General features: G+C 72.4%; 81 protein-coding genes, 1 tRNA gene, 1 rRNA gene and 1 other RNA gene (1 of these 84 running past the window's edge). 35 read left to right on the top strand and 49 right to left on the bottom strand.

From position 1 onward, the window contains the following. Positions 1 to 470, top strand: the 3' portion of a protein-coding gene (locus ACZ7MX_RS24110; RefSeq protein ID WP_472135228.1) for an SsgA family sporulation/cell division regulator. The gene continues 16 nt to the left of window position 1, outside the view; only the last 470 of its 486 coding nucleotides appear in the window; its start codon lies off the left edge, out of view; the stop codon is at positions 468 to 470. Between the two features lie 61 nt (positions 471 to 531). On the opposite strand, the gene ACZ7MX_RS24105 is transcribed toward ACZ7MX_RS24110, so the two are convergent. The 4 genes from ACZ7MX_RS24105 to hppD all read right to left on the bottom strand — a co-directional run bounded on the left by ACZ7MX_RS24105 (position 532) and on the right by hppD (position 5,247). Beyond that, positions 532 to 2,010 carry a dihydrolipoyl dehydrogenase family protein gene (locus tag ACZ7MX_RS24105; protein ID WP_472135226.1) on the bottom strand — a complete coding sequence of 493 codons (1,479 nt, stop codon included), beginning with the start codon at positions 2,008 to 2,010 and terminating at the stop codon, positions 532 to 534. A gap of 265 nt (positions 2,011 to 2,275) precedes the next feature. Beyond that, complete coding sequence (locus ACZ7MX_RS24100; protein ID WP_472135224.1) at positions 2,276 to 2,566, bottom strand: ribosomal protein L7/L12; 291 nt, start codon at positions 2,564 to 2,566, stop codon at positions 2,276 to 2,278. Positions 2,567 to 2,638: 72 nt separating this feature from the next. Then, complete coding sequence (locus tag ACZ7MX_RS24095) at positions 2,639 to 4,003, bottom strand: FAD-binding oxidoreductase (RefSeq protein WP_472135222.1); 1,365 nt, start codon at positions 4,001 to 4,003, stop codon at positions 2,639 to 2,641. Positions 4,004 to 4,089: 86 nt separating this feature from the next. Then, positions 4,090 to 5,247 (bottom strand): 4-hydroxyphenylpyruvate dioxygenase, encoded by a 1,158-nt coding sequence (gene hppD, locus ACZ7MX_RS24090; protein ID WP_472135220.1) that lies wholly within the window; start codon positions 5,245 to 5,247, stop codon positions 4,090 to 4,092. Between the two features lie 129 nt (positions 5,248 to 5,376). Here hppD and ACZ7MX_RS24085 point away from each other — a divergent pair, with 129 nt between their 5' ends. From ACZ7MX_RS24085 to ACZ7MX_RS24065, 5 genes are read left to right on the top strand one after another with little or no spacing between them, the layout of a single operon-like run. Beyond that, positions 5,377 to 5,844, top strand: coding sequence for an Lrp/AsnC family transcriptional regulator (locus ACZ7MX_RS24085; RefSeq protein WP_472135218.1), 468 nt, complete (start codon positions 5,377 to 5,379; stop codon positions 5,842 to 5,844). A 19-nt stretch (positions 5,845 to 5,863) separates the two neighbouring features. Beyond that, positions 5,864 to 6,511, top strand: coding sequence for an ABC transporter permease (locus ACZ7MX_RS24080; protein ID WP_030414527.1), 648 nt, complete (start codon positions 5,864 to 5,866; stop codon positions 6,509 to 6,511). Next, entirely contained in the window at positions 6,504 to 7,802 is a 1,299-nt protein-coding gene (locus ACZ7MX_RS24075; RefSeq protein ID WP_472135216.1) for a betaine/proline/choline family ABC transporter ATP-binding protein, read from the top strand. Before ACZ7MX_RS24080 ends, ACZ7MX_RS24075 begins: the two co-directional genes overlap by 8 nt. Beyond that, on the top strand, positions 7,799 to 8,761 hold the full coding sequence (locus ACZ7MX_RS24070; RefSeq protein WP_472135215.1) for an ABC transporter permease: 963 nt from the start codon (positions 7,799 to 7,801) through the stop codon (positions 8,759 to 8,761). The genes ACZ7MX_RS24075 and ACZ7MX_RS24070 overlap by 4 nt, the downstream gene beginning before the upstream one ends. Continuing rightward, the gene (locus ACZ7MX_RS24065) at positions 8,758 to 9,801 is read left to right on the top strand and encodes a glycine betaine ABC transporter substrate-binding protein (RefSeq protein WP_472135213.1); all 1,044 of its coding nucleotides are present in this window, start codon (positions 8,758 to 8,760) and stop codon (positions 9,799 to 9,801) included. Before ACZ7MX_RS24070 ends, ACZ7MX_RS24065 begins: the two co-directional genes overlap by 4 nt. Positions 9,802 to 10,137: 336 nt before the next feature. Here the strand turns inward: ACZ7MX_RS24065 and ACZ7MX_RS24060 are convergent, their stop codons facing one another. The 3 genes from ACZ7MX_RS24060 to ACZ7MX_RS24050 all read right to left on the bottom strand — a co-directional run bounded on the left by ACZ7MX_RS24060 (position 10,138) and on the right by ACZ7MX_RS24050 (position 14,036). Beyond that, on the bottom strand, positions 10,138 to 10,917 hold the full coding sequence (locus tag ACZ7MX_RS24060) for a S16 family serine protease (RefSeq protein ID WP_472135211.1): 780 nt from the start codon (positions 10,915 to 10,917) through the stop codon (positions 10,138 to 10,140). 172 nt (positions 10,918 to 11,089) lie between these two features. Continuing rightward, entirely contained in the window at positions 11,090 to 11,731 is a 642-nt protein-coding gene (locus ACZ7MX_RS24055) for an IclR family transcriptional regulator (RefSeq protein ID WP_472135209.1), read from the bottom strand. A gap of 508 nt (positions 11,732 to 12,239) precedes the next feature. Beyond that, positions 12,240 to 14,036 carry a DEAD/DEAH box helicase gene (locus ACZ7MX_RS24050; protein ID WP_472135207.1) on the bottom strand — a complete coding sequence of 599 codons (1,797 nt, stop codon included), beginning with the start codon at positions 14,034 to 14,036 and terminating at the stop codon, positions 12,240 to 12,242. A 671-nt stretch (positions 14,037 to 14,707) separates the two neighbouring features. On the opposite strand from ACZ7MX_RS24050, the gene ACZ7MX_RS24045 reads away from it, so the two are divergent. Then, positions 14,708 to 14,779, top strand: a tRNA-Cys gene (locus tag ACZ7MX_RS24045). A 302-nt stretch (positions 14,780 to 15,081) separates the two neighbouring features. Here ACZ7MX_RS24045 and ACZ7MX_RS24040 read toward each other — a convergent pair. The 8 genes from ACZ7MX_RS24040 to ACZ7MX_RS24005 all read right to left on the bottom strand — a co-directional run bounded on the left by ACZ7MX_RS24040 (position 15,082) and on the right by ACZ7MX_RS24005 (position 26,652). Continuing rightward, positions 15,082 to 16,350, bottom strand: a complete 1,269-nt coding sequence (locus tag ACZ7MX_RS24040) for a hypothetical protein (RefSeq protein WP_472135205.1) — start codon at positions 16,348 to 16,350, stop codon at positions 15,082 to 15,084. A gap of 584 nt (positions 16,351 to 16,934) precedes the next feature. Then, a complete protein-coding gene (locus ACZ7MX_RS24035) occupies positions 16,935 to 19,265 on the bottom strand; it encodes a xanthine dehydrogenase family protein molybdopterin-binding subunit (protein WP_472135204.1) in 2,331 nt (776 codons plus the stop codon). Next, positions 19,262 to 21,325 (bottom strand): (2Fe-2S)-binding protein, encoded by a 2,064-nt coding sequence (locus tag ACZ7MX_RS24030; protein WP_472135202.1) that lies wholly within the window; start codon positions 21,323 to 21,325, stop codon positions 19,262 to 19,264. Before ACZ7MX_RS24030 ends, ACZ7MX_RS24035 begins: the two co-directional genes overlap by 4 nt. Next, positions 21,322 to 22,218: an FAD binding domain-containing protein gene (locus ACZ7MX_RS24025; protein ID WP_472135200.1), complete on the bottom strand. Its 897-nt coding sequence runs from the start codon at positions 22,216 to 22,218 to the stop codon at positions 21,322 to 21,324. The genes ACZ7MX_RS24030 and ACZ7MX_RS24025 overlap by 4 nt, the downstream gene beginning before the upstream one ends. A gap of 346 nt (positions 22,219 to 22,564) precedes the next feature. Next, positions 22,565 to 24,289 carry a beta-N-acetylhexosaminidase gene (locus ACZ7MX_RS24020; protein WP_472135198.1) on the bottom strand — a complete coding sequence of 575 codons (1,725 nt, stop codon included), beginning with the start codon at positions 24,287 to 24,289 and terminating at the stop codon, positions 22,565 to 22,567. Positions 24,290 to 24,688: 399 nt separating this feature from the next. Continuing rightward, on the bottom strand, positions 24,689 to 24,982 hold the full coding sequence (locus tag ACZ7MX_RS24015) for a DUF3039 domain-containing protein (protein WP_037809130.1): 294 nt from the start codon (positions 24,980 to 24,982) through the stop codon (positions 24,689 to 24,691). A gap of 126 nt (positions 24,983 to 25,108) precedes the next feature. Then, positions 25,109 to 25,795 carry a hypothetical protein gene (locus ACZ7MX_RS24010; RefSeq protein ID WP_472135196.1) on the bottom strand — a complete coding sequence of 229 codons (687 nt, stop codon included), beginning with the start codon at positions 25,793 to 25,795 and terminating at the stop codon, positions 25,109 to 25,111. Between the two features lie 185 nt (positions 25,796 to 25,980). After that, on the bottom strand, positions 25,981 to 26,652 hold the full coding sequence (locus ACZ7MX_RS24005) for a YqgE/AlgH family protein (RefSeq protein WP_472135195.1): 672 nt from the start codon (positions 26,650 to 26,652) through the stop codon (positions 25,981 to 25,983). Between the two features lie 324 nt (positions 26,653 to 26,976). Here ACZ7MX_RS24005 and murA point away from each other — a divergent pair, with 324 nt between their 5' ends. Continuing rightward, a complete protein-coding gene (gene murA, locus ACZ7MX_RS24000; protein WP_472135193.1) occupies positions 26,977 to 28,323 on the top strand; it encodes a UDP-N-acetylglucosamine 1-carboxyvinyltransferase in 1,347 nt (448 codons plus the stop codon). A 277-nt stretch (positions 28,324 to 28,600) separates the two neighbouring features. On the opposite strand, the gene ACZ7MX_RS23995 is transcribed toward murA, so the two are convergent. The 7 genes from ACZ7MX_RS23995 to ACZ7MX_RS23965 all read right to left on the bottom strand — a co-directional run bounded on the left by ACZ7MX_RS23995 (position 28,601) and on the right by ACZ7MX_RS23965 (position 38,479). Then, on the bottom strand, positions 28,601 to 28,882 hold the full coding sequence (locus ACZ7MX_RS23995) for an HU family DNA-binding protein (protein WP_006605312.1): 282 nt from the start codon (positions 28,880 to 28,882) through the stop codon (positions 28,601 to 28,603). A gap of 331 nt (positions 28,883 to 29,213) precedes the next feature. Next, entirely contained in the window at positions 29,214 to 30,647 is a 1,434-nt protein-coding gene (locus tag ACZ7MX_RS23990; RefSeq protein ID WP_472135191.1) for an NAD-dependent malic enzyme, read from the bottom strand. Positions 30,648 to 31,046: 399 nt separating this feature from the next. Continuing rightward, positions 31,047 to 33,461, bottom strand: coding sequence for a HelD family protein (locus ACZ7MX_RS23985; protein WP_472135189.1), 2,415 nt, complete (start codon positions 33,459 to 33,461; stop codon positions 31,047 to 31,049). 197 nt (positions 33,462 to 33,658) lie between these two features. Continuing rightward, entirely contained in the window at positions 33,659 to 34,408 is a 750-nt protein-coding gene (locus ACZ7MX_RS23980) for an anti-sigma factor family protein (protein ID WP_472135188.1), read from the bottom strand. Beyond that, on the bottom strand, positions 34,405 to 34,944 hold the full coding sequence (locus ACZ7MX_RS23975; RefSeq protein ID WP_078872150.1) for a sigma-70 family RNA polymerase sigma factor: 540 nt from the start codon (positions 34,942 to 34,944) through the stop codon (positions 34,405 to 34,407). Before ACZ7MX_RS23975 ends, ACZ7MX_RS23980 begins: the two co-directional genes overlap by 4 nt. Before the next feature lie 319 nt (positions 34,945 to 35,263). Then, positions 35,264 to 36,391: a uroporphyrinogen-III synthase gene (locus tag ACZ7MX_RS23970; protein ID WP_472135186.1), complete on the bottom strand. Its 1,128-nt coding sequence runs from the start codon at positions 36,389 to 36,391 to the stop codon at positions 35,264 to 35,266. 699 nt (positions 36,392 to 37,090) lie between these two features. Further along, on the bottom strand, positions 37,091 to 38,479 hold the full coding sequence (locus ACZ7MX_RS23965; RefSeq protein ID WP_472135474.1) for a nitrate/nitrite transporter: 1,389 nt from the start codon (positions 38,477 to 38,479) through the stop codon (positions 37,091 to 37,093). A gap of 466 nt (positions 38,480 to 38,945) precedes the next feature. On the opposite strand from ACZ7MX_RS23965, the gene ACZ7MX_RS23960 reads away from it, so the two are divergent. Together ACZ7MX_RS23960 and ACZ7MX_RS23955 are read left to right on the top strand one after the other, a co-directional pair. Then, on the top strand, positions 38,946 to 39,086 hold the full coding sequence (locus ACZ7MX_RS23960) for a lasso RiPP family leader peptide-containing protein (RefSeq protein WP_472135185.1): 141 nt from the start codon (positions 38,946 to 38,948) through the stop codon (positions 39,084 to 39,086). A 129-nt stretch (positions 39,087 to 39,215) separates the two neighbouring features. After that, on the top strand, positions 39,216 to 41,630 hold the full coding sequence (locus ACZ7MX_RS23955; RefSeq protein WP_472135183.1) for an asparagine synthase-related protein: 2,415 nt from the start codon (positions 39,216 to 39,218) through the stop codon (positions 41,628 to 41,630). Between the two features lie 72 nt (positions 41,631 to 41,702). Here the strand turns inward: ACZ7MX_RS23955 and ACZ7MX_RS23950 are convergent, their stop codons facing one another. Continuing rightward, positions 41,703 to 42,689: a LysR family transcriptional regulator gene (locus ACZ7MX_RS23950; RefSeq protein WP_472135182.1), complete on the bottom strand. Its 987-nt coding sequence runs from the start codon at positions 42,687 to 42,689 to the stop codon at positions 41,703 to 41,705. Positions 42,690 to 43,041: 352 nt separating this feature from the next. Between ACZ7MX_RS23950 and ACZ7MX_RS23945 the strand changes: the two genes are divergently transcribed. Beyond that, a complete protein-coding gene (locus tag ACZ7MX_RS23945; protein WP_472135180.1) occupies positions 43,042 to 44,343 on the top strand; it encodes an MFS transporter in 1,302 nt (433 codons plus the stop codon). Between the two features lie 258 nt (positions 44,344 to 44,601). Here ACZ7MX_RS23945 and ssrA read toward each other — a convergent pair. From ssrA to ftsE, 5 genes are all read right to left on the bottom strand, one after another. After that, positions 44,602 to 44,971: a transfer-messenger RNA gene (gene ssrA, locus ACZ7MX_RS23940) on the bottom strand. Between the two features lie 242 nt (positions 44,972 to 45,213). Continuing rightward, the gene (smpB, locus tag ACZ7MX_RS23935; RefSeq protein ID WP_472135178.1) at positions 45,214 to 45,711 is read right to left on the bottom strand and encodes an SsrA-binding protein SmpB; all 498 of its coding nucleotides are present in this window, start codon (positions 45,709 to 45,711) and stop codon (positions 45,214 to 45,216) included. A gap of 18 nt (positions 45,712 to 45,729) precedes the next feature. Next, positions 45,730 to 46,950 carry a S41 family peptidase gene (locus ACZ7MX_RS23930; protein ID WP_472135176.1) on the bottom strand — a complete coding sequence of 407 codons (1,221 nt, stop codon included), beginning with the start codon at positions 46,948 to 46,950 and terminating at the stop codon, positions 45,730 to 45,732. Between the two features lie 67 nt (positions 46,951 to 47,017). Beyond that, entirely contained in the window at positions 47,018 to 47,929 is a 912-nt protein-coding gene (gene ftsX / locus ACZ7MX_RS23925) for a permease-like cell division protein FtsX (RefSeq protein WP_030414553.1), read from the bottom strand. Positions 47,930 to 47,961: 32 nt separating this feature from the next. Beyond that, positions 47,962 to 48,651, bottom strand: coding sequence for a cell division ATP-binding protein FtsE (gene ftsE / locus ACZ7MX_RS23920; RefSeq protein ID WP_030414554.1), 690 nt, complete (start codon positions 48,649 to 48,651; stop codon positions 47,962 to 47,964). A 251-nt stretch (positions 48,652 to 48,902) separates the two neighbouring features. Here ftsE and ACZ7MX_RS23915 point away from each other — a divergent pair, with 251 nt between their 5' ends. Next, positions 48,903 to 49,097, top strand: coding sequence for a hypothetical protein (locus ACZ7MX_RS23915; protein ID WP_472135174.1), 195 nt, complete (start codon positions 48,903 to 48,905; stop codon positions 49,095 to 49,097). Between the two features lie 183 nt (positions 49,098 to 49,280). Here ACZ7MX_RS23915 and ACZ7MX_RS23910 read toward each other — a convergent pair whose 3' ends face one another. The 4 genes from ACZ7MX_RS23910 to ACZ7MX_RS23895 form a co-directional block, all read right to left on the bottom strand. Then, positions 49,281 to 50,129, bottom strand: a complete 849-nt coding sequence (locus tag ACZ7MX_RS23910) for an LPXTG cell wall anchor domain-containing protein (RefSeq protein ID WP_472135172.1) — start codon at positions 50,127 to 50,129, stop codon at positions 49,281 to 49,283. A 330-nt stretch (positions 50,130 to 50,459) separates the two neighbouring features. After that, entirely contained in the window at positions 50,460 to 51,566 is a 1,107-nt protein-coding gene (gene prfB, locus ACZ7MX_RS23905) for a peptide chain release factor 2 (protein WP_385859431.1), read from the bottom strand. Positions 51,567 to 51,660: 94 nt separating this feature from the next. Next, positions 51,661 to 52,962 (bottom strand): serine/threonine-protein kinase, encoded by a 1,302-nt coding sequence (locus ACZ7MX_RS23900; protein WP_472135170.1) that lies wholly within the window; start codon positions 52,960 to 52,962, stop codon positions 51,661 to 51,663. A gap of 209 nt (positions 52,963 to 53,171) precedes the next feature. Further along, a complete protein-coding gene (locus ACZ7MX_RS23895) occupies positions 53,172 to 54,791 on the bottom strand; it encodes a serine/threonine-protein kinase (protein ID WP_472135168.1) in 1,620 nt (539 codons plus the stop codon). A 520-nt stretch (positions 54,792 to 55,311) separates the two neighbouring features. Between ACZ7MX_RS23895 and ACZ7MX_RS23890 the strand changes: the two genes are divergently transcribed. From ACZ7MX_RS23890 to ACZ7MX_RS23870, 5 genes are all read left to right on the top strand, one after another. Beyond that, on the top strand, positions 55,312 to 59,403 hold the full coding sequence (locus ACZ7MX_RS23890; RefSeq protein ID WP_472135473.1) for an FHA domain-containing protein: 4,092 nt from the start codon (positions 55,312 to 55,314) through the stop codon (positions 59,401 to 59,403). 1,093 nt (positions 59,404 to 60,496) lie between these two features. Continuing rightward, complete coding sequence (locus ACZ7MX_RS23885; protein ID WP_472135166.1) at positions 60,497 to 61,861, top strand: ABC transporter substrate-binding protein; 1,365 nt, start codon at positions 60,497 to 60,499, stop codon at positions 61,859 to 61,861. A 101-nt stretch (positions 61,862 to 61,962) separates the two neighbouring features. Then, complete coding sequence (locus ACZ7MX_RS23880) at positions 61,963 to 63,309, top strand: carbohydrate ABC transporter permease (RefSeq protein ID WP_472135472.1); 1,347 nt, start codon at positions 61,963 to 61,965, stop codon at positions 63,307 to 63,309. After that, complete coding sequence (locus tag ACZ7MX_RS23875) at positions 63,306 to 64,223, top strand: carbohydrate ABC transporter permease (protein ID WP_472135165.1); 918 nt, start codon at positions 63,306 to 63,308, stop codon at positions 64,221 to 64,223. The genes ACZ7MX_RS23880 and ACZ7MX_RS23875 overlap by 4 nt, the downstream gene beginning before the upstream one ends. 356 nt (positions 64,224 to 64,579) lie before the next feature. After that, the gene (locus tag ACZ7MX_RS23870; protein ID WP_472135164.1) at positions 64,580 to 65,548 is read left to right on the top strand and encodes a class I SAM-dependent methyltransferase; all 969 of its coding nucleotides are present in this window, start codon (positions 64,580 to 64,582) and stop codon (positions 65,546 to 65,548) included. Between the two features lie 151 nt (positions 65,549 to 65,699). Here ACZ7MX_RS23870 and ACZ7MX_RS23865 read toward each other — a convergent pair whose 3' ends face one another. After that, the gene (locus tag ACZ7MX_RS23865; protein WP_472135162.1) at positions 65,700 to 66,386 is read right to left on the bottom strand and encodes a class I SAM-dependent methyltransferase; all 687 of its coding nucleotides are present in this window, start codon (positions 66,384 to 66,386) and stop codon (positions 65,700 to 65,702) included. 268 nt (positions 66,387 to 66,654) lie between these two features. Here ACZ7MX_RS23865 and ACZ7MX_RS23860 point away from each other — a divergent pair, with 268 nt between their 5' ends. From ACZ7MX_RS23860 to galE, 3 genes are all read left to right on the top strand, one after another. Continuing rightward, positions 66,655 to 70,206: a bifunctional glycosyltransferase/CDP-glycerol:glycerophosphate glycerophosphotransferase gene (locus tag ACZ7MX_RS23860; RefSeq protein WP_472135160.1), complete on the top strand. Its 3,552-nt coding sequence runs from the start codon at positions 66,655 to 66,657 to the stop codon at positions 70,204 to 70,206. A gap of 272 nt (positions 70,207 to 70,478) precedes the next feature. After that, positions 70,479 to 72,137 (top strand): glycosyltransferase family 2 protein, encoded by a 1,659-nt coding sequence (locus tag ACZ7MX_RS23855; protein WP_472135158.1) that lies wholly within the window; start codon positions 70,479 to 70,481, stop codon positions 72,135 to 72,137. A gap of 50 nt (positions 72,138 to 72,187) precedes the next feature. Continuing rightward, on the top strand, positions 72,188 to 73,165 hold the full coding sequence (gene galE, locus ACZ7MX_RS23850; protein ID WP_472135156.1) for a UDP-glucose 4-epimerase GalE: 978 nt from the start codon (positions 72,188 to 72,190) through the stop codon (positions 73,163 to 73,165). A 56-nt stretch (positions 73,166 to 73,221) separates the two neighbouring features. Here galE and ACZ7MX_RS23845 read toward each other — a convergent pair whose 3' ends face one another. Together ACZ7MX_RS23845 and ACZ7MX_RS23840 are read right to left on the bottom strand one after the other, a co-directional pair. Next, positions 73,222 to 73,500, bottom strand: a complete 279-nt coding sequence (locus ACZ7MX_RS23845) for a DUF1876 domain-containing protein (protein ID WP_030815262.1) — start codon at positions 73,498 to 73,500, stop codon at positions 73,222 to 73,224. Between the two features lie 68 nt (positions 73,501 to 73,568). Beyond that, positions 73,569 to 75,128, bottom strand: coding sequence for a glycosyltransferase family 2 protein (locus ACZ7MX_RS23840; protein WP_472135154.1), 1,560 nt, complete (start codon positions 75,126 to 75,128; stop codon positions 73,569 to 73,571). A gap of 81 nt (positions 75,129 to 75,209) precedes the next feature. On the opposite strand from ACZ7MX_RS23840, the gene ACZ7MX_RS23835 reads away from it, so the two are divergent. The 3 genes from ACZ7MX_RS23835 to ACZ7MX_RS23825 are packed head-to-tail and all read left to right on the top strand — an operon-like array spanning position 75,210 to position 79,323. Further along, the gene (locus ACZ7MX_RS23835) at positions 75,210 to 77,858 is read left to right on the top strand and encodes a YfhO family protein (RefSeq protein WP_472135152.1); all 2,649 of its coding nucleotides are present in this window, start codon (positions 75,210 to 75,212) and stop codon (positions 77,856 to 77,858) included. After that, positions 77,855 to 78,841, top strand: coding sequence for a glycosyltransferase family 2 protein (locus ACZ7MX_RS23830; protein WP_351540339.1), 987 nt, complete (start codon positions 77,855 to 77,857; stop codon positions 78,839 to 78,841). Before ACZ7MX_RS23835 ends, ACZ7MX_RS23830 begins: the two co-directional genes overlap by 4 nt. Further along, on the top strand, positions 78,841 to 79,323 hold the full coding sequence (locus tag ACZ7MX_RS23825; protein WP_472135150.1) for a GtrA family protein: 483 nt from the start codon (positions 78,841 to 78,843) through the stop codon (positions 79,321 to 79,323). Before ACZ7MX_RS23830 ends, ACZ7MX_RS23825 begins: the two co-directional genes overlap by 1 nt. Here the strand turns inward: ACZ7MX_RS23825 and ACZ7MX_RS23820 are convergent. Further along, positions 79,281 to 81,488, bottom strand: a complete 2,208-nt coding sequence (locus ACZ7MX_RS23820) for a PIG-L family deacetylase (protein WP_472135148.1) — start codon at positions 81,486 to 81,488, stop codon at positions 79,281 to 79,283. The genes ACZ7MX_RS23825 and ACZ7MX_RS23820 overlap by 43 nt on opposite strands. A 247-nt stretch (positions 81,489 to 81,735) precedes the next feature. On the opposite strand from ACZ7MX_RS23820, the gene ACZ7MX_RS23815 reads away from it, so the two are divergent. After that, positions 81,736 to 84,111 (top strand): bifunctional glycosyltransferase/CDP-glycerol:glycerophosphate glycerophosphotransferase, encoded by a 2,376-nt coding sequence (locus ACZ7MX_RS23815; protein ID WP_472135146.1) that lies wholly within the window; start codon positions 81,736 to 81,738, stop codon positions 84,109 to 84,111. A gap of 346 nt (positions 84,112 to 84,457) precedes the next feature. Here ACZ7MX_RS23815 and ACZ7MX_RS23810 read toward each other — a convergent pair whose 3' ends face one another. Beyond that, positions 84,458 to 85,081: a TetR/AcrR family transcriptional regulator gene (locus ACZ7MX_RS23810; protein ID WP_030417326.1), complete on the bottom strand. Its 624-nt coding sequence runs from the start codon at positions 85,079 to 85,081 to the stop codon at positions 84,458 to 84,460. A 137-nt stretch (positions 85,082 to 85,218) separates the two neighbouring features. Between ACZ7MX_RS23810 and ACZ7MX_RS23805 the strand changes: the two genes are divergently transcribed. Both ACZ7MX_RS23805 and ACZ7MX_RS23800 read left to right on the top strand, forming a co-directional pair. After that, a complete protein-coding gene (locus ACZ7MX_RS23805; protein ID WP_472135144.1) occupies positions 85,219 to 86,160 on the top strand; it encodes an ABC transporter permease in 942 nt (313 codons plus the stop codon). Between the two features lie 4 nt (positions 86,161 to 86,164). After that, entirely contained in the window at positions 86,165 to 86,968 is an 804-nt protein-coding gene (locus ACZ7MX_RS23800) for an ABC transporter ATP-binding protein (RefSeq protein WP_472135471.1), read from the top strand. A gap of 81 nt (positions 86,969 to 87,049) precedes the next feature. On the opposite strand, the gene ACZ7MX_RS23795 is transcribed toward ACZ7MX_RS23800, so the two are convergent. The 3 genes from ACZ7MX_RS23795 to ACZ7MX_RS23785 form a co-directional block, all read right to left on the bottom strand. After that, positions 87,050 to 92,008: an NAD-glutamate dehydrogenase gene (locus ACZ7MX_RS23795; RefSeq protein WP_472135142.1), complete on the bottom strand. Its 4,959-nt coding sequence runs from the start codon at positions 92,006 to 92,008 to the stop codon at positions 87,050 to 87,052. 482 nt (positions 92,009 to 92,490) lie between these two features. Continuing rightward, entirely contained in the window at positions 92,491 to 93,162 is a 672-nt protein-coding gene (locus ACZ7MX_RS23790) for an HAD family hydrolase (protein WP_472135140.1), read from the bottom strand. Positions 93,163 to 93,310: 148 nt separating this feature from the next. Then, positions 93,311 to 93,817 (bottom strand): DUF6912 family protein, encoded by a 507-nt coding sequence (locus ACZ7MX_RS23785; protein WP_472135138.1) that lies wholly within the window; start codon positions 93,815 to 93,817, stop codon positions 93,311 to 93,313. A gap of 288 nt (positions 93,818 to 94,105) precedes the next feature. Between ACZ7MX_RS23785 and ACZ7MX_RS23780 the strand changes: the two genes are divergently transcribed. Continuing rightward, positions 94,106 to 94,819, top strand: a complete 714-nt coding sequence (locus ACZ7MX_RS23780; RefSeq protein ID WP_472135136.1) for an Rv3235 family protein — start codon at positions 94,106 to 94,108, stop codon at positions 94,817 to 94,819. A 104-nt stretch (positions 94,820 to 94,923) separates the two neighbouring features. On the opposite strand, the gene secA is transcribed toward ACZ7MX_RS23780, so the two are convergent. Next, complete coding sequence (gene secA / locus ACZ7MX_RS23775; RefSeq protein WP_472135134.1) at positions 94,924 to 97,743, bottom strand: preprotein translocase subunit SecA; 2,820 nt, start codon at positions 97,741 to 97,743, stop codon at positions 94,924 to 94,926. Between the two features lie 251 nt (positions 97,744 to 97,994). Between secA and ACZ7MX_RS23770 the strand changes: the two genes are divergently transcribed. Both ACZ7MX_RS23770 and ACZ7MX_RS23765 read left to right on the top strand, forming a co-directional pair. Next, positions 97,995 to 98,648 (top strand): GNAT family N-acetyltransferase, encoded by a 654-nt coding sequence (locus ACZ7MX_RS23770; RefSeq protein ID WP_472135132.1) that lies wholly within the window; start codon positions 97,995 to 97,997, stop codon positions 98,646 to 98,648. Positions 98,649 to 98,722: 74 nt separating this feature from the next. After that, positions 98,723 to 99,949 (top strand): winged helix-turn-helix domain-containing protein, encoded by a 1,227-nt coding sequence (locus ACZ7MX_RS23765; protein ID WP_472135130.1) that lies wholly within the window; start codon positions 98,723 to 98,725, stop codon positions 99,947 to 99,949. A gap of 189 nt (positions 99,950 to 100,138) precedes the next feature. Here the strand turns inward: ACZ7MX_RS23765 and ACZ7MX_RS23760 are convergent, their stop codons facing one another. From ACZ7MX_RS23760 to ACZ7MX_RS23750, 3 genes are all read right to left on the bottom strand, one after another. Next, the gene (locus tag ACZ7MX_RS23760) at positions 100,139 to 100,897 is read right to left on the bottom strand and encodes a response regulator (protein ID WP_030416867.1); all 759 of its coding nucleotides are present in this window, start codon (positions 100,895 to 100,897) and stop codon (positions 100,139 to 100,141) included. A gap of 234 nt (positions 100,898 to 101,131) precedes the next feature. Beyond that, positions 101,132 to 101,818 (bottom strand): ribosome hibernation-promoting factor, HPF/YfiA family, encoded by a 687-nt coding sequence (gene hpf, locus ACZ7MX_RS23755; protein WP_030416868.1) that lies wholly within the window; start codon positions 101,816 to 101,818, stop codon positions 101,132 to 101,134. Between the two features lie 313 nt (positions 101,819 to 102,131). Further along, a complete protein-coding gene (locus ACZ7MX_RS23750; RefSeq protein WP_472135128.1) occupies positions 102,132 to 103,091 on the bottom strand; it encodes a ComF family protein in 960 nt (319 codons plus the stop codon). Here ACZ7MX_RS23750 and ACZ7MX_RS23745 point away from each other — a divergent pair. Continuing rightward, complete coding sequence (locus ACZ7MX_RS23745) at positions 103,090 to 103,215, top strand: hypothetical protein (protein WP_472135126.1); 126 nt, start codon at positions 103,090 to 103,092, stop codon at positions 103,213 to 103,215. The two genes, ACZ7MX_RS23750 and ACZ7MX_RS23745, sit on opposite strands and share 2 nt — an antisense overlap. 16 nt (positions 103,216 to 103,231) lie before the next feature. Here ACZ7MX_RS23745 and ACZ7MX_RS23740 read toward each other — a convergent pair whose 3' ends face one another. From ACZ7MX_RS23740 to mtnA, 4 genes are read right to left on the bottom strand one after another with little or no spacing between them, the layout of a single operon-like run. Beyond that, a complete protein-coding gene (locus ACZ7MX_RS23740; protein ID WP_472135124.1) occupies positions 103,232 to 105,151 on the bottom strand; it encodes an LpqB family beta-propeller domain-containing protein in 1,920 nt (639 codons plus the stop codon). Further along, entirely contained in the window at positions 105,141 to 107,258 is a 2,118-nt protein-coding gene (gene mtrB, locus ACZ7MX_RS23735) for an MtrAB system histidine kinase MtrB (RefSeq protein WP_472135122.1), read from the bottom strand. The genes ACZ7MX_RS23740 and mtrB overlap by 11 nt, the downstream gene beginning before the upstream one ends. A 1-nt stretch (position 107,259) precedes the next feature. Then, a complete protein-coding gene (mtrA, locus tag ACZ7MX_RS23730) occupies positions 107,260 to 107,937 on the bottom strand; it encodes a two-component system response regulator MtrA (RefSeq protein ID WP_006605255.1) in 678 nt (225 codons plus the stop codon). Further along, positions 107,934 to 109,106, bottom strand: coding sequence for an S-methyl-5-thioribose-1-phosphate isomerase (gene mtnA, locus ACZ7MX_RS23725; RefSeq protein ID WP_472135120.1), 1,173 nt, complete (start codon positions 109,104 to 109,106; stop codon positions 107,934 to 107,936). Before mtnA ends, mtrA begins: the two co-directional genes overlap by 4 nt. A 152-nt stretch (positions 109,107 to 109,258) precedes the next feature. On the opposite strand from mtnA, the gene ACZ7MX_RS23720 reads away from it, so the two are divergent. The 5 genes from ACZ7MX_RS23720 to ACZ7MX_RS23700 are packed head-to-tail and all read left to right on the top strand — an operon-like array spanning position 109,259 to position 114,884. Further along, on the top strand, positions 109,259 to 110,698 hold the full coding sequence (locus ACZ7MX_RS23720) for a DUF7544 domain-containing protein (RefSeq protein ID WP_472135118.1): 1,440 nt from the start codon (positions 109,259 to 109,261) through the stop codon (positions 110,696 to 110,698). A gap of 22 nt (positions 110,699 to 110,720) precedes the next feature. Beyond that, entirely contained in the window at positions 110,721 to 111,395 is a 675-nt protein-coding gene (locus ACZ7MX_RS23715; RefSeq protein WP_472135116.1) for a DUF4129 domain-containing protein, read from the top strand. Beyond that, positions 111,392 to 112,618 carry a DUF4350 domain-containing protein gene (locus ACZ7MX_RS23710; protein ID WP_472135114.1) on the top strand — a complete coding sequence of 409 codons (1,227 nt, stop codon included), beginning with the start codon at positions 111,392 to 111,394 and terminating at the stop codon, positions 112,616 to 112,618. The genes ACZ7MX_RS23715 and ACZ7MX_RS23710 overlap by 4 nt, the downstream gene beginning before the upstream one ends. Continuing rightward, positions 112,599 to 113,564 carry an AAA family ATPase gene (locus tag ACZ7MX_RS23705; RefSeq protein ID WP_472135112.1) on the top strand — a complete coding sequence of 322 codons (966 nt, stop codon included), beginning with the start codon at positions 112,599 to 112,601 and terminating at the stop codon, positions 113,562 to 113,564. The genes ACZ7MX_RS23710 and ACZ7MX_RS23705 overlap by 20 nt, the downstream gene beginning before the upstream one ends. A gap of 9 nt (positions 113,565 to 113,573) precedes the next feature. Next, positions 113,574 to 114,884, top strand: a complete 1,311-nt coding sequence (locus ACZ7MX_RS23700) for a DUF58 domain-containing protein (RefSeq protein ID WP_472135110.1) — start codon at positions 113,574 to 113,576, stop codon at positions 114,882 to 114,884. 366 nt (positions 114,885 to 115,250) lie between these two features. Here the strand turns inward: ACZ7MX_RS23700 and rrf are convergent. Next, a 5S ribosomal RNA gene (gene rrf / locus ACZ7MX_RS23695) occupies positions 115,251 to 115,343 on the bottom strand; the annotation flags it as partial.

Below are 115,343 nucleotides of genomic sequence, written 5' to 3'. Positions count from 1 at the left end.
AACGAGAACTGGAACTGGGCCTGGTGCTGTCTCCGGAGCGGAGCGTTCCGGTGCCGGCGCGGCTGACGTACCGGACCGATGACCCCTATGCCGTCCATGTCACCTTCCATGTCGGTTCGAACGCGCCGGTGAACTGGACGTTCGCCCGTGAGCTGCTGGTGGAGGGCGTGTTCCGGCCGTGCGGCGAGGGGGATGTGCGGGTGTGGCCGGTGAAGGTGGACGGCCGGAGCCTGGTGTGCATGGCGCTGGACTCGCCGGACGGGGAGGCGCTGCTGGAGGCGCCGGCGACGGCGGTCTCGGCGTGGCTGGAGCGCACCTTGCGGGTGGTGCCGCCCGGGGCGGAGCAGGGGCATCTGGACCTGGACAAAGGGCTGAGCGAGCTGTTCGCGATGGCGTCCCGGGACGAACTGCGGCCGGGCGGCGAGTCGTCCGGGTGGTCGGCGGACGACTCGCCGGAGCCGGGGGCGTAGCGGCCGGCCGGCGCGAAGGCCCTCCCCCGGCAGCCCGGGAGCCGGCCGGCCGGTCGGTGGGTCAGCCGCGGTAGGTCTCCAGCAGCCGCAGCCACACCTCGCTGATGGTCGGGTAGGCGGGGACCGCGTGCCACAGCCGCTCGATGGGGACCTCGCCGGCCACCGCGACGGTCGCCGAGTGCAGCAGTTCGGCGACGCCCGGGCCGACGAAGGTGGCGCCGAGCAGCACCTCGCGGTCGAGGTCGACGACCATGCGGGCGCGGCCGCGGTAGCCGTCGGCGTACAGGGAGGCCCCGGCGATCGCGCCGAGGTCCTGGTCGACGACCTGGTAGCGGTGTCCGGCGCGTTCGGCAGCGGCGGCGGTCAGGCCGACGGAGGCGGCTTCGGGGTCGCTGAAGACGACCTGGGGGACGGCGCGGGTGTCCGCGGTGGCGGCGTGCGCGCCCCAGGGGTCGGATTCCAGGATGGGGACGCCGCGGGCGCGGGCGGCGATGGCGGCGCCGGCGATCCTGGCCTGGTATTTGCCCTGGTGGGTCAGGAGGGCGCGGTGGTTGACGTCGCCGACGCCGTAGAGCCAGCCGCCGGTCACGCCGTTCACCCGGCAGCTGTCGTCGACGTCGAGCCAGGAGCCGGGTGCCAGGCCGACCGTGTCGAGGCCGATGTCGGCGGTGCGCGGGGCGCGTCCGGTGGCGATGAGCAGTTCGTCGGCGACGATTTCGGCGTTGTGGGTGCCTCCGGGTCCGCCGGGTCCGGGGGGAGCGTCGAGGACGACGGTGACCGGGCCGCCGGGGATTTCCCGGCGGACCTCGCGGACCTCTGCGCCGGTGCGCAGGTCGACGCCGGCTTCGGTGAGCGAGGCGGCGACGAGGTGGCCGGCGAAGGGTTCCATGCGGGGCAGCAGTCCGTCGCCGCGGACCAGGAGCGTGACGGAGGCGCCCAGGGCGCGCCAGGCGGTGGCCATCTCGACGCCGACGACGCCGCCGCCGACCACGACGAGGTGGCCGGGTACGGCCTGGGAGCTGGTGGCGGCGCGGCTGGTCCAGGGGCCGGCCTCGGCGAGGCCGGGGACGGGCGGGAGGACCGGGCGGCTGCCGGTGCAGACCGCGACCGCGTGCCGGGCGGTGAGGGTGCGTTCCCCGTCGACGACGACGCGGCGGGGGCCGGCGAGCCGGCCGTGGCCGCGGACGAGGTCGATGCCGGCCGAGTCGAGCCAGCGGACCTGGCCGTCGTCCTTCCAGTGGGCGGCGACGGCGTCGCGGTGGGTGAGGACGGCGGGGGCGTCCAGGGGGCCTTCGGCGGCGTCCTGGAGGCCGGGGACGCGGCGGGCGTCGGAGCGGGCGGTGACCGGGCGGAGCAGGGCCTTGCTGGGCATGCAGGCCCAGTAGGAGCATTCGCCGCCGACGAGTTCGCTCTCGACGATGACGGCGCTCAGGCCGGCGGCGTGGGCGCGGTCGGCGAGGTTCTCGCCGGTGGGTCCGGCGCCGAGCACGATGACGTCGTAGGCCTCGTCGGCGGGCGGGGTCGCTTGGGTCGCTGCCATCGGCTCTCGCTCCCTGTGGTGGGCGGGCGGCCCGGCGGGGGCCGCGGGAAGGGCCGCGGGGCCGGGTCCCTTCTGGCCATCCTCTGCCCACGGGGCCGTCCCCGCATCCGCCGCGGAGCCGTCACGTCGCGGTGCCCCATCGGCACCGCGCCGGTCCGGCGGGCGGGTGGCGCGTACGTCGGCGGGTCCGTCCGGCGGGCCGGTCGGCGGGTCCGTCCGGCGGGCCGCGGGCGCCCGTCGGCCGGCCGGTGCGTCCGGCGGGCCGTCAGCGGGTCCGGCGTTCGACCGCTTCCTTGGCCTCGGCGAGTCCGGAGCCGGTCAGCTCGCGGTGGAGCTTGATCGCCTGGATCTTCCGGCCCTTCGCCAGCAGTGCGTCGATCTCGGCCAGCCGGGGGTCCTGCGGCTCCTCGATGCCGGCGTGGGCGAGGAGCAGGTCCACCTTGTTCTCCAGCCGGACGAGCCGCCGCTCCAGGGTTTTGGAGCGGCGGTCGGTGGAGGAGGACAGGACGGCGAGGCTGAGGACGACGAGGGCTATGCCGGGAAGCAGGTTTTCCATGGCGGAAACTCTACGGGCGGGGTGGGCGGCATGGGCACGACAGGGCGGCAGCCCCCTTCAACCCCTTGCAGCTCAGAACAGTTTGCCGGGGTTGAGAATGCCCCGGGGGTCGAAGACCTGCTTGATGTCGCGGTGCAACTCCAGTGCCACCGGGCCGAGTTCGCGGGCCAGCCAGTCCTTCTTCAGCAGGCCGACGCCGTGTTCGCCGGTGATGGTGCCGCCCAGGCTCAGGCCGAGCGCCATGATCTCGTCGAAGGAGGTGTGGGCGCGCCGCTCCTCGTCGGGGTCGGCCGGGTCGAAGCAGACCAGGGGGTGGGTGTTGCCGTCGCCGGCGTGGGCGCAGACGCCGATGGTGAGGCCGTACTTGTCGGCGATGGCGGTGGTGCCCTCCAGCATGGCGGCGAGCCGGGAGCGGGGGACGCACACGTCGTCGATGAGCATGGCGGGCTTGAGGCGTTCCAGGGCGGTGAAGGCGAGCCGGCGGGCCTGCAGCAGCAGTTCGGACTCGGCGGCGTCCTCGGCGGGGACGACCTGGGTGGCGCCGGCGTCCTCGCACAGCGCGCCGACCGCGGCGAGGTCGGGTGCCGGGTCGGGGGTGTCGAAGGCGGCCAGCAGCAGCACCTCGGTGGATTCGGGCAGGCCCATCTGCGCAAGGTCGTTGACGGCGCGGACGCTGGTGCGGTCCATGAGTTCCAGCAGGGAGGGGGCGTGGCCGCGGGCCATGATCTCGCAGACGGCCTGCCCGGCGGCGCCCACGGACGGGAACTCGGCGACCAGGGCGAGCTGTTGGGGCGGTTCGGGCTTGAGGGCGAGGGTGGCGCGGACGACGACGCCGAGGCTGCCCTCGGAGCCGACGAAGAGCCGGGTGAGGTCGTATCCGGCCACGCCCTTGGCGGTGCGGCGGCCGGTGGTCAGGAGGCGGCCGTCGGCGAGGACGACGTCGAGGCCGAGGACGTACTCGGCGGTGACGCCGTACTTGACGCAGCACAGGCCGCCGGCGGCGGTGCCGATGTTGCCGCCGATGGTGCACATCTCCCAACTGGAGGGGTCCGGCGGGTAGTAGAGGCCGTGTTCGTTGACCGCGCGGGAGAGGACGGCGTTGATGACGCCGGGTTCGACCACGGCGAGCCGGTCGGCGGGGTTGATCTCCAGGATGCGGTCCATCTTCACCAGGGACAGCACGATGCAGCCGTCGGTGGCGTTGGCGGCGCCGGCCACCCCGGTGCGCGCGCCCTGGGGGACGACGGGGACGCCGAGGGCGGTCGCCGTCCGCATCACGTGCTGGACCTGCTCGACGGTGCGCGGCAGGACGACGACGGCGGGCTTGCCCGCCGCGCAGAAGTTGGCCATGTCGCGGGCGTAGGAGCCGGTGACATCGGGGTCGGTGAGGAGGGCGTCGGCGGGGAGCCCGGCACGCAGCTGTCCGATGAGGTCCATGCGGTAAGCCTCGCATTCGTGGGCCGTACACGGAAGATCGTGTACGGCCCGGGGGCCACGGGCCCGTCGGCCGGTCGGGCGGCCGGTCAGAGGTTGCCGCGCCTGGCCTGCTCGCGCTCGATGGCCTCGAAGAGGGCCTTGAAGTTGCCCTTGCCGAAGCCGAGGGAGCCGTGCCGTTCGATCATCTCGAAGAAGACGGTCGGGCGGTCCTGGACGGGCTTGGTGAAGATCTGCAGCAGGTAGCCGTCCTCGTCGCGGTCGGCGAGGATCTTCAGTTCGCGCAGTTCGTCGATCGGCACGCGGGTGTCGCCGACCCATTCGCCGAGGGTGTCGTAGTAGGAGTCGGGCACGTCGAGGAATTCGACGCCGGCGGCGCGCATCTGCCGGACGGTGCTGACGATGTCGTTGGTGGCCAGCGCGATGTGCTGGACGCCGGGGCCGCCGTAGAACTCCAGGTACTCGTCGATCTGGGACTTCTTCTTGGCGATGGCCGGTTCGTTGATCGGGAACTTGACCTTCTTGGTGCCGTCGGCGACGACCTTGGACATCAGGGCGGAGTATTCGGTGGCGATGTCGTCGCCGACGAACTCCTTCATGTTGGTGAAGCCCATGACCTGGTTGTAGAAGCCGACCCACTCGTTCATCCGGCCGAGTTCGACGTTGCCGACGCAGTGGTCGATCGCCTGGAAGAACCGTTTCTGCGGGGGCTCGACGACCGGCCCCGCGGCGACGTATCCGGGCAGGTAGGGGCCGTCGTAGCCGGTGCGCTCGACGAGGGTGTGCCGGGTCTCGCCGTAGGTGGCGATGGCCGCGAGGACGACGATGCCGTGCTCGTCCTTGAGCTCGTAGGGCTCTTCGAGTCCCTTGGCGCCGTGCGCGACGGCGTAGTCGTAGGCGGCCCGGGCGTCGGGGACCTCGATGGCGAGGTCGACGACGCCGTCGCCGTGCGCGGCGACGTGCCCGGCGAGGAAGCGGCCCCGTTCCGTCGTGGGCTTGACGACGGAGGTGAACACGAACCGGGCGCCGCCGGATTCGAGCACGTAACTGGCGGTCTCGCGGTTGCCGTTCTCCGGTCCGGAGTAGGCGACGCGCTTCATGCCGAAGGCGGTGGAGTAGTAGTGCGCGGCCTGCTTGGCGTTCCCTACGGCGAAGACGACCGCGTCCATCCCCTTGACCGGGAAGGGGTCCGCCTGCCGGGCCGAGCCAGGGATGGTGGGCTGGGTGTGCATCGTGGTGTCTGCCATGGCCGCAGAGTCCCTCCGATCCACAAGATGCGCAATAGTTTGTGAAACCGCTGGGCAGTATGTACAGCGACAGCCGAATGAGGCCGGGCTATCTGTACATGATGACCATCGAAAACGAGGGAGCGGACATTGGCGATCGATCATCTTGACGGGGAGCTGCTGGAGCTGCTCGCCATAGAGCCGCGGATCGGGGTGCTGGAGGCGTCCCGGCGGCTGGGGGTGGCGCGCGGGACGGTGCAGGCCCGGCTCGACCGGCTTCAGTCGAATGGAGTGATCCGCGGCTTCGGTCCGGAGGTGGACCCGGCGGCGCTCGGTTATCCGGTGACCGCGTTCGCGACCCTGGAGATCAAACAGGGCCAAGGAAATGACGTACGGGCCCACTTGACGACCGTTCCCGAGGTGCTGGAGCTGCATACAACGACGGGACACGGGGACATGCTCTGCAGGCTCGTCGCCCGTTCCAACGCCGATCTGCAGCGGGTGATCGACCTCGTGGTGGGCTTTGATGGGATTGTGCGGGCCTCGACGGCAATCGTGATGGAAAATCCGGTTCCGTTGCGGATCATCCCGCTGGTGAAACAGGCATCGGGAGACTGACCGAGCGAGGAGAGCCACGGTGAGCTTCTGGGAGTACGTCGGCACCCGGCACGCCCAGCTGCTGACGGATGCGTACCAGCACGCCAGCGCGGTGTTCCAGTGCATGGTGATCGCCACCCTGCTGGGCGTGTTCCTCGGCGTGGTGACCTACCGCAGCGAATGGGCGGGCTCGCTCGCCACGACCACCACCGCCACCGTCCTGACCATCCCCTCGCTGGCCCTGATCGGTCTGCTGATCCCGATCGTCGGCCTGGGCGTCGCCCCGACGGTGATCGCGCTGACCCTGTACGGGCTGCTGCCGGTGGTGCGCAACGCCATCGTGGGACTGCGCGGGGTGGACCCGGCACTGGTGGACGCGGCCAAGGGCATCGGGATGTCACGGGCCGCCCGGCTGTTCCGGGTCGAACTCCCGCTGGCCTGGCCGCCGATCCTCACCGGCATCCGGGTCGCCACGCAGATGCTGATGGGCATCGCCGCGATCGCCGCGTTCGCCTCCGGGCCGGGCCTGGGCAACGAGATCTTCCGCGGCATCGCCTCGCTGGGCAGCGCCAACTCGCTCAACCAGGTCCTGGCCGGCACGGTCGGCATCGCCGTGCTGGCGCTCCTCTTCGACGCCGCCTACGTCCTGATCGGACGCCTGACCATCTCCAGGGGGATCCGTGCCTGAGACGAACGACCGGCCGGCGGCGAACGACCGGCCGGCGACACCCGCCGCCTCCGGCGCCGGCATCCGGCTGGAGAACCTCACCAAGACCTACCCGGGCAACCCCACCCCGGCGGTGGAGGACGTCTCCATGGAGATCAAGGCCGGCGAGACGGTGATCTTCGTGGGGCCGTCCGGCTGCGGCAAGTCCACCACCCTGAAGATGATCAACCGGCTGATCGAGCCGACCTCGGGCCGGATCCGGATCGGCGACGAGGACGTCACCGACATGGACCCGGTCAAGCTGCGCCGCAAGGTCGGCTACGCCATCCAGGCGTCCGGCCTGTTCCCGCACATGACCGTCGCCCAGAACATCGCCCTGGTCCCGAAGATGATCGGCTGGTCGAAGAGCCGGACGAAGAACCGGGTCGAGGAGATGCTCGACCTGGTCGGGCTGGACCCCGGCGAATTCCACGACCGCTATCCGCGCCAGCTCTCCGGCGGGCAGCAGCAGCGGGTCGGGGTGGCCCGGGCGCTGGCCGCCGACCCGCCCGTACTCCTCATGGACGAACCGTTCGGCGCGGTCGACCCGATCACCCGCGACCACCTCCAGGACGAGCTGATCCGGCTCCAGCACGAACTGCACAAGACCATCTGCTTCGTCACCCACGACTTCGACGAGGCCATCAAGCTCGGCGACCGCATCGCGGTACTCCGGGAGCGCTCGCACATCGCGCAGTTCGACACCCCCGAGGCGATCCTCACCAACCCGGCGGACGACTTCGTGTCCGGGTTCGTGGGCGCCGGGGCGGCCTTGAAACGCCTCAACCTCACCCGCGTACGGGACGTGGGCGTGGTGGACTTCCCCACCGCCGGGATCGCCGAACCACTGGAGTCGATCTTCGACCGGCTGCGGTCCGGGGCACACAACGAACTGCTGCTGCTGGACCGCAACCGCCGCCCGTACAAATGGCTGCGCCGCAGCGACCTCGCCCGGGCCAGGGAGACCCTGGCGCGGGCCGGCACCCTGGTCACCGACACCGTCACCCGGGACGCGACGCTGCGGGACGCCCTGGAGGCGGTGCTCACCGACAACGCGGGCCGGGTCGCGGTCACCGGGCGGCGCGGCGAGTACATCGGCGTGGTCGACATGGAGACGCTGATGAACAACGTCCACGAACTGCTGGAGGCCGACCGTCTGGAGGCCGTCGAGCACCAGCACGAGCTCCAGGAGCAGCGGGCCCGCCTCACGCACCGGGAGCAGGAGGGGCCGACCGGCCCGGCCGGTCCGGGAGCCGGGGGGAGCAGGGCATGAGCACCCCCGGCACCCCCGGCACCCCCGGCACCCCCGGCACTCCCGACGGTCCCGGCGGGCCCCGGAGCGCCGCCCGGCCGCGGCGCGCGGGCGGCCGCCCGGGGCCCGGCGAGCACGGGGCGAGCGACCACGAGGGGTTCGCGTTCCGCGACAACGTCGAGATGGAGCAGCGGGAGCTGGCCGCGGGCGAGGCGCCCACCCCCTCCGCGGCCCGCGGCGGACGGCGGATCAGCTGGCAGAAGTGGACGTTCATGCCGGCGTTCCTGTTCTTCGCGCTGTTGGCCACCTGGCTGTGGTTCCGCGGCGCGCAGCTGGACTCGATCGCCCATCAGGCGGTGGACGACGGCAAGGTGTGGCTGGCGCTGCGCCAGCACATCGTGCTGACCGCGGTGTCCACGTTCTTCGTGCTGATCATCGCCATCCCGCTGGGCATCGCGCTGACCCGGTCGCGGCTGCGCCGGGCCACCCCGTTCGCGATGGCCCTCGCCAACCTCGGGCAGGCCGTCCCGGCGCTGGGCCTGCTGGTCCTGCTGGTCATCTGGCTGGGCATCGGCGCCCGTTCGGCGATCGTCGGCATGGTCATCTACGCCGTACTGCCGGTGCTGGCCAACACCATCGCCGGGCTGCGCGGCATCGACCCGACGCTGACCGAGGCGGCCCGCGGGATCGGCATGTCCCCCGCCGGCGTACTGGGGAGGGTGGAACTGCCGCTGGCCGTGCCGCTGATCCTGGCCGGGGTGCGGACCGCGCTGGTGCTGAACGTGGGCACCGCGACCCTGGCCACGTTCGGCGGGGGCGGCGGCCTGGGCGATCTGATCTCGGCGGGCATCGTCACCCAGCGGATGCCGGTGCTGGTGCTCGGCTCGGTGCTGACGGTGGTGCTGGCGCTGCTCGTCGAATGGCTGGCGTCGCTCGCCGAACTGCTGCTGCGGCCGCGCGGCCTGGAGGTGGCCGTATGAGGCGTACGCCCCGCTCCCGCCGGCCGGGGCCATGCAACGGCGGCCCGGTGCTCCGCGCCCGCCGGCCGGGGCCGTGCCGGGCCGTGGCCGCCGCGCTGCTGGCCGGGCTGCTCGCCGGCGGCTGCGGCCTGGTCAGCGGCAGCGCGATGACCGACACCGTCCGGCCGGGCCCGAAGGCCGGCTACCCGGGCCGTCCGCTGACCGGGGCGCAGCTGACGGTGACGTCGAAGGAGTTCACCGAGCAGATCGTGCTCGGCCAGATCATGGGCCTGGTCTTCGAGGCCGCCGGCGCCCACGTCATCGACAGGACCAGCATCCAGGGGTCCATCGGCGCGCGGGAGGCCGTGAAGTCCGGCACCGCGGACGCCGCGTACGAATACACCGGCACCGGCTGGATCACCTACCTCGGCCACACCAAACCGGTCATCGACCCGCAGGAGCAGTGGCGGGTGGTGCGCGCCGAGGACCGGAAGAACGGCCTGGTCTGGCTGCCGCCGTCGACGCTGAACAACACCTACGCGCTGGCGCTCAACCCCGCCAACCAGAAGAAGCTGGGCGTCCACACCCTCTCGGACGTCGCCGCGCTGTCCCACAAGGACCCCGGCGCGGTGACCCTGTGCGTGGAGAACGAGTTCGCGACCCGCAACGACGGCCTGCCGGGCATGGCCCGCGCCTACGGCATGCGGGTGCCGTCCGGCAACGTCCGCAAGATGACTGGCGGCGTCGTCTACACCGAGACGAAGAAGGGCACCTGCGCGCTGGGCGAGGTCTTCACCACCGACGGCCGGATCAAGGCGATGAACCTGCAGGTGCTCGCCGACGACAAGCACTTCTTCCCGAACTACAACGCCGCGCCGGAGATCAACGCGGCGTCGCTGAAGAAGTACCCGGCGATGGCCGAGGTCCTCGCCCCGGTCACCCGCGCGCTGAACAACACCGTCGCCCAGGAACTGAACCGCAAGGTGGACGTCGACGGCGAGGACCCCCACCAGGTGGCGAAGGACTGGCTGCTGAGGGAGGGGTTCATCAGGGAGGGGTAGCGCGGGACCGCGCACCGGGCACGGAGGCCCCCGCCCGGTTTCACGGGACTGGGCCGGGCGGTGGCCGTGGGCCGCACTGCGGAGACCTCTCCCCCACCCTGTGGTGGCCCTGGCCCTGGCCCTGGCCCTGGCCCTGGCCCTGGCCCCGAACCGAACCGCGGGAATACCCCTCCCGCCCCTCACCGTTGTGGCCCCGAGGGGGCGCTCCGGACCCCTACGGGATCTGTTCGACTGCCCCGTAAGGGACGCTTCCCCCTACGGGACGCATCCCCCCGGTCTGCGGCCCAGATTTCGGGGCCCAGCTTTCCGCGGCTCAGGTTTCCCGGGCCCAGGCCCTCAGCAGCTGGGGACCCGGCCGCCGTTCCGGAGGGCCTTGAGTGCCTTGACCGCGCCGTCGAGGGTGGTGACGGAGACCAGCCGCATGCCGCGGGGCAGCTCCGCGCGGGCGTCCGCGCACTCCTTGCGGGGCACCAGGAAGACCGTGGCCCTGTCCCGGCCCGCGGCCTGCGTCTTCAGCGCCACCCCGCCGACCGCCCCGACCTCGCCGTCCGCGGTGATCGTGCCGGTACCGGCGATGGTCCGGCCGCCGGTCAGGTCGTGGCCCGCGCCGTCGCCGGCCAGCTTGTCGACGATGCCGAGCGCGAACATCAGCCCGGCGCTGGGCCCGCCGACGTCCGCGAGGCTCAGCTTGACCTTGACGTCCTTGGGGGATTTGCCGAGTTGCCCGAGCGCCGCCTCGGTGGCACTGTCCTGCGACTCCTTCATCTGCCGGGCGTTGTGCTCGGCGATCTCCTCAGTGTTGTTGCCCACCGGGTAGACCGCCTCCTTGGGCATCACCGCCTCGTCGGAGCGGAACCAGCCCTTGAGGATGTCCGCCAGATGGACGGAGGCGTCCGGGCCGGTGGCGACGATCGAGGTCATCCGCAGCTGCCCGCTGGTCTTGCGGGTCCCCGCCCCGCTGATGGTGATCACCGGTTTGCCCTTGTCGTCGCCGAGGACGTTCGCCGTCATGCCCGGATACGCCACCGAGAACGGCAGCGGGGCGAGGGCCGCGGTGACGAGGAGGGCGAGGACGAGGGCGGTGCAGACCGCCAGGGCGCGGGCGCGGGAAGACACCCCGCCACCCTAATTGACCCCCGCCCCACCAGGCCCGTAAGCCGCTGCGGGCTCACCACACGGCCACCGCCCCTTCACACTCCGGTACGGGCGGTACGAGCGGTACGGAGGGCACGGACGGGTGCGGGCGGCCCAGACAGTACGGGTGTACGGACTACCCGGGTGGTACGGCTCAGCGCAGTGCCTCGGACACCTCGCGGGCGGCGTCGATCACCCGCGGACCGACCCGTTCGGAGACGGTGTCGGAGAGCATCACCACGCCCACGCTGCCCTCGATGCCGCTCACCCCGAGCAGCGGCGCCGCCGCACCGCTGGCCCCGGCCTCCAACTCCCCGTGCGTCAGGGCGAGTCCGGCGTCCTGGAGGCGTCCCTGGCGGGCCTTGAGGATGGCCCGCCCGGCGGCTCCGCGGTCCAGCGGATGCCGGAAACCGGCCCGGTAGGCCACGTGGTAGTCGGTCCAGGTCGGCTCCACCACGGCGACGGCCAGCGCTTCGGTGCCGTCGACGAGGGTGAGGTGCGCGGTGGCGCCCACGTCCTCGGCCAGTGACCTGAGTGCGGGCAGCGCGGCCTCTCTGACCAGCGGATGGACCTGCCGGCCCAGGCGCAGGACGCCCAGGCCGACGCGGGCCCGGCCGCCGAGGTCGCGGCGCACCAGGGCGTGCTGCTCCAGGGTGGCCAGGAGTCGGTAGACGACGGTGCGGTTGACGCCGAGCTTGTTGGACAGCTCGGTGACGGTCAGCCCGTGGTCGGTGTCGGCGAGGAGTTTGAGGACGCGCAGTCCTCGGTCGAGCGTCTGGGAGGTCTCTGCGGTCACGACGCCCTCCTGGTGTGAGTGGCGGCGCTCGACGCGGTGCGCTGCGAGTCCCGGAGCAGCGCGCGCAAGAGGCCGCCGGCCGCATGGCACCGGCTGCGCTCCGCGGCGGCGCTGCCACGGGGCGTGTGCGTGACCGGGACAGTAGCGAGCCAGTCCGGTCAGCGGAAGAGTCCGTCCAGAATCCGGGCTTCCGCGCCCGTAATATCCCGTTTGGTCCGCCCAGAAGGGTCTCGCAAGCGCCTCAGCAGGGCTTCAGCGGGGCTTCAGTGGGCGTCCGGTGTTTCAGCGAGGGCTACGACATGACCCGTCCGTGACGCGGGCGGCGCGCCACTACGGAGCGCCCGCGGACGGCCACGCAAGGCGGCCGGACACAAACGGCGGCCGGGCCCCGGTACGACGGACAGCCGCACCAGGACCCGGCCAACCAGGGCGGCTCACCGCGGTCCGGGCCCCAGGGGCTCACCGCGATACGAACCACAGGTGGCTCACCGCGACCCGGCCCCAGGGCTCACCGCATCCGCGTGGCCCACTCCCGTACCTTCTTGATCCGCTCGTTCAGCTGCCCGGCGGTGGCCTCCGCGCTCGGCGGTCCGCCGCACACCCGCCGCAGTTCGGTGTGGATCACCCCGTGCGGTTTGCCGCTCTGGTGGACGTACGCCCCCACCAGCGTGTTCAGCTGCTTGCGCAGCTCCAGCAGCTCCTTGTGCGTGACCACCGGCCGCCGCTCGGCCGGGATCTCCAGCAGGTCGGCCTCCGAGTCCGGCTTCTTCCGGCTGTGCGCGATCTGCCGGGCCTGCCGCTTCTGCAGCAGCAGCTGCACCTGGTCGGGCTCCAGCAGCCCGGGGATGCCGAGGTAGTCCTGCTCCTCCTCGCTGCCCGCGTGCGCCTGCATGCCGAACTCGGCGCCGTCGTAGAGCACCCGGTCGAAGACCGCCTCCGACTCCAGCGCCTCGAACGAGAACTGCTCCTGCTCCCCGGTGTCCTCGTCCTGCTCCTTGTTCGCCTCCTCCATCTCCTTCTCGGATTCGGCGTACGGGTCCTCCTCGCCGTCCTTCTTGGGCTTGTCGAGCACGTGGTCGCGCTCGACCTCCATCTCGTTGGCGAAGCCGAGCAGCATCGGGACGGTCGGCAGGAACACCGAGGCGGTCTCGCCGCGCTTGCGGGACCGTACGAAGCGGCCGACAGCCTGCGCGAAGAACAGCGGCGTGGAGATCGTCGTGGCGTACACCCCCACCGCCAGCCGCGGCACGTCGACGCCCTCCGACACCATCCGCACCGCCACCATCCAGCGGTCCTGCGACTGCGCGAAGTCGTCGATGCGCTGCGAGGCGCCGGAGTCGTCGGACAACACCAGGGTGGCGCCGTGCCCGGTGATCTCCCGGATGAGCTTCGCGTACGCCCGGGCCTGCTCCTGGTCCGAGGCGATCACCAGCGCGCCGGCGTCCGGGATGGACTTCCGGACCTCGGTCAGCCGCTGGTCGGCGGCGCGCAGCACGTTCGGCATCCAGTCGCCGCGCGGGTCCAGCGCGGTCCGCCACGCCTGCGAGACCGCGTCCTTGGTCATCGGCTCCCCGAGCCGGGCGGCGATCTCGTCGCCCGCTTTGGTGCGCCAGCGCATGTTGCCGCTGTAGGAGAGGAAGATGACCGGCCGCACGACACCGTCGCCGAGCGCGTTGCCGTATCCGTACGTGTAGTCCGCGGACGACCGCCGGATGCCGTCGTTGCCCTCCTCGTAGGTCACGAACGGGATCGGGTTGGTGTCGGACCGGAACGGCGTACCGGTCAGCGCGAGCCGCCGGGTGGCCGGCTCGAACGCCTCCAGGCAGGCCTCGCCCCACGACTTCGAGTCGCCGGCGTGGTGGATCTCGTCGAGGATCACCAGGGTCTTGCGCTGCTCGATCCGGTTGCGGTGCAGCATGGGGCGGACGCCGACGCCCGCGTAGGTGACCGCGACGCCGTGGTACTCGCGGCCCAGCGGCCCCGCGCTGTACTCCGGGTCGAGCTTGATCCCTATCCGGGCCGCCGCCTCCGCCCACTGCTTCTTGAGGTGCTCGGTCGGTGCGACGACGGTCACCTGCTGCACGACGTGGTGGTGCAGCAGCCACGACGCGAGGGTGAGCGCGAAGGTCGTCTTACCGGCCCCCGGCGTCGCGACGGCGAGGAAGTCCCTCGGCTGCGTCTGGATGTACCGGTCCATGGCCGCCTGCTGCCAGGCACGCAGCTTGTTCGCGGTACCCCAGGGGGCCCGCCCCGGGAAGGCCGGGGACAGGTGATGGCTGTTGGTGGCACTGGTGGTGGTAGTCACGGTCTCCGTCGGCTGAACTCGGCTCTCGGCAACCGCGCCAGCGTACCGGGGGCCGCTTTGCGGTTTCCTCCCACGTACCTGTCTGTCCCGCCGCGGGTGTTGCCGTTGCGCTGTGCGGCGCCCCGTACGTACTTGGCCGTCCCGCCGCGGGGCTTCTCGCCGTTGCGCCTGGCGGCGGGCGTGGTGTGTCGGGTGCGGTGACAGCCCTACAGACTTCGTCCTCCGGTCTGTCCCCTCCCGTGGTGGGGAGCTTTCCTGGGGGCGGGCCTGGGCCCTCCGGTGACTGTGACCTTTTCCACACGCAGTCACCCTGACCACCGGCGTCCACCCCCACACACCCGCACACTCCCCCAACGGGAGGGGACGGGCCGGAGGGGCCTTGTTCGTGGACGTAAAGCGCCAGCAGTCCACGAACAAGGCCCCGGAGGACCGTCACCGCACCCACCACAAACCCAGCCCGCCGCAGGCGCAACGGCGAGACGACCCGCGGCGCCGCAGACAACCACGTGCCAGGCGCCGCAAAGCGCAACGGCGACCAACACCCGCGGCGGGACAGACGGGTACGTACGGGGGCACCGCACAGCGGTTTGTTGCAGGTTCGTGGCGGGCCGCCCCGCGCCCTTGCCGGGCCCCCCGCCCCGCGGCCTAGAGTCGGGAGCACAGCGCAACTTGGCCGTGTGCCCGAGTGGTTCAGGGGCTCGCCTGCAAAGCGAGTTACGTGGGTTCGAATCCCGCCACGGCCTCTAGTGCCTTCACCAGGCAAAACGAAAGGGCGGCACCCTCGGAGGGGCGCCGCCCTTTCGGGCTACCGTCTCAGTTCCCGTCTCAGTCGGTCCCCCGAAGTGAAAAATTGACTGCCAGACGATCTGTCCGCCCCTACCCTGCTTGCGTGGATCGTGACTGGATGCGTCAGCGGCTCGAAGCCGCCCCGGCCGGCGGGCAGCGGCACGGGCCCGCTGGCCGTTCGCTCGGGTTCGCTACCCGCCCGGCGGGCCGCCTCGGGCATCATTCGATGGTCAACGCTCGCGGAGGTTCACCGCCCGTATCAAAATCCCATCCCTTTTCGCTCAGCGATGATCCCTAGAACCCCTTCATATAGAGGATTATGCGCCAGCTCGAATGCGGTGAGTTCACCGCTGCCGAGGAGTTCCTCAATTTCACCCACTACCGATTCGGGATCAAGGAGGAGCTTCTTTCGACGGGCGAGGCTAGATGATAGCCCACTGGTATCCCACTTCTCTACCTCTTCCTGAATCGAATCCCTCCCTTCAACCTCTTTACGGGCAAGCCAGTTGAATGTCTGGATCTTAATTCGCTGACTTCGACTAGAGGGGCAGGTGAGCGCGTAGCTAGAGATTGATATCGAAGCGTTCCAGAAGCCTCGTCGCGCACACTCCTCAGATTCCTCCAGCAGCATCGAAACTATTGGCTTCGAATCCTCCTTATGCAATTTACGCGCAATCCCTGAGGTCAAGATCACCCCGAGAGCCATAATCCTCTCCGCGGCCTCCAGGAGATATTCAGATGAGACTGTAAGCCTCTCACCCTTGGCTGGAAGTTGAGAGCCAGAGATCTTGAGCCCTTTAATCGCATCCAAGTAGATGTGATTCACTTCAGATTCGGCGTGCACGATTAGATTTCTTCTAGCGAACGTCTCTCGAATGCCGGCCCAGTCAACCGGAAGGGCCGTCATGGATAGACCGCCGCAGGCGCGAGTTAGCCACTTATCCCAACCGTCGATGCTGTCCCGTAGGAGCGCGCCGAGGCGGCGCTCGATCAAGAAATCTCTGGCGTTCTGAATAGAATCGAACTCAGAGAGTTGCTGCAGTGTGAACGAGTAGTCCGAATCATTAAGCGCGGCCCTATTCTTTGCGAATACGACTCGAGCCAGCTTACCGAAATGCACCTCGAAGTTCGAGACGAGCGAGACGAGCAAGGCTCGCCTTGTCATTTCCTCTCGCGATCCGACGTAAGCATATCTTGCGGCAGTCTTAATAAAGTGGACCATTGCCAGGGTGGCGGCTGGCGGCATGTCGAGCGTAACTGATTTGTTCACCCCATCCAGCTCGGTCAAGAATTTGCCGAGCCCAGCCTGGAAGGCTGCCTGCTCCTCCTTCTTCAGATGCTTGGAGATCCTCTCGCTCATGTCTTCAACATGCTTGAGCCCCTTCTTCTCAAGCTCGGGGATTACCGTTTCGCTAATTTCGATGATCGCCGAGACTTGCGCGGCGAATCGTGACGCCAGCGAGTTGAGGTGCCGCGGGGCACTACCAGCTGAGTCGGTTATTACGATGTCACTTGCAAAGTCTGGCACTATTCTCCCCCTCGGCTCGGCGCGTCTATACTGTCACTACTTTGGTTGTGCGTCAGAGTTTTGAGGAAGTCCCCGGATTGCCCGCTCATCAATCGCACAAAATTCCGACCTTCGTGATCCCATGCCCATAGGGGCCGTACGGCCTCCGCGCCGACGTGCGTCGCCTGTAGCGATCTCGTCGGGTGAGTCTGTGGGAGGAGGCGTGGTCGCAGCGTCGGTGCGGGGCTGTCTGTGAGCCGTGGGCCTTGTCAGGGGGTCGGGGATGATCGGTGGCGGGGTGGCGGTTCGGCGAGATGGGGTACTTCTTGCCATGGCGTGTGATGGATGGCCATCACACGGACGCGGCGTCCGTCTCAGTTTCCGTCTCGTTCAATGCCGTTCAGCGCCGTTCATGGCGGCGCCTTAGCCCATCACAACACGGCGCCCAGTCCCGTCGTGAACGACTACGGACCTCGACGCGCAACCCTCTGACCAGCACCAACAAACCTGCAAAGCGAGTTACGTGGGTTCGAATCCCGCCACGGCCTCCGAGTGACAGCGAAGCGGCCCGCCACCTCCGTGGCGGGCCGCTTTCGTGTGGGCGGTTACTGCTGGATCACCTGGGCGACCGCCGCCTGGGGGCGGATCGGGAGGCGGCCGATGGGGCGGCCGGTGGCGGCGCGGACCGCGGAGGCCACGGCGGCCGGGGCGGTGACCACCGGGACGGCGCTGGCGGGCTTGGCGCCGAAGGGGGCGATCACGTCGCGTTCCTCGACGAGTTTGACGATGCGGATGTCGGGGGCGTCGAGCGCGGTCGGCAGGGCGTAGCCGGTCAGGTCGGGGTGGCGGACCTGGCCGCGGGTGGTGCGGAGGTTCTCCATCAGGGCGGCGCCCAGGCCCTGGGTGACGCCCGCCTCGATACGGGCCCGCAGCTGGGCCGGGTTGAGGATCCGGCCGACGTCCTGGGCGACGGTCATCTCGACGACCCTGATGGTGCCCAGTTCGATGTCGACGTCGGCGACGCAGCGGATGGCGCAGAAGGCGAGGCCGACGAAGGCGTCGCCCTGGCCTTCGTCGTCGAGCGGCTCGGTGGGGTGCGGGCGGCACTGGGCGGTGGCCCAGAGTTCCTTGCCGTCCAGGGCCTCGGCGACGGTGGTGCTGAGCACGCCGTCGTACGAGGTGATCTTGCCGTCGCTGATCTGGAGGAGCTCGGTGGACATCCCGAACTTGTGGGCCAGCGGCTGGAGGAGCTGGGTGCGGACCATCTTGGCGGCGCGCTCGACGGCGCCGCCGGAGACCCAGGTGTGCCGGCCGTGGCAGGCGGGTCCGGCCGGGGGCTGGTCGGTGTCGACGCCGGCGACGTGCACCTCGTCGACGCCGAGGGTCTCCTGGACGATCTGCCGGGCCAGGGTGGAGAAGCCCGAACCGGTCTCCACGGCGGCGCAGATGACGGTCGCGACCGAGCCGCTGACCTTGACGGTGGCGGTGGAGACCTCGTCGGTGCCCTCCGCGCCCAGCATGTGCACCATGCCCAGCGCGTAGCCGACGCCGCGGCGCACCGCGCCCGGTTCGCCCGCGCCCTCGGGCCCGCCCGGCAGCAGCCATTCCGCTTCGGGGGCGTCCTTGGGCAGTTCGGGCAGCGGCGCCTCCTTGACGGCGAGCAGGAGCTCGGCCACCGGGGCGGGGCAGGTCACCGTCTGGCCCGTGGGGAGCAGATCGCCGGTGGCCATGACGTTGCGGAGCCGGATCTCGTGCGGCTCCAGGCCCAGAGCGGCGGCGAGCTTGTCCATCTGGCCCTCGTAGGCGGCGCAGACCTGCATCGCGCCCTCGCCGCGGACGTGGCCGGACGGCGGGTTGTTGGTGCGCACCGCCCAGCCGTCGACGACCGCGTGCGGGACGACGTACGGGCCGCAGGCGAAGGAGACCGCGGCGGCCAGCGCGTCGGCGGAGGTGTCCGCGTACGCTCCGGCGTCCATCAGGATCTGCGCCTCGACCTTCACCAGCTTGCCGTCGGCGTCCGCGTGGTGGCGGTAGCGCAGCAGCGTGGGGTGGCGGTGGGCGTGCGCGAGGAAGGACTCCTCGCGGGTGGCGGCCAGTTTGACCGGGCAGCCGGTGCGCAGCGCCAGCAGGCCGAGCGGGAGCTGGATGCCGGGGTCCTCGCGGTCGGCGGTGGCGCCGGGGACGCCGGTCACCACGACCTTGACCTGCTCGGGGGGCAGGCCGAAGGAGGCGGCGGCCAGGTCGCGGTCGGTGTGCGGGTCCGTGGAGGCGGTGTAGATCTCCACGCCGCCGTCGGGGCGGGGCACGGCGAGTCCGGCCTCGGCCCCGATGGGGGCCGGGTCCTGGCGGCCGATCCGGTAGAGGCCCTCGACCATCACCTCGCCCATGGCGTCGGCGTCACCGAAGCGGAGCGGGATGTGCCGGATGAGGTTGCCGTCGGGGTGCAGCGGCTCGGCCTCGAAGGCGAGCTGGGGGTCGGTGACCGGTTCCAGGACCTCGTACTCGACGGCGATGGCGGCAGCGGCCAGCCGCGCCGTGTCGGGGTGGTCGGCGGCCACCGCGGCGATCGGCTCGCCGTGGTGGCGGACCTCGTCCTTGGCGAACACCGGGCGGTCGGCGATGCCCCGGCCGTGCCCCGCGTCCCCGGGCACGTCCTCGTGCGTGACGACGACGCGGACGCCGGGCATCTCGGCCGCGTGCTTGGTGTCCACGGACAGGATCCGGGCGCGCGGGTGCGGGGAGCGCAGCACCGCCGCCCACAGCAGGCCCTCGGCCCACAGGTCGGCCGCGTACGGGAAGGTGCCCTCGGTCTTCGCCGGCGCGTCGGCGGACGGCAGGGAGACGCCCAGGCCGTGCAGCGGCGCCTCGGCGGGCATCTCGACGCCCGCGGCGGGGGTCGCGGTGACGGCGCCGGCGCCCTCGGACGTTCCGGTCATGCCGAGCCTCCCGGGTGCGGATCCTGGTCGTGCGGGGCGTGGCCCGTGGGATCGGCGGGGCCCGCCTGGTGGGGGATGCGTGCGGTGTCCGCCGGGGGCGCCCCGGTCTCGTCGTCCGCCTCGTAGGCGGCCGCGGCGGCCTCCGCGCGGGACTTGACGACCTCTTCGACGGCGTCCAGCACACCCCGGTAACCGGAGCAGCGGCACAGATTGCCGCACAGCGCCTTACGGGTCTCCAGTTCGCTGGGGGCGTGGTTGCCCTCCAGGAGGTCGTGCACGGTCATCGCCATGCCCGGTACGCAGAAGCCGCACTGCACGGCACCGGACGCGGCGAGCGCGCGCTGCACGTCGGAGGGCACGCCGTTCTCCGCGAGCCCCTCGACCGTGCGGACCTCGCTGCCGGCCGTGGTGGCGGCGGGCACCAGGCAGGAGGCCACCAGCCGGCCGTCCACCTGGACCGAGCAGGCGCCGCACTCCCCCTGGGAGCAGCCGTCCTTGGCCCCGGCCAGACCGAGCCGCTCGCGCAGCACGTAGAGCAGCGATTCGCCGATCCAGGCGTCGGTGACCGGCCGGTCGATGCCGTTGACGCGCAGCACGTAGGAGGCGGCGGGGTGTTCGTCGTGGGGGGCGGGCTCGTCCTCGGGGTGGGAGGGGGTGGTGGCCGGGTCGTCGTCGCCCGGGGTGGCCGGGGCGGCGGCCGTGTCCTCGGGGGCGGGCCGGTCGTGGGCGGCGGCCGGGGCCTCGTCCGGGGCCTCGGAGCCCGCGGGGGCCGTTGCCTCGGCGGCGGTCCCATCGGGCACGCCGGATACGTCGGACACATCGGACACGTCCGGTGAAGGTGACGAAGCGGGCGCGGCGGCCGGCTCCGGGGCGGCCCCGTCCGCGGCCGCGGCGAACTCCGCGGTGTGCTCCGGCTGTCGGGCGGCCCGCCCGGGCTGGGGGACGGCGTGGTCCGGCCGCTCCGCGGTGTGCTCGGGCCGCGTCGCGGGTTCGGCGGCCGCGGGGGCCGTCCAGGCGCCGGCGGCGGCCGGGGGTGCGGGCGCGTCCGCCGCGGCGTCGTGGTGGTGATCCGTCACCGCGTCGTCGTGCGGCGGCAGCTCCGGCTCCGCGGCGGGCGGCCACTGGGCGAGCGCGTCGGCCGGCAGCGACCAGTGGCCGGTCGCCCCGGCGGCGGGGTCCGGTCCGGTGCCCTGGTCGTGGCCCGGCGCCCGGCCGTGGTCCGCGAGGCCGTTGCCGGGCGCGTAACCGCCGTTGTGGGGGCCGCTGAAGGGATCGTCCGCCGACGGTGCCGGGGCGGGCCCCTGGGGCTCCTCGGCGGCCGCGGGGGTGCCGCTGGTGGCGCTCAGGCCGGCGGTGAAGTTCCAGTGGCCGGTGCGGGCGGCGTCGGCGGTCTCCGCCGTGGTGGCGGCGCTCTCGTACGCGCCGGAACCCGGGTAGCCGCCGCCCTGGTAGCCGTCGCCGCCGTGGCCGGTGAGGCCCTGGTGGCCCGGGTGCCCCTGGTGTCCCGGGTGGCCCGTCAGCCGGTCGTCGCCGACGAGGTACTCACCGGACTCCTCCAGTCCGTCGTCCGCCGCCGGGATGCTCCAGGAGGCGGCGGCCTCGGCGCTGCCCGCCACCGGCCACTCCACGGTGTCCGGGCCCCACGGCCGGGCGGCCTCGGGTGTGCCGCCCTGGTAGATCCCGGAGCCGCCCTGGTGGGCGGGGTCGTGCGCGGGCGCGCCGTATCCGGTGGAGGGGTCGGCGTAGCCGGCCGCCCGGTCGGTGAACGGCATGGTCCACTGGCCGGTGGCCGCGGGGTCGGTGCCCGTTTCGTGGGCCTGCGGCGCGGCCGGGTGCGGGGTGAAGGACGCCGGCGGGGTGTAGCCGTGGCCGGGTGCGGCGAGCGGGTCGGCCCCCGGGGTGGGGTAGCCGGGCGCCCGGCCGCCGTAGACCCCGGTGGTGAAGCCCTCCGGGAGCTGGACGAAGGCCGTGGCCTCGGACTCGTACTCGCCGCCCTGCGGCAGCGGCTGCCAGCCCTGGTCGGCGTGCGGCTGCTGCGGATGACGGTGGTCTTCGCTCACGAGAGCGCCCTCCCAAGTGCGCGGCGGGCCAGGGCTGCCACCGTACGGCGCAGGTGAAGCGCGGCCGGCGGCAGGGTCGCCGGTTCGGAACCGTCCTCCGGCGGGGCCGGGTCGGGGATGCAGGCGGCGGCGACGTAGTCCCCGAAGGCCGTCAGGGCCTCGGGCACCAGGCTGCGTTCGCCGTCCCAGTCGATGAGCGAGGCCACCCACTGCTCGGCCTCCAAGGGGCGCAGCGGCATCGCGGCGACCGCGCCGACCGCGCAGCGGACCCCGCGCCGGGCGGGGTCGAGGACCAGCGCCACCGAGGCGGTGGCCCGGCCGGGGCCGGTGCGGCCGGTGGCCTTGAGGAAGGACTGCGGGGCGTGCAGCAGCGGCACCCGTACGAAGCCGACGAGTTCGCCGGGGTGCAGCATCTCGTGGCCCGCCAGGAGGTGGCTGACCGGGATCTCGCGGCGGGCGCCCCCGGGGCCGGCGATGATCACCGTGGCCTCCAGGGCGGCGAGCACCGGGAGCGTGTCGCCCGTGGGGGCGGAGGTGACGATGTTGCCGCCGAGGGTGCCGGCGTTGCGGATCTGCGGCGGGCCGGCCGCGCGCGCGGCGGCGGCCAGGCCGGGGATGAGGGCGGCGAAGTCGGGGCGTCCCATACGGGCGAGGGTCAGGCCGGCGCCGAGCAGCGCATGGCCGTCCAGGTACTGCCAGCCGCGGATCTCGCTGATCCGGCCGAGGCCCACCAGGGCCGCGGGTCTGAGGAGTCCGGCGTTGACCGCCGCCATGAGGTCGGTGCCGCCCGCGACGGGCACGGCGGCGGGCATGGCGGTGAGTGCCGCCACGGCCTCGTCGAGCGAGGCCGGCAACGTCACCGTGTGCGACGCGTGCGGTGCGTGCGTGGTCAAGCCAGCTGCCCCTTCCCCGGTGGTGTCCCGGCAGTTCCGCTCCGCCGTACGGTACGTGCTCACAGCCCGGACGTGGCAACTCTGGCACATCTTCCCGGACCCTCGGCGCGAGGGTCCGCGAAGGGACGATCCGTCCCCCGACAGGGTGCTGGTCCGGATTCGTCCGCCACCGCCGGTGAGGTCCGCGGACGGGCCCGCCGGCGGGGCGTACTGCGGGTGCGGGATGCGCCCGGGCGGGGCGCACGCCGTCGTACTGCGGTGCTCGGTACGGCGGTGCGGGGAGGAACCGCCGTGTGTACCACCGTCCCAGGGTCCGGCCGTACGGGCGCCCTCCTTGCACCGGGGCTCACACGTTTGGGGGCGCCCCGTCGATCGGGCGTCCGAGCACCCCGGGGCGTTTCTGCCAGGGACGGGGGCCGCCGGGTGGCCGGTAGTCGACCCCGAGGGCGTCGAGGCGGCCGTAGTGGGCGGCCATCCGGCGCAGGAAGTCCTGGTGGTCGCGGTCGGCCGGGGCCGGCAGGTGGGACCAGGCGACCTCGGCGAACGCGGCGAGCCGGGGGAAGACCTGATAGTCGAGGCGCTGCTGACCGTCCATGACCTCGGTCCAGGCGTTGGCCTGGGTGCCCAGGACGTGCCGGGCCTGTTCGGGCGTCAGTTCCGGGGGCACCGGCTCGAAGCGGTAGACGTCCTCCAGGGTCCGTACGTAGCCGATCGGCACCGGCTCGTCCGGGGACGGGTCCTGACGGTGGTCCAGGTAGACCTGCTGTTCGGGGCACATGACGACGTCGTGGCCGGATTTGGCCGCCGCGACCCCGCCGGCGTAGCCCCGCCAGGAGGAGACGGCCGCGCCCTCGGCCAGGCCGCCTTCGAGGATCTCGTCCCAGCCGATGAGCCGCCGGCCGCGGTCGGCGAGCCAGCGGTCGAAGTGCCGGACGAACCAGCTCTGCAGCTCGTCCTCGCCGGCCAGCGAGAGTGCGGCGATCCGCGCCTGGGCGGTGGCGGAGGCCCGCCACTGGTCCTTGGGGCACTCGTCGCCGCCGAGGTGCACGAAGCGGGACGGGAAGAGTTCGAGGACCTCTTCGAGGACGTGCTCGTAGAACCGCAGGGTGGTGTCGGTGGGTGCCAGTACGTTGGGGTTGACGCCCCAGGTGTCCCAGACCTTCAGGGAGGTGGTGTCGATGACGTCGGTGTTGCCGAGTTCCGGATACGCGGCGATGGCGGCCTGCGAGTGTCCGGGGACGTCGATCTCGGGGACGACGGTGATGTGCCGCCGGGCGGCGTAGGCGACGATCTCGCGGATGTCGTCCTGGGTGTAATAGCCGCCGTGCGGGCGCTCGTCCCAGAGCGGGGAGGCCCGGTGGCCGAGTTTGGTGCGGGCGCGCCAGGCACCGGTTCCGGTCAGCTTCGGGTAGCGCCGGATCTCGATGCGCCAGCCCTGGTCGTCGGTCAGGTGCAGGTGCAGGACGTTGAGTTTGTGCGCGGCGAGCAGGTCGAGGTAGCGCAGCACGCCGTCCTTGGGCAGGAAGTGCCGGGCGACGTCGAGCAGCATGCCGCGCCAGCCGAAGCGGGGGCCGTCCTCGACGGTCAGTTGCGGGAGGGCGGCGGGCCGGCCGGGGGTGAGCGGGGCGCGGCGGAAGGCGTGCGGGCCGAGGAGCTGACGGAGCGTCTGGGCGCCCCAGAAGACACCGGCCGGGCCGCCGCCGGTGATCCGTACGCCCCAGCGGGCGTCGGCCTCCAGGCGGTAGCCCTCCGCGGGCAGGGCCGGGTCGAGGCCCAGCGCGAGGGTGTCGGTGGCGTCGGCGGAGCCGGGCGGCAGCGGCAGGCCGAAGGCGTCGCCGAGGGTGGCCCGCAGCCACAGCGCGGTGTCCTCGGTGCCGGGTGCGGCGGCGAGTGCGGTGTCCGGGCCGAGCCGGACGGTGCTGCCGGAGGACGCGTCGATGCTCAGCGGCGCGGGAATCAGGCCGCCGCCCGGTAGGTGCGGGGTGCCGGGGTCGGGCACGGAAGCGGTGCCCGGGGCCGGTCGTGCCGCGGGGGCGTCCGGGTGGTGCGTGGGGCCGTCGGTGTCCGGCATGCCGTCTGTCCTCCACCGCGCCCCCGGGCCCGGGACCGGCCGGCGCTGTAGGCGTACGGAGAGCACCCGCCCGTACCGCGGGCGATGTCACGGACGGTGCCGCGGGCGGTGCCGGGGTCGATGCTGCCATCTGCCGGTGCGGCAAGGCCGGTGATCCGGCCAACTCGTCGTCCGGCCTGCCGTCGGCGTGCCGTCAGCTGACGCCGTCAGCGTGCCGTCCCGTGATTCCCGCGGGCGGGGGTCGTGGGTTCCCGCCGGGGCCGTTCCGTCGGTCCGCCGCCGTCCCGGGCCTCCCCGGAGGACGGGGGCCGGTGCCGGCGCGCGGGTGTGCGGGCACGACGGCGGGCCCGGGCCGCGAGAGGTCCGGGCCCGTGCCCGAGGCGGGCCGGGGGGCGGCGGTTACTTCTTGCCGCCGTCCTTGCCGCCCTTGTCCTTGTCGCCGCCGGCGCCCATGGACTCGTAGATCTCCTTGCACATGGGGCAGACCGGGTACTTCTTCGGGTCGCGGCCCGGGACCCAGACCTTGCCGCACAGCGCCACGACGGGGGTACCGTCGAGCGCGCTCGCCATGATCTTGTCCTTCTGGACGTAGTGGGCGAAGCGCTCGTGGTCGCCGTCGCCGTGCGACACCTGCGGTGTCGGCTCTACGAGGGTCCCCGTACCTGCCCCGCGCTCGGGCTCAAGAGTGCTCATAGCTGCCAAGGGTACTCACGCCCGCGACGACCCGGGAGCGACGGCCCGCCGCCGGGTGGAGCACGGGACCGGCCGCTGCGACGCCCGCCGCCGGACCCGCCGCGGCCATCCGCCGGGCCCGCCTCCTCAGGAAGCCGAAGCCACCGCCAGCCCGCCGCGGTCGCCGGAGGTCAGACCCAGCTTCTCGGCGAAGGCCAGCGCGGCCTCCGGCCGGACCTCGTACCAGGAGTCCTTGTCGCAGACCGCGTCCAGCAGCGCGGCGATCTCCGGCCCGCCGACCGTACGGGCCTCGGCGGCGGCGATGAAGGCGCGGACCGCGTCCGCCGCGTCGACCTCGGTCTCCGTACGGGCCACGAGGTCGTCGACGATCCGGCCGATCGACGCGTCACCGGGGGCGGCCCAGCTCATCGCCATCTCCAGGCCGTCGTCCGGCAGCTTCTCGGGATACGGGGCGCGGGCCCAGGCGCCGTCCTGCCACCAGTAGACGAATCCGAAGAGGTTTCCCCGGGCGTCGTCCGTCAGCTGCTCCCAGGGCAGCCACTCGGGCCCGCCGGCCAGGAAGTCGATCTGGCGGTCGCCGCTGTGGGTGTAGCTGCCGTCCGAGTCCTGGCCGCAGAGCAGCGCCCGGCCGCCGTCGTACAGCTTCAGCCGCCACCAGTAACTGCCGCCGCCGTTCCAGCACTCCAGTCCGTGCTTCCCCCAGGAGAATTCGTCCCAGTCGTCCACCGCCGCGGCGACCACCGCGAGCGTCGCGGCCCGCGCCCACAGCCGCTCCGGATGGTCCAGGTCCCCGGGCACACTCGGTCTGTGCATAGGCACTCTCCCCCGCTGTCCTGCGCGGCCCCGCCGACGCGGCCGCACACCGTCCCCTGTCACTCGAACCATAGCGACGGGCACTGACAATTCCTCATGACGAAGCCGTCACAATAATCCAGCGCTCAACAAAAATCCGGCGTTCCACGGGACCTCCGCCGCGGCCGGCCGACCGGTCGTCGCGATCAGTTCAGCGACGGGTCGTCCGGGTACGTGGCCACCATCGCCAGCTCGTTGCGCTGCCGCCGCAGGACCGCGCGCCACAGTTGCTCCGGGTCGGGCGAGGAGACGTCGCCCGGTTCGGACTCGACGACGTACCAGGCGCCCTCGACCAGCTCGTCCTCCAGCTGGCCCGGGCCCCAGCCCGCGTAACCGGCGAAGATCCGCAGGCTGCCGAGCACGGCCGCGAGGAGCTCGGGCGGGGCCTCCAGATCGACCAGGCCGATCGCGCCGTGCACCCGGCGCCAGCCCAGCGGCTCCTCGGCCGGCTGCACGCCCGCGCGGTCGGCGACCTGCGCACCGGCCGTCTCCCCCGCCTCGGCGCCGGGGCCGGCACCGGTACCCATGGGGGGCATGCCACCCTCCCCGGAGGCCCCGCCGGGCACCACCGCCACCCCGAGCGCCGAATCCAGCGAGACCGGGCCGCCCTGGAAGACCACGCCCGGCTCACCGGTCAGCGCGGCCCAGGGCGCGAGGATGTCCGCGACGCCCACCGGGGTGGGGCGGTTGAGGACCACGCCGAGGGAGCCCTCCTCGTCGTGGTCGAGGAGCAGCACCACCGCGCGGTCGAAGTTCGGGTCCGCAAGCGCGGGCGTCGCGACGAGCAGCCGGCCTGTGAGCGAGGACACCTCGGTCATGGCCACATGATCCCGCACTTCCGCCCCGAGCGGGGGGTCAAAGCCGCGACCGGTGCGAGCGCAGGGCAGGGCGTACGGCGGCAGCCCCGGCGCACGGCACCGCCCCCGGAAGAGCGCCGGCCCCAATCCGGCTTCGTCACAGTGCATTTAAGACAATCCGCAACTTTTCCGCCAAAAGGCGATTACAGATCAAAGGGTGACCGTAGCCGAGCGTGTTGTGACAAAGCCATTACATGCTCAGAGGCTGCACGGGCTTACGGACACCCCCTCGGACGCCCTTACCATTTCAGCTTGGCCCTGCCCGTCTCCAGGAACGCGAGATCCATGACCGTCTCTACTGACGACGTACTGCTTGTCCACGGCGGCACCCCGCTGGAGGGCGAGATCCGGGTTCGCGGTGCGAAGAACCTTGTGCCCAAGGCCATGGTCGCCGCCCTGCTCGGCAGCGGACCCAGCCGGCTGCGCAACGTGCCCGACATCCGCGACGTACGCGTGGTGCGCGGACTGCTGCAGCTGCACGGCGTCACGGTCCGCCCGGGCGACGAGCCCGGCGAGCTGGTCCTCGACCCGTCGCACGTGGAGAGCGCCAACGTCGCCGACATCGACGCGCACGCCGGCTCCTCGCGGATCCCGATCCTGTTCTGCGGCCCGCTGCTGCACCGCCTCGGCCACGCCTTCATCCCGGGCCTGGGCGGCTGCGACATCGGCGGCCGCCCGGTGGACTTCCACTTCGACGTGCTGCGCCAGTTCGGCGCGAAGATCGAGAAGCGCGCCGACGGGCAGTACCTGGAGGCGCCGCAGCGGCTGCGCGGCACCAAGATCCGGCTGCCGTACCCGTCGGTCGGCTCGACCGAGCAGGTGCTGCTGACCGCCGTACTGGCGGAGGGCGTCACCGAGCTGTCGAACGCCGCGGTGGAACCGGAGATCGAGGACCTGATCTGCGTGCTGCAGAAGATGGGCGCGATCATCTCCATGGACACCGACCGGACGATCCGGATCACCGGTGTCGACAAGCTCAACGGCTACACCCACCGGGCCCTCCCGGACCGCCTGGAGGCCGCCTCCTGGGCGTCCGCAGCGCTCGCCACCGAGGGCAACATCTACGTCCGGGGCGCCCAGCAGCGCTCCATGATGACCTTCCTCAACACCTTCCGGAAGGTCGGCGGCGCCTTCGAGATCGACGACGAGGGCATCCGCTTCTGGCACCCGGGCGGTTCGCTCAACGCCATCGCCCTGGAGACCGACGTCCACCCCGGTTTCCAGACGGACTGGCAGCAGCCGCTGGTCGTCGCCCTCACCCAGGCGTCCGGCCTGTCCATCGTCCACGAGACGGTCTACGAGTCCCGGCTCGGCTTCACCTCCGCCCTGAACCAGATGGGCGCGCACATCCAGCTCTACCGCGAGTGCCTGGGCGGCTCGGCCTGCCGCTTCGGCCAGCGCAACTTCCTGCACTCCGCGGTGGTCTCCGGGCCGACCAAGCTGCAGGGCTCCGACCTGGTCATCCCGGACCTGCGCGGGGGCTTCTCGTACCTGATCGCGGCGCTGGCGGCGCAGGGCACCTCCCGGGTGCACGGCATCGACCTGATCAACCGCGGCTACGAGAACTTCATGGAGAAGCTCGTCGAGCTGGGCGGCAAGGTGGAGCTGCCCAACGGGGCGCTGAGCCACTGACGACGCCCGGGCACCACGGCGCGCCGCGCCGACGCCCGTAGGACCACGCCGCAAGGGGCGGCCACCAGCCGGTGGCCGCCCCTCACGGCTGTCTGGGGCCGCCCGGCGCCACGGGGTGGCCCGGGAGGTGCCGGGCGCCGCTTCCGGCCCCGTACGGCCGCGGTGGCGCCCCGGGAGGGCCGTACCGCCGGCTGCGGCAGGGGCCGCGCGGTGGCGGGTACGACGAAGGCGGCCGCCCCCGTCGGGGCAGCCGCCTCGTTACGCCGTTTTAAGGGTCTTACTTGCCCTTGGCGGCTTCCTTGAGCTTGGAGCCCGCGGACACCTTCACGCTGTAGCCGGCCGGGATCTGGATCGGGTCGCCGGTCTGCGGGTTGCGCGCGGTGCGAGCGGCACGGTGGGTGCGCTCGAAGGTCAGGAAGCCGGGGATGGTGACCTTCTCGTCGCCCTTGGCGACGACCTCGCCGGTCACCTCGGCGAGGGCAGCCAGAACGGCGTCGGCGTCCTTGCGGGTCACCTCGGCGCGATCGGCCAGAGCGGCCACCAGCTCACTGCGGTTCATGTTTGTACTCCCGTGTTCTTCTTGCCAATGAGGCGTGCCACGCGGCGGAGCCGCATGTTGGGCACAGCGAAGCCGATGCTGCCAGGGTCCTCGGACAGTCCCCGGACCCGGGTCTGCCTGCCAGACCCTCGCGCCCGAATACGCATCCTGCCCCTACCTGCGGCAGTAAAGCCAATCCGGCGCCCTGGCGGGTCACACGAAAAGCGCCACTGCCACTTGGTGATGACGTTCCGCACCGTCCCGCTCCGGGCCGGAGCCACAGGATGGCGGCCATTGCTGCCCGCCACCCTATGGGGGCCGTCGTGACGGCGTGTCCCGCGACGCGCCGTCGTCAGACCGTCGTGGCCGTCGTCACAGCCGGGTCGCTGCCCTTGGCCGCGTCCCGCACCGCACCGGCCACCGCGCCCGCGACCTTCTCGTTGAAGACGCTGGGGATGATGTAGTTCGGGTTGACCTCGTCCTCCAGGACGACGTCGGCGAGGGCGCCGGCCGCGGCCAGCATCATCTCGGTGTTCACCGTACGGGAGTGGGCGTCCAGGAGGCCGCGGAATACCCCGGGGAACACCAGGACGTTGTTGATCTGGTTCGGGAAGTCGGAGCGGCCGGTGGCCACGACGGCGGCCGTCTGCCGGGCGATGGCCGGATCGACCTCGGGGTCGGGGTTGGCGAGTGCGAACACGATCGCGCCCTCGGCCATCTTCGCCACGTCGTCGCCGTCGAGGACGTTGGGCGCCGAGACGCCGATGAAGACGTCCGCGCCGACCACGGCCTCCTTGAGGGTGCCGGTGACGCCCTCGGGGTTGGTGTTGTCGGCGATCCAGCGCAGCGCGGAGTCCGGGTCGGCGTCGACCAGGTCCGTGCGGCCGGCGTGCACCACGCCGTGGATGTCGGCGACGACGGCGTGCCCGACGCCGGCGGCCAGCAGCAGCTTGAGGATGGCGGTGCCGGCCGCGCCGGCGCCGGACATCACGACCCGGACGTCCTCGATCTTCTTGCCGACGACGCGCAGTGCGTTGGTGAGCGCGGCGAGGACCACGATGGCGGTGCCGTGCTGGTCGTCGTGGAAGACCGGGATGTCCAGCGCCTCGCGCAGCCGCGCCTCGATCTCGAAGCAGCGGGGCGCGGAGATGTCCTCCAGGTTGATGCCGGCGAAGCCGGGGGCGATGGCCTTGACGATCTCCACGATGGCGTCGGTGTCCTGGGTGTCCAGGCACAGCGGCCAGGCGTCGATGCCGGCGAAGCGCTTGAAGAGGGCCGCCTTGCCCTCCATGACGGGCAGCGCGGCCTTGGGGCCGATGTTGCCCAGGCCCAGGACCGCGGAGCCGTCCGTGACGACCGCGACGCTGTTGCGCTTGATCGTCAGTCGGCGGGCGTCCTCGGGGTTGTCGGCGATGGCCTGGCAGACCCGGGCGACGCCGGGGGTGTAGACCATGGAGAGGTCGTCGCGGTTGCGGATCGGGTGCTTCGACGACATCTCGATCTTGCCGCCGAGGTGCATCAGGAACGTACGGTCGGACACCTTGCCGAGCGAGACGCCCTCGATGTTGCGGAGCTGCGCGACGATCTCGTTGGCGTGTGCGGTCGAGGTGGCCGCGATCGTGACGTCGATGCGGAGCTTCTCGTGCCCGGACGCAGTGACGTCGAGGCCGGTCACCGAGCCTCCGTGGGACTCGACGGCCGTGGTGAGCTGGGAGACCGCGGTTCCGCTCGCGGGCACCTCCAGCCGGACCGTCATCGAGTAGGAGACGCTGGGCGCCGTTGCCATGGCCGACTTCCTCTGCTTTCACCGTTTCGCTGTGTATCGCTGCGTGTCACAGCGTTGTGCCGTCCGATCGTCGCACCTACCCCTGAGTACGCGGTAGCCGCCCGGGGTTCCGTACGTTGTGTTCACCAGCAGGTGGCGACTTCGGAAATCTACTTCCACCATACGAGAAATGATCAGCCAAGCAAAGAGGCCCACGTCACGTGGTGACGTGGGCCTCCGAAGTAAGTGACACCGACCCGCCATGCTCGCCTCGCGGCAAGTGGTCGCTCGTAGCGACGATGGTTGGGCCCGGGGGCTTGGATCGAGCCGGTGCCGTCACCCAGGCTAACAAACCATCTCCGGAAGCGAATCCCGTCGCGGGGTACGGATTTCAGGTCCCCCCGGACGGGCCCGCCGGGCTCAGTCCCGCAGCAGGTCGGGCACCCCGGCCGCGTCTGGCTGGTCGCGCCCGGCGGACAGCACGGTCAGCTGCTGGGTGGCCCGGGTCAGCGCCACGTACAGCACCCGCAGCCCGGCCGGGGACTCGTCGGCGATCTCGGCCGGCGACACCACCAGCGTGGCGTCGTACTCCAGCCCCTTCGCCTCCAGGGAGCCCAGCGCCACCACCCGGTCACCGAGCGGGGCCAGCCAGCGGCGGGCCTGCTCGCGGCGGTGCATCGCCACCACGACGCCCACCGTGCCGTCCACCTCGCCCAGCAGCCGCTCGGCCTCCGCCGCCGTGGCGGCGGCCAGCGCGGCCTCGCCGGCCGTCCCGGCACCGTCCCCGACGAGCGCGAAGCGCGGCTGAAGGCCGGTCGAACGGACCGCCTGCGGGGACTGCATGCCGGGCATCGCCAGCGCCAGCACCTTCCCGGCCAGCTCCGCGATCTCCGCGGGATTGCGGTAGTTGACGGTGAGGGTGAAACGGCGGCGCGGGCGGGTGCCGAGCGCCTCGTCGCGGGCGGCGGCCGCCTCGTCCGGGTCGGACCACGAGGACTGCGCCGGGTCGCCGACCACGGTCCAGGTGGCGTGCCGGCCACGGCGGCCGACCATCCGCCACTGCATGGGCGTCAGGTCCTGCGCCTCGTCGACGATCACATGGGCGTAGTCGGTGCGCTCCTCCTCCAGGCGCTCGCGCCGGCCGCGGCCCCCGCCGTTGCGGTCCGCGTACGTCGTCAGCTCCTCCAGGCCGGACAGGTGCTCCAGCGGGTCCGCCTCGCGCGGCCGGGCCGGGCGCATCGGGGCGCCGAGGATCTGCTGCAGCTCGTCCAGCAGGGCGACGTCGTGCACCGACAGCGGGCCGTGCCCCGAGGCGTCCAACCGGCCCAGGGAACGGGCCAGTTGGCGCACCTCGCGCGGGTTGAGCACGCGGCGCGCCCAGCGGCCCAGCAGCTTCTCGTCGGCCATCGCGGCGAGCACCCCGCGCGGGGTCAGCTCGGGCCACCAGGCGTCCAGGAACTCCTGGAACGAGGTCTCGGTGACGAGGTCCTCGTCGAAGCCTCCACGGGCCTCGGCGGCGAGCTCGGGGTCGGTGTAGCGGCGGCCGGCGCCCGACCTGGCCCACAGGGCGTCCAGGATCAGCCGGCGGGCCCGGGGGCGCAGCAGGTTGACGGGCGCGGTGCCGCCGAGCGCGGAGTGCCGGATGGCGCGCAGCTCGTCGGCGTCCAGCTCGATCCGGGAGCCGAAGGCGACGACCCGGAGCCGGTCGGTCCGTACCGCCGGCGCGGTCTCCTCGTCGTCGCCGAACGCGAGCTGGCCGGCAGGACCCGAAGGGGGCGCGGTGCCGCCCGGGGCCAGTTCCAGGGCGGCCCGGGCGGCCTTGCGCAGCAGCTTCTGCATCCGCGACGAGCCCTTGATGCGGGCCACCGCCGGCGGGTCGTAGGCGGTCGCCTCGGCGCCGTCGACGAGTGAGCCGAGCGCCCGGATGGCGACCTGGCCCTCCTCGCCGAGCGACGGCAGCACGCCCTCGGTGTAGGCGACCAGCAGCGGGGTCGGGGAGACGATCAGGATGCCGCCGGCGTAACGGCGGCGGTCCTGGTAGAGGAGGTAGGCGGCACGGTGCAGGGCGACCGCCGTCTTGCCGGTGCCCGGCCCGCCCTCGACCTCGGTGACGGAGGCGGCGGGCGCCCGGATCACCATGTCCTGCTCGGCCTGGATGGACGCGACGATGTCCCGCATGGTGTGGCTGCGGGCCCGGCCGAGCGCGGCCATCAGCGCGCCGTCACCGACCGCCGGGAGCTCCTCGCCGTCCAGGGTGGCGGTGATCTCCGGGCGCATCAGGTCGTCCTCCACACCGAGCACCTTGCGGCCCTTGGAGCGGATCACCCGGCGGCGGACGACCCGGCCGGGCGCCACCGGGGTGGCGCGGTAGAAGGGTGCGGCGGCCGGCGCCCGCCAGTCGATGACCAGCGGGGAGTAGTCCGCGTCGAGGACGCCGAGCCGGCCGATGTGCAGCGTCTCGGCGATCTTGGCGCGGTTGTTCTCGATCGCGCCCTCGGCGGGCTCGACGGAGGTGTACGCGCCGTCCGGACCCTTCTTGCCGTCCTTGCCGAGGAGCAGATCGATCCGCCCGAAGAGGAAGTCCTCGTACTCGGAGTTCAGCCGGTGGAGATGGACACCGGCCTGGAAGACCTGGGCGTCCCGCTCGGCGAGCGCGCCGGGCGTGCCGACCTGGCCGCGCTTGGCGGCGTCGACCATGAGGAACTCCGCCTCGTGGATCTTCTCCTCGAGGCGCCGGTAGACGCGGTCCAGGTGCGTCTGCTCGGCCTCGATCTCGCGGGCGCGAACCGATTCCGAGGCGTGGTCCGGTGCGTGCGTGGCGTTGTGCGCGGCCACCCAGGCCCCCTTCTGCTGTGCGTAGGGCAGCCGTCAACCGTACGCGAACCGGGCACCGTGCGCACCTGGTAAGAAGGACAAATCTGGGCGGATTCGGTCGGATGTTGATGCAGACCGTTACTTCGGGCGTCTCGGGTGGTCACGGAGGGGGCTTGCGGAGCTCGCTCCGCCGCCCCTGGCCGCCCGCTCCGTGCGGCTCACGCCTTCACCGTGGCCAGTCGCCTGCCCTCCAGGGTGCTGATCTCGAAGTGATCGATCTCGTTCCGGTTGAGCGCCGCGCCGCCCGCCGCATACAGGGGCTCGCGGTTCCACTTGGCCGCGCTCCCCGGGATGCCGTAGCCGCCCTCGGGGACCGCCCAGGTGGTGACGGTCTGCCGCCGGCCGTCCTTGCCGACCGCGACCAGGGAGCAGCTGAGCGGGCCCTTGACGTGCGCGAGTTGGAGGACGACCTGGGTGCCCCAGGGGCGGGCCGCCATGGACACGCCCGCGGAGACCTTGGTGTCCGGGTCGACGGAGTGGATCTGCTCGCCCTCGGCGTACTGGGCGCGGACCGCATTGGCCAGCGCCGGCGCCGGCACCGGCGCCTGCTCCGTACCGCCCTTGACGACGGAGACGGCGGCCAGCGGCCCGCCGACGATCAGCACGACGGCCGCGGCGACCAGGAACAGCCGGCGACGGGCCCGGCCGCGGCGGGTGGCGGCGACCTCGTCGAGCAGTCCGCCGAGGAGCCGGCGTCCGGGAACGGCGGTGAGCGTGTCCGGGGTGGGGGCGGACTCCTTGAACTCGGCCAGCACCGGAGTCAGGCCCATGAGTTCCTCGAGTTCGGCCGCGCACCGGTCACAGCCGACGAGATGCCGCTCGAACCGTTCGGCGTCGGCAGCGTCCAGCACGCCCAGCGCATAGGCGCCGACGTCGCTGTGCCGGTCCGGCTGCGTGGGCGGGATCACTCCGTCACTCCTCGTTCCTCGAGCGAGAGCCTCAGGGAGCGCAGCGCGTAGAAGACCCGGGACCGCACGGTCCCTGCGGGTACGCGCAGCACCTCCGCTGCCTCGTTGACCGTACGCTCCTTGAAGTACGTCTCCACGAGGGCCTCTCGGTGGGCCTGGCTCAGATCGCTCAGCGCCTCGGAGATCGTCATCGTGCGCAGCGCGCGGTCGATCACGTCGGCGGCCGGCATCGTCTCCAGCGGGGTCGCATCGACCTCTTGGGGTCTGGCCTTCCGGCTCCGGTACCCGTCGATCACTATCCGCCGGGCCACGGTCACCAGCCAGGGCCGGATCGAACCGGTGGCGCGCTGCAGTTGATCGGCGTTGCGCCAGGCGCGCACCAGCGTCTCCTGGACCACGTCCTCCGCGCGGTGCCGGTCGCCCGCCACCAGCCGCAGGACGAAGGCGAGGAGCGGGCCCGCGTGCTCGTCATAGAGGGCTCGCATGAGCTCCTCGTCAGGTGTCGTCCTGTCTGCCACGACGGCATCCTTACGCACTCCAACTCCCGGGTCGAGAGCCCGGATCACCCAAGATCGCCGGGGACCTGGCCATGAATCGGACTTGCGGTGAGGAGTACGGACGGGACGGGCGGGGTGCTCAGGGGCGGGAGGAAATTTTTTTCGCCGGTTCTCCGGGCGCCCCCGAACGTCCTCCACCGCGCCGACGGCTCCCCCGGGTCATGAAGCCCCTTACGCCGCCCGCACTTGTCCGTGAACCCTCTTACGGCGCGCGGTACTTGTCCGGGAACTCTCTTACGCCGCGCCGTACTTGTCCGGGAACTCTCTTACGCCGCGCCGTACTTGTCCGGGAACTCTCTTACGCCGCGCCGTACTTGTCCGTCTCCGCATGCGGGTCCAACGACAGCCGGTAGCCGCGCTTGACGACCGTCTGGATCAGCTTCGGCGCGCCCAGCGCCACCCGCAGCCGGGCCATCGCGGTCTCCACGGCGTGCTCGTCCCGCCCCGACCCCGGCAGCACCCGCAGCAGCTCGGCACGGGAGACGACCCAGCCGGGGCGGCGGGCCAGCGCCCGGAGCAGCGCCATGCCGGCCGGCGGGACCGGCCGCAGCGCGCCGTCCACCACGACCGCGTGCCCGCGGATCTCCAGCCGCCGCCCGGCCACCGGCAACGGCCGCGCCCGTGCGGGCAGTTCGCGGCACAGCAGCTGCACCAGCGGCCCCAGCCGGAAACGCTCGGGCTGGAGCGTGGGCACGTCCTCGGCCTCCAGGGGAAGCGCGGTCACCGGCCCCACACACACGGGCAGCACCCCCTGCCGCAGCGCCGCCAGCACCTCCTCCCGGATGCCGCGCTCACCGGCCCGGCGCAACAGCGACGCGGCGGCGGGCGCGCTGGTGAACGTCACCGCGTCCAGGCCGCCGCCGATCACCGCGTCCAGCAGCCGGTCGACCGGACCGAGGTCCTCCGGCGGCATCCAGCGGTACACCGGGACGCCGATCACCTCCGCGCCGCCGGCCCGCAGCGCCTCCACGAAGCCGGGCAGCGGCTCGCCGTGCAGCTGTACGGCCACCCGCCGCCCGGACACCCCCTCCGCCAGCAGCCGGTCCAGCACCTCGGCCATCGACTCCGAGGCGGGTGACCACTTCTCGGTGAGCCCGGCGGCCCGGATCGCGCCCCGTACCTTCGGGCCGCGCGCCAGCAGTTCGACGCCGGTCAGCCGGTCCAACAGCGCCTCGCCCAGCCCCCAGCCCTCCGCGGCCTCGATCCAGCCGCGGAACCCGATGGCCGTGGTGGCCACGACGACGTCCGGCGCATGACCGATCAACGCCCGGGTCACCGCGAGCAGTTCGGTGTCGTCCGGCAGCGGCACGATGCGCAGCGCGGGCGCGTGCATCACCTGGGCGCCGCGCCGCTCCAGCAGGACCCCCAGCTCCTCGGCCCGCCGGGCCGCGGTCACCCCGACGGTGAACCCGTCCAGCGGGCGCACCGAGGGAGCAGCGGGACCGGCGGGAGCAGCAGGACCAGGGGGAGCAGCGGGAGCCGGGCCGGCTCCTCGGCCGGCGCCTGGGGGTTCAGGGGCTGCCGGGGACACCGGGGCATCCGGGGACGTCGTCACTCCCGCGGACGCCGGGGCTTCCGAGGATGCCGGGGCTCCCGGGGACCCCGTTGCCGGCCCAGGGCCGGGCGCCGTCCGCGGCTCCCGCTCGCCGTGCTCCTGTTGCTGCTGATCGTGCATGGTCGTCCCGCTCCGCCCAGAGTGGTTGTACTGCCTCGCGCTCCCCCACCACCGCGGCCCGGGCGGCGGGGGAGCTCCGGAATACCCGGAAGCCCCGGAATCTCGGGATCCCGATGTCTCCGGATCTCATGCCCCGAGCCCGAGCCCGAGGAGCCATAGCCCGGAGGAGCCGTGGTCCCGAGGAGCCGTAGCCCGGAGGAGCCATGGTGCCGAGGAGCCATGGTCCCGAGGTGGCGGGGTGCCGAGGTCCGAGGTGTCGAGGCCCTGAAGTCCGCAGGTGTCCAGCCTGCCGACAGCACATGACAGGCCCGGTCCTCCAGTATTTCCCCCGGGTTACGCCGCCGCGCGGCCACCACGGGCAACTGGACTCACATCCAGCCCCACCAGCCCCTCCGTCCCACCAGCCCCTCGGTCCCAACAGCCCCACCGGCCACCAGCCCCACACCGGCCTCACACCTCGGCGTGCACCGGCATCCGCTCCGCGTCCCCGGCCGCCACACCCGCGCCCGCACCCGCGCCCGCCCGCGCCGTACGCCGTGCGCGCGCCGCCGGCCGCAGGTATACGGCCCAGGTCACCACGGTGCACACCGCGTAGCAGACCAGGAACGACACGAAGGCCGGCGTACCCGACCCGGTGGCCAGGAACGACTGCCGGAAGGCGAGGTTGATGGCCAGCCCGCCGAGTGCGCCGACCGCGCCGATCAGCCCCATCGCCGCCCCCGACAGCCGCCGTCCGCTGGCCTCGGCCGCCTCCCCGGTCAGCCCGCGCCGGACCGCCTGCGCCTGGAAGATCCCCGGGATCATCTTGTACGTGGAGCCGTTGCCGAGCCCGGTCAGCACGAACAGCGCGATGAAGCCGACGAGGAACACCGGCAGCGACCGCGCCGCCGACGCGTAGATGACCACCCCGGTGGCCAGGGCCATCGCCAGGAAGTTGCCCAGGGTGATCCGGGCGCCGCCGAACCGGTCCGCGAGCCGGCCGCCGACCGGCCGCACCAGCGACCCCAGCAGCGGCCCGATGAACGTCAGCGACGCCGCCTGGAGGGGCGTGCGCGCGAACTGGATCTGCAGCACCAGCCCGAACGCGAAGCTGTAGCCGATGAACGACCCGAACGTGCCGATGTACAGCAGCGACATCACCCAGGTGTGCGGCTCCCGGGCGGCGTCCAGGGCCGCTCCGGTGTCGTTCCGCACCGGCGCCAGGTTGTCCATGAACAGCGCCGCGAGCACCGCCGCGACCACGATCAGCGGCAGATAGACGGCGAGCACCAGTCGCGGCTGCGCGGCCCCGGCCGTACCGATCACCAGCAGGCCCAGCAACTGGATCACCGGTACGCCGATGTTGCCGCCGCCGGCGTTCAGACCCAGCGCCCAACCCTTCTTCCGTAGGGGATAGAAGGAGTTGATGTTCGTCATCGAGGAGGCGAAGTTGCCGCCGCCGACGCCCGCGAGTGCCGCGACCACCATGAACGTCGTGTAGGAGGTGCCCGGTTTCATCACCACCGCGGCCGCCGTCGCCGGTACCAGCAGCGTCAGCGCGCTGATCACCGTCCAGTTGCGCCCGCCGAACCGCGCCACCGCGAAGGTGTACGGCACCCGCAGCACCCCGCCCACCAGGGTCGGTATCGCCACCAGGAAGAACTTCCCGGCCGGATCGAATCCGTACTCCGGCCCCATGAACAGCACCATCACCGACCACAGGCTCCAGATGGAGAAGCCGATGTGCTCGGACAGTACGGAGAAGGCCAGGTTCCGCCGGGCCACCCGCGCCCCGGTCTCCGCCCAGAACGTCTCATCCTCGGGCTCCCACCGCTCGATCCACCGCCCACCCCGCCGCATCCGGCCACCGGGCGTGGGTCGGTTCGCGTCAGGGCGTTCGCTCCCCTTGCCGCCTTCGTTACTGCTTTTGATGCTGCTGCTGTTGCTGCTGTCGCTACGGGTGCCTGCCGCGGCCTCGGCCGTCATCGCGCCTCCCAGGGGGTCGGGTCCTCCCTTCGAAGCTAGGGACGGCGGGTTTCCGCACCGTGGCAGCACGTGACCGCGGCGAAACCTTGCGCTCACGTGCCACCGGCCCCTTGCGTGAGCGACCGCGAACGCGGAGGCGTACACGCCGGACGACGTGACACCGAAGTGCCTCGCACGCCCCTGACATCACTCGTCCGAGGTAATGGCAGGCGATCTCGACACTGTCAGCATTTTCGTCGAACGCAGCGAGTAATCAAACAGGCACTCTCCGTGCCGACAAGGCCGCGGACGTACCCGGGAGAAGAGCGAAGGGAGTGAACCATGCCGGACACGCCTGTCGGTGTCGACCGCCGCCGACACCGACACCACCGCCGCCGCCACCACCACCGCCACCGCGCCCGCCACCGGCTACGAGCCGCCGCAGCCCACCGAGGTGGGCAACTTCACCGAGCTGACGCTCGGGCGCTCCGGCTACCACTGAGGCGGCCGGGCCGGCTTCTTCGGGTGATGACGAACGGCAGCCCCACCGGACCTGGGCCCCCGCACCCGGCAGGGCTGCGTCCGACGGTCCGGCGGCAACGCCCGCCCCTCCCCCATGGACAGGTAACCCGTGGACTTCCTCGTCTTCTCCGACCACCCCGCCACCGACGCCCTCTGCCGGCATCTGCCCGCCGGTCCGCCCGCGCAGATCCTCCGCCACCCCTCGGGCCGCCCCTGGATCGTGGGCCGATGGGCCGCGGACCAGATCCTGACGGCGGAGGCGGGCCCGCGCCGCGCCGTTCTCCTCGGCACGACCTCCGCCCGCCCGGACACCCTGGCCCGGCTGCTGCACGGGCCCGACGGCCTCGACGGCATCGCCCGGCGCACCCGCCAACTCCCCGGCAGCTACACCCTCCTGGCCGCCGCCGGCCCGGAGCTGCGCTGTCAGGGCGACCTCGCGACGGTCCACCAGCTCCATCACGCCCGGATCGGCGGCATCACCGTCGCCGGCAACCGGCCCCAGGACCTGGCGGCGCTCGCCCGCAGCGCGGCCACCGGCGGACTGCCGCCCGGCGCCCCCGGCACCGGCCTGCTCGACGAGGAATCCCTGGCCCTGCGCCTGCTGTTCCCGTTCGCCCCGCTCCCGCTCGCCCTGCGCCCGCTGTGGCGCGCGGTACCGGCCGTTCCCCCGGGCCACCACCTCACCGTGGACGCCAACGGGCAGCACACCATCGCCCTTTGGTGGCAGCCACCGGAACCGGACGTCCCCCTGGAGCGCGCCGCCGAGACCGTACGCCAGGCCCTCAGCGACGCCGTAGCAGCCCGCACCCACCGCGCCCGCCGGCAGGCCGACCGGCCCGAGCTACCCGAGCGGCCCGAGCGGCCCGAGCGGCCCGAGCCGGCCGATACGGGGAGGACCACGGGCGGAGCCAGGTACGGGACAGACCGGGCTTCGAGCCAGGCCGTGGCCCGTCCCACCCTCAGCGCCGACCTCTCCGGCGGTACCGACTCCACCGGCCTGTGCTTCCTCGCCGCCCAGGAGGACGTCCGGCTGATCACCACCACCTGGGTGTGCCGCGATCCCGGCAGCGACGACACCAGCTGGAGCGCCCGCAGCGCGGCCTACCTGAGCGCCGCCGAACGCCAACGCGAACAGTCGGCCACCCGCGGCTCAGGCCCGAGGCCCGGTCGGGACCCACGCACAGAGGGGGACACCACCCACGGCCAGGGCAAGGGAAAGGAAAAAGACAAGGACAAGAACAAGAACGAGCGAAGCGCGACGGGCGAGTACAGGACGAGCGGAGCGGCCAGGGGCGGGAGCAGCGGGAGAGACGAGGGCAGGGGCAGGGCCAGGGGCAGGAGCGCGGGCAACAGCCCGCGGTCCCGATCACAGCCCCAGGCGGGCAAACACCTCTCGCTCCACCTCCATCTCTCCCTCCCCTACGCCGACGCCCCCACCTGGTACACCCCGCCCCACCACCCCGTGCACCCCACCGCCACCGACCCCGCCGCCCCTCTCGCCCTCTTCCGGGAGGCCGCCCGGATCGCCCACCAGGCCCGTCTCGTCGCCGCCCGCGGCTCCCGGCTCCACCTCGTCGGCGTCGGCGGCGACGAACTGTTCGCCCACCGCCCGGCCGCCCTCAACTCCCTTGCCCGCAGCGACCTCCACACCGCCGCCCGGCGCGCCTGGACGGCGCACCACCTCTGCCACTGGAAGACCTCCCAGACCCTGCGCACACTGCTGGGCGGCCGCCCGTATCCGCGCTGGCTGGCCGGCAGCGCCTCCCGGGTGACCGCCGGCGGCGATCCCCGGACCTGCGGCGCCGACTGGGAGGTCCTGCCCAGCCTGCCGCCGTGGGCTCATCCGGACGCCGTCGCCACCGTCCGCCGGCTGCTCCGCGAGGCCGCCGCCGAGGCGCCCGAACCGTTCGCGCCGCTGCGCTGCCAGCACGACATCGTGCGCGCCGCCGTCCGCGCCGGGGAGATCGTCCGCGGCGCCGTCGCCCTCACCGCCCCGCACGGCGTCGACTACGAGGCGCCGTTCCTCGACAACGCCGTCATCGACGCGGCGCTCACCCTCCGGCTCGCCGACCGCGCCCGGCCCGGCGTGTACAAGCCGCTGCTGACCCGTGCGCTGCGCGGCATCGTGCCCGACGCGGTGCTCGGCCGCGGTACGAAGGGCGAGCACAGCGCCGAGGTCCACGCCGGTCTGCACGCCCACCGCGACACCCTGTCCGCACTCTGCGACGACTCCCTCCTCGCCGAACGCGGTCTGATCCGCCCCGCCGTCCTCCGGCACCACCTGACGACGCTCCAGCCGCGGACCGACACCCTGCGCGCACTGGACCCCACCCTCGCCACCGAGTACTGGCTCCGGGCACTCACCCCGGCGCACCTCCCCGCGCCGTCCCGTCCCGCACCGCCGTTTCCCACACCGCCGTTTCCCACACCGCCGGTCTCCACACCGCCGGTCTCCACACCGCCAGTCCCCGCGCCGCCGGCCCCCGCGCCACCCCTTTCCGCGCCGGCCCAAAGCACCTCATGACCCTCGCACTCCCCGCGCCCACGCATGCCTTCCCTTCACCCACGCAAGACGCCACCCTCACGCACGCCTCCCCTACCGCTCCCGCACGCTCTCGCCCACGCCCATCGCGGCGGCATCCTCCCGAGGGAGCCAGGCGCCCTCCGGTACGGTCAACCAGCCGTGGTTCCCTGCCATTTCGTGCACTGCGGCCCGTAGGGCGGTCAGGCCGGGGTGGTGCAGGTCGCGGCGCCACACCATCGAGATGGGTGACAGAGGTACGGGGTCCACGACCGGGCGCAGCGCCATCCCCGGTACGTCGATGAACTCCACGCTCGCCAGTACCGACCACCCCCGTTTCCGCACCACTCGTACGAACTCCTGTGAACCCTCGATCTCCGGGAACGGCTCGGCCATCGCGATACCCCGCCCCGCGAACAGCTGGGCCGCCAGCTCCGTCCACTCCTCGGTCTGCGGATTCCCGGCGGCCGCATAGAGCGTCTCGCCGGCCAGATCCGCCAGCGGAACCTCGGGCCGCGACGCCAGGGGATGGTCCTCCCGCAGCAGCACAGCCATCGGCTCCAGGCGGACCGGCTGGTGTGCCAGACCGGACCGAACGGCGGGCGGCAGACCCGCGTAGCGCCCGAAGGAGACGTCGAGCCGCCCCGCGGCCAGCTCTGCCGCCGCCCCCGTCAGCCCGCTGTGGAAGCGGGCCACCAGCTCACAGCTGTCCGGCACCCGCCCCCTGGCGTCCTCCAGCACCCGGTGCGCGGTACCGATCGGCACCCGGACATCGACCAGCAGCGGCCGCTCGGGCACCGGCCGGAAGGCCGCCGCCAGTTCTTCGTGGGCGCCCAACACCCGGCGGGCGTAGGGCAGTAGCCGCTCACCGTCGGCCGTGAGGGCGACCTGGCGGGTCGTCCGTACGAAGAGTGCCGTGCCCACTTCCCGCTCCAGCCGCCGGATGTCGCGGCTCAGGGCCTGCTGGGCCACGTAGAGCCGGGCCGCGGCGCGGGTGAAGTGGAGTTCCTCGGCTACGGCGGTGAACGCCCGGAGCAGTCGCGGATCGATATCGAACGGCATCGGGCCATCCTTGCAGCGCTAACGCCTGCCGCGGCCCTGTCATTACGGGGCGGGAGGCTCGCAGGCGCGAGTCCCAAAGTCCCGAGGACGCTGCGACCCCGCGACGCCGGGACTCTGGACGCCCGGACTCCGAGACCGCGGGGCCTCTGGACCTCGGAACGACTCGTCGGCCGGCGTCGCCCTGCTGATTACTCCTCCCCTGATCCACATCGCGAGCGATCTCCCGATCTACATCGGAGCGACCCACCGATCTACATCGTGAGTGCGTGAATGGGCTCTGATCAGGTGTTGGACGGATGGTGGAGGTGGCCGGGATCGTAAGAGCGTGATCCTTTTCCTTGCTGCTCGTCCGGTGACCGCTCCGCCCGTACGGCCGGTTGCGCGTCGGCGTCCCCGACGCTTTCGGCTCTTCGCCCCGTACCGGCGGATCTTTGCCATCCCCGGCGCGCGGGCGTTCACCGCCGCCAATCTGCTGGCCCGCCTGCCCATGGGCATGCTCAGCGTCAGCGCCGTGCTGATGATCAGCGGCTCGCGTGGCTCCTATGCGCTGGCCGGGGCCGTCACCGCGACCGGACTGGCGGCGACCGCGCTGGTCGGGCCGTGGACCGCCCGGATGGTCGACCGTCACGGTCAGGCCCGGATCGCCGTGCCGGCCACCGTGCTCGCGGTGCTCGGATCGCTGTCGCTGCTCCTCTGCGTCCGTTTCGGCGCGCCCGACTGGGCGCTGTTCGTCTCCTATGCGGCGACTGCCACCACCCCCAACACCGGAGGGATGTCCCGTGCCCGCTGGGCGCATCTCTTCCGCGACGACCCGGCTGCCCGGCACACCGCCAACTCCTTCGAACAGGCGGCGGACGAGCTGTGTTTCATGCTCGGGCCGGTGCTCGCGACGCTGCTCTGCACGGCCGTCGCGCCCGAGGCGGGCACGGCGGTGGCGGCGGTCCTGCTGCTGAGCGGGGTGCTGCTCTTCGCTGCCCAGCGCCGCACGGAGCCGCCGGCGGCCGGGCGGTCGGCCGCCCGTGCCGGGGAGGTCCGCTCCCCGCTGCGACGGCGGGGCATTCCCCCTCTGCTGGGCACGTTCCTGTGCACCGGCGCGATCTTCGGGTCGATGGAGGTCGTGACCTTGGCCTACGCCGACGACCTCGGGATGCGGTCCGCCGCCGGCGGGCTGCTGGCCCTCCAGGCGGCCGGATCGTGCACGGCGGGGCTGCTCTACGGCCTGCTGCGTCCGGCGGGCCGGAGCGGGCGGCGCTTCCTGCTGTGTGTCGGCGCGATGGCCGTGCTGATGCTGCTGCCCCTCCTCGCGGCGTCGACCGGGCGCCCGGGGGTGCTGGCCGCCGCACTGCTGGGCGCCGGGATGGCCACCGCGCCGACCATGGTCACGGGGATGGGACTGGTCCAATCCCGTACCCCGGAGGCTCAGTTGAACGAAGGGATGACGCTCGCCGTGACGGCTCTGCTCGGTGGTATCGCGGCCGGTTCGGCGGCGGGGGGCTGGGTCGTGGACCACGTGACGGGGGCGGGGGTCGCGTACGGGGTCCCGGCCGTGGCCGCCGGGCTGGCCGTGATCCTTGCCCTGCCGACCGCCGCCGCCACCCCCGCGTCGTCCACCGCGTCGTCCAGCGCTTCGTCCGCCACCGGCGACCAGGAGTGATGTCGAGATTGCATGCTGTGCTGTGTTCATGCACTCAGCGTGACGGAGTCGGGGCGGATCCACATCACACCAGGGGTTGTCATACCGAGGGTTGAGAGCGAGTGAGAGAGAAAACCCCGCAGCGTGGAAAGGCAGCGAAACGCAGCGCAACGAAGCGAGGAGGCCGGAAGGGAAGGGTGGCGAGGAGAGAAGAGCGGAGGACACAAAAAGCAGCTGCCCCGGCGGGAAACTCGCCGGGGCAGCTGCTTTACATGGGATGAGTGGAGATGGCGGGAATCGAACCCGCGTCCAACGGTGCAGAAACAGGGCTTCTCCGAGTGCAGTTCGCTGCGATTTTCTCGGCCCCGGAGATCACGCGAACAAGTCTCCGACGGGCTCAGTCACTGTTTGATTTCCTCCTGCACCCCGTGACCGGGTTCAGGAGTTTAGTCCCCTAGCTGATGCCAGGATCCGGGTCGGGAACAGCCCCGGGCTGACACTTCGCAAGTCGCTACTTAGGCAGCGAGGGCGAAGGAATCGCGCTTGGTGTTGGCGATTATTGGTTTCGGCCTGTGGTTTACGAGATCATGGCCGCTTCCTCGACTCGCTTCCCCTGCTTCGACATCCGCTGTCGAAACCGATCATCCCCATGTTGATTTATCAAGATGGACCCCGGCGCCTACACCATGACGCCTGCGGTTCCCGCACCCTCTGTGGGATGCGGAGCCATCGTACGTGAACAACGCCTGAGGTTGCCAGCGTATTCCGCGGGCCGCCGCCCGACCGGAACCGCCCGCGCCGCACCCCGTACCGGTCCGCCGGCCGGAAGCCGGGTGGCTCCGCCCGCCGATCCGGGCCCGCCGCGGCGTGCCCACCGCCGGTCGGCCGTGGTCAGGCGCGCTGGCGGCGGCGGGCCGCCGAGATCGCGCGGTCCGTCTCGCGGCGGTCCTGCTGCTCGCGGAGGGTCTGCCGCTTGTCGTACTCCTTCTTGCCCCTGGCCAGCGCGATCTCGACCTTGGCCCGGCCGTCCTTGAAATACAGGGACAGCGGCACGATCGTGTGGCCGGTCTCCTGGCTCTTGGACTCCAGCTTGTCGATCTCGACGCGGTGCATCAGCAGCTTCCGCTTGCGCCGGGCGGAGTGATTCGTCCAGGTTCCCTGGGCGTATTCCGGGATGTGTACGTTGTGCAGCCAGGCCTCGTTGCCGTCGATCTGGACGAATCCGTCGACCAGTGACGCCCGGCCCTGGCGCAGCGACTTCACCTCGGTGCCGGTCAGTACCAGCCCGCACTCGTAGGTGTCCAGAATGTGGTAGTCGTGCCGCGCCTTCTTGTGCTGCGCCACGAGCTTGCGCCCGGGGTCCTTGTCCTTGCCCTTTTGCTTAGCCATAGTGCGGCCATTTTCGCACTACGTGCCGGTCCCGAGGCCACTCAATACTGTGCGGGCCCGCCGCTCGGCATGGTCCTCGACGACCAGGTCGGGGGTGAGCCCGGCCTCGTCGACGGTCCGTCCGGAGGGGGTGCGGTAGTGGCCGACGGTGAGCTCGGCCACCGAGCCGTCGGGCAGCCGGCTGGGCATCTGCACCGAGCCCTTGCCGAAGGTCGGGGAGCCCACCACGACGGCCCGGCCGCGGTCCTGGAGGGCGCCGGTCAGCAGTTCGGCGGCGCTCATCGTGCCGCCGTCGACGAGAACGACGAGCGGCAGGCGGGTGTTCCCACCGCGCCGGGCGTACAGGGCGCGCTGGCTGCCCCGTACGTCGTAGGTGGCGACCAGGCCGCCGTCGAGGAAGGCGGAGGCGGTGGCGACGGACTCGGTGACCAGGCCGCCCGTATTGCCGCGCAGGTCGAGCAGCACGCCGCCGTCGGGGGAGGCGTCGCGGACGGCGCGGCGGACCGCGGCGCCGGTGCCCTTGGCGAACGAGGTGATCTTGACGCGGGTGGGGCCGTGCGGACCGGCCGGCCGGTCGACGGTGACGTTCCGGGTGCGCAGCCGGGTGCGGTGCAGGGTGAGGCTCCACCGCCGGGTGCCGCGCTGGAGGTCGAGGCGGACGGGCGTGCCTGCGCCGGCGGCGGCCGTACGGGAGCCGTCCGGGGTGTCGCCGCGGAGCCGGGCGACGGTCTCGGTGACCGGCTGCCCCTGAGTGGTCCGGCCGTCGATGGCGCGCAACCGGTCGTGGACGGCGATGCCGGCGCGGGCGGCGGGGCCGCCGGGCTGCACCCGGGAGACCTCGGTGCGGCCGCCGGCCAGCTGCCGCACCCACAGGCCGACGCCGACGTAGGCGCCGCCCAACTGCTGCTGGAAGTCCTCGAACTCACCCTGGGTGTAGATCGTCGACCAGCGGTCGCCACTACGGCTGACGACCTCGGCGGCGGCCTGGGAACCGGACTTGCCGTCCTCGATGGCTTCGGCGGCAGCCCGCTCGACGGCCGCGCGGTCGGCGGTGGCGGCCTCCGGAGGGCGCGCACCGGACGCCGGGCGCTCCGGGATGCCGTGGCCCACCGCACCTTCGGCCTCGTCGCTCCAGGTGCCGGTCACCGCGCCGGTGGCGAGCACCCCGGCGAGGAACAACGTCAGGGCCGCCCCGCGGCGGTAGCGGCGGGGCCGGTCGTACGAACACGGGCCCGACATGCCGGTGAGTCTAGGGGACGAAAGGGCGCCGTACGGCGAGTTGACCGTACGGCGCCCTTGGCGAAGCTCACACCTTGAGGTACTTGCGCAGCGCGAAGAACGCGGCGAGCGCGGGCATCAGCAGCCCGATCAGGAGGACCAGCGGGAGCACCGCCGCCACCGAGTCCCAGCCGATGAAGTTGATCACCTGGATCTTCTTCGCCAGCCAGTTGTTGACGAGGAGGTACTTGCCGCCGACGATCAGCACACAGGCGAAACCGGCGCCCAGCAGGCCCGCGATGGCGGCCTCCAGGATGAACGGCATCTGGATGTAGAAGCTGGACGCTCCCACCAGCCGCATGATGCCGGTCTCCCGCCGGCGGCTGAACGCCGACACCCGCACGGTGTTGACGATCAGCATCAGCGCAACGACGAGCATCAGTCCCATCACGCACAGCGCGGCGATGTTCATGCCGTTGAGGAGGTTGAACAGCGGCTCCACGGTGTCGCGTTGGTCCTGCACCTCCTGGACACCGGGCCGCTCGGAGAACGCCGACTTGATGACCTTGAACTTCGTGGGGTCCTTCAGCTTGACGCGGAACGACTCGGGAAGCTGGTCGGGCGTCACCAGACCGGCGACGGGGGTGTCGCCGAACTGCTCCTTGTAGTGCTTGTAGGCCTGGTCGCTGGACTCGTACTGCACGTTCGCAACGATCGGCAGCCGGTTCAGCTCGGCCTTGATGTCGTCCTTCTGCTGCTGGGTGGCCGCGCCCTTGGCGCAGTTGGCGCCGGTCTCGGCGTCGTTCTTGTTGCAGAAGAAGATGGAGACGTTGACCTTGTCGTACCAGTAGCCCTTCATGGTGCTGACCTGGTCGCGCATCAGCAGCGAGGCGCCGAACAGGCCGAGCGAGAGGGCTACGGAGACGATGACGGCGAAGGTCATCGTGAGGTTTCGGCGGAGACCGACGCCGATCTCCGACAGGACGAACTGGGCGCGCATGGCGTCCTTTCAGTACTGGGGGCCGTACACGCTTAGTGCTGGTAGCCGTACACGCCGCGCGACTGGTCGCGTACGAGCCGGCCCTTTTCGAGTTCCATGACCCGCTTGCGCATCTGGTCGACGATCTGCTGGTCGTGGGTGGCCATGACCACCGTGGTTCCGGTCCGGTTGATCCGGTCCAGCAGTTTCATGATGCCGACCGAGGTCTGCGGGTCGAGGTTGCCGGTGGGCTCGTCCGCGATGAGCAGCAGCGGACGGTTGACGAAGGCCCGCGCGATGGCGACGCGCTGCTGCTCACCACCGGAGAGTTCGCCCGGCATGCGGTCCTCCTTGCCGCCGAGGCCGACGAGTTCGAGGACCTCGGGGACCGTCTTGCGGATCTGGCCGCGCGGCTTGCCGATGACCTCCAGGGCGAAGGCGACGTTCTCCCCGACGGTCTTGTTGGGGAGCAGCCGGAAGTCCTGGAAGACCGTGCCCACCTGGCGCCGCATCTGCGGGACCTTCCAGTTGGAGAGCTTGCCGAGGTCCTTGCCGAGCACGTGCACATGGCCATGGCTGGCCCGCTCCTCGCGCAGCAGCAGCCGCAGGAAGGTGGACTTGCCGGAGCCCGAGGAGCCCACCAGGAAGACGAACTCGCCGCGCTCGATCTCGAGCGAGACGTCCCTGAGTGCAGGACGGTTCTGCTTCGGGTAGGTCTTGGAGACGTTGTCGAATCGGATCACTGATGCACCACGGTCGACCTGGATAGGGGCACGGGCTGCCGAGTTGCGGCTCCCGTCGGTGTGCGTGACCATACGCGAACCTCGCGCGGCGGTGCAGTCGGCGGAGGGGTTGGTGCGGTTATTCACGGCACCTACGGGGACAAAAGGGCGCACAATCCCGGGGCGCGCGCCGTTCTACCGGGGAGCTGGCACAGTGGAAGAGGGAACCAATGCACCCTCCGGGGCGTTGGTGCAGTGGAGAAGGAGGTCGCATGACGTACGACCGACTGGTGTGCGCCAACTGCGCGGCCCCTGTGAGTGACGGCCGCTGCCCCGTGTGCCGAGCGAGCAGGGAACGGCTCCAGCAGCAGGCAGGCGGTGTGTTCGCCCAGCTCAGCCCGGCGATGCTGGTGGCTTTGACGGTCCTGCTGCTCGCGGTGGGGCTGCTGCTGCACCAGACCGTCTGACGCCGCTCGGACGAAGCCGGCGCGGCGTGGCCGGGTGAAAGTTCGCACATGCCGCTGCCCGTTACGCCGTGCTTACGGCGGTGTTCGCCCGGTGAGGGCGCCCCGGGGAATGCAGCGGCCGGAAGAACGCCGAGGGCCCGGAGCGCATTGCGCGCCCCGGGCCCCTGTGGTACCGCGTCAGCGTCAGGCCGCTGCCGCGCCGCCGCCGTTCTTGTTGATCAGGCGGGGCAGCATACGGAAGCCGACACCGCCCGCGATCATCGTGGCCGCGCCGATCAGCAGGAAGGTGGTGCCGGAGGAACCGGTCTCGGCCAGCTCCCCGCCCTTCGCCTGCTGCTTGGCCTGGCCGGGCGTGTCAGCGATCTGCTCCTTGCCCTTGCCGGGCTGCTCGATCGGCTTGGAGCCCTCGTTGTCGGTGCCGGTGCCGGTGGAGTCGCCGCCGGTGTTGCCACCGCCGGACTGACCGCCGGACTGGCCACCGCTCTGGCCGCCACTGTGGCCGCCGGACTGGCCGCCGCTCTGACCGCCGGACTGGCCACCGGACTGGCCGCCGCTCTGACCGCCGGACTGGCCACCGGACTGACCGCCGGACTGACCGCCGCTCTGACCGCCGGACTGGCCACCGGACTGACCGCCGGACTGACCGCCGTCGTCGGTGCCACCGACCTGGCCACCGTCGTCGGTGCCGCCGACCTGACCGCCGTCGTCCGAACCGCCGATCTCGCCGCCGGCCTGACCGCCGTCGTCCGAGCCGCCGATCTCGCCGCCGATCTGGCCGCCGTCGTCGCTGCCACCGACCTGACCACCGTTGTCGCCACCGGAGTCGCCACCGGTGTCGCCACCGGTGTCGCCACCGGAGTCGCCGCCACCGATGACCCCACCGATGATGCCGCCGATGATCCCGCCGTCGGAGCCGCCCGTGTCACCCGGGCTGGCCGCGGAAGCGGCGCCGGCGGCGGTGAGCGACGCACCGGCCGCGATCACCGCACCAGCTGCAATGCGCGCCACGCGCAGCCGCGTCTTCTTCGTCATGTACTGCTACCCCCAGTAGCTGAACTCGTCATGGGTGCACCGCTGCACGGGGCGACCAGCGCTGGGGGTAGGCGAGTTCCGGCCACGAAATGCCGACTGGCCACTCATCTCCCCGTTACTGCACGCGCCCCGGAACATACGCATGCCGCGCTCAGCCTTCCCAGTACGGCCGTTATCGTCAAGGACGAATAAAGACCCGATGCCCGAATTGCTGAGAGTTGGGCGGTACATGGACATACGACTGTGACCAAACCGCCACAGCAAAAACAACTGCCTCCATGACGGAGGCAGTTGTTCCGGTGTCAGAAGGCCCGCACGCGGGGCCGTCTGCTACTTCTCCTGCTGCTTGCGCCAGCGGATTCCGGCCTCCAGGAAGCCGTCGATGTCACCGTCCAGCACGGCCTGCGGGTTGCCGACCTCGAACTCGGTCCGCAGGTCCTTGACCATCTGGTAAGGGTGCAGGACGTACGAACGCATCTGGTTGCCCCAGGAGTTGCCGCCGTCGCCCTTGAGCGCGTCCATCTTGGCCTGCTCCTCCTGGCGGCGGCGCTCGAGGAGCTTGGCCTGGAGGACGTTCATCGCGGTCGCCTTGTTCTGGATCTGCGAGCGCTCGTTCTGGCAGGAGACGACGATGCCGGTGGGGATGTGCGTCAGCCGGACCGCGGAGTCGGTGGTGTTCACGCCCTGGCCGCCGGGGCCCGAGGAGCGGTACACGTCCACCCGCAGGTCGGACTCGTCGATCTCGATGTGGTCGGTCTGCTCGACGACGGGCAGCACCTCGACGCCGGCGAACGACGTCTGGCGGCGGCCCTGGTTGTCGAACGGCGAGATGCGCACCAGGCGGTGCGTGCCCTGCTCGACGGAGAGCGTGCCGTAGGCGTACGGGACGTTGACCGCGAAGGTGGTCGACTTGATGCCGGCCTCTTCGGCGTACGAGGTCTCGTAGAGCTCGGTCTTGTAGCCGTGCCGCTCGGCCCAGCGCAGGTACATCCGCTGGAGCTTCTCGGCGAAGTCGGCGGCGTCCACGCCACCGGCCTCGGCGCGGATGTTGACGAGCGCCTCACGGGCGTCGTACTCGCCGGAGAGGAGGGTGCGGACCTCCAGCTCCTCGACGGCCTTGCGGACGTCGGCCAGCTCGGCCTCGGCCTCGACGCGGGTGTCCTCGTCGCCCTCGGCCTCGGCCAGCTCGAAGAGCACTTCGAGGTCGTCGACCCGGCCCCGCAGCTCCTCGGCCCGGCGCAGCTGGCCCTGGAGGTAGGACAGCTGGCTGGTGACCTTCTGGGCACTCTCGGGGTCGTCCCACAGGGACGGCGCCGCCGCTTGTTCCTCAAGCACGGCGATGTCGGCCCTCATCTTGTCGAGGTCCAGGACGGCCTCGATCGACCCCATGGTCGAGGAGAGGGACTTCAGCTCTTCGGATACATCGACGACTGCCACGCACCCAGCCTAACGGCTACCACGGCGAACCTGACCCGGCCCCGGCAGGACGGGCCTGCCGGGGCCGGGCCGGGAGCCACCCGGGGGGCCCGCGTCAGGGGGTCTCCTGCTCCGACTGGTGGACGCCCGGCGGGGCCTCGCCGGCGCCGTCGTCCCCGGAGGCCAGCCAGCCGCCCAGGCCGGCCGCCACGACCACCACGGCGGCGGCCGCCCCCAGCTTGATCCGGCGGCGGCGCACCGCCTCCGCGGAGCCCCGGTGCCGCGCCGAGCCGGCCCGGCGTTCCCCGGCCGCCCGCGGGGCCCGGGCGGTGCCGTGGGCGCCGCCGGCCAGCTCGTCGGGGCCGGGCACCCGCATGCTGGTGTGCGTCTCCCGGTTGGAGTCCGGCGCCGACCCCTGCACCAGGGGGACGGCGCCGCGCTGCGGAACGGTCTCGCCCGCCGACGGGTAGAACGGTTCCTCACGGGTCCCCGGGGCCGCACCCTCCGGCTCGTCGTCCGGACGGTCGCCCTCCGGCTCGTCGATGTCCAGCGGCGGCATCCCGGCCAGCCCCGGCAGCAGCTCCCGCAGCCGGGCGGCCAGCTCCGCGGCGCGCAGCCGGGACGCCGGCGCCTTGGCCAGGCACTGCAGCAGCAGCTGCCACAGCTCGTCGGGGATGCCGGGCAGCGGCGCCACGCTCTCGGTGACGTGGCGGCGCAGTACGGCCCCGGGGTGGCCGCCCCCGAAGGGCGTGAACCCGGCGAGCAGCTCGTACAGGACGGTCGCCAGGGCGTAGATGTCCACCGAGGCGCGCGGCGGCAGACCCTCGATGATCTCCGGGGCGAGGTAGTCGGGAGTGCCGATGACCCTGCTGGCATGACCTCTCCCCTGGGACGCGGGGCCTTGGGAGAGGGTCCGGCGCGGCGAGTCGACGAGCCGGGCGATGCCGAAGTCGGTGAGCAGCGCGGGGTGCGCGCCACCGGGGCCGAGCGGCCCCTGCATGTCGAGCAGGACGTTCTCGGGCTTGACGTCGCGGTGCACGATCCGCGCGGCGTGCGCGGCGGCGAGCCCGTCGGCGACGTCGGCGACGATCGCGACGGCGGCCTCCGGGGCCAGCCGGCGCTCGCGCTCCAGACGGGTGCGCAGGTCGGTGCCGCGCACCAGGTCCATCACCAGCGCCAGGTCGTTGCCGTCGACGACCAGATCGCGGACGCCGACGACGTGCGGGTCCGCAAGGCCCAGCAGCGCCGCCCGCTCCTGCACGAAGCGGCCGACGAGCTCCTGGTCGGAAGCGAGGTCCTCACGCAACAGCTTGATGGCCACGGCCCCTTCGGGCCCCTCGCCCAGCCATACCGTGCCGGCACTGCCGCGCCCCAGGATCTGGTGGGCGGTGTACCGGCTGCCGATCTTCCGTGCCAAAACTGCTCCGACGTGTCGGGCCCCCGAGCGTCCTGCGGGGGCTGAGGTTGGCGTCAAAGCTACGCGGATGCCACCGGGTTCCGTGCCCCGGAAGGCGGCAACCTTCACTTCTGAGAGCGAAATTGCCCGCCGGAAGTCGACAAATCAACTGAGCCGCCCCGGGACCGGCGGTCCGGGGCGGCTCGTCGGCCGCTGAGGGGCGGCCCGGGTCAGCCGCTGAGCTTGTTCACGAAATGCTCGACCTGGTTGTACACGTGCCCGATCTGCGCGAAGAAGCCGCGGGTCGTGCCGATCCACTCCTGGAGCGGGGTGAGCTCCCAGATCAGCCACGCGGCCACGAACAGCAGTATCAGCGTGACCAGGCAGCCCTTGAGGCAGCCCAGGCCGGGGATCCGCATCGGGTTGGCGCTGCGCTGACGGGGCTCGCGCCGCGGACGGGGCTCCGGGGCGGGCGGCCGCTGCGGCTCGTACCGCTGCGGCGGCGGCTCCTGGCGGCGCTGCGGGGCCTGCGCGTACGGCGCCGGGGCCGGCTGCCGGTACGGGGGCTGCTGCGGCGGCTGCTGGGGCGCGGCCGGACGGCGCTGCGGACGGCGGCGCAGCGGATCCTCGTTGGGGTCCAGGTACTGCACCTGCGTCTGCTCGTTGCGGTCCCGGGCGGCGCGCATCTGCGACTCCCACGGATGCGGGCCGTCGGGCTGCTGCGCACCCGCGGAGGGCGCACCGGCCGGCATGGGCGGCACCGGCGGCATGGCCCGGGTCGGATCGGCGCCCCGGCCGCCCGGGGCACCCGTCGAGGGCAGCACGCTGGTCGCCGCGGCCGGGTCGTACGAACCCGCGCCGGACGGGAGGACCTGGGTGGGGTCGGCGTCGCCGCCGCCCTGGCCGCCGTCGGTGCCGGGGACGGTCGCGGGCGCCGGGTCCGGGGCCAGCAGCACGGCGACGCCCAGCGCGGCCTCGGCCTGCGCCGGGGTGGCGTGCACCCCGACGCCGGAGGCGACGGTGCGCAGCGCACGGGCGAGGTTCTCGGCGCTGGGCCGCTCCTCGGGGCGCTTGCGCAGACAGCGCTCTATGACGGTCCACAGCGGCTCGGGGAGCGTGGCGGGGCGGCGCGGCTCCTCGCTCAGATGCCGGTGCAGCACCTCCAGGGCCGTCGATCCGGCGAACGGCGGGCGGCCGGTCACCAGCTCGTACAGGAGGATGCCGGCACCGTAGATGTCCACGGCGGAGGTCTGCGGGCGGCCCTCGGCGGATTCCGGCGCCACGTAGGCGGGGGTGCCGACGAATTCGTGGGTGCGGGTCAGACCCGGGGAGTCGGCGAGCCGGGCGATGCCGAAGTCGGTCAGCATCGGGTGCATCTCGCCGCCGCCGTCGGACCCGGCGAGCAGCACGTTCGCCGGCTTCAGGTCGCGGTGGACCACGCCGTCCGCGTGGCTGGCGGCCAGCGCGTCGGCGATCTGGGCGGTGAGGAGGGCGGCCGCCACCGGGCTGAAGGGGCCGTTGTCGCGCAGGTAGCGGTGCAGGTCCGGGCCGTCGACGAGGTCCATGACCAGCGCGAGCAGATCGCCCTCCACGACGAGGTCGCGGGTGCGGACGATGTTCGGGTGGGTGAGCCGCAGCAGGACCGAGCGCTCGCGCAGGAAGCGCATCACCACGTCCGCGTCGTGCGCCAGCTCCTCCTTGAGGACCTTGATCGCGACCGTCTCACCGGGCTCTCCCGCCACGGCGGCCTCGGCGCCCGCCGTCTCCCGCTGGCGGGCACGCCAGACGGTGCCCGTGGCGCCGCGTCCCAGCGGCTCCTCAAGCAGGTACTTGCTGCCTACCGGCCGCACGTCATGCGCTCCCTGGTCGTGGTGGATCTCCTGCCGGCCCACCGGACCGGCCGTTCGGCTCCGCGCCGTCCGGTCATGGTCACCGTCGCGCGGTCCGTCCGATCCACTGTAGGGCCTGCGGCCCGCCACGCCGTCGCACAAGCTTTTCGTTCCGGCGGGCCGGGCTCGTGGGAAGACGCACGTTCCGGGCGGATGGTTGCGCGCCGGTCCGCGACCGGTCGCGGACCGGCGCGCAACCCGACGGGGACGATTCGGAGCTGATCACGACGTTCCGAATCCGCCCGGCCACGGCCCGCAACCAGGCACTTTTTCGTCCGGACACGACAAAACAAGATCACGGAGTGGCAGTCGGCGGGCGTGTTGTCAGTCCCAGGTGCGAGGATGCACCCAGCACGATGCGGTGGGGGCGCGCGGTCTTTGTCGCGACGTGCACCTGGGACTTGTCCGTGCCGACGTGCCCGGGCGGGCGGGGGAGCGAACGGCCCCTGCCGGCCCCCGGCAGAAGGGACCGTTGACGGCGATGCAGATCCGGCTGACCGTCCTCGGGCCGCGCAGCGGCCCCACCACACGGGCCTGCGACGTGCTCGTGACGGCCCCCGCCGGGACCGCACTGGCGGCGGTGGCCGGCTCCCTGGCGGCCTCCGTCGCGGGCCCGGGCGCGGACACCGGCGCGGGCGGCAGCAGCGGCCCCGTCGTGCTCTACGCCGGCACCGAACGCCTCGACCCGCAGCGCGCCGCGATCGGCGAGCCACCCCTGATCGACGGCGCGGTGCTCTCCCTCCAGGGCCCCGGCCCCGCCCCGGCCCATGGCCTGCCGCACGGCACCGCCCGGCTGCGCGTCATCTCCGGACCCGACGCCGGCGGCGTCCACCTGCTGCACGGCGGCCAGATCCGCATCGGCCGCTCCGCCGACGCCGACGTCCCCCTCGACGACCCGGACGTCTCCCGCCTGCACTGCGCCGTGACCGTCGAACCGGACGGCTCGGTCCACGTCGCCGACCTGCGCTCCACGAACGGCACCGCCGTCGACGGCACCGGCCTCGGCGACCTGCCCGCCCCTCTGCCGCCCGGCGCCCTGCTGCGCATCGGCGAATCCACCCTCCGCCTGCAGCCCGCCCCCACCACCCCGGACCCCGCCCTGGAGACCACCCCGGACGGCGAGGGCCGGCTGCGCATCGCCACGGGCGCGGGGGCCGGGTACGCGAGGGCCGCCGAGGGTGAGGGAGGCGGCGGGGCCGGAGGGACCAGCGGGGCCGGTTGGGCTCAGGTGACCGGTGGGGTCGGTGGGGCCGGTGCTCCCGGTACTCCCGCCGCGCCCGGTGCGCTCGATGCGGCGGCACCGGCACCGGCTTTCGGACCTCCCCCGGCGAGGGCCACGGGACCGGCCGCCCCCCTGCCTGCTCCTCGTACGGCCTGGTCACCGGACCCGGCCGGCCGGCGCGACACCCCCCTGCGCGGTACCCCGGCCGGTCCGGCCCACCCGGACGCCGCCACGGCTCATGGCCTGGGCCACGGCCCGGGCCTGAAAGCCGGACCCGGTATCCACGAGCACCCGCACGGCGAACGCCCCGACCGCGAGCCTCACCACCGCGCGCACCCCGACCATCCGGGCCACGCGCTTCCTGGCCATGCGCTTCCGGGCAACGACCAGCCGTACGGCGGGTATGCGTACGGCGAGTATCCGACCCCCGGGTACCCGGCCCCCAGGTACCCGGACGACGCCTCGACGGCCGGCGCCCAGCACCGTACTCACGGCGAGGACCGTCCCTACGGCGAGGACCGTACCCACGGCGGTCAGCAGAGCCTGGCGCCCGCCGAGGATGCCGCCGCGGAGGATGCGGCGTGTTACGGCGCCGCGCCCCGCAAGGGCGGCCGTCGCGGCGGGATCGGGGCCTGGGCGCGCCGGCTGACCGGCGGCCGGCCCACCACGGAACGCCCCTACGACGACCTCCCGGCGGCCGGCCTCCCGGCGTCGGGCCTCCAGGCGTCCGGTGCACCCCAGGACTCCCCTGTAGCGCCGCCCGGCGACGGAGCGACGGCCCCGGCCGCCTCCGGAGCCGCCCCGGACGAACGGTGGCCGGACGCCGCCGCCGTCCTGCTCACCGCGCTGGGCCCGGGCCCCCGGCTCTGGGAGCGCGGCCCGGACCACCCCGACACCCTCACCGTGCGGCTGGGCACCGCCGGCCGCGACGGCGGCCGCACCGCCCTGCCCGTCACGATCGGGCTGCGCCGGGCCGGCTCCCTCGGCCTGGCCGGGCCGCGCGCCCGCCTCGCCGGACTCGCCCGTTCCGCGATCGCCCAGCTCGCCGCCCTGCACTCCCCCGCCACCCTGGACATCGTGCTGATCAGCACCGACCGGGCGCGCACCACCGAGGAACGGGTCGCGGACTGGTCCTGGCTCGGCTGGCTGCCGCATCTCCATCCGGCCCACGGCCAGGACTGCCGGCTGCTGCTCGCCTACGACAAGGAACAGGCCACGGCCCGCACCGCCGAACTCGTCCGACGGCTCGACGACTGCCCGCTGGGCCCCGGCTGGGCCAGCGCCGAACGCGCCGAGATCGCCCTCGCCGCCGCCCGCCACCAAGGACCGTTCACCCTCCTGATCGTCGACGGCGACCCCGGCTCGTCCGCACTGCGCGAAACCACCGCGCGGCTGGCCACGGCCGGCGCGGCAGCCGGCGTCCATCTCCTCTGCCTGGCCGAAACCCCGGCCGCCTCCCCCGCCTTCCCGCTGGCCGCCACGTACGAGGCGGCCCGGGCCGCGTCGCCCGCCTTCGGGGAGTGCGGCGCGGTGGCGGTCCTCAGCGGCGATGTCGCCACCGCGGTCCGCGTCGTCCAGCCCGGTTCCGGACCGAACGGGACGATCGCCACGGTCGACGCGGTCTCCGCCGCCTGGGCCGAGCGGTTCGCCCGGGCCCTGGCGCCGCTGCGCGAGGCCGAGAGCACGGCCGGCGGCGCACGCACGACACCCCGCGCGGCCGTCCCCCTCCCCGCGACGTCCCGGCTCCTGGACGAACTCGGGCTGGCCCGCGCCACCCCCGCCTCCCTGATGGCCCGCTGGGCCGCCACCTCGGACACCGACCGGCCCGGCGCCACCGCCGTACTGGGCGCCGGACCGCACGGACCGGTGTGCGCCGACCTGGCCGCCGAGGGCGCACCCCTCCTCGTCCAGGGCCCCACCGCCGGCGGCAAAACCGAACTGCTCCGGTCCCTGGCGGCCTCCCTCGCCGCCACCGACCGCCCCGACCTGCTGTCCCTGGTGCTGGTGGACGGCGGCGGCACCGACCGCGGCGAGGGCCTGCGGGTGTGTACCGATCTGCCGCACGTCACGACGTACCTCGCCGCGTCCGACCCGGTCCGCATGCGCGCGTTCGCCCAGGCCCTCTCCTCCGAACTCAAACGCCGCGCCGAAATACTGTCCGGCACCCCCTTCACCGACTGGCGCACCAAACACCTCCCGGCCCCCCGCGTCATCGTCCCCCGCCGCACCACCGAAGGCCGCACGGACGAAGGCCGCGCGGGCGAAGCCCGTAAGGGAGAGCCCCGCGCCTCGGGTGACGCCCGCCTTCCGGAAGCCCCAGCACCCCATGGACCTCATGCCGCCCATGGACCCCACGGGCCCCAACGTGCACAAGGTGCCCGTGGGCACCTTGTCCATGAACAAGGTGCCCACGGACAAGGCGTCGCGCCCACCGCCGCACAGGGTTCCGCGCCCACCGCGCCGCAAGGCCGTACTTACAGCGAGCCACACGCCGAGAGGTACGACACACCGCCGACGAGCCACACCCCCGAGCCCGGCCGCCACCCCGACCACACCTCCCAGCCCCCCGAGACCGCCGGAACCTCCAGGGCCACCGATTACACACCGTACGGAAATAGTCACGGAGAGCAGGAACTAATCACGCTCCGTAATCGTTGCCGTAACGAAGGAGGCAGCACAGCGGCGGCGGACCCGTCCGACACCGGCACCCTGGCGAGCACGGGCACCCTCCGCCTCCGCTCCCGCCCCGGAGCCCCGACGCCCACCCAAGCCACCCCCGAACCCGACCCCGACACCACCCCCGCCGCCCCGCCCACCCCGCTCGACCCCGCGGCCCCGATGCCGCGCCTCTTCATCCTGGTCGACGACTTCGACGCACTGGTCGCCCCCGCGCTCGGCAGCCCCGGCCGCCCGGCCGCCGGCTCCGTGGTGCGCGCGCTGGAGGCGGTGGCTCGGGACGGGGCTGCGCTCGGCGTCCACCTCATAGCCGCGACCGGCCACCCGGACCGCACCGCCGACACCGCGACCAGCGAACTCGCCGCACTACGCGTCGAGTTGGGCGAGTCCGACGACCCGTCCGAGCCCGCCCCGGTCGGCCGCGGGCGGCTCCACCGTGTGGCGGACGGCTCCGCCACGCCGTTCCAGGCCGGCCGGGTGACCGGCCGGATACCCCGTACGTCCACGCTCCGGCCGACGGTCGTCCCGCTGGAGTGGCAGCGGATGGGCGACCCGCCGGCCCGACGCCCGCTGCGCGAACTCGGCAACGGCCCGACGGACCTCGCCCTGCTCGCCAGTGCGCTCCAGCGGGCCGCCCAGTCCTCGGGAGCACCGCCTGCGGCACCGCTGATCTGAGCGAGGAGCGCGCACCGCTGGCGTGCGCGTCACCGCTGGCGTGTGCGCTTGGGGTGGGCTGACTGAGCGCTTGGGGGTGAGCTGGTCTGAGTGCTTGGGATGGGCGGGGCGATTTCTCCGGGCCTCGTCCCGCGCGCCCCCGTTGAGCCTCGTCCCGCGCCCCCGTTGAGGTGGGGTTGGGGTGAGGGCGGGGCGGAGGGATCGGGGGGGGCGGGTTCGGGGGACCCACCGTCACCACCGTCAGGGCGCCACTATCGGGAGGCCCGCTTGGGCATCGGGATGCCCGCCATAGGGGGCGCCCACTGCGGCGGGTGGGGTTTCTGCGGCTGGTGATGCCGTTTGGGGCGGGGGTGGGGCCGAGGCTGCGTTCGCGTTGGGGCTGAGGCTGGGTTGGGGTTTGGGGTGGCCGTAACAGCACCATTACGAAAGGTGAGTTGGTGCGGGACGCGGTATTGCGGAGGCCGGGGGCGGGGCGTAGACCTGTCGCACACCGGGTCGGGCTGGGCGTGTCGGGGCTGGGCGCGGGCTGAGGCAGTGCTGGGCGGCCGGTAGCCGCGTGGCAGCGGCGCATCGTGGCGTCGGGTGCCACCGCAAGCCGTGCCGGCATGGCATACCCGGCCGCGCCGAGCCGAGCCGCGTCGGCATGGCATCGGCAGGTCACATGCACGGGAGCGCACGGGAGCGGCAGACCGCACGACCACAGTGACGCAAGACCAGAGTTACGCACCATCGCACTCAGTTATGCACCATTCGCACTCGCGCCACCGCACTCGCACCACCGCACCTTGCGACATCGCAGCAGTAGGAGCTCGCACCACCGCGCCTTGTGTCACCGCAGTAGCACGACGGCGGCCTCCTGGGAGCCGTGTGGGGAAAGTCCGCGGCGGATCACAGCATCGGTCGCAGAACCGGCTACGGAACCAGAGCGATTCAGCAATTCAGGGAGCCAGCAACCCAACGGGCCAACGGGCCGATAAGCCAACGAGCCACTGAGCCAACGAGCCAGTGGTCCGCAGCGATTCGGCAATTCGCAGCGAGCCGCGGCATTGAACGGGATTGAGGGAATTGGGGGTTTGGGATGACGGGTCGAGGGATGGGCTGGCGGCGGCGGGGGGCGGCCGGGGTTGTGGTGGGGGTGGTGCTGGCTGTGGGGGTGGCTGGTTGTGGGAGTGGTGGGGGCGGCGGGAAGAAGGGTGAGGGGGGCGGGGGCAAGGGGGGTGAGCGGAATGCCGTTACGGTGCGGTTGCCCAAGTTGGCGGGGCAGCGGCTGCAGGTGACCGCGGTGTGGACGGGGGCGGAGCGGGAGAATTTCGTCAAGGTGCTGGACGAGTTCGAGAAGCGCACCGGGGCGAAGGTGGATTTCGTGCCCAGTGGCGATGACATGGCCGGTTTCATCGGGTCGAAGATCGCCGGGGGTGGGCCGCCGGATGTGGCGATGCTGCAGCAGGTCGGGGTGCTCAACGAGTTCGCCGGGAAGGGCTGGCTGAAGCCGCTGGGGCCGGAGGCCAAAGCGCAGTTGGCGAAGAACTACAGCAAGGGGTGGCAGGACCTCGGGGCTCATAAGGGCACCGAGTACGGGGTGTATTTCAAGGCCAGTAACAAGTCGCTGGTGTGGTACAACGCGCAGGCGTTCGGGAACGCCGGTGTGCAGGAGCCGAAGACCTGGGCGGAGTTCCTGAAGGCGGCGCGGACGATTTCCGAGTCGGGGGTGGAGCCGGTCTCGGTGGGTGGGTCGGACGGCTGGACGCTGACCGACTGGTTCGAGAACATCTATCTTTCGCAGGCCGGGCCGGAGAAGTACGACCAGCTGGCGCAGCACCGGATCAAGTGGACGGATGCCTCGGTGAAGCAGGCGTTGTCCACGCTCGGCCAGCTTTTCGGGCGTAAGGATCTGCTGGTCGGCGGTAATGCGGGGGCCTTGCAGACGGATTTCCCGACGTCGGTGACGCAGACGTTCAGCGGTGGTGCCGCGCCGAAGGCGGCGATGGTGTCGTCGGCGGATTTCGCGGCGGCCAATATCGCGCAGACGAAGGCGAAGATCGGTACGGACGCCAAGGTGTTTCCGTTCCCGGCGGTGGGTGCGAAGTCGCCGGTGGTGACGGGCGGGGATGTGGCGGTGGCGCTGAAGGGCGGGAAGGCGGCGCAGGCGCTGCTGACGTTCCTGGCGTCGACGGATGCGGCGCGGATCTGGGCGCGCGCGGGTGGGTTCGTTTCGCCGAACAAGGAACTCGACCGGGCGGCGTACGGGGATGCGGTGATGCGGCGGATCGCGGGGGCGCTGATCGCGGCCGGTGATGATTTCCGCTTCGACATGTCGGATCAGGCGCCGGCTTCGTTCGGTGGGAAGCCGGGTCAGGGTGAGTGGAAGGACTTGCAGGACTTCCTGAAGAACCCGAAGGACGTGGCGGGGACGCAGGCGCGGCTGGAGCGGGACGCGGTCAAGTCGTTCGGTGGGTGAGGGGAGTTGAGCGACCGGCGGGAAGGCCGTCGGCCGCTCTTTTCTCCGTTTCCGGGTTCTTTCTTTCTGTGCCGTTTCACCTGTGCCGGGGGATTTTCACGATGGGCAGCAGCAGGACAGCGGAAGTCGGCGGCAGTGTGGCGAAGGTCAGTGGTGGGCGGCGGGTGACGGGGACGCGGCGGTGGGTGGCTGCGGTGTTCTTGTTGCCGGCGTTGGTGTTGTTGGGTGCGCTGGTGGTGTATCCCATCGGGTTTTCCGTGTACCGGAGTCTGTTCGATGCGTCCGGTGACGGGTTCGTGGGGCTGGGGAATTACGGGGAGTTGTTCGCGGACGACGGGATTCGGACCGCGTTGCGGAACAACGTGGTGTGGGTGGTGGTGGCGCCGACGGTGTCGACGGCGCTGGGGTTGATCTTTGCGGTGCTGACGGAGCGGGTGCGGTGGGGTACGGCGTTCAAGCTGGTCGTTTTCATGCCGATGGCGATTTCGATGCTGGCGGCGGGGATCATTTTCCGGCTGGTGTACGACCAGAGTCCGGAGCGTGGGGTGGCCAATGCGGTGTGGGTGGGGGTGCATGACACGTTCGCGGAGCCGGCGCCGTTCCCGGGGGCGAGGCCGCGGCCGAACGGGGTGCTGCGGCCGTCGGGGGGCGGGGGGTTCCGTACGCGGTCGGTGGTGCGGGCGGGGTCGCCGGTGATGCTGCCGTTGGTGGCGGTGCGGCAGGACGATGTGCGGGGTGCGCGGCGGGCGGTGGGTGCGGTGGCGCGGCCGGGGAGTGTGACGGGGACGGTGTGGCTGGATTTCCTGCGGGGTGGTGGGGGCCGGCCGAATGTGGTCGACGGGTCGGAGCGGGGTCTGGCCGGGGTGACCGTGGAGGCGGTGCGGGGCGGCCGGGTGGTGGCGTCGGCGAGGACCGCGGCGGACGGGACGTTCGTGTTGCCGGGTGGGGCGGCGGACGGGGCGCGGTTGCGGTTGCCGGCGGGGAATTTCGCGGCGGCGTACGGCGGGGTGGAGTGGCTGGGGCCGGCGTTGGTGACTCCGGCGATCATCGGGGCGTATGTGTGGATGTGGGCGGGTTTCGCGATGGTGTTGATCGCGGCGGGGCTGGCGGGGGTGCCGCGGGAGTTGTTGGAGGCGGCGCGGGTGGACGGGGCGGGTGAGTGGCAGGTGTTCCGCCGGGTGACGGTGCCGTTGCTGGCGCCGGTGCTGGTGGTGGTGCTGGTGACGTTGATGATCAATGTGCTGAAGATCTTCGACCTGGTGTACATCATCGCGCCGGGGTCGAGTCTGCGGTCGGCGAATGTGCTGGCGTTGCAGTTGTTCCAGTCGTCGTTCGGGACGGATGTCGATGAGGGGCTGGGCAGTGCGATCGCGGTGTTCCTGCTGCTGCTCGTGCTGCCGGTGATGTGGGTGAATCTCCGGCGGATACGGAAGGAGCGTCGTCGATGACGGCGGTGGAGGGGGTCGCCCGGGCCGGTGGTGGGGGCGGGGCGGGTGCGGGGGTGCGGGCGCGGCCGTCGGTGGTGGCGCGGCTGGTGGCGCGGGCCGGTGGTGGTGCGGTGCGGGTGTTCCTGGTGCTGGTGGCGTTGTTCTGGTTGATGCCGTCGGTGGGGTTGCTGTTGTCGTCGTTGCGCAGTCCGCAGCGGATCGGTGAGTCGGGCTGGTGGCGGGTGTTCGCGGAGCCGGCGCAGATCACGTTCGACAATTACGGCCGGTTGCTGTCGAACGGCAAGGTGATGGGTTCGCTGCTGACGACGGCGGAGATCACGGTGCCGGCGACGGTGCTGGTGGTGGTGATCGGGTCGCTGGCGGGTTATGCGTTCGCCTGGATGGATTTTCCGGGCCGGGACGGCTGGTTCCTGGTGGTGGTGGGGCTGCTGGTGGTGCCGGTGCAGGTGGCGTTGATCCCGGTGGCGAAGTTGTTCGGGGCGGTGGGGCTGTTCGAGACGACGGCGGGGGTGGTGCTGTTCCATACGGCGTTCGGGTTGCCGTTCGCGGTGTTCCTGCTGCGGAATTTCTTCGCGGAGATTCCCCGGGAGCTGCTGGAGGCGGCGCGGCTGGACGGGGCGGGTGAGCTGCGACTGTTCACGCGGGTGGTGTTGCCGTTGGGGGGTCCGGCGATCGCGTCGTTGGGGATCTTCCAGTTCCTGTGGGTGTGGAACGACATGCTGGTGGCGTTGATCTTCGCGGACAGCGGGAGTCCGCCGATCACGGTGGCGTTGCAGCAGGAGGTGCGGCAGTTCGGCAACAACATCGATGTCCTGGCGCCGGGGGCGTTCCTGTCGATGGTGGTGCCGTTGATCGTTTTCTTCGCGTTCCAGCGGCAGTTCGTGTCCGGGGTGATGGCGGGCGCGGTGAAGTGAGGGTGGCGGGCGCGGTGGGCCGGGGGCCGGTGTGCCGTACGGCGTACGGGGTCGGCTGGGGGTCGTGCCGTTGTTATTCCGCGTTCATGTCCGTCCCCCTACGATGTCGGTCACTGCCGTGAAACGCATGGTGCGACGGGGCTCCGTCGTGGAGACTGCGTAGCGGCGCCGGCGCGTTTTTCGTGCCGGACGAGGGTGTGTCCGTCCCTGCGCGGGGCGGGGCCCGTGCGCCGCCCCGCACCGGGGCCGGGCGTGTTCATAACTGCACACTCCGTATGCGTCCGTATGTGTCCCCCCACATCGCTTTGCCTGTTGGATTCCGCCTACGTTCCCGACCGTCTGGAGACGGACCGCACATGACTGCCCCCACCGCAGACCAGAGTGCCGAGCACCTCCCGCGCCCTGCCCGGTTGTCCGAGGTGAAAGGCTGGTTCTTCACTGCCGATCAGCTGCTGTTCGACTGGTTCCTGGCGTATCAGAAGGAGCGTTCCGAGGCGGGTGATCTGCTCGAACTGGGCGCGTACATGGGGAAGAGCGCGATTTTCCTCGGGGCGCGGCTGGGTGCCGGTGAGCGCTTCACGGTGTGCGATCTCTTCGATTCGCCGGCCGAGGACGCGTCGAACTCCCAGGAGATGAAGAAGTCGTACGCGTCGCTGACGCGGCGGGCCTTCGAGGCCAACTACCTGTCGTTCCACGACGAGTTGCCGACGATCGTGCAGGGGCTGAGTTCGGTCGTCAGCGAGCACGTGGAGAAGGGGTCGGTGCGGTTCGCGCACATCGACGCGTCGCATCTGTACGAGCATGTGCACGGGGACATCCTGGCGGTGCGGGAGTTGCTGACCGGCAGTGGTGTGGTGGTGCTGGACGACTACCGCGCGGAGCACTGTCCGGGGGTGGCGGCGGCGACGTGGCAGGCGGTCGCCAATGAGGGGCTGCGGCCGATCTGCATCACGGGCACGAAGTTCTACGGCACGTGGGGTGATCCGGAGCCGTTGCAGAAGGCGCTGGTGGGGTGGATCGCGGAGCGCGGGGACATCTGGCACGAGGTGCAGTACGTGAACGGGGCGCCGCTGGTGCGGTTGAGCGCGAAGGGTGCGAAGGAGCCGGTGCAGCCGGTGTCGCGGCACCGTCCGGCGCCGTCGGCGGCCAGGGCGGGTGCGGTGCGGCCCGAGGTGGTGGCGGCGCCGTCGGGGCCGGTGGTGCGGTCGGTGCGGCGGGCGCCGGTTCCGACGGGGGCGACGGTGCGGAAGGTGGCGCGGGAGGTGCTGCCGCCGATCGTGGCGCGGGCGATCGCGAAGGCCCGTAAGCGGGCGCGCGGGCGCTAGCCGCGGGTACGGACGGGAGGGCCGGGGCGGGCCGCCTTCAGGGGCGGCCCGCCCCGGCTTTCGTGTGCGCGGCCCCGTGCGCCTGCCGCGGTGCCTGCCCGTCCCTGTCGCGGTACGTCGCTGCCGCGTACGTGCCCGTCGTGGCACGTCGCTATCGCGGTACCTGCCCCACCAGGACGAACACGTTGGGGCGCAGCAGCATCCCGGCGGGGCGGGGCAGGGGGTGGGAGTAGGTGCGGCGGACGGTGAGGCCGGCGGTGGCGGCGAAGGCGCGCAGCAGGGTGAAGTCGGTGAAGCGGACGGGTGGGGGGCCGGCGCGGTGGCCGGCTTCCTGGGGGGTGATGAGGAGGACGCCGCCGCCGGGCCGTACGTAGGGGACGTAGGCGCGGAGGAGTTCTTCGGCCTGTTCGTCGTCGAGGTGCTGGAGGACGTGGGCGGTGAGGAGGGCGTCGAAGGCGCCGGGCCGGGCGTGCGGGCCGGCGAGGAAGGCGTCGGGGGTGTAGGCGGTCAGGCCGCGGGTGCGGCAGCGGGCGACGGCGTCGGGGTCGTGGTCGATGCCGACGCTGCCGGGGGTGCAGCCGGCGAGGGTGTCGCCGTCGCCGCAGCCGATTTCCAGGACGCGGCCGGCGCCGATGCGCCGTAGTTGCCGGCGGTAGGGGGTGTGGGCGGGCAGCAGGCGGGCGAGGCCGGGGCGGGTGGGGTCGGCGGGGAGGCGGGCGGTGGAGGCGGCGGGGGCGGTGCCGGTGGGGCGGGGGGCGCGGGGGGTGCGGGGTTCGCCGGTGGGTGGCTGGGCATCCGGGCTGTCGGTGGGGGCGGGGCTGTCGGTTCGGCCGGGCATCGGGATGCGGTCACCTTCCCTGGGACGCGGCGCGGGGGCGCCGTAACGCTGCGCGACGGGTGTACGGCTTCGGGTCTACGGCATGGGCCGGGGCGGGGTGGCCGCGGCGCGCCGACCCGGTGGGCGGAAGGTCTCGGGGCGGGGCGGTGGTGCGGGCGGGTGGTGGGGCCGCGGGCGTGGGGGCTCACCCTTTCAGCGCAGATCCGGTGACCGTGCCGCCGGTGGTGAGTTGAACGCCCACAAGAAACAGGAAGGGCGTGGTCCATCTATGAAGCCCCGGCTCACCGTGGTCGTCCCGATTCCTCGTGGTGCGGGGGCGGAGGGGAATCTGGAGGAGTGCCTGGCGTCGGTGGCGGCGCAGACGCTGGCGGAACTGGATGTGGTGCTGGTGGAGGGCGGGCCCGCGGGTGAGGGCCCGTCCTCTGCCGTGGCGCATGCCGCCGCGGAGCGGGATCCGCGGTTCCGGATCGTGCACCTGCCGGCCGGTGGGGCGGCGGGGTGCGGTGCGGCGCGGAACGCCGGTGCCCGGCACGCTTTTCCGCACACCGGTTATCTGGCGTTCCTGGATGCGGACGATGTGCTGCTGCCGCGGGCGTACGAGGATCTGGTGGGGGTGCTGGACCGGTCGGGGGCGGATCTGGCGACGGGCAATGTGTACCGGCTGGGGGCGGCGGGGCGGAGTCAGTCGGCGCGTCATCCGGCGGGCCGGCAGACGGTGCTGGGGACGCATGTGACGGAGGATCTGACGCTGCTGGCGGATTCCTTCGCCCGGAACAAGGTGTTCCGCCGGGAGTTCTGGGACCGGCACGGTTTCGCTTTTCCGGAGGGGGAGTTGTGCCTGGACGAGGCGGTGACGGTGCCGGCGCATTTCCTGGCCGGTGCGGTGGACGTGCTGCGGGAGCACGTGTGTTACTGGCGGCTGCCGGAGGGTGCGGCGCGGCACCGGCGGCCGGATCCGCAGGGGGTGCGGGACCGGTTCGCGGCGGTGGCGGCGATCCGGCGGTTCCTGGGTGAGGCATCGCGGCCGCAGCTGCAGGCGTACCGGCGGGATTACGACCGGTTCCAGCTGACGGAGGGGCTGGCGGATCTGGTGGCGGCGTTGCCGGGGGCGGCGCCGGAGACCCGGACGGCGTTCCTGGACTGTGCGCGGGATTTCCTGGCGGGGGTGGATCCGCGGGTGTTTCCGGAGCTTCCGGTGGAGTTGCGGATGCGGTGGTATCTGGTGCGGGCGGGGCGGGCGGCGGATCTGCTGACGTTGCTGCGGCACGAGGCGCGGAATCCGGCGGGGTTCGCGGTGGCGGGGCCGCCGTTGCGGCGGCGGGCGGTGGTGCCGGTGAGTCCGCCGCTGGAGCTGCCGCCGGGGGTGACGCGGCTGGGCCGGGAGGACTTCCCGGTGTGTGCGCGGGTGCGGGAGGCGGTGTGGCGGGACGGGGTGCTGGTGCTGCGGGGGCACGCGTACGTGCGGAACGTGGATGCGGCGCACCGGCACACGGTGGGGGTGCGGACGGCGGTGCTGTCGTGCGGGCGGCGGCGGATCGTGCTGCCGCTGCGGACGGTGGCGATGCCGGAGGCGACCGCGGAGTCGGGGCAGGAGCTGCACTGTTACGACTGGTCGGGGTTCGAGTTGCGGGTGGATCCGGCGCGGCTGCGGCGGGGCGGGCGGTGGGAGGAGGGGGACTGGTCGGTCGGGCTGGTGCTGGCGTCGGCGAGTGCGGTGCGGGTGGCGTCGCCGGTGGCGCCGGAGTCGGGGTCGGGGGCGGCGCCGGTGGCGTCGGAGGTGGCGGACGAGGGGCCGCGGGGCGTGGTGCGGGTGACGCCGTGGTACGAGGACGGGCGGTTGCGGCTGTCGGTGGCGCGGCGGACGCGGTGGCTGGCGGGGCACCGGTCGGTGGCGGCCGGTGCGCTGGAGGTGTCGGTGCGGGCGCCGGGGCCGGCGCCGTCGGGGCTGCGGCTGACGCATCGGGGGACGGGCACGGTGGTGTCGTTCCCGGCGGGGGCGGAGCCCGGCGAGGGGGGTGGGGTGACGTTCCGGGTGCTGGCGGAGGCGGTGGCGGCGGCGCGTCCGCCGCGGGACGGGGCGCCGGCGGCGATCCCGCCGGCGCATACGGAGAGCTGGCTGGCGGAGCTGGTGCTGCCGGACGGCGGGACGGACCGGGTGGCGTGTGATCCGGCGCTGGAGCCGGTGGGGTATCCGCTGCCGCACGGCCGGGAGCTGGTGGTGGCGGCTTCTCCGGCGGGGGATCTGGTGCTGCACGACCGGACGCCGCAGCCGTATGCGGACCGGGTGCTGTGGCGGTCGGACGGGACGCTGCTGGTGGCGGGCGGTCTGCCGGCGGCGGCGCCGCACGCGACGGAGCTGGTGCTGAAGCACGGGGAGCATGCGGCGGAGCTGACGTTCCCGGTGACGCATGACGAGGGCCGGTTCCACGGGCGGCTGCCGCTGGGGGCGTTGCCGTCGCTGGCCGGGCCGGTGCCGCTGCGGGAGGGCAGCTGGTCGCTGCATCTGCGGGAGCGGGGGGCGGTGGGCTCGCCGCTGGACGCGCCGGTGCGGCTGGTGCCGCGGGTGCTTCAGGGGCTGCCGGCGTCGTGCACGGTCCGGGGGAAGCCGCTGGTGGTGGACCGGCACCGGGAGGACGAGGTGCTGGTGGTGGCGGGCCCTGCGGTGCCGGCCGCGGACCGGGGCCCGTACCGGCGGCGGCTGCTGCGGGAGCAGCACTATGTGCTGCACCGTTCGCGTCCGCTGCGGGACACGGTGCTGTACAGCAGTTTCGGTGGCCGGTCGTACGGGGATTCGCCGCGGGCGGTGCACGAGGAGCTGGTGCGCCGGGGGATGGACGTGGAGCACCTGTGGGCGGTGCGGGACGGGCAGACGGCGGTGCCGGCGACGGCGCGGGCGGTGGTGGTGGGCAGCGCGGAGTGGCACGGGGCGCTGGCGCACAGCCGGTGGGTGGTGACGAACACCCATCTGCCGTGGTGGTTCACGCGGCGGGGCGGTCAGCGGATCGTGCAGACCTGGCACGGTACGCCGTTGAAGCGGATCGGTGCGGATCTGGCGGGGACGCTGTGTGCGGGGCTTGCGCATCTGGCGCCGCGGCCGCGGGTGAGCCGGCAGTGGAGCGTGCTGCTGTCGCCGAACGGGCACAGCACCGGGGTGCTGCGGTCGGCGCTGGGGTTCGCGGGGCGGGTGCTGGAGACGGGGCTGCCGCGGACGGATGTGCTGTTCGCGGCGGACCGGGAGCTGCGGGCGGCGGCGGTGCGGGAGCGGCTGGGGCTGGAGCCGGGCCGGCGGGTGGTGCTGTACGCGCCGACGCCGCGGGACGACGTGGCGTACGACGCGCGGCACCACCGGTTGCCGCTGCCGTTGGACGTGGAGCTGGCGCGGCGGGAGCTGGGGGACGGGCATGTGCTGCTGGTGCGGGGGCATCCGCTGGTCGCGGACCGGTTGCCGGGGCATCTTGCGCCGTTCGCGGTGGACGTGTCGGCGTATCCGGACGCGATGGAGTTGCTGCTGGTGGCGGATGTGCTGGTGACGGACTATTCGTCGCTGGCGGTGGATTTCGCGAACACGGGCCGGCCGATGTTGTTCCTGACGCCGGACCTGGCGCATTACCGGGATGTGCTGCGGGGCTTCACGCTGGATTTCGAGGCGCGGGTGCCGGGGCCCTTGCTGTCGTCGACGGGTGAGCTGGTGGAGGCGCTGGGTGATCTGGGGGCGGTGGCCGGGGCGCATGCGGAGGCGTACGCGGATTTCCGGGAGGTGTTCTGTCACCGGGACGACGGCGGTGCGGCGGGGCGGGTCGCGGACGTGATGGAGCGGTGAGGGTTGCCGGTCCGCGGCAAGGTGATGGTGCGCGGATCGGCATCGCACGCCACTCGCGTCGTTACAGCATGTGCAGGGGTCCGCGGCGGGCTGTCGGGTCCTTGCGCACCCAAGCCCGGCCCTTCGCCCGGTCACGAGACGGCAATGCGGCGGAAAAGCGGGGCGGGGAGTGCAACCGCTCGGCGGGTTTCGCCCTCTGACCCATCGGATATGGGTTCGGTTCCCGCTCGCGCCAAGAGATGCTGTCGACACGAAATGTAGATTTAGTGACTGTGAAAGAAGCCCCTGAGCAGCTGCCGGGGCCCACCATCACGCCCTCCGCGCAGGTCAGCATCGTCGTCATCGCGTTCAACGATGCCGGCCATGTCGGTGATGCGGTGCGTTCCGCGCTCGCTCAGGAGGCTCCCGGTGACACGGTCACCGAGGTGATCGCGGTGAACGACGCCTCCACCGACGGCACCGGCGCCGCCCTGGACGAGCTGGCCCGTACCGAGCCGCGGCTGCGGGTGATCCACCGCAGTGCGAACAGCGGCGGCTGCGGCACGCCCCGCAACGAGGGATTGCGGGCCGCGACGGGCCGGTTCGTGATGTTCCTGGACAGTGACGACGTGCTGCCGCCGGGTGCGGTGCGGGCGCTGCTGTCGGCGGCGCTGCGGTACGACGCGCCGGTGGTGTCGGGTGCGTGCGTGCGACGGGAGCTGCCGGCGCGGCGGGACGTGCCGTGGCAGCCGGGGCTGTACCGGGAGGCGGCGGTGCACGAGTCGGCGGAGGCCAGTCCGCAGCTGGTGCGGGACACGCTGTGTGTGAACAAGCTGTACGAGCGGGAGTTCCTGGCGAAGCACGCGATCGTGTTCCCGGAGGGCCGCTTCACGTACGAGGACTTCGTGTTCACCGCGCGGGTGCTGGCGGCGGCGCCGCGGATCGCGACGGTGCCGGACAGCGTCTACGTCTGGCATGTGCGCCGGTCGGCGGCGCGGCAGTCGATCTCCTTGAACCGCAAGGACGTCGCGAACTGGGAGGCGCGGATCGCGGCGCACCGGGCGAGTGTGGAGATCTTCCGGGAGGCGGGGTCGCCGGTGCTGGCGCAGGCGGCGGCCACCAAGTTCCTCGATCATGATCTGCGGATGTACGTGCGGGAGCTGCACACCCGCGGTGCGGACTACCGGGCGGAGTGGTGGCGGCTGACCCGGGAGTACCTGGCGGGTTTCGACGAGGCGGCGCTGCGGGCGGCGCGGGCGCCGGCGCGGTGGCTGGCGCGGGTGGTGCTGGCGTCGCCGGCGCCGCGGGACCTGGACCGGATCACGCAGCTGGCGAGCCGTCCGGGGCGGCTGCTGCCGCCGTACGCGGAGGCCGACGGGCGGGCGGTGTGGTCGCCGGACCTGCCCGAGGTGGAGCTGGACGCGCTGGGGACGAAGCCGATAGGCCGGCTGCCGGTGACGATCGACGCGGAGCCGTCGGTGGGCGGCCGCAGTGTGCTGCGGCTGCGGGTGCACGATCTGTACGGGCGGCTGGCGGCGGCGGGGCCGGAGAGCATCGACGTGGAGCTGCGGCGGCGCCGGGACGACCGGCGGGGCCCGGTGCACACCGCGGCCCTCACCCGGGCCGCCGCGGGCACTCCGGGGAGTGCCGAGGTGTGCTGGACGGCGGAGGTCGTGCTGGATCTGGAGGCGCTGACCGAGCGGGGCGCCGGGGCGGCGGCCGATCCGGAGCCGTGGGATCTGATGGCGCGGGTGAGCTGCGCCGACGGGGCGGGTTTCCGGGCCGCGCTGCGGGCCACCGGGCCGGGTCTGCGGCGGCGGGTGCTGCCGAACCGGCGGCATGCGGTGCTGCTGGTGCAGCCGTATGCGACGACGGGTGGTGCGCTGTCGCTGCGGGTGGCGTCGGGGCTGCGCAGCGTCTGGCGGATCGCGGCGCGCCGGCTGCGCCGCTGACCTTGTCGTTGTCCGTTGTCCGGGTGCTTTCCCCTCCTAGGATGGGCGTCATGTCTTACTTGATCACGGGTGGTGCCGGTTACATCGGCTCCCATGTCGTACGGGCCCTGCGGCAGGCGGGCGAGCGGGTCGTCGTGCTGGACGACCTGACGACGGGCGTGGCCGCCCGGATCCCGGAGGGCGTGCCGCTGGTCGTGGGTTCCACGCTGAACCGTGCGCTGCTGGACGCGGCGATCGCGGAGCACGGGGTGACCGATGTGGTGCATCTGGCGGCGAAGAAGCAGGTCGGCGAGTCCGTCGAGATGCCGCTGCTGTACTACCGGGAGAACGTGCACGGGCTGCAGACGCTGCTGGAGGCGATGGCGGCGGGCGGGGTGGGCCGGCTGGTGTTCTCGTCGTCGGCGGCGGTCTACGGCATGCCGGACGTGGAGCTGGTGACCGAGGACACGCCGTGCGTGCCGATCAACCCGTACGGGGAGACGAAGCTGGTCGGGGAGTGGATGGCGCGGGCGGTGGGGAAGGCGCACGGCATTTCCACGGCCTGTCTGCGGTACTTCAACGTGGCCGGTGCGGCCGCCCCGGAGCTGGCCGACACGGGGGTCTTCAACATCGTGCCGATGGTGTTCGAGCGGCTGACGGCGGGTGCCGCGCCGCGGATCTTCGGTGACGACTACGACACGCCGGACGGCACCTGCATCCGCGACTACATCCATGTCGCCGATCTCGCCGATGCGCATGTGGCGGCGGCCCGGAAGCTGGCCGGGCCGGGCCCGGTGCGGGACCTGACGCTGAACATCGGGCGCGGCGAGGGCGTTTCGGTGCGCGAGCTGATCCGTCTGATCGCGGAGGTCACCGGGTACGAGGGGGTGGCGCCCGAGGTGACGCCGCGCCGGCCGGGTGACCCGGCGCGGGTGGTGGCGGCCGCCGACCGGATCTCCGCGGAGCTGGGCTGGAAGGCCCGGCACGACGTGCGGGACATGGTCACGTCGGCGTGGGCGGGCTGGCGGCACCACCACCCGGAGGTCTGATCCGCCCCCGGGCGTGACCCGCGGCCGGCCGGCGGGCCCGGCCGGTCGGCGGGCGGTCAGCGGGTCGTCAGCGGGTACGACGTCCGCCCGGACGCCTCGTCGATCTCGTCGTGGGCCTTGGTCAGCAGTTTCATCGCCAGGTCGTTGAGCGCCCTGGCCCCGGCGACCTCCTCGCCGACCCGCGGCTGGTTGGAGTCGGCGGGGTGGCGGCTGGCGTACCCGTGGGACCGGACCTCGGTGCCGTCCGGGAGCCGCACGAGGGCGGCCGCGCGCGTGCGGTGGTTGTCCTCCTCGAATTCCATCTCGACGTGCCATCCGACAGCTGTCTGCAGCATCACCATCACCTCCGGAACCGCTCCTACCAGAGTGCTCCCGCCGGGCGGCCCCTGCACGGTGTGGCGGCTCAGTCCGGGGCGGTCAGCCGCAGGTGGAGGTGGCCGTGCGGGTCGGACAGGAACAGCGCGGCGGTGACCGGGCCGGGCGGCACGGGGCGCGGGGCGAGGTCGGCGGCGGACGGGGTGGTTTCCGGGACCAGCCAGGCCGTGCGGTGGACGGCGGGGCCCGGGTCGCCGTCGGTGGCGGTGCCGTGCCCGGTGACGGTGATCTTGAGGCCCCAGACGCCGTCGGTGAGGGGCGCGCCGCCGGCCGCGGTGGCCGGGTCGAGTTCCGCCTGCCAGTGGCCGTCCGCGTAGGGGGCGGGGAGGTGGTGGGTGGCGCCGGCGCGGTGCAGGACGAGGGTGACCGCGGTGGTGTGGAGGTGCGGCAGGGCGGCGGTGCCGGTCAGGCGGAGGACGGTGCCGGTCCAGTGGCAGCCGGTCAGCCGCTGGCGCAGCACGACGCGGTCGGTGAGGTCGTAGGCGGCGTCGGGCAGCGGGTGGTGCGGGTCGCGGAAGTACGGGTAGCGGGCGTGGATCCGGCCGTCGGGGTCGACCTCGGTGGGGACCGGGCCGGTGTCGGCGCGGACGACGGCGGTCAGGGCGTCGTCGAGGCCGGCGTCGAGGCAGTGGGCACGCAGCCGGAGGCGGGGCGGCAGGGCGGCGCGTATCCGGTCGGTGAGGTGGCGGCGGACGAGGGGGCGGGCGGCGGCCGTCATGCGGCGGCGGCCGTCGGGGGTGCGGGCGAGGTAGGCCGCGCCGAAGGGCATGAGGATCTCACCGTGGAAATGACGCGTCATCAGTTTGTCGCGGTCGGGGCCGGGCGGGACCTCGGCGGCGACGGTGTCGAGGACGCCGCCGATGTAGTGGAGGTAGTCGGGCCAGTCGACGTCCTGGCGGCTGGCGTTGCTGTCGTCGGCGCGGCCGTGGAGGTAGTAGCAGTCGTAGTCGGCGAGGACGGAGACGGTGCGGGCGCGCAGCAGTGCGGCGATGCCGAAGGGGAGGTCCTCGCCGAGCAGGCGGCCCTCGACGAAGCGCAGGTGGTGGGTTTCGAGGAAGGCGCGGCGGAAGAGTTTGTAGGCGGCGAGGGACCAGTAGACGGGCGAGTCGAAGACGGACACGGCGGGGCTGGTGGTGCGCAGGTCGACGGGGGCGGCGCGGCCGTCGGCGCCGACGATGCGGCCGTAGACGACGTCGGAGCCGTGGGTCCGGGCCATGCGGGTGAGGCGGTCGAGGGCTTCGGGGCCGAGGCGGTCGTCGGAGTCGAGGAAGAAGACGTAGTCGCCCCGGGCGCGGGCGAGGCCGGTGTTGCGGGGTTTGCCGGCGCCGCCGGAGGGGGGCTGGTGGACGACGGTGAGGCGGGGGTTGCGGCGGGCCATGTCGGTGAGCCGGCCGGCGCTGCCGTCGGTGGAGCCGTCGTCGACGGCGATGATCTCGATGCGGTGCGGGGCGAGGGTCTGGGCGAAGACGGAGCCGAGGCAGCGGTCGAGGTAGGGCAGCGTGTTGTGGACCGGCACGATCACCGAGACGGCCGGGGCGGTACGGGTCATCGGTGTGGTGCGGGGGTTGTCCTCGGTGTCCCTCGGCATACGCAGCACTCCAGTGAGGCAAAACAGACTATTAAGACATATAACGTTGACTGAACGTTCGCCGACCGTGGAGGAGTGCCGGTGGCCCCGACGCCCGCCACCCCCCAAGAGGCGGTCCGGCCCCGGGAGGTTGCCCGGCCGCTGCCCGGTGCGGACCGCCCGGCGGCGGACCGGCCGCCACGGCGGTGGACCGCCCCCTGGACGGCGGCGGCGCTGTCCACGGCGGCGTACTGCCTGGGGCTGGCCCTGTACGGCAGTTACCCGTTCGGACCGCGCTCGCGCGCCGTCAACGACCTCGGCAACCAGTTCGTGCCGTTCCACGCCCGGCTGTGGGACCTGCTGCACGGGCAGGCCACCGGCGATCTGTTCTTCAACTGGAGCAGCGGATACGGGGTGCCGTTCCTCGCGGACTTCGTCACGTATCTGATGAACCCGTTCTCGCTGCTCGTCGGCCTCTTCCCGCGCGAACTGGTGAACCTGCCGGTCTTCCTCGTCACGCTGCTGTGCATCGGCCTGGCCGCCGCCCTGATGACCGTCCTCCTCGGCCGGCTGCACCCGGGCTCCGGGACGCTGCGGGCGCTTCTGTCGGTGGGCTACGCGCTGTGCGCCTGGGTGCTGAACGACGGCGCCGCGGACCCGATGTGGATGTGGGGGCCGGTGGCGCTGCCGCTGCTGGGGATCGCCGCCGACTGGTGCCTGCGGCGCACCCGCTGGGTGGCCGGGACGCTGCTGGTCGCCCTCGCCTGGGCGGGCAACTTCTACACGGCGGCGATGGCCACCCTGGCGACCGGGCTGGTGCTGGCGGTGCGGCTGGTGACGGCGGCCGGGATGCCGCCGGGCGCGCGGCTGCGGGCGGCCGGCCGGGCGGTGACGGCGGCGCTGGCCGGGATCGGGCTCGCGGCGCCCGTCCTGACCGTCACCCTCCGGGCCAGCCAGGCGGCCCAGCCCGCTCCCCCGGTCTCCTACGAGGAACGGCCCACCGTGCTGTACCAGCTGGCGCAGCTGCTGCCCGGCGGCCACGGCGGGGTGCCCACGCCCAACATCTTCGTCGGCATGCCCGGGCTGCTGCTGGTCGCCGCCTTCCCGTTCGTCCGGGCAGTGCCGGTGCGGGCCCGGATCGCCTGGTACGCACTCGCGCTGGGGGTGGCCGCCTCGTTCGTCTGGAAGCCGACGATCCTGCTGTGGCACGGGCTGGCGCTGCCCAACGGCAGCCCGTACCGGGCCGCGTTCGTGCTCAGCGGGATCCTGGTGATGATCTCCTGGCTGGCGCTGGCGCACCGGCCCCGGGCCGGCGAACTGGCCGCCGGCGGGGCACTGGTGGCGCTGCTGGCGTGGGCGTGCCGGGACCAGGGCGCGGTCGGTGCGGCCACCTGGCTGCTGGTGGCCGGCGGCGGGGCCGCGGCCCTGGCGGCACTGGTCGGGCTGGCGGCGCCGGCGGCGCCGTCCATGGCCGGCGCCCGGACCGCGCTCACCGCGGCACTGGCCGGCACGGTGCTGCTCACCTCGGCGTACACGGTGTTCTCGGTGACGGCCGTACGGGGCAAGATCGCCTGGTTCCGGCCCAAGATCACCATGACCCGGGGGTCCCTGGCGGCCCGCGCCGGGCTCGCCGCACGCGACGACTGGCCGCGCTCGCGCGCCGACCCGGGGCCGCACGAGTTCGCCAACAACGACCCGCTGCTGCTCGGCGGCGAGGGCGGCGCCTACTACAGCAGCTATGTGCCCGCGGCCACCGCCCGGGCCCTCGCGGGCCTGGGCGCCGGCTGGTACATCAGGGGCCGTCACACCCTCAGCTTCGAGGACCCGGTGGGCCGGGCCCTGATGGGCGTCAGCAGCTCGCTGTTCCCCGCACCGCAGCACCCCCGCGGCGTCTTCACCGTGGACCGCGCCCGCCCGGCGCCGGCCCCGCTGCTGACCGTACGCAGCCGCCTGGCGGCCCCGCCCCGCGGCGCGGAGAGCGTGTTCGCGCGCCAGGAACGGGTGCTGGGCACGGCGGTCTACGAGGTGCCGGAGCTGACGCCCACCGCGGGCACCGCGCCGGTGCGCGGGCGCGGCGGCTGGCTGCTGCCGCCGTCCGCGCTGCCCGCCGCTGCCGCCCCCCTGGCCGGCCCGAACGGCGCGGGCACCACCTTCACCGCCCGCTGCACCCCCGGCGGCACCGTCGTCTGGTACGCGCCCTGGTTCTGGGGCCAGGTCAGCGGGCTGGGCACCCGCACCAAGGGCATCGGCCGGGCGGACACCACCGCCAACCCGGTGCGGGTGCTGGGGCGGGTGCCGGACGACGGGACGGTCGCGGTGCGGTTCATCGGCCGGGGCCGCCAGTGGCTGCCCGCGCGCCCGCTGGGCTGTCTGCCGCCGGGCGCGCTGGACCGGGCGGTGCGCGCGCTGCGCGGGCCGGTGGCCCTGTCCGCCGGCGGGCACCGGCTGACGGCCCGGCTGCCGCGCGGCAGCCGGGGGCACGCCGTGCTGGCGCTGCCGGCCGTCCGGGGCTGGGGCTGCGCGGTGGACGGCGGGCCGCGGCGCGCGCCGGCGTCGTACGGCGGGCTGCTGACGGTTCCGCTGCGGCCCGGCGCGACCTGGCTGACCTGCACGTACGTGCCGCCGGGGCTGGCCGGGGGGCTGGCTGTGAGCGGGGCGGCCGGGCTGGCGGCCGGCGCGGTGGCGGTCGGGGGTCAGCTACGGGGCCGCGGCCGGTCCCGGCGTCGCACCACCAAGGAGACCCGCGGATGAAGCTCTCCATCGTCGTCCCCTGCTACAACGAAGAGGCCGTACTGGCCCGCTTCGACGAGGCGGTCCGGGCGGTCCTCGCCCGCCTCGGCGTCGCCCACGAGCTGTGCTACGTCGACGACGGCAGCACCGACGGCACCCTGGCCCGGCTGCGCGGTCTGGCCCAGCAGCACCGGGGCACCACCCGCTACCTGTCGTTCAGCCGCAACTTCGGCAAGGAACCCGCCATGCTGGCCGGCCTGCGGGCGGCCACCGGCGACGCGGTGATCCTCATGGACGCCGACCTGCAGCACCCCCCGGACCTCATCGAGAAGATGCTCGACCTCTACCAGTTGGGCCACGACCAGGTCGTCGCGCGGCGCAGCCGGGACGGCGAACGGCGGCTGCGGTCCGCGCTGAGCCGCTGCTACTACCGTGCCGTCAACACCTGGGTCGACGTCGAACTCGCCGACGGCGTGGGGGACTTCCGGCTGCTGTCGCGCAAGGCGGTGGACGCGCTGCTGGCGCTGCCGGAGTACAACCGCTTCTCCAAGGGCCTGTTCTCCTGGATCGGCTTCGACACCGTCACCTTCGACTACCGCAACGCGGTACGGGAGGCCGGCGAGACCAAATGGCGGCTCGGCGCGCTGGTCAACTACGGCATCGACGGGATGCTCTCCTTCAACAGCCGGCCGCTGCGGCTGGCCATCTACGCCGGCCTGGGCCTGGCCGGGCTCGCCGGGCTGTACACCCTGTGGATCGTCGCGGCGGCCGTCGTCGGCGGGGTCACCGCGCCCGGCTATGTGACGCTGGTGGCCATCATCGTGGGGCTGGGCGGGCTGCAGATGGTGATGCTCGGGCTGATCGGCGAGTACATCGGCCGGATCTACCACGAGGCCAAGCGGCGCCCGCACTACCTGGTCAAGGAGGGCAACGCCGCCGAGGCCGCCCTGAGCGCCGCCGCCGGGCCCGCGGACGCCGCCACCGCCGGGTCGCAGGCCGGCTGATGGGCGGCCGGCCCGCGGGCGGGCGCCGGTCCGGTGGCACCGGTCAGCTGGTGCGCTTCGCCGCCGTCGGCGGGGTCAACACCGCGACGTTCTACGCCTGTTACCTGCCGCTGCACCGCCTGCTGCCGTACTTCGCCGCCTACAGCCTCGCCTTCGCGCTGAGCATGGCCGGCTCGTTCCTGCTCAACACCTACTTCACCTACCGCACCCGCCCGACCTGGAAGAAGTTCCTGCTGTTCCCGCTGACCCAGGCCACCAACTACGGCATGCAGAGCGCCGGGCTGATGGCGCTGGTCGGCTGGTGCGGGATGAACAGCACGCTGGCGCCGCTGGCCGCCGCCGCCTTCGCGCTGCCGGCCGGCTACCTGGTCTCGCGGCGGATCCTGCGGCCGCCAGCCCGGGCGGCAGGATCAGACTGCCCCGCACAGGACGCCGCCGGTCAGGCCGGGGCGTCGCCGGTCCGCTCCGGCGAGGCGGCCTGACGCCGCCAGGCGCCGAACAGCGCGGTCTGCCCCACCGACGTCTGCCGGGCCGCGTAGAGCCGGCCGTCGGTGCCCAGCACGACCACCACCGCCCGCCCGGCGGCGTCCTGCGCGACGCCGGCCGCCGCGGAGTGCGAGACCCGGCCCGGCTGCCAGGGCTTGGGGGCGTCCTGGGCCATCGCGGTGCGCACCTCCCCGGTGTCGTCCCGGGCCGCGAGCACCATCCGGTCCCCGCTGCCCACCGGGGCCGCCGCCACCCGCCCGTAGCCGCCGACCGGCGCGCACTGCGCCGCCACCCGCCAGCCGCCGATCCGCCGGTGCCGCTCGGCGATCAGCACCTGCGCGGTGACCGAGCGGCGGTAGACGGCCCGCACCACGCCGTCGGCCAGCGGGACGAGGCTGACCGGGCCGCCCGGCTGCGGCAGCCCGGTGGCCGCGGCCGGCCGCGGTATCTGCCCGGCCTCCTTCGACACCCAGTGCGCCACCGTCCCGATGCCCGGCGCGACCACGTGGATCAGCCCGTCGGAGTCCACGCAGGCGTCCAGCCCGTCGACGACCTGCGGGGACGCCTTCAGGGTGCTGACCGTGCCCTCCAGCCGCTGCCACGGCGTGAAGCCCGTGCCGCCCGGGCCGGCGCGGTGCGCGACGTTGCCGTCCCAGGTGCGGACGAAGACGTGCACCGTGCCGTCCGGGGCGGCCACCGCGACGGGGAAGCCGATCTCCAGCGAGCGCTCCGGGTCCGGGTCCGGCGAGCCCAGCGACTCCCAGCGGCCGAACAGCGGTGTGCCGTCCGGGGCGGTGCCGTGCTGGGCCGCGGTCACCAGCTCGCGGCGGTGCACGGCGGCACGGCCCGGCAGCACGGTGCGCGAGGCGAACAGCTGCAGCGGCCCGTCGGGGCGGCGCACCGCGTGGATCTGCCCCTGCAGCAGCGTGCCGCCGGCCGGCACCGGCGCCCCGAACCGGCCGCTGCCGGGGCGGGTCTCGGTCCAGCAGTACGCGGTGCCGCCGAGCACCGCGAAGGCCACCAGCCGGCCGTCCTGCGCGGGCCGGAGCCAGGCGTTGGAGCCGGGGGCGCGCAGCCGGGTGGAGCGGGTCCAGTTGCGGGAGCCGCCGTCCAGCGCCGAGCCGCCGACCTTGCGGTCGCCGCAGCCGGCCGGGTCGCCGCAGCGGCGGTGGTCGGCCCAGCCGTACACCGACAGCAGCCGGGCCTTGCGCCGGGCGGCCTTCGGGTCGACGTCGTTGGGCAGCGCGTCCGCCTCGTAGCCGAGGTAGTTCTCCACGATGGGCGGGCGGCCGCCGCGCGGCCGGTAGGCGGCCAGCGCGGCCTGCGCGAAGTAGGCGGAGGCGGTGTGGTCCTGGTGGTCGTAGTAGCGCAGCCCGGCCAGCCGGGGGTCGCGGTCCGGGCCGGCCGGCGGCCGTTTGCGGGAGTGCACCGCGTTGGGGTCCAGGGTGCGCACCACCGTGGGGCGGACCCGGTCGAGCACCGCCACCAGGGCCGCGACGACCTGCTCTCGGCGGTAGAGGAACTGGTGCCGTACGGGTGAGCCGGCCGGGCGCAGCGTGGGCAGGAACGGCGTGGCGCCGAGCCACAGGCCGCGCAGGCTGGTGGCGCGGGCCTGCCAGACGGCCCGGGCCTCCACCAGCTCCAGGAACAGCAGCTGTTGGTGCGGGGCGGCCTGGAGGGTGTGCAGTTCGGCCTGGAAGCCGGGGAGCAGGGATATCGCGGTCAGGTGCCAGGGCGCGGCGGGGTCGCCGAGGGCCATCTCGGCGTGCGCGGCGCGCAGCCCGTTGGTGCGGGCCCGGGCGAAGGCGGGCCGGTTCCTGGGGACCCGATCGGCGTGGGCGGCGTGCCTGCTGACGTTGTGTCCGTCGGACTCGCCGCCGGTGAGGCAGACGGTGACCGAGCGGGCCCCGGCGCGGACGGCCTGCTCCAGGTCGGGGTTCATGAAGTACAGGCCGTCGTCCGGGTGGGCGATGACGTGCAGGAAGGACTGGTCCGCGGGGTCGACCAGGGGCGGCCCGGAGCCGGCCGGTTCACCCGACCGGGGGCCCTCGTCGGCGAGGTGGGCCCAGACGCCGGTGCCGGCCGCCGCGGCGAGCAGCCCGCCGCCGGTGAGCTGGAGCAGCCGGCGGCGGGTGACACGGGGCGGGCGCGGCGGTGACACGTCCTCAGTATTCGGCGCCCCGGGGTCTTCCGCCCGTCCCGCTCGTCCGGAAGCGGTGCCCAGGAGGCATTCCGCCCGTCCGGAAATTCACCACTTACCCCCATCCGTGATGAGCACCACAGAACTTTCAGGTTACGAACAACAACCTTTTCGGGTGAACAGCGGTCAGGAGGGCTGACAATGCAAGGAACCCCTTTGGGGCTTTTTTGCGTTCTGTACTCAGCTCGTCACGAGGAGTAAGCACCGCATGTCCGAGACAGTCCTCGACCCCGTCGTACCCCGCTTCAGCATCATCGTCCCCGTGTTCAGAGTGCAGGGCTTCCTGCGCGAGTGCATGGACTCGGTGCTGGCGCAGGACTTCACGGACTTCGAGGTGATCGCCGTCGACGACTGCTCACCCGACCGCAGCGGCGCCATCCTCGACGAGTACGCCGCCCGCGACCAGCGCGTGCAGGTCCTGCACCTGCCGGAGAACGTGGGCCTCGGCCTGGCCCGCAACGCCGGCCTGGAGAAGGTCCGCGGCGAGTACGTCCTCTTCCTCGACAGCGACGACACCCTCACGCCCGGCGCGCTCGGTGCGCTGGCGGAGCGGCTGGACGCCACCGGCAGCCCGGAGATCCTGATCTTCGACTACGCCCGGACCTACTGGGACGGCTCGGTCCGCCGCAACCTCCTCGCCGACCGGCTCGACGAGTCCGGCGCGCCCAGCTTCACCCTCGCCGAGCGCCCCGAGATCCTCGACCTGCTGCAGATCGTCTGGAACAAGGCCTACCGCCGCGACTTCGTCGAGGAGCACGGCTTCACCTTCCCGGTCGGCTACTACGAGGACGCCCCCTGGACGTTCTGCACGCTGATCACCGCGAAGTCCATCGCCGTCCTCGACCGGGTCTGCCTGCACTACCGCCAGCGCCGGCAGGGCGGCAACATCCTGCGCACCACCAGCCGCAAGCACTTCGACGTCTTCGACCAGTACGAGCGGGTCTTCGGCTACCTCGACGCCCACCCGGAGCTGTCGCGCTGGCGCCCGCACATGTTCCGCAAGATGATCGACCACTACCTGACGGTCCTGGACAAGCCGGGCCGGCTGCCGCAGAACGCCACCGCCGAGTTCTTCCACCGCGCCGCCCGCGACTACCGCCGGCGGCTGCCGGCCGGCTTCGTCCGCCCCGCCGGGGTGGCCGGCGGCAAGTACGCGCTGCTCGCCAAGGACGCCTACCCGGCGCTGGCCGGCCTCAAGGTCGCCGGCAAGGTGCAGCGCACGGTCCGCAAGCACGCCGGCAAGAAGGTCCGCCAGGCCAAGAAGAAGGCCATGGACCTGCGCTACCAGGCCCTGCTGCGGCAGCCGCTGGACGAGAACCTCGCGGTCTACTCCGCGTACTGGAACCGGCTGCCGGCCTGCAACCCGCTGGCGATCTACGAGAAGGCCAAGGAGCTCGCCCCGCACGTCCACGGCGTGTGGGTCGTCAAGCAGCAGCTGGTCGACTCCGGCGAGATACCGGCGGGCGTCGACCACGTCGTGCTGAACTCGCCGCGCTACTGGGAGGTCATGGCCCGCGCCAAGTACCTCGTCAACAACGTGAACTTCGCGGACGGCGTGGTCAAGCGCGAGGGCCAGGTGCACCTCCAGACCCACCACGGCACGCCGCTGAAGTCGATGGGCGTCGACCAGAAGCGCTACCCGGCCGCCGCCAAGGGCATGAGCTTCCGCAAGCTGCTGGCCCGCGCCGACCGCTGGGACTACTCGCTCTCCTCCAACCAGCACACCACCGAGCAGTGGGAGCGGGTCTACCCCTGCAACTTCGAGTCGCTGGACGCCGGTTACCCCCGCAACGACGTCTACTACCGGGCGAGCGCCCAGGGCGTCCTGGACATCCGCGAGCGCCTGGGCGTCGCCCCCGGCAAGACCGCCGTCCTGTACGCGCCGACCATGCGCGACTATCAGGTCGGTTACGTGCCGCGGCTGGACCTGGAGAAGATCTCCCGCGAGCTCGGCGAGGACTTCGTCCTGCTGGTGCGCACCCACTACTTCTACGACCAGGACGCCCGCCTCCAGGAGCTCCAGGAGCGCGGCGCGATCATCGACGTCTCCGGCCACCCGGTCGTCGAGGAACTGTGCCTGGCCGCCGACGCCCTGGTCACCGACTACTCGTCGATCATGTTCGACTACGCCAACCTCGACCGGCCGATCATCAACTACGCCGACGACTGGGACACCTACGTCCGCTCCCGCGGTGTCACCTTCGACCTGCTGTCGGGCAAGCCGGGTGACACCCCGGGCGTGCTCGCCACCACCGAGGACGAGCTGATCGACGCCTTCCGCAGCGGCCGCTGGGACGACGAGCGGGCCACCGAGCTGCGCGCCGCGTTCCGCGCGCGGTTCTGCCAGTGGGACGACGGGCACGCCGCCGAGCGCGTGGTCCGCCGGGTCTTCCTCGGCCAGGAAACGACCCCCGAGCCGCTGCCGCAGGAGGAGCGCACGGTGGCCCCGTCCCCCCGCACCGCGGCCGCCGCGGCCGGCCTGATCAAGCTCCCGGCCCCGCGCGCCGCCGCGGACGACGCCGACCCGACGGCCTCGGACCCGTCGGGATCCTCCGACACCTCGGACGTCGAACTGGCGGGCTGAGCCCCCACGAAGACACCCGCATAAGAACGCACGCACACTGCCCCCGGCCGGGCTTCCGGCCGGGGGCAGCGTGCGTGCGTCGCGTACGGGTGCCGCGCCGTGCCGCGTGCGGGAGCCGCGCCGTGTCGCGTACGGGCCGCGCCGCGTCGCATGCGGGGCAGCGCCGCGTCCCGTGCGGTCCGCGCCGTGTCGCGTGCGAGCGCCGGAATACCGCGCCTCTCCCCACGGTTGTGGACCCGCAGGGGGCCCTCGCGTCCCCTAAGGGATCCGTTCGACCATGCCCTAGGGGATCGCCCCCACCCGGAGCCCCTCGCCCCGCCCCGCCTCCCCCGGCGCCCGGCTCCGCTCACTCCGCCCCGAGGGCCGCCGCCACCGAGTCCGCCAGGGCGTCGAGGTAGCCCTTGGGCAGCTCGTCGCGTACGACCAGCAGCCGCCAGTACAGCGGGCCGGTCAGCAGGTCCAGCGCGAGGCGGGTGTCCACGTCCTGCGGCAGCTCGCCGCGTGTCACCGCACTGGCCACCACCGCGGCCGCGACGCCCTCCTGACTGTCGTGCAGCGCCGCCTGCAGCGCGGTCGCCAGCTCCGGGCTGCGCGCCGCCTCCGCCAGCAGGTCCGGGATGATCTGCGACGCCATCGGGTGCCGCAGCGCCCGGGCCGCGACCTCCAGCAGCATCCGTACGTCCCCGCGCAGCGACCCGGTGTCGGGGGTCGGCAGGCCCGCGGCAGCCACCGCGGAGACCACGTCCAGGACGAGGTGCAGCTTGGAGCGCCACCGCCGGTAGACGGCGGTCTTCCCGACGCCCGCGCGGCGGGCGATGCCCTCGATCGACATCCGGGCGAAGCCCACCGCCGCCAGCTCCGCGAAGACCGCCGCGCGGATCGCCTCGGTCTTGTCCTCGCGCAGTACCGCGGCGCCCGCCGGGGCGCGCCGGCCCGCCGCAGGGTCGTTCCCGTTGCCGTTCTTTGCCATGGCTTGAGCCTAGCGTCACGACGCTACGGTTGCGTTTCGACGCGAGCTCCCTTTAGTGTCGGCGTCGCGACGATACGGACCCGTTCCGTCGTCGCACTCCGTTCTGCGGCCCCCGTACGCAAGCGAAAGCGGCCCCCATGCCCCAGACCCTCACTCCCCCGGCCCCGGCACCGGCACCGGAACGGGCGCCCGCCCCCGGCACCGCCCCCGACCCCGCGCTGCACGCGCTGGCCGAACGCCACGGCCTCACGGTGAGCGGTGCCCGCCCCTCGCTGCCGGAGTACACCCGCCAGCTGTGGCAGCGGCGGCACTTCATCACCTCGTTCGCCACCGCCCGGCTCACCGCGATGTACACCACCGCCAAGCTCGGGCAGCTCTGGCAGGTGATCACCCCGCTGCTCAACGCGGGCGTCTACTACTTGATCTTCGGCGTGCTGCTCGGCACGAAGAGGGGCGTCCACGACTTCATCCCGTTCCTGGTGACCGGCGTCTTCATCTTCACCTTCCTGCAGAACTCGGTGATGACCGGCACCCGGGCGATCTCCGGCAACCTCGGCCTGGTGCGCGCCCTGCACTTCCCGCGGGCCTGCCTGCCGATCTCGTTCTGCCTGGCGCAGCTCCAGCAACTGCTGTTCTCCATGGGCGTGCTGGCCGTCATCCTGCTGTGCTTCGGGCAGTTCCCGACCTGGTCGTGGCTGCTCGTCCTGCCGGCCCTGACCCTGCAGTTCGTGTTCAACACCGGCCTGGCGATGGTCATGGCCCGCCTCGGCGCCCGGACCCCGGACCTGGCGCAGCTGATGCCCTTCGTGATGCGGACGTGGATGTACGCGTCCGGCGTGATGTTCAGCATCAGCGTGATCATCCAGGGCAAGCACCTGCCGAAGATCGTGGAGCTGCTGCTCAACGCCAACCCGGCGGCGGTCTACATCGATCTGATGCGCTTCGCGCTGATCGACAGCTTCACCGCGAAGCAACTGCCGCCGCACGTCTGGGCGTTCGCGACCGGCTGGGCCCTGCTGGCCGGTATCGGCGGCTATGTGTACTTCTGGAAGGCTGAGGAGCGGTACGGACGTGGCTGAGCTCATGACGGCGGAGAAGAACGGCGTGCGGCCCACGGCGGCCGCCCAGGAGCGGATCCCGACGGTGATCGCGGACGATCTGCACATCGTCTACCGCGTCTACGGCACGGGTGCCGGCAAGGGCAGCGCCACCGCGGCCCTGAACCGCATCGTCCGCCGCAAGCCCTCCACCGGTGTGCGCGAGGTCCACGCGGTCAAGGGCGTGTCCTTCACCGCCTACCGCGGGGAGTCCATCGGCCTGATCGGCTCCAACGGCTCGGGCAAGTCCACCCTGCTCAAGGCCGTCGCCGGCCTGCTGCCGGCCGAGCGCGGCAAGGTCTACACCCACGGCCAGCCCTCCCTGCTGGGCGTCAACGCGGCCCTGATGAACGACCTGACCGGCGAGAAGAACGTCGTCCTCGGCGGCCTGGCCATGGGCATGAGCCGCGAGCAGATCCGCGAGCGCTACGACGGGATCGTCGACTTCTCCGGCATCAACGAGAAGGGCGACTTCATCTCGCTGCCGATGCGCACCTACTCCTCGGGCATGGCCGCCCGGCTGCGGTTCTCCATCGCCGCGGCCAAGGACCACGACGTGCTGATGATCGACGAGGCGCTGGCCACCGGCGACCGGGCCTTCCAGAAGCGCTCCGAGGCCCGCATCCGCGAGCTGCGCAAGGAAGCCGGCACGGTCTTCCTGGTCAGCCACAACAACAAGTCCATCCGCGACACCTGCGACCGCGTGCTGTGGCTGGAACGCGGCGAACTGCTGATGGACGGCCCCACCGACGAGGTCATCAAGGCCTACGAGAAGGAGACCGGCAAGTAGCCCGTCCGGCGCCGCAACGGGAACGGCCCCGGAGCCTTGAGCTCCGGGGCCGTCGCCGTCCGCACCGTCCTGCCGGGCGGCTCAGCTGTGCGTACGCAGCAGGGTGCGCATGGTCCGCATGGCGACGGAGAGGTTCGCCAGGTCGAAGCCCTCCGAGCCGTGGATCTCCTCCAGCGTCGCCCGGGCACGGCTGAGGATCGCCGCGTTGGCCTGCTCCCACGCCTTGAACCGCTGCTCCGGCGTCGAGGAGCCGTTGCCCACCGACAGCACGTCCGCGGTCAGCGCCGCGTGCGCCGCGAAGAGGTCCTCGCGGATCGAGGCGCGGGCCATCGACTGCCAGCGGTCGTTGCGCGGCAGCTCCAGGATCCGGTCCAGGAGCTGGTTGATCCGCAGCCGGTCCCCCAGGTCGTAGTAGACCTCGGCGACCTGCAGCGGCTCCTTGCCGATCCGGTCGGCGACCGCGACGATGTCCAGCGCCGGGAAGACCGACGAGAAGCCGGACACCTGGACGGCCAGCTGCTCGGGCACGCCCGCGCCGGTCAGCTCCTCCAGGATCGTCTCGAACCACTCCAGGTCGCTGCCCTGGAGCAGCTTCGGCAGCTGCGCCCAGACCTCCCCGACCCGCTCGGAGAAGAAGTCGATGGTCTCCGACAGGGCCAGCGGCTGCGGGCGGTTGTTGAGCAGCCAGCGGGTGCCGCGCTCGACCAGCCGGCGGGAGTGCAGCCGGATCCGGGTCTGGACGTCGGCCGCGACGACATTGTCGAGCGCCTCGACGTCGTCCCAGACCTGGTTGAGCCCGAAGATCGCGCGGGCCGCGGTGTGCGCCCGGACGACCTCTTCGAGGGAGGCTCCGGTCTCCTCCCGCATCCGGTGCAGGAAGCTCGTACCGCCGGTGTTGACGGTGTCGTTGACCAGCACCGTCGTGACGATCTCGCGGCTCAGCGCGTGCCCGTCGACCTGCTCGGGGAACCGCTCGTACAGCGCCGAGGGGAAGTAGGCGTGCAGCAGCCGCTGGAGGTACGGGTCGTCCGGCAGACCGGTCTTGATCAGCGCGTCGGCGACGGTGATCTTGGTGTAGGCCAGCAGCACCGCGGTCTCGGGCTGGGTCAGGCCGCGGCCGGCGGTCAGCCGCTCGCGGATCTGCCGGTCGGTGGGCAGGAACTCCAGCGCCCGGTCGAGGTGGCCGTCCCGCACCAGGCGGCGCATGAACCGCTGCTGGGCGTGGAGCATGCTCGACGACTGGGCGATGGCCAGGGACAGGGCGGTGTTCTGCGCGTAGTTGTTGCGCAGCACCAGCGCGCCGACCTCGTCGGTCATCTCGGCCAGCAGCTTGTTGCGCTGCTTGACCGTCATGTCGCCCTCGGCCACGACGGCGTTGAGCAGGATCTTGATGTTGACCTCGTGGTCGGAGGTGTCCACACCGGCGCTGTTGTCGATCGCGTCGGTGTTGATCTTCCCGCCGGCCGTGGCGAACTCGATCCGGCCCAGCTGCGTCAGGCCCAGGTTGCCGCCCTCGCCGACGACCTTGACCCGCAGGTCCTCGCCGTTGACGCGGATGGCGTCGTTGGACTTGTCGCCCACGTCGGCGTGCGACTCCACCGAGGACTTCACGTACGTGCCGATGCCGCCGTTCCACAGCAGGTCGACCGGCGCCTTGAGGATGGCCCGCATCAGATCGGCCGGGGTCATCTTCTTCACGCCGGCCTCGATGCCGAGGGCGGCCCGCACCTGCGCGTTGATCGGGATGGACTTGGCCGAGCGCGGGTGGATGCCGCCGCCCTGCGAGAGCAGCTCGGTGTTGTAGTCCGCCCAGGACGAGCGGGGCAGCTCGAAGAGCCGGCGGCGCTCGGCGTACGAGGTGGCCGCGTCCGGGTTGGGGTCGAGGAAGATGTGCCGGTGGTCGAAGGCGGCGACCAGCCGGATGTGCTCGCTGAGCAGCATGCCGTTGCCGAAGACGTCACCGGACATGTCGCCGACGCCGACGACGGTGAAGTCCTCGGTCTGGGTGTTCACGCCCAGCTCGCGGAAGTGCCGCTTGACCGACTCCCAGGCGCCGCGGGCGGTGATGCCCATGCCCTTGTGGTCGTAGCCGGCGCTGCCGCCGGAGGCGAAGGCGTCCCCGAGCCAGAAGCCGTAGGACTCGGCGACCTCGTTGGCGATGTCGGAGAACGTCGCGGTGCCCTTGTCGGCGGCGACGACCAGGTACGTGTCGTCCTCGTCGTGCCGGACCACGTCCTTGGGGTGGACGACCTCGCCGCCGACCAGGTTGTCGGTGATGTCCAGCAGGCCCGAGATGAAGGTCCGGTAGCTGGCGATGCCCTCGGCCAGCCAGGCGTCCCGGTCCTGCGCCGGGTCCGGCAGCTGCTTGCCGACGAAGCCGCCCTTCGCGCCGACCGGCACGATGACGGTGTTCTTGACCATCTGCGCCTTGACCAGGCCGAGGATCTCGGTACGGAAGTCCTCCCGGCGGTCCGACCAGCGCAGACCACCGCGCGCGACCTTGCCGAAGCGGAGGTGGACGCCCTCGACGCGGGGGGAGTACACCCAGATCTCGTACGCCGGGCGGGGCGCCGGCAGGTCGGGGATGGCCTGCGGGTCCAGCTTGATCGACAGGTAGCCGTGCGGCTCGCCCTGGCGGTTCTTCTGGTAGTGGTTCGTGCGCAGGGTCGCCTTGATGACGGTCAGGAAGGCCCGCAGGATGCGGTCCTCGTCCAGGGACGCGACCTGGTCCAGGGCGCCGTCCAGCTCCTCCAGCAGCCCGTCGGTCAGCTCCCGGCCGGCGCTCTGCCGCTCCGGGGACATCCGCGCCTCGAACAGCGAGACCAGCAGCCGGGTGGTGTGGACGTTGTTGGCGAGGGTGTCCTCCATGTACGTCTGGCTGAACGTGGAGCCCGCCTGCCGCAGGTACTTGGCGTAGGCCCGCAGCACCATCGCCTGGCGCCAGTTGAGGCCGGCCCGGAGCACCAGCTTGTTGAAGTTGTCGCTCTCGGCGGCACCGGTCCACACCGCGGTGAAGGCGTCCTGGAAGCGCTCGCGGGCGTCGTCGCCCTTGATGTGCTCCGGCATCCGCAGGCCGAAGTCGTAGATCCAGGCGCGGCTGGCGTCGGCCAGGCGCAGCTCGTGCGGGCGCTCGTCGACGACCTCGACGCCCAGGCGGTTCAGACCGGGCAGCACCCGCGACAGCGAGACCTGTTCGCCCCTGCGGTAGATCTTGAAGCGGCGCTCGCCGGGGCCGGCGCCGACCGGCTCGTAGAGGCTGACGGAGAAGTCCTTGCCGGGCTCCTCGGTGAGCTTCTCCAGGTGCGTCAGGTCGGCGACCGCGCTGCGCGGGCTGTTGTCGGCCTTGTAGCCCTCGGGGAAGGCGTGGCTGTAGCGGCGCAGCAGCTCTGCGGCGCGCTCCTCGCCGACCTCGGCGATCAGGGCCTCGCCGAACCCGTCGGACCACGAGCGGGCGGCCTCCACCAGGCGGCTCTCGATGCGGTCCGCGTCGGCGTCGGTGAGGTCGGGGAGGGTGGACCCGGCCGGGACCCGGATGACGAAGTGCAGCCGGGACAGGACGGACTCGGTGTTCCAGGCCGTGAAGTCGACGCTGGTGCCGCCCAGCTCCTCCTTGAGGATCTCGATCAGGCGCAGCCGGACGGCGGTGGTGTAGCGGTCGCGCGGGAGGTAGACCAGCGCGGAGTAGTAGCGGCCGTACTCGTCCTGGCGCAGGAAGAGCCGCAGCCGGCGCCGCTCCTGGAGGTACAGCACGCTGGTGGCGATGGACCGCAGCTCGTCGACGGGCGTCTGGAACAGCTCGTCGCGGGGGTAGGTCTCCAGGATCTGCAGCAGGTCGCGGCCGTCGTGGCTGTCCGGGCCGAAGCCCGCGCCGTCCAGGACCTCGGCGACCTTGCGGCGGATGACCGGCACCCGGCGCACCGATTCGGTGTACGCGGCCGAGGAGAACAGGCCCAGGAAGCGCCGCTCACCGATGACGTTGCCCTGCTCGTCGAACTTCTTGACGCCGACGTAGTCGAGGTAGGACGGGCGGTGGACGGTGGCGCGGCTGTTGGCCTTGGTCAGGATCAGCAGCTTGTGCTCGCGGGCCTTGGCGCGGGCGTCCGCGGGCAGCCGGTTGAAGGACGGCGAGACCGGGTGGCCGGCGTCGCTCTCGCGGTGCGGCGGGTCGGCGCGCAGGATGCCCAGGCCGGTACCGGGGACCGCGGTCAGCACGTCCTCCTGGGTGCCGCCCTCACCGGCCACGGAGCCCAGCTCGTACTCGCGGTAGCCGAGGAACGTGAAGTGGTCGTCGGACAGCCACCGCAGCAGCTCCTGGGCCTCCTCCACCTCCAGCTCGCGCAGGTCGTCGGCGAGCGGCTCGGTGGGCAGCTGGTCGGCGATGCGCAGCGCGCCGGCGCGCATCTTCTCCCAGTCCTCGACGGCCTCGCGGACGTCGGACAGCACCCGCAGCAGATCGGCGGTGATCTGCGTCAGGTCCTCGCGGTCGGTCTCGCGGTCGATCTCGACGTGGATCCAGGACTCGGTCACCGCGTCGTGCGGCAGCTCGGCGGCCTTGGCCCTGCCGTTGCCGCGGGCGTCGCCGTTGGTGTCGAGGAGCTCGATGAGCTGGCCGGCGACGTCGCGGCGGACGGTGACCTGCGGGTGGATGACGACGTGGATGCCGCGGCCCTGCCGGGAGAGCTCGTTGGTGACCGAGTCGACCAGGAACGGCATGTCGTCGGTGACGACCTCGACGACGGAGTGGCTGCAGGTCCAGCCGTTCTCCTCGACGGTCGGGGTGTGCACCCGGACGTTGGCGGTGCCCTGGGGGCGCGTCTGCGCAAGGCGGTGGTGCGAGAGCGCGGCGCCGAAGACGTCGACCGGATCGCGGTCGATCAGGTCCTCGGGGGCGGTGTGCAGGTAGTAGCGCTGGAGGTATCCCGCAAGGGTGTCCGGGTCGATCCCCCGTACCGGGTGCTTGCCCCCGGCCGGGCTGCTCTCAACGACCCGGGCGGCCCTGGCGAGCAGCTCGGTTTTGGCTTCGTCCAGCTTGGTCTGCATGTCCTCTGGCTCCTGTCGCGCGCCGTTGCGTGACGTTGTGGAAGAACTGTGTGGAAGCCGCACAACGCCGTGACGCGGAGTGTCCTGTCACTGCCGGCGATGTACCGCGATGAGAAGGGGCCGTGCCGTTGTCGACATTCTCGGACGAAGTCGGCAGCAAGTGTCGGCCGCAACGACCAGCGACCGCCCGGTCACGGAAGTGTCCCGGGCGCACGGCAGGGGCCTCGACGCCCCCGCGGGTTATCGCGCTGATCACGGTGCAAGGCTATCGCTCCCGGTACGGGTGCCGTCATGGGCCGTGGGAGTACAAAACCTCTGCCCGAACTTAGTCCTTTTGGACAACGTACTGCCGGCCCGGCGTATGCCTGGCCGGAAAGCGACGCGCCCGGGGCGGTCCCTCCCGCCGGACCACCGGAGCCCCCGGCCATCGGAGCGCCGGAGCCACCGGAGCCCCCGGCCCCCCAAGTCCCGGGAGGCGCCCCCTACGCCACCATGGCGCCCGCGAGCTCCACGGCCTCGGCGAGGGTGTCGACCACCGGGACTCCCGGCACCGCGGCGGTCTCCAGGCTGGCGCGGCTGTGCGAACCGCCCGTGTAGAGCACCGCCGAGGCGCCCGCCTCCCGCGCGGCCACCGCATCGTCCACCGCGTCACCGATCACGACCGTACGGCCCGGGTCCACCTCCGTCAGCGCCGCCAGGTGGCGCACCATCTGCGCCGCCTTCGTGCCGCCGGACGGCCCGGTCCTGCCCTCGACCAGCACGAACCGCGACTCGATCCCGAAGCCCCGGACCAGGGGTATCAGCTCGTCGTGCCCGAACATGCTGAGGATCGACTGGCTGCCGCCGGCCGTCTGCCACGCCTCCAGCAGCAGGTCCACGCCCTCGGCGAGCCCGCACGCCAGCCGGTGCTCGGAGTAGTGCCGGTGGAACGTCTCGTCCATCACCAGCCACTCGGCCTCGGACGGCAGCCGTCCCATCAGCCGCTCGTAGAAGCGCGGCACGGGGACGCAGTACAGCTCGCGATACAACTCCAGCGTGATCGGCTCCAGTCCGATCTCGGCGAACGCGGAGTTGGTCGCCCCGATGACGGCGTCGATGTCGTGGAACAGGGTGCCGTTCCAGTCCCAGACGATGTGTGTCGCGTACTTCCGCATGCTTTCCCCAGGTCGCTTCCCGTGCCCGGACCTCTCGTGCGGTCCGGGCATCTCCCCTGAAGAAAAAGTACCCGGGCCCACCGACAACGCGCCCCGGACGCCCGTGACGGCCTGTGCCGGCCCGGCCCGCCCCGCCGCGCTCCGGCCCTCAGGCGATCAGCTGGGAGATCTCCTGCAGCCCGAACCACATCAGGTCGTGGTCCTCGGCACCGTCCACCGTGAACTGCGCGTCGTCGTCGCCCTGATCGGCCGCACCCAGCGCCGCCGCGGCGGCCGCGACGTCCGCCTCGGCGTCCGTGGCGTCGACGTGCACGGCGGCGGCCTTCGACAGCGGCACCGGCCCGGGAACCCGCACCTCGCCGAGCGCCGACGGGTCGAGCCCGCGGTCCGGGTCCGGCACCGCGGCACCGTCCGGCACGTCCACGGCGACCACGACCCGCCGCCGCGGGGCCTGCGGGTCGCCGGCGAGCTGACGCAGCGACGCCTGGGCCGCGCGGTTCAGCGCCGCGTACTCCAGCTCCTCGATGTCGTCCGAGACGTACCACTCGCGCAGCGCCGGCGTGACGGCGAACGCGGCCAGCGGGCCGGGGCCCAGCTCACCGTTCTTGTGCGCCTCTGCGAGACCGGAGAGGGTCAGGGGGACATAGACGCGCATGGCAGCCGCTTCCGCTCGTTTCGCTCGGTGTGGGGGACTGTCCCGCCAGCATACGGGCGGGAGTCCCCCATCGTGCCGCCCGCCCGACGGCTCCGCGGCCCGGCCCGGCACCCTCCGGGAGCGGCCCGCAGAGGCTCTGTGCCGGGCCCGCGCCACGGAAGAGTGAATCCCGCGCCCCCGTACCGGGCCGGTTCCCGCGCCTTGCCGCCGCTCCGCCCCCGCCGATACGAAGATCCCCACCGAAAAAGCTACCGCCCAGTAATCGGGGCGGGAACGAAGGGGGACCACATGACCAGGGACGACACGATGACCGGGAACGGCCAGATGGCCGGGGACGACATCGTGCTCGGGGACCACACCCAGCCCGGGGGCAGTTCCGGGACCGGCGGAAACGGCGCGACGGGAGACGCAGCCCCGCCACCACCGGGCATCGCACCGGCCGGCGGACGGGACGGCGGTCCGACCGTCCCCCGCCCCCGGCGGCCCTCCCCCGCAGGCCGCGGCCCCCTCGGCCCGGCCGGCAGCGGCCCCGGGTCGCGCGGGCGCCGCCCCGGCACGACACGCCGCGGACCCGTCCCCGCCGGCCGCGGGCCGGCCCGTACCGTCCCGCTCCCCACCGTCGGGGCCCAGCGCCGGGCACAGGAGGGCCGGCCGCACCTCTGGTTCGCCCACCAGCTGGTGCTCACACTCAGCGGCCAGCGGCCCGTCCACGCCCTGCTGGGGCATGCGCTGCCCGCCGCCTACGACCGGCTGGCGGAGCTCGCCCCCGAGGCGCCGCTGCGGCCCGTCCTGGGGCCCGGGCGGCGCGGGCCCGTGCCGGCGGTCCGCGAGTGCGGGCTGTGCCGGCCGCGGCGCGGGGTCATCGAGGCGTTCGCCCGGATCACCACCGGCGAACGGCTGCGCGCCCTGGCCTTCCGGCTGGAGCTGGGCGCCGACTCCCGCTGGCGCTGCGCCGCCCTCGACATCGGCCCCGCACCCGCCCTCCCGGGTCCGGTGTCATGACCCGGCCGTCCGCAGACGAAAGCGCCCCGGCCGGTCTCCGGCCGAGGCGCCCCGCACGGTCCGGGCCGGGCGTGCTCCGCCCGGCCCCGGTCACCGTCCCGTACTCACTTCTTGCGGCGTCGGCCGCCGCTCTTCTGGGCCTTGCGCCGCTCCGCGCGGGTCAGCCCGTCCGCCTCGGAACGGGCCGGCGCGCCCGGCTCCTCGTCGCTGATGAAGTCGCCCTCGATGACGCTGCCGTCGCCGTCCACCTTGGGAGCGGTGAAGTGCAGCCGGTCCGGGCGCTGCGGCGCCTCCAGCCCCTTGGCGTGGATCTCGGGACGCCCCGCACCGGCGGGCACCGCCTCCTGCGCGGGCAGCTCCGCGGCCTCCTCCACCGGGACCTCCTCGACCTGCTGCTCCACCTGGACCTCCAGGTTGAACAGGTAGCCGACGGACTCCTCCTTGATGCCCTCCATCATGGCGGTGAACATGTCGAAGCCCTCGCGCTGGTACTCGACCAGCGGGTCCTTCTGGGCCATCGCCCGCAGGCCGATGCCCTCCTGGAGGTAGTCCATCTCGTAGAGGTGCTCACGCCACTTGCGGTCCAGGACCGACAGCACGACCCGGCGCTCCAGCTCGCGCATGATCTCCGAGCCGAGCTGCTCCTCGCGGGCGGCGTACTGCTCGTGGATGTCGTCCTTGACGGCGTCGGCGATGAACTCGGCGGTCAGGCCCGCGCGGTCGCCGGCCTCCTCCTCCAGCTCCTCGACGGTCACCTTCACCGGGTAGAGCTGCTTGAACGCGCCCCACAGACGGTCCAGGTCCCACTCCTCCGCGAAGCCCTCGACGGTCTCCGCCTGGATGTAGGCGTCGATGGTGTCGTCCATGAAGTGCTTGATCTGGTCCTGCAGGTCCTCGCCCTCCAGGACCCGGCGGCGCTCGCCGTAGATGACCTCGCGCTGGCGGTTGAGCACCTCGTCGTACTTCAGGACGTTCTTGCGGGTCTCGAAGTTCTGCTGCTCGACCTGCGACTGGGCGGAGGCGATCGCCCGGGTCACCATCTTGTTCTCGATCGGGACGTCGTCGGGGACGTTGGCCATCGCCATGACCCGCTCGACCATCTGGGCCTTGAACAGCCGCATCAGGTCGTCACCGAGGGAGAGGTAGAACCGGGACTCGCCCGGGTCGCCCTGACGGCCGGAGCGGCCGCGCAGCTGGTTGTCGATCCGGCGCGACTCGTGCCGCTCGGTGCCGAGCACGTACAGCCCGCCGAGCTCCTTGACCTCCTCGAACTCCGCCTTGACCGCGGCCTCGGCGCGCTCCAGGGCGGCGGGCAGCGCGGCCGCCCACTCCTCGACGTGCTCGACCGGGTCGAGCCCCATCTGGCGCAGCTCCGCCTCGGCGAGGGTGTCGGGGTTGCCGCCGAGCTTGATGTCCGTACCGCGGCCGGCCATGTTCGTGGCGACCGTGACGGCGCCCTTGCGGCCGGCCTGGGCGACGATCGACGCCTCCCGGTCGTGCTGCTTGGCGTTGAGGACCTCGTGCGGCACACCGCGCTTGTTGAGCTGCTGGGAGAGGTACTCGGACTTCTCCACGGACGTCGTGCCGACCAGGATCGGCTGGCCCTTGCCGTGCTTCTCGACGATGTCCTCGACGACCGCGTCGAACTTCGCGGTCTCGGTGCGGTAGATCAGGTCCGCCTGGTCCTTGCGGATCATCGGCCGGTTCGTCGGGATCGGGACGACACCGAGCTTGTAGATCTGGTGGAACTCGGCGGCCTCGGTCATGGCCGTACCGGTCATGCCGGAGAGCTTGTCGTAGAGGCGGAAGAAGTTCTGCAGGGTGATCGTGGCGAGTGTCTGGTTCTCGTCCTTGATCTCCACGCCTTCCTTCGCCTCGATGGCCTGGTGCATGCCCTCGTTGTAGCGGCGGCCGGCGAGGATACGGCCGGTGTGCTCGTCGACGATCATGACTTCGCCGTCGATGACGACGTAGTCCTTGTCGTTCTTGAAGAGCTCCTTGGCCTTGATGGCGTTGTTGAGGTAGCCGACGAGCGGGGTGTTGACCGACTCGTACAGGTTGTCGATGCCCAGCCAGTCCTCGACCTTGCTGACGCCGGACTCGTGGATGCCGACGGTCCGCTTCTTCTCGTCGACGTCGTAGTCGCCGGTCTCCTCGACGCCGCGCTGCGGGTTGGCCGCCTCGCCGCGCTTGAGACGCTGCACCAACTTGGCGAAGTCGCCGTACCACTTGGTGGCCGAGTCCGCCGGGCCGGAGATGATCAGCGGCGTACGGGCCTCGTCGACGAGGATCGAGTCGACCTCGTCGACGATCGCGAAGTTGTGGCCGCGCTGGACGAGTTCGTCCTGCGACCAGGCCATGTTGTCGCGGAGGTAGTCGAAGCCGAACTCGTTGTTCGTGCCGTAGGTGATGTCGCAGCTGTACTGCTCGCGGCGCTGGGCCGGCGTCATGTCGGCGAGGATGCAACCGACCCTCAGGCCCAGGAACTTGTGGACCCGGCCCATCATCTCGGAGTCACGCTCGGCCAGGTAGTCGTTGACCGTGATCAGGTGGACGCCCTTGCCGGACAGCGCGTTCAGATACGCCGGGAGGGTACCGACCAGGGTCTTGCCCTCACCGGTCTTCATCTCGGCGACGTATCCCAGGTGAAGGGCCGCGCCGCCCATCAGCTGGACGTCGTAGTGCCGCTGGCCGAGGACGCGCTTGGCGGCCTCACGGACCGTGGCGAACGCCTCGGGGAGCAGGTCGTCGAGGCTCTCACCGTCGGCGTACCGCTCCTTGTACTCGTCCGTGAGCGCCCGCAGCTCGGCGTCGGAGAGGGCCGCGAAGTCCTCCTCGATGGAGTTGACCTGGCCCGCGATGCGGTGCAGTTTGCGCAGGATCTTTCCTTCGCCTGCACGCATGATCTTCGTCAAGACGGACACTTGGGCTGGTCTCCTTGCCGGTCGGGCCTGCACGGTCGAGTGCGCGGGCGCGGCATTTTTCCAAGGGGGCAGGCCCCGCCGCAACGGCCATCGTAAGGGAGGACGCCGCCGGGCCGGGAGGTCCGCCGCAGCGAACCCCGCCTTCCCCTCCTCACGTGCAACGCACGAGCCCCGGAGAAGGTGCCGGGCAGGTGCCGCGAATCACGCGTAAACCGTTCGCGGCGCCTCGGGCGAACTTGCAGACTCAGATCATGAAGCCCGTCACCCTCAGGACCGAGCGTCTGGTGCTGCGCCCCTTCGAGCCGTCCGACGCGCCCGCGGTGTACGCCGCCTGCCAGGACCCCGACATCCCGCGCTGGACGACCGTGCCCTCACCCTACGGCCTCCGGGACGCGGAGCAGTTCGTCGGGACGGCCGTCCCCGAGGGCTGGCGGGACGACACCGCCTACGCCTTCGCCATGGTCTCCCGGGCCGACGGCTCCCTGATCGGCTCGATGGGCCTGATCCGCCTCGCCCAGTTGCGCGCCCCCGAACGCCAGGCCGAACTGGGCTTCTGGACCGCCAAGGAGCACCGCGGCCGCGGCTACACCGTCGAGGCCGCCCGCGCGGTGGCACGCTGGGCCTTCGACGAGCTGGGCGTGGAGCGCTTGGAATGGCACGCGGAGGCCGGCAACGAGGGCTCCCGCGCCGTCGCCCGGAAACTGGGCTTCCACATGGAGGGGACCCTGCGCGCCAAGCTGGTGCGCGAGGGCACCCGCCGGGACATATGGATCGGCTCCCTGCTCCCCTACGACCTGGCCACGGCCCCGGACAGGGACTCGGCCACCGGGACGGGAGCCGAGGGCAGCGGCGGGGCGGGCGGGCCGGCCGCGGACACGACGCCGTACCTGCCGTACCCGCACTGACCCATCCGCCCCGTCCCCGCAGGTCACCGGCTTCGGCCGGGCGTTGTCAGTGCCCGCCCCTACGCTTTGCGAACATGACCACCGCGACGCAGCCACCGCACCGGCCGAAGCCGGAGACCGCCCTGTCCCGCGACGACGCCCGCCGTCTGGCGCTGCGGGCGCAGGGCCTCCTGGGCGCCCCGGACCGCCGGGCGGGCGTCCGCGGCGTGCTGCGCCACCTGGGGGCGGTGCAGCTCGACACGATCTCCGTGCTGGCCCGCTCGCACGAGCTCGTACCGTACGCCCGGCTCGGCGCCGTCGGCCGCCCCGCCGTCGAGGCCGCCTACTGGAGCACCGCCGACGGGGGCACGCCCGCGGCCCGCCCCCACAGCTTCGAATACTGGTCGCACGCCGCCTGCATCCTGCCCATCGAGGAGTGGCCGCTTTTCGCCTTCCGCCGCCGCGCCCGGCGCGCCAAGGGCCACCGCTGGCACGTCATGAAGGACTCCGAGCGGTCCTGCGCCGCCGTCCTGGACCGGCTCGCGGCCGACGGCCCGCTGACCACGTCCGAGCTGGGCGGCGGCCGCAACGGCGGGGAGTGGTGGGACTGGTCCGAGACCAAGATCGCCGTCGAGTGGCTGCTGGACACCGGCGACGTGGTCTGCACCGAGCGGCGCGCCTGGAAGCGCGTCTACGACCTCGCCGAGCGCGCCGTCCCCACCGAGCTGCTCCACGACGACCTCGACGACGCCGAATGCCTCCGCCGCCTGGTCGCCCAGGCCGGTGCGGCACTGGGCGTGGCCACCCGCGCCGATCTGGCGGACTACCACCGGCTGAAGGGCGAGCAGGTCGACGCGGTGATCGCCGACTCCGGGCTGGTCCCGGTCGAGGTCGAAGCCTGGACCAAGCCCGCCTGGGCCGATCCCGCCGCCCTCGCCACCGCACCGCGCGGCCGGCACCGTACGACCCTGCTCTCCCCGTTCGACTCCCTGATCTGGGACCGGCCGCGCACCGAGCGGATCTTCGACTTCACCCACCGCCTGGAGGCGTACGTCCCCCGCCCGCGGCGCATACACGGCTATTTCGCGATGCCCCTGCTGGCCGGCGGGCAGCTGGTCGGCCGGGTCGACCCGGCCCGCGAGGGCACCACCCTCGTCGCCCGCCAGGTCTCGATGCGCGACCGCAAGGCCGTCGCCCCCATGGCCCGGGCCCTGCGGGAGGCCGCGACCTGGGTCGGCTGCGACGCTGTACGCGTCGACCGCTGCGACGACCCCCAGCTGGCCGCCGCCCTGCGCACGGAGCTCACGCGCGGGGGCGAGTAGCGGAGGCGAGCGAGGAGGGCGTGTCCATCTCCGCCCTCCGAGACCCTCCGGAGCGGAGGCCCCGGAAGACCGACCGGCACCGCCGTCAGCCGTCGCCGGACGAGGGCTCCGTCCGGCCAACCCACGGCTCCCGGTCAGCGGCACTCGGTCAACGGATCCGGGTCAACGGCTCACGGTCGGCGGAACTGGTCAGCGGATCTCGAGGATCTTCTCCCGCATCGCGTAGACCACCGCCTCCATCCGGGAGTGCAGCTGCAGCTTCTCCAGGATGTTGCGGACGTGGTTCTTCACGGTGTTCTCGGAGATGAAGAGTTCCTTGGCGATGTCGCGGTTGTTCATGCCCGTGGCAACCAGCTTGAGGACCTCCAGCTCCCGGTCGGTGAGCCGGGGCGCCGGCACCAGCCGGCGCTCGTCCGTCCGCTGGATCATCGACTTGAACTCCGTCAGGAGCTTCGACGCCATCGACGGGCTGATCTGCGACTGGCCGTCCGCAACGGCGCGGATCGCGGTCGCCACCTCGTCGGTGGAGATCTCCTTGAGGAGGTAGCCGGTGGCGCCGGCCTTGATCGCGTCGTAGAGATCGGCCTCTTCGTCACTGATCGTGAGCATGATGATCTTCGCGCTGGGGGCCACCTCCTTGATGGAGGTGCACGCCTCGATACCGCCGCGCTTGGGCATCCGTACGTCCATCAGCACGATGTCCGGCAGCAGATCAGCGGCCTTGTCGACCGCCTCCGCGCCGTCCCCCGCCTCGCCGACGACCTGGATGTCCTCTTCCTGGGCCAGCACGATCTCCAGACCCCGCCGGAAGAGCGCATGATCGTCCACCACCAGGACCCTGATCGGCTCCTTGCGCGGCACGCTCACGGGCCGGCCGGCGCCGTCGTCGCCCCCGACTCCGCTGTCGTCGTCCGCGTCCCCGCGCACGGGCCCGAAACTTTCCCCCATGGATCCTCCCCGTCAACTACTCGGCCGGAAGGCCAGAGCTTGGAAATAAGGCTGGTTGACAACAGCCCCCTGCGGCCAGCCCGATCAACGCCATACGACCGTCTCCCCGGCATGTCGCCGTTTGGTGCCCACATACTGCCTGGCTGGCACAAACACTATACGGCTTCAACTCCTGCTATCTCCGGGCACGATGGTGCCCCCGGGCGTACGCCGGGGGCACCGAGCGAGTGGGGTTCAGCCGCCCAGCGCGCCGCCTGCGCCGCCGGGCTCCTCCTCCCCGAACGAATCGGGGTTCAAGTGGATGACGCCATAGTCGTATGCGTGCCGCCGGTAGACGACACTCGGCAGCTTGGTGTCGGCGTCGACGAAGAGATAGAAGTCGTGTCCGACCAATTCCATCTCGTTGAGCGCCTGGTCGAGCGACATCGGTGCGGCCGAGTGGGTCTTCTCGCGGACGATCAGGGGTCCTTCGCCCTGGACGTCGATCGATCCCATCCTCGTGGTCGGCACCGACTCTTCGGCTTCGGTGGCGAGTTCGCCGTTGGTGTTGAGGCTCGCGACGCCGGGGACGCTGACGGCGACCTCACTCGCCGGAATGCGCCCGTTGCCGCGGCGCGAGAAGCGCTTGTCGTGCTGCTTGCGCAGGCGCGCCTCCAGCTTTGCGGTTGCCAGGTCCAGCGCGGCGTAGGGATCGGCTGCGGCCGCCTCGGCCCGGACCACCGGGCCACGGGAGCGAAGCGTGATCTCCACTCGGTCGGAACGGTCGGCCTGCCGCGGGTTGTGCTCCTTGGACACCTCGACGTCCAGGCTGATCACCTTGGCGTCGAGCTTCTGGACTTTCTCCAGCTTCAGCTTCTCGGCCACGTGCTTACGGAACCGCTCGGGCACCTCGGTCTTGCGGCCCTTGACGACGATGTCCACGCAGAACTCCGTTCCCGGATCGCACCGCTCAGCAAGCGGGGCGATCCCTTCTTGCACCAGGCTCCGGTGGGTGCCGAAGCCTCGGACTTGGCACTTTCACCTCCTCCTCCCCACACGGCACGATCTCCACTCCCCCATTTTTCAGGGTCGCCGCCGGCGCCCCTGAACGCATACATCGCGACATCCGAGGCAAAACGTCCGCCAAGTCCTCACAACCGAACATAGCTCTCCTGGGCTGTTGTCGGCACCCCCTCGCAGCCCTCGGCTCCGTTTGAGTGATTTTTTCTCCCTCACTACTTGCCGGTTGAAGTTCCTACTTGCGAGTTGAATGTGTCCGGTGGTCGGCCGTACCCGGCCGGGTCCCGGCGATGCCGGAACGGTCGGCAGGGGTGCCGTCATGCCCGCGGGCCGTGCCGTAACCGCTGTGGGCTGTGTCGTGACCAGCGCCTGCCGTGCCGGGGCCGTCGTTACGGGGACTGCGGCCGGTGGCGAAGCTGCTGCCGGGGCGCCCGAAGCTGCTGGTGGGCGCCGCCACCACCGCCGCGCCGATCACCCGGCCACCTGCCGCCGTGACCGCCCGGGCCGCCTCGGCCAGCGTGGCCCCGGTCGTGACCAGGTCGTCCACCAGCACCACTGGCTGCCCGCTCAGCAGCCGCTCGGCCCCACGCCGCACCCCCAGGGCCCCGGCCAGATTCGCCAGCCGCTCCGGGGCGCTCAGACCCGCCTGGTCGGCCACGGGGCGGAGCTGGCGGAGGGCGGGGAGGACGTGGGCTTCGGGTGGGGCGCCTGTCTCCTCGGGTGGGGGCCCCACCCCCTCCCCCACCCCCGTCCCCACCGCAGGAGCAGCAGCCGCCGCCCCCGGCCGGCGCAGCTCGCGGGCTGCCGCCAGGGCGATCCGGCGCACCGGATCATGGCCTCGGCCCGCCACGGACCTGCGGGCCGACGGCACCGGCACCAGCAGCAGCGACCCGCCCCCGCGCCACAGCTCCCGCACCGCCCCGGCGAGCACCCGTCCCAGCGGCCCGGCCAGCCGCAGGGCACCGCGCTCCTTGTGCGCGAGCAGCACCGCCCGCACCTCGTCGGCGTACGGCGCACCCGCCCACACCCCGGGCAGCCCCGGCGGCACCGGCCTCGGCCGCACCCGCCGTGCCCCTCGGCCGTCCCTTCCCAGCGCCTGACGGCACCGCCCGCACAGCTCCGTACGCGGTCGGCCACACCCCGCGCAGGCGACCGGCAACACCAGGCCGGCCAGTTCGCGCCACACCCCCTGCATGGATCCACTGTCCCGCGGTCCACCGGCGCTCACCACCCCTGTGGACAACTCCACGAGCCGGCCGCCGGCCGCAGCTGATCAGCACGAACGCCGCTGGTCACCGGCGGTCACCGAGGACGTATGACGCGCCCTCGCCACCGTCACCCGGGATAAACCGGTGCCGTCCCGTCCTTCGCCACGGTCTTCCAGTTCGCGTCCGTGGGCAGCCGCACGATGCCCTCCGTGGCGTCGGCGATCAGCGGCCGGTCCTCGTCCTCCGAGGCCGCCACCGCCTTCACACCGTTGACCCCGGGCAGCGTCTGCGCGTCGGAGGCCGAACCGTCGGTCTCCATGAACTGCATCTGCTGCACCCCGCCGGACTCCCGGCCGACGACCACCAGCCGGCTGCCGCCCGCCCAGGAGGCGGCCACCACGTCCTCCAACTGCGGCGCGATCGGCCGCAGTTCCTCCACCGACAGCACGGGATGCGCCGAGCTGCCGCCGCGCTCGACCCGGCCGAGCTGCAGCGTGGTGCGCCCCTTGTCCTCGACCAGCATCGCGATCCGGATGCCGTCCGCGGCCACCTTGATCGCCTTGATCCGCCGTCCGCCGAGGCCGGGCACCGCCACCCGCTCCGGGTCGCCCTTGCCCTCCCGCATCCGCAGCAGCCGGGAGCCGTGCGCATCGCGGTCGGCGACCCACAGGTCTCCCAGACCGTCCCAGCTCGGCGCGGTCAGCCCCTCGTCGGGGTTCTTGGCCGAGCCGGTGCTCGTCATCAGTGGCGCGCCACGTTCGATGCCGTCCTCCAGGGCGGCCACGTACAGGTACCGGCCGTCGCCCGACACCCCCGCCGCGGTGTTCTCACCACGCGAGATGGCCACCGAGCGCAGCGGCGTCCTGCCGGTGCCGAACGGCCCGCGCACCGGCGTCGGTTCGGTCGCCGAGTCCGACATGGCGACCACCTTGTGGTCGGCGTCGATGAAGTACTCCTTGGCGGAGCTCCCCGTCAGCGGCGCCGGCGCGAAGTCGCGTTCGGCCTGGTCCTGGGAGAGCGTGCACAGCGAGTTGCCGTTGTTGTCCTGGAGCTCGACCTCGCTGATCTTCGAAGCGCGCGTCATGTCCTGGACGGTGAAGAAGAGCTGAGCCGCCATCCGCCTGCACTGGGCGGCGTCCGTGCTGACCGCCTCCTTGCTGAGCTTGACCCGCAGGCCGTTGGAGTCGTCCAGCGCCAGGTCGTGCGCGGCGAGCCGGGTGCCGGGCGGGAACGCCGAGGTCGTCACCTGGTTCAGCCAGTCGGTGGGCCCGGAGAGCAGCGCCTGCACACTGGCCGTGATCGGCTTTATCCGCTGGCGCAGGTAGACCGGGTCCGCGACGAGCACGTCCCGGCTGGCCTTGGGCTCCTCCGACTCCGACTCGTAGGAGGCGAAGTAGTACTTGTTGACGGAGCGGTAGATGCGCTGGAAGTCGGACAGCCCGAGCACCACTCCGTCCGGCAGCCGGTCGATCCGCCACTGGCCCCCCTCCTTGACGAGGTGGATCGTCTGGCGGTACGGCCGCTCCTCGGGGGTGTACGCGTGGTTGTCGTCCACCGTCGCCACCTGGCTGCCCGACAGCGTGACCGAGTAGCCCTTGGCGTCCTCGCGGTTGGGCTGCACCTTGGGTTCGGGTTTCGGCCGTTCCTGGAGCACCTTGGTGACCTGGAACGGCCGCCAGGTACGCCGCGCCGACTTGGCCAGGTACTGGGTGGCCGTGCGGAAGTCCGCCTCGTCGCTGGTCGTCGCGTCGAGGAAGCTGCGCACGATGTTGGTGGGCTGGGCGCCGTCCTGCGGGGGCACGCCGTAGACCCGGACCTGGGAGTCGCCTTCGGAACGCGGCGACTGGTCGACCGCCGTGACGTCGCCGTTGTCCGGCATGGACGCACAGCCGGCCAGCAGCACCGTCGCGCACCCGAGCAGCGCCAGCTTCCGCGCCGGCCCGCTCGGCCTACGGGTCTCCTGACGAGTGGGCTGCGAGGGGTGCTGACGGGTGCGCTTCCGGGACGTGGGCCCCACCCCGCGCTCGTTTCCGCGCTCAGTGTCCACGCCGTCCGCCTTCCCGTTCCCCACCCCGTCCGGTGTCCTGCTCGGCCCCGGCCCGGGGGACCGTTTCGTCGATGTGGGCGCCCTCGTCGTGCGCCGCCCGTTCGCTCCGTGCGCCTCCGCTCTGCGGCACCACGCGGGTCCCGTCCCCGGGCAGCGCCGTGGGGTCGGCGGCCGGCCGGGCCGCCGATGACGTGGGGGCGAACGATGCCGTGCCGCCCGGCTGCGTGGCGCGCGCCTGGACGGGGATCGTGGAGGTCTTCTGGCCGGCCGCGGCACCTGTCTTTCCGGCGCCGGCCCGGCCGGCGAGGTTGCGCCGGGAGTCCTCCGGCTCCAGGGGGATCGGGGACCCGCGCAGCGGCTCACCGGCCGTACGGGGCAGCGTCAGCCGGAACTGGGAACCGCCGCCCGGCTCGCCCCACGCCTGGAGCCAGCCGCCGTGCAGCCGGGCGTCCTCGACGGCGATGGACAGGCCGAGGCCGGTGCCGCCCGTGGTGCGGGCCCGCGCCGGGTCGGCGCGCCAGAAGCGGTTGAAGACGCGGGTGGCCTCGCCGGGCTTGAGACCGACGCCGTAGTCGCGCACGGCGACGGCCACCGCGCCACCACTGCGACTGCCCGCGGACGCCAGCCGTACGACGACGTCGCGGCCCTCGCCGTGTTCGACGGCGTTGACGACGAGATTGCGCAGCACCCGCTCCACCCGGCGGGGGTCGGCCTCGGCGATCACCGGCTGCTCGGCGCCGCGCACCACGATGCGGGAGCCCTTGCGCTCGGCGAGCGGTTCGGCACCCTCGATGACGCGGTGCACCACATCGCGCAGGTCGATCGGCTCGGCCTCCAGCGCGGCCGCGCCGGCGTCGAACCGGCTGATCTCCAGCAGCTCGGCGAGCAGCGACTCGAAGCGGTCGAGCTGGCCCCACAGCAGCTCGGCGGAGCGTGCCGTGGCGGGGTCGAACTCGTCGCGCGCGTCGTGGATGACGTCGGCCGCCATCCGTACGGTCGTCAGCGGGGTCCGCAGCTCGTGCGAGACGTCGGAGACGAAGCGGCGCTGCATCCGGGACAGCTCCTCCAGCTGCTGGATCTTGACCTGGAGGTTCTGCGCCATCTTGTTGAAGGACTCGCCGAGCCGGGCGATGTCGTCCTCGCCGGTGACCTTCATCCGCTCCTGGAGGAGGCCGGCGGCCAGCCGCTCGGAGATGCCCGCGGCCATCCGTACGGGCGTGACGACCTGCCGCACCACCAGCCAGGCGATCGCGCCGAGCAGGATCACCACGAAGACGCCGGCCGTCGCGAGCGTGCCCGTCACCAGCTTGAGCGACTCCTCTTCCTGGCTGAACGGGAAGAGGTAGTAGAGCTGGTACTGGTTGCTGTTGACGTCATTGAGCCGCTTGCCGATGATCAGCGCCGGCACGCCGTCGTCCGACCCGATGCGCTTGATCTGGGTGTACTGCCGGAACGTGCCGGACTTGGTGTCCAGCTTCCGCCGCAGCTCGGCCGGTACGCTCCGCTCCGGATCGACGTCACCGGAGGCGCGCGGCCCGCGGGTGCCGGGGCTGGAGTCGCCGAACGGCTCGTCGGAGTCGGAGCTCAGCGCCACTACGGAGAACACGCCCTGGCCGCCGCTGGCGAGCTGTTCGACCAGGCCGGTGAGCCAGGTCGCGGAGTCCTGGGTGCCGCGGTTGCCGGTGCGGGCGGTGTCGTCGGTACGGGTGTCGTCGGCGCCGTCGGCCATCTTCTGGGCGACGCTGAAGCCGCCCACGGCCTGGCTCTGCGCGGCCTGCGCCTTGGCGGTGAGCAGGCCGTTACGCACCTGGCCGACGACCACGACGCCGAGCAGCAGCACGACGGCGAGGGACATGAGCAGGGTGGTCGCCACGACGCGCAGCTGGATGTTGCGCCGCCACAGTCGCAGGGCGGGCAGCAGCGGCCGCCGCACCCAGCGACTGAAGAGCCGCAGCAACGGGTGGACCGGGCCGCTCACCGCGCCGTCGGGCAGCAGCTGGCCACCGCGCAGCAACCGAGCAACCAATCTCCCCGAAAAGGACATATCACCCGCCGCGCCGACGGTGCGCCCCCGCTTTCCCTCCGGGGCCGAACCGTCCCGGACCATCTCAGCTGGGCCCGGCCTTGTAGCCGACCCCGCGCACGGTCACCACGATCTCCGGACGCTCCGGATCCCGCTCGACCTTCGAGCGCAACCGCTGCACATGGACATTGACCAGCCGGGTGTCCGCGGCGTGCCGATAGCCCCAGACCTGCTCCAGCAGCACCTCACGCGTGAACACCTGCCACGGCTTGCGCGCCAGCGCCACCAGCAGATCGAACTCCAGCGGGGTCAGCGCGATCGACTGCCCGTCGCGCTTCACCGAGTGGCCCGCCACATCGATGACCAGGTCACCGATCGCCAGCTGCTCGGGCGTCGGCTCCTCCGAACGCCGCAGCCGCGCCCGGATCCGGGCCACCAGCTCCTTGGGCTTGAACGGCTTGACGATGTAGTCGTCCGCGCCCGACTCGAGCCCGACCACCACATCGACCGTGTCGCTCTTGGCGGTGAGCATGACGATCGGCACCCCGGACTCCGCGCGGATCAGCCGGCACACCTCGATGCCGTCCCGTCCGGGCAGCATCAGGTCGAGCAGGACGAGATCCGGCTTGGTCTCACGGAAGGCGGCAAGGGCCTTGTCACCGTCCGACACGAACGACGGTTCAAAGCCTTCGCCACGCAGCACGATGCCGAGCATCTCTGCCAGTGCGGTGTCGTCGTCGACGACCAGGACGCGTCCCTTCATTCGGCCATCATCCCATTACCTGATCGTGACTTACTCCATCGTGACGTGGAACACACCTCCGCCAGCCGGTCCCGGGTGACCGGGGAGATCACTCCGGCCTCCGTCACGATCGCCGTCACGAGCGCCGGCGGAGTCACGTCGAAGGCCGGGTTGTAGGCCTGTGCGCCCAACGGCGCCACCGGCACACCGGCCCCCGGGACCGCCCCGGCGCCCTGCATGAAGGGCAACGAGAACTCCGTCACTTCCTGCCCCGGCCGCTGCTCCACCTCGATGTCCGCACCCTCCTCGGTCTCCAGATCCACCGTGCTCGTCGGCGCCACCACCACGAACGGAACGCGGTGGTACTGCGCCAGCACCGCCAGCGGATAACTGCCCACCTTGTTGGCGACCGAGCCGTCCGCCGCGATCCGGTCGGCACCTATCAGCACCGCATCCACCTCACCACCGGCGAACAGCGACCCGGCGGCCCCGTCCGACAGCACCGTGTACGCCATCCCGGCTCGCGCCGCCTCGTAGGCGGTCAGCCGCGCCCCCTGCAACAGCGGCCGCGTCTCGTCCACCCACAGCCGGCGCAGCTCACCGGCCCGGTGCGCCGCCAGCGCCACCGCCAGGGCGGTGCCCTCGCCCCCGGACACCAGCGCGCCCGTGTTGCAGTGCGTGAGAATCCGATGACCGCCGCCCGGCAGCAGCTCGCCCAGCAACGCCAGACCGTGCTCCGCCATCCGCGCACTGGCCGCGATGTCCTCCGCGTGCACGGCCCGGGCCTCGGCCAGCGCAGCAGCCGCAGCCTCCGGCATTCCGGCGCCGTCGGCCACCGCCGCCCGGTACGCCTCCGCCGCACGCCGCACGCCGTAGCCCAGGTTGACCGCGGTCGGCCGGGCCTGCGCCAGCACTTCCACCGCTTCTTCCACGTCGAAGCCCCGCGCCGCAGCCAGCGCCACGCCATAGGCGCCCGCGATACCCAGCAGCGGCGCTCCCCGCACGGCCAGCGACCGGATCGCCTCGACCAGTGCCGGCACGTCCGTACAGACCAGCTCCACCTCCTCCGCCGGCAGCCGGGTCTGATCAAGGAGGACCACGACGGGCCCCTCCGGCAACTCCTCCCAGCGCAGCGACGGGATGGTGAGCGTCCCGGCGCCCACCTCGGATACCTCGTACTGATCGCCCATCCCTTCAGTCTGCCGCCGACCGCCCCTCGAACAGAAGGTCCTCTCACTCTCAGGGCCCGGGTACACAACGCGCGGCGCCATGACACGATGACTGCCACCGCGGACCCCGGACCCCGGCCGCCACGGCGGGCCGGCAGCAAGAAGGAGCGACGATGAACAACTCTCCGGGCTGGGCCTCGCCCGGATCCACCCCCTCCGACGAGCCGGGCCGCGGCACACCGGAGCAGCCCGTCCAGACGCCCGGAACGGAAGACAAGCCCGGCGCCGCCGAACAGCCGACCCCGCCCAACTGGTCCAAGCAGCAGCCGCCCGCCGGCCAGTGGTCGGCCCCCGCCGGCATCCCCGGCCAGAGCGGCCCCGGGGACCACAGCGGCCGGTCCACCGCCGGCGACCGCGACCGCGCCTCGTCCGGCAGCGGCCGGCCCGGCTGGGGCGGCCACCCGGCCCCCGGCCCGCAGGCCCCCTGGGGCTGGTCCCCGGTGCCTCCGGCGGCCAAGCCCGGCGTCATCCCGCTCCGCCCGCTCGGCGTCGGAGAAATACTCGACGGCGCGGTCGCCACCATGCGGGCCCACTGGCGCACCGTGCTCGGCATATCGCTGATCGTGGCAGTCGTCTCGCAAACCGCCGTCACCATCGTGACCGGCCTGTGGTTCCGGAACGCCGGCAGCGCACCCACGATCTCCAGCAACAACACCCCGCCGGTCCGCGAAACCATGCGCCAGGCCGGGAACTCGCTCGCCGGATCCGCCATCACCTCGGTGATCGGGCTCCTCGCCACCATCATCGCCACCGGACTGCTCACCATGATCGTGAGCCGCGCCGTCCTCGGCCGGTCCGTAACGGCCGGCGAAGCCTGGCGCGACGCCCGCGGCCAGCTCCCGCGCCTCCTCGGCCTGTTGGTGCTGCTGCCCCTCCTCATCACGGCCGTCTTCGCGGTCGGCCTGACCCCCGGCCTTCTCGTCACCGCCTTCGCCACGCTGGACGTCGGCCTGCTGCTCACCGTGTTCGGCGGCCTCGCTGCCTCCGCCGTCGGCATCTGGCTGTGGGTCCGCTACAGCCTCGCCTCCCCCGCACTGATGCTGGAGAAGCAGGGCATCATCGCCTCCATGCGGCGCTCCGCCAAGCTCGTACGCGGCTCCTGGTGGCGGGTGCTGGGCATCCAGCTGCTGGCCTACCTCCTGGTCGCCATCGTCGAGTTCATCATCCAGATCCCGGCCACCATCGTCGCCTTCGTCATCGGCGGTGAGAGCATCCTGGACTGGGCGAACGGCACCAGCAACGACACCGGCTGGTCCTTCCTGGTCGTGCTGGGCATCGGCGCCGTGATCAGCTCCACCATCACCCTCCCGATCAGCGCCGGCGTCACCGCACTCCTCTACGTGGACCAGCGCATCCGTCGCGAGGCCCTCGACCTCGAACTGGCCCGCGCCGCCGGCCTCCCCGGCTACGGCGCCGACGCGCCCGCTAACGCACCGGCCACCGACGCACCGGCGACCGACGCACCGACCGCGGACACCCCGAACGCACACGCTCCGACCGCCCCCGCCACCACTGCGGACGACGCCGGTCCCGATGCCGCACCGGGGAGCTGATGCGGTGACAACAGGGGGGAACATGGTCGCGCTCGGATCACTCATAGCGCGCTCCGACGACGACATACCGGTGCGGACACCGCGCCTCCCCGCCCGCGAGGCGGCCGAGCGCGAACTGTCCGACCCCCGGTACCACCAGCACGACCCCAACCCGATCCAGCGCGCCCTCGACTGGCTCTGGGACCGCGTCGACGACCTCTTCGGCGCGGCCGCCGGCGCCACACCGGGCGGCTGGATCGGCCTCCTCGCCATCGCCGCCTTCGTCCTTCTGCTGGTCGTCGCCCTCCGGCTGCGCCTCGGCGCAGTACGCCGCACTCCGACCACCAGCGGAGCGCTCTTCTCCGACACTCCCCGGACCGCCGCGGAACACCGCGCGGCCGCCGAACGGCACGCCGCCGCAGGCCACTGGAGCCAGGCCGTCCAGGACCGCATGCGCGCCCTCGTCCTCTCCCTTGAGGAACGCACCCTGCTCACCCCCGCCGCCGGCCGCACCGCCGACGAGGCCGCCACCGAAGCCGGCCTGACACTCCCCCGGTACGCCGACCAACTCCGCACCGCCGCCCGCACCTTCGACGACGTCACATACGGCGGCCGCACCGGCACAGAACAGGCATACGCCTTCCTGGCCACCCTCGACACCGAGCTCCAGCAGGCCAAGCCCGACCTGGCCACCACCCCGACCAGGAGCCGCGGATGACCACGGCCGCCCCGGAGACCGCCGCGCCTTCCCTCACCGCGCGCCGACTGTGGACCCGCTCCCGAGGGCCCCTGCTCGCGCTGCTCCTCCTCGTCATCGGCGGATTGATCCTCGCCGCTCTGCAGTCCGGCGAACAGCACGGCCGGCTCGACCCCCGCTCGGCAGACCGCTCCGGCAGCCGTGCGCTGGCCCGGCTCCTGGCCGGCCAGGGCGTCTCCCTCCAGGTCGTCACCACCTCCGAGGAAGCCGCCGCCGCGTCCGGCCCCGACACCACCCTGCTCATCACGGACCCCGACGTCCTGACGCAGAAACAGCTGACGAGCCTCCACACCGCAACTGCCGACACCCCCGGGCGCACCGTCCTGCTCGCCCCCGGCTCCGCTTCCCTCTGGACCTTCGCCCCCGGCGTCCAGGCCCAGCCCGCAACCAGCAACTCCCCGCGCAGTCCCGCCTGTTCCCTGCCCGACGCACACCGCGCCGGCAGCGTGCTCCTCGGCGGCCTTCGCTACACCACGTCCGACGAGCGCACCGATCGCTGCTACCCCGTCAGCGGCCGGCCCACCCTGCTGCACCTGCCGGCCGCCGGCACCGGCCGCGACACCGTCCTCCTCGGCTCCGCCGACTTCCTCTACAACCAACACCTCGCCGAGCACGGCAACGCCTCGCTCGCCCTTCAACTCCTCGGTGCCCACCACCATCTGATCTGGTACCTCCCCTCCGTGAGCGACCCGTCATCCGCTCATGACCAGCGCAGCTTTCTCGATCTCATCCCCTCCGGCTGGAGCTGGGCCCTGCTCCAACTCACCATCGCCGCCGGCCTCGCCGCCCTCTGGCGAGCCCGCCGACTCGGCCCTCTCGTCCCCGAAAACCTCCCCGTCACCGTCCCCGCCGCCGAGACCACCGAGGGCCACGCGCGCCTCTACGAACAGACCCACGCCCGCGACCGGGCCGCAACCGTCCTGCGCTCCGCAACCCGCACCCGGCTCGCCCCCCTCCTCGGCGTGCCACCCACACACACCCACACTCCTGACCGCCTTCTCCCGGCCCTCCACACCCACTTGCGCCCCGCTGCTGACCCCGCGACAGATCCGCACACCCTTCTCTTCGGCCCGGCCCCCGCGGACGACCGGGCCCTGGTGCAGCTGGCCGACCAGCTCGACGCACTCGAATCCTCGATCGTTTCCCAAGAGAGGCACGCCCCCCGTGAGCACCCCGACCGCTGACAGCGCCCGAGCCTCCCTCGAGGCCCTGCGCACCGAGATAGCCAAGGCCGTCGTAGGCCAGGACCCCGCCGTCACCGGGCTGGTCGTCGCCCTCCTCTGCCGCGGTCACGTGCTCCTCGAAGGCGCCCCCGGCGTCGCCAAGACCCTTCTCGTACGCGCCCTGTCGACTTCCCTCGAACTCGACACCAAGCGCGTCCAGTTCACACCCGACCTGATGCCGAGTGATGTGACGGGCTCACTGGTCTACGACGCCCGCAGCGCGGAGTTCTCCTTCCAGCCGGGCCCCGTCTTCACCAATCTGCTGCTGGCCGACGAGATCAACCGCACGCCACCCAAGACCCAGGCATCACTGCTGGAGGCCATGGAGGAGCGTCAGGTCACCGTCGACGGAACAGCCCGTCCCCTCCCCGAGCCGTTCCTGGTCGCTGCCACGCAGAACCCCGTGGAGTATGAAGGCACCTATCCCCTGCCTGAGGCCCAACTCGACCGTTTCCTGCTGAAGCTGACGGTCCCACTCCCCGACCGGCACGACGAGATAGACATCCTCACCCGTCATGCGGCCGGCTTCAGCCCCCGCGACCTGCACGCCGCCGGACTTCGCCCCGTCGCGTCCGTCGCCGACCTCGACGCGGCCCGAGCCGCCGTCGCGAAGACCTCGGTCTCACCCGAAGTCACCGGCTATATCGTCGATATCTGCCGTGCCACTCGCGAATCCCCCTCGCTCTCCCTCGGCGTCTCCCCCCGAGGCGCCACCGCCCTGCTCTCCACGTCACGCGCCTGGGCGTGGCTCACCGGCCGCGACTATGTCACCCCTGACGACGTGAAGGCCCTTGCTCTCCCCACGCTGCGCCATCGCATCCAGCTCCGCCCCGAAGCGGAGATGGAAGGAGTCACCGCAGACTCCGTGATCAACGCCGTACTCGCACATCTCCCCGTCCCCCGCTGAGGCGACACCGTGACCCTCACCGGACGCACCGCCCTCGTCTCCGCACTCGGAGCCCTGTTCGTCGGCTTCGTGCTGCCCAGCTGGTTCGGCATCGCGATCGTCCAACTCGCTTTGCTGCTAGCAATTTTGTGCGACCTCGCGCTCGCCGCGCCAGTGCGAACGCTCCGTTTCACCCGAACCGGTGAAACAACCGTTCGACTAACAGGCGAAGCCCGCACCCACCTCACCCTCACCAACCCGAGCCGCCGTCCCCTGCGCGCCCACGTCCGCGACGCCTGGCCCCCGAGCTCCTTCCACCCCGGCTCGGAAATCGCCGCCTCACGGCACCGTGTCCGCATACCCGCAGCCGAGCGCCGGCGACTGACAACCGCCCTCCACCCCACCCGCCGGGGCGACCACCACGCCGTACGCGTCACCGTCCGCTCCTACGGCCCCCTCGGCCTGGCAGCGCGACAAGGAAGTCACCACGTCCCGTGGACCCTGCGCGTCCTGCCCCCCTTCACCAGCCGCAAGCACCTCCCCGCCAAACTCGCCAGGCTCCGCGAACTCGACGGCCGCACCAGCCTCCTGACACGCGGTGAGGGCACCGAGTTCGACAGTCTCCGCGACTACACCCCCGGCGACGACACCCGTTCCATCGACTGGCGCGCCTCCGCCCGCCGGCAGGACCTCGCCGTCCGCACCTGGCGCCCCGAACGCGACCGCCGCATCCTGCTCGTCCTCGAGACCGGCCGCACCTCAGCCACCCGTATCGGCGACATCCCCCGCCTCGACGCCTCCGTGGACGCGGCCCTGCTGCTCGGCACGCTGGCCGCACGCGCCGGCGACCACGTCGATCTCCTCGCCTACGACCGCCGCATCCGCGCCTCCGTACAGGGCCGTACCGCCCGCGATCTTCTCCCGGCACTGACCGACGCCCTCGCGCCCCTCGAAGCCGAACTCGTCGAGGCGGACGCCCGCGGCCTGGCCGCCGAAATCCATCGCCGCACCTCGCGCCGTTCCCTGATCGTCCTGTTCACCGGCCTGGACGCGGCCCCCGTCGAAGAGGCCCTCCTGCCCGTCCTGCCCAGCCTCACCCAGCGCAACGAAGTCATCGTCGCCGCCGTAGCCGATCCCCGCATCGAGGAAATGGCCGCCGGCCGCCACTCACCCCAGGCCGTCTACGCCGCAGCAGCTGCAGAGCAGGCCATCGCCGCCCGCCGCCACATCGCAGACCGCCTCCGCCGCCAGGGCATCACCGTCATCGACGCCACCCCGACCCACCTGGCCCCCGACCTGGCCGACGCCTACCTCACCCTGAAGTCCACCGGCCGCCTGTAGCAACGCCGCCCGCGACTCGCGGCCGGCGTTGCTTGCGTACAGCCGGTCACCTGAATCCCCGCCGTTGCCCTCCGCCACGGCTGGAGTTCGCCTCCGGTCGTACGTTGGGGAAGGGGCCTCGCTCGGCCAGTGCTCAGCCCCGTGGCAGCAAGCCCCCCTGTCAGGCGCTGCGCCGCAGCTGGCGAGGAATAGTGAGGACAGCGGTGGCTTCGAGGCGACGAGCAACTCCTGCATTCCTCCACCGCCGACGCCAGGGTGTTGGGACACGGCGGAAACCGCACGATGCCTACCGAGTACTGCCTACTCACCGATCTAGAACGCAGAAAAGCCCCGCACCATAAGGTGCGGGGCTTTCCCACAAAGATTGTTCGGCGGCGTCCTACTCTCCCACAGGGTCCCCCCTGCAGTACCATCGGCGCTGAAAGGCTTAGCTTCCGGGTTCGAAATGTAACCGGGCGT

Source organism: Streptomyces sp. NPDC107765, from assembly GCF_055657085.1.
The sequence above is the reverse complement of the archived record's forward strand: the minus strand, read 5'-3'. Positions and strand labels throughout refer to the sequence as shown.

Bases quoted from the DNA above. Each gene is read 5' to 3' on its own strand.
- ACZ7MX_RS24105 (WP_472135226.1), bottom strand. From the start codon at position 2,010: ATGGCAGCGACCCAAGCGACCCCGCCCGCCGACGAGGCCTACGACGTC.
- ACZ7MX_RS24100 (WP_472135224.1), bottom strand. From the start codon at position 2,566: ATGGAAAACCTGCTTCCCGGCATAGCCCTCGTCGTCCTCAGCCTCGCC.
- ACZ7MX_RS24095 (WP_472135222.1), bottom strand. From the start codon at position 4,003: ATGGACCTCATCGGACAGCTGCGTGCCGGGCTCCCCGCCGACGCCCTC.
- hppD (WP_472135220.1), bottom strand. From the start codon at position 5,247: ATGGCAGACACCACGATGCACACCCAGCCCACCATCCCTGGCTCGGCC.
- ACZ7MX_RS24070 (WP_472135215.1), top strand. From the start codon at position 7,799: ATGAGCACCCCCGGCACCCCCGGCACCCCCGGCACCCCCGGCACTCCC.
- ACZ7MX_RS24065 (WP_472135213.1), top strand. From the start codon at position 8,758: ATGAGGCGTACGCCCCGCTCCCGCCGGCCGGGGCCATGCAACGGCGGC.
- ACZ7MX_RS24035 (WP_472135204.1), bottom strand. From the start codon at position 19,265: ATGACCGGAACGTCCGAGGGCGCCGGCGCCGTCACCGCGACCCCCGCC.
- ACZ7MX_RS24020 (WP_472135198.1), bottom strand. From the start codon at position 24,289: ATGCCGGACACCGACGGCCCCACGCACCACCCGGACGCCCCCGCGGCA.
- ACZ7MX_RS24015 (WP_037809130.1), bottom strand. From the start codon at position 24,982: ATGAGCACTCTTGAGCCCGAGCGCGGGGCAGGTACGGGGACCCTCGTA.
- ACZ7MX_RS24010 (WP_472135196.1), bottom strand. From the start codon at position 25,795: ATGCACAGACCGAGTGTGCCCGGGGACCTGGACCATCCGGAGCGGCTG.
- ACZ7MX_RS24005 (WP_472135195.1), bottom strand. From the start codon at position 26,652: ATGACCGAGGTGTCCTCGCTCACAGGCCGGCTGCTCGTCGCGACGCCC.
- murA (WP_472135193.1), top strand. From the start codon at position 26,977: ATGACCGTCTCTACTGACGACGTACTGCTTGTCCACGGCGGCACCCCG.
- ACZ7MX_RS23995 (WP_006605312.1), bottom strand. From the start codon at position 28,882: ATGAACCGCAGTGAGCTGGTGGCCGCTCTGGCCGATCGCGCCGAGGTG.
- ACZ7MX_RS23990 (WP_472135191.1), bottom strand. From the start codon at position 30,647: ATGGCAACGGCGCCCAGCGTCTCCTACTCGATGACGGTCCGGCTGGAG.
- ACZ7MX_RS23965 (WP_472135474.1), bottom strand. From the start codon at position 38,479: ATGCGGCGGGGTGGGCGGTGGATCGAGCGGTGGGAGCCCGAGGATGAG.
- ACZ7MX_RS23950 (WP_472135182.1), bottom strand. From the start codon at position 42,689: ATGCCGTTCGATATCGATCCGCGACTGCTCCGGGCGTTCACCGCCGTA.
- smpB (WP_472135178.1), bottom strand. From the start codon at position 45,711: ATGGCTAAGCAAAAGGGCAAGGACAAGGACCCCGGGCGCAAGCTCGTG.
- ACZ7MX_RS23930 (WP_472135176.1), bottom strand. From the start codon at position 46,950: ATGTCGGGCCCGTGTTCGTACGACCGGCCCCGCCGCTACCGCCGCGGG.
- ftsX (WP_030414553.1), bottom strand. From the start codon at position 47,929: ATGCGCGCCCAGTTCGTCCTGTCGGAGATCGGCGTCGGTCTCCGCCGA.
- ACZ7MX_RS23915 (WP_472135174.1), top strand. From the start codon at position 48,903: ATGACGTACGACCGACTGGTGTGCGCCAACTGCGCGGCCCCTGTGAGT.
- ACZ7MX_RS23910 (WP_472135172.1), bottom strand. From the start codon at position 50,129: ATGACGAAGAAGACGCGGCTGCGCGTGGCGCGCATTGCAGCTGGTGCG.
- ACZ7MX_RS23890 (WP_472135473.1), top strand. From the start codon at position 55,312: ATGCAGATCCGGCTGACCGTCCTCGGGCCGCGCAGCGGCCCCACCACA.
- ACZ7MX_RS23885 (WP_472135166.1), top strand. From the start codon at position 60,497: ATGGGCTGGCGGCGGCGGGGGGCGGCCGGGGTTGTGGTGGGGGTGGTG.
- ACZ7MX_RS23880 (WP_472135472.1), top strand. From the start codon at position 61,963: ATGGGCAGCAGCAGGACAGCGGAAGTCGGCGGCAGTGTGGCGAAGGTC.
- ACZ7MX_RS23875 (WP_472135165.1), top strand. From the start codon at position 63,306: ATGACGGCGGTGGAGGGGGTCGCCCGGGCCGGTGGTGGGGGCGGGGCG.
- ACZ7MX_RS23870 (WP_472135164.1), top strand. From the start codon at position 64,580: ATGACTGCCCCCACCGCAGACCAGAGTGCCGAGCACCTCCCGCGCCCT.
- ACZ7MX_RS23865 (WP_472135162.1), bottom strand. From the start codon at position 66,386: ATGCCCGGCCGAACCGACAGCCCCGCCCCCACCGACAGCCCGGATGCC.
- ACZ7MX_RS23860 (WP_472135160.1), top strand. From the start codon at position 66,655: ATGAAGCCCCGGCTCACCGTGGTCGTCCCGATTCCTCGTGGTGCGGGG.
- galE (WP_472135156.1), top strand. From the start codon at position 72,188: ATGTCTTACTTGATCACGGGTGGTGCCGGTTACATCGGCTCCCATGTC.
- ACZ7MX_RS23845 (WP_030815262.1), bottom strand. From the start codon at position 73,500: ATGCTGCAGACAGCTGTCGGATGGCACGTCGAGATGGAATTCGAGGAG.
- ACZ7MX_RS23840 (WP_472135154.1), bottom strand. From the start codon at position 75,128: ATGCCGAGGGACACCGAGGACAACCCCCGCACCACACCGATGACCCGT.
- ACZ7MX_RS23830 (WP_351540339.1), top strand. From the start codon at position 77,855: ATGAAGCTCTCCATCGTCGTCCCCTGCTACAACGAAGAGGCCGTACTG.
- ACZ7MX_RS23825 (WP_472135150.1), top strand. From the start codon at position 78,841: ATGGGCGGCCGGCCCGCGGGCGGGCGCCGGTCCGGTGGCACCGGTCAG.
- ACZ7MX_RS23815 (WP_472135146.1), top strand. From the start codon at position 81,736: ATGTCCGAGACAGTCCTCGACCCCGTCGTACCCCGCTTCAGCATCATC.
- ACZ7MX_RS23810 (WP_030417326.1), bottom strand. From the start codon at position 85,081: ATGGCAAAGAACGGCAACGGGAACGACCCTGCGGCGGGCCGGCGCGCC.
- ACZ7MX_RS23805 (WP_472135144.1), top strand. From the start codon at position 85,219: ATGCCCCAGACCCTCACTCCCCCGGCCCCGGCACCGGCACCGGAACGG.
- ACZ7MX_RS23800 (WP_472135471.1), top strand. From the start codon at position 86,165: ATGACGGCGGAGAAGAACGGCGTGCGGCCCACGGCGGCCGCCCAGGAG.
- ACZ7MX_RS23795 (WP_472135142.1), bottom strand. From the start codon at position 92,008: ATGCAGACCAAGCTGGACGAAGCCAAAACCGAGCTGCTCGCCAGGGCC.
- ACZ7MX_RS23790 (WP_472135140.1), bottom strand. From the start codon at position 93,162: ATGCGGAAGTACGCGACACACATCGTCTGGGACTGGAACGGCACCCTG.
- ACZ7MX_RS23785 (WP_472135138.1), bottom strand. From the start codon at position 93,817: ATGCGCGTCTATGTCCCCCTGACCCTCTCCGGTCTCGCAGAGGCGCAC.
- ACZ7MX_RS23780 (WP_472135136.1), top strand. From the start codon at position 94,106: ATGACCAGGGACGACACGATGACCGGGAACGGCCAGATGGCCGGGGAC.
- ACZ7MX_RS23770 (WP_472135132.1), top strand. From the start codon at position 97,995: ATGAAGCCCGTCACCCTCAGGACCGAGCGTCTGGTGCTGCGCCCCTTC.
- ACZ7MX_RS23765 (WP_472135130.1), top strand. From the start codon at position 98,723: ATGACCACCGCGACGCAGCCACCGCACCGGCCGAAGCCGGAGACCGCC.
- ACZ7MX_RS23760 (WP_030416867.1), bottom strand. From the start codon at position 100,897: ATGGGGGAAAGTTTCGGGCCCGTGCGCGGGGACGCGGACGACGACAGC.
- ACZ7MX_RS23745 (WP_472135126.1), top strand. From the start codon at position 103,090: ATGGATCCACTGTCCCGCGGTCCACCGGCGCTCACCACCCCTGTGGAC.
- ACZ7MX_RS23750 (WP_472135128.1), bottom strand. From the start codon at position 103,091: ATGCAGGGGGTGTGGCGCGAACTGGCCGGCCTGGTGTTGCCGGTCGCC.
- mtrB (WP_472135122.1), bottom strand. From the start codon at position 107,258: ATGGTCCGGGACGGTTCGGCCCCGGAGGGAAAGCGGGGGCGCACCGTC.
- mtrA (WP_006605255.1), bottom strand. From the start codon at position 107,937: ATGAAGGGACGCGTCCTGGTCGTCGACGACGACACCGCACTGGCAGAG.
- mtnA (WP_472135120.1), bottom strand. From the start codon at position 109,106: ATGGGCGATCAGTACGAGGTATCCGAGGTGGGCGCCGGGACGCTCACC.
- ACZ7MX_RS23720 (WP_472135118.1), top strand. From the start codon at position 109,259: ATGAACAACTCTCCGGGCTGGGCCTCGCCCGGATCCACCCCCTCCGAC.
- ACZ7MX_RS23715 (WP_472135116.1), top strand. From the start codon at position 110,721: ATGGTCGCGCTCGGATCACTCATAGCGCGCTCCGACGACGACATACCG.
- ACZ7MX_RS23710 (WP_472135114.1), top strand. From the start codon at position 111,392: ATGACCACGGCCGCCCCGGAGACCGCCGCGCCTTCCCTCACCGCGCGC.